Origin of the sequence: Phenylobacterium sp. (assembly GCF_030698145.1) — a bacterium.
Taxonomy (GTDB): Bacteria; Pseudomonadota; Alphaproteobacteria; order Caulobacterales; family Caulobacteraceae; genus Phenylobacterium.
Genome location: NZ_JAUYNW010000047.1, coordinates 1 through 110,119 on the forward strand (window position 1 = coordinate 1; position 110,119 = coordinate 110,119).

General features: G+C 68.5%; 112 protein-coding genes and 1 pseudogene (1 of these 113 cut by a window edge). 40 read left to right on the forward strand and 73 right to left on the reverse strand.

All coding sequences use genetic code 11. The features are described 5' to 3' along the window. The first annotated feature begins 160 nt into the window (after window positions 1-160). Window positions 161-1,186: a phosphoribosylformylglycinamidine cyclo-ligase gene (purM, locus tag Q8Q77_RS05765; protein WP_305582070.1), complete on the forward strand. Its 1,026-nt coding sequence runs from the start codon at window positions 161-163 to the stop codon at window positions 1,184-1,186. On the opposite strand, the gene Q8Q77_RS05770 is transcribed toward purM, so the two are convergent. From Q8Q77_RS05770 to ndk, 5 genes are all read right to left on the reverse strand, one after another. After that, window positions 1,187-1,969 (reverse strand): enoyl-CoA hydratase/isomerase family protein, encoded by a 783-nt coding sequence (locus Q8Q77_RS05770; RefSeq protein ID WP_305582071.1) that lies wholly within the window; start codon window positions 1,967-1,969, stop codon window positions 1,187-1,189. Beyond that, on the reverse strand, window positions 1,966-3,186 hold the full coding sequence (locus tag Q8Q77_RS05775; protein ID WP_305582073.1) for a CoA transferase: 1,221 nt from the start codon (window positions 3,184-3,186) through the stop codon (window positions 1,966-1,968). Before Q8Q77_RS05775 ends, Q8Q77_RS05770 begins: the two co-directional genes overlap by 4 nt. After that, window positions 3,187-4,350: an acyl-CoA dehydrogenase family protein gene (locus Q8Q77_RS05780; RefSeq protein ID WP_305582075.1), complete on the reverse strand. Its 1,164-nt coding sequence runs from the start codon at window positions 4,348-4,350 to the stop codon at window positions 3,187-3,189. It lies immediately after the preceding gene. A gap of 388 nt (window positions 4,351-4,738) precedes the next feature. Beyond that, a complete protein-coding gene (locus tag Q8Q77_RS05785; RefSeq protein ID WP_305582077.1) occupies window positions 4,739-5,038 on the reverse strand; it encodes a hypothetical protein in 300 nt (99 codons plus the stop codon). 125 nt (window positions 5,039-5,163) lie between these two features. Then, window positions 5,164-5,583, reverse strand: coding sequence for a nucleoside-diphosphate kinase (gene ndk / locus Q8Q77_RS05790; protein WP_305582079.1), 420 nt, complete (start codon window positions 5,581-5,583; stop codon window positions 5,164-5,166). Window positions 5,584-5,720: 137 nt separating this feature from the next. On the opposite strand from ndk, the gene Q8Q77_RS05795 reads away from it, so the two are divergent. The 3 genes from Q8Q77_RS05795 to Q8Q77_RS05805 all read left to right on the forward strand — a co-directional run bounded on the left by Q8Q77_RS05795 (window position 5,721) and on the right by Q8Q77_RS05805 (window position 10,614). Then, window positions 5,721-7,604, forward strand: coding sequence for an ABC-F family ATP-binding cassette domain-containing protein (locus Q8Q77_RS05795; RefSeq protein WP_305582081.1), 1,884 nt, complete (start codon window positions 5,721-5,723; stop codon window positions 7,602-7,604). A 205-nt stretch (window positions 7,605-7,809) separates the two neighbouring features. Next, window positions 7,810-9,186 carry a serine hydrolase gene (locus tag Q8Q77_RS05800; protein WP_305582083.1) on the forward strand — a complete coding sequence of 459 codons (1,377 nt, stop codon included), beginning with the start codon at window positions 7,810-7,812 and terminating at the stop codon, window positions 9,184-9,186. A 69-nt stretch (window positions 9,187-9,255) separates the two neighbouring features. After that, window positions 9,256-10,614, forward strand: coding sequence for a M20/M25/M40 family metallo-hydrolase (locus tag Q8Q77_RS05805; protein WP_305582085.1), 1,359 nt, complete (start codon window positions 9,256-9,258; stop codon window positions 10,612-10,614). A 4-nt stretch (window positions 10,615-10,618) separates the two neighbouring features. Here Q8Q77_RS05805 and Q8Q77_RS05810 read toward each other — a convergent pair whose 3' ends face one another. Genes Q8Q77_RS05810 through Q8Q77_RS05825 form a run of 4 tightly spaced genes read right to left on the reverse strand, consistent with a single transcriptional unit; the run spans window position 10,619 to window position 13,572 of the window. Then, on the reverse strand, window positions 10,619-10,945 hold the full coding sequence (locus tag Q8Q77_RS05810; protein WP_305582087.1) for a peptidase inhibitor I78: 327 nt from the start codon (window positions 10,943-10,945) through the stop codon (window positions 10,619-10,621). Continuing rightward, a complete protein-coding gene (locus Q8Q77_RS05815) occupies window positions 10,942-11,400 on the reverse strand; it encodes a DNA polymerase III subunit chi (protein WP_305582327.1) in 459 nt (152 codons plus the stop codon). The genes Q8Q77_RS05810 and Q8Q77_RS05815 overlap by 4 nt, the downstream gene beginning before the upstream one ends. Next, window positions 11,397-12,077 carry a hypothetical protein gene (locus Q8Q77_RS05820; protein WP_305582089.1) on the reverse strand — a complete coding sequence of 227 codons (681 nt, stop codon included), beginning with the start codon at window positions 12,075-12,077 and terminating at the stop codon, window positions 11,397-11,399. Before Q8Q77_RS05820 ends, Q8Q77_RS05815 begins: the two co-directional genes overlap by 4 nt. Window positions 12,078-12,090: 13 nt before the next feature. Further along, window positions 12,091-13,572 carry a leucyl aminopeptidase gene (locus Q8Q77_RS05825; protein WP_305582091.1) on the reverse strand — a complete coding sequence of 494 codons (1,482 nt, stop codon included), beginning with the start codon at window positions 13,570-13,572 and terminating at the stop codon, window positions 12,091-12,093. Between the two features lie 152 nt (window positions 13,573-13,724). Between Q8Q77_RS05825 and lptF the strand changes: the two genes are divergently transcribed. The 9 genes from lptF to greA all read left to right on the forward strand — a co-directional run bounded on the left by lptF (window position 13,725) and on the right by greA (window position 24,312). Further along, entirely contained in the window at window positions 13,725-14,873 is a 1,149-nt protein-coding gene (lptF, locus tag Q8Q77_RS05830) for an LPS export ABC transporter permease LptF (RefSeq protein ID WP_305582329.1), read from the forward strand. Then, window positions 14,870-15,973, forward strand: coding sequence for an LptF/LptG family permease (locus tag Q8Q77_RS05835; RefSeq protein ID WP_305582092.1), 1,104 nt, complete (start codon window positions 14,870-14,872; stop codon window positions 15,971-15,973). The genes lptF and Q8Q77_RS05835 overlap by 4 nt, the downstream gene beginning before the upstream one ends. Before the next feature lie 59 nt (window positions 15,974-16,032). Further along, window positions 16,033-18,327, forward strand: a complete 2,295-nt coding sequence (locus tag Q8Q77_RS05840) for an LPS-assembly protein LptD (protein ID WP_305582093.1) — start codon at window positions 16,033-16,035, stop codon at window positions 18,325-18,327. Window positions 18,328-18,382: 55 nt separating this feature from the next. Further along, window positions 18,383-19,735, forward strand: a complete 1,353-nt coding sequence (locus Q8Q77_RS05845; RefSeq protein WP_305582095.1) for a peptidylprolyl isomerase — start codon at window positions 18,383-18,385, stop codon at window positions 19,733-19,735. Continuing rightward, window positions 19,732-20,733 (forward strand): 4-hydroxythreonine-4-phosphate dehydrogenase PdxA, encoded by a 1,002-nt coding sequence (gene pdxA / locus Q8Q77_RS05850; RefSeq protein WP_305582097.1) that lies wholly within the window; start codon window positions 19,732-19,734, stop codon window positions 20,731-20,733. Before Q8Q77_RS05845 ends, pdxA begins: the two co-directional genes overlap by 4 nt. Window positions 20,734-20,742: 9 nt before the next feature. Further along, window positions 20,743-22,569 carry a DUF885 family protein gene (locus Q8Q77_RS05855; protein ID WP_305582099.1) on the forward strand — a complete coding sequence of 609 codons (1,827 nt, stop codon included), beginning with the start codon at window positions 20,743-20,745 and terminating at the stop codon, window positions 22,567-22,569. A 67-nt stretch (window positions 22,570-22,636) separates the two neighbouring features. Continuing rightward, the gene (locus Q8Q77_RS05860; RefSeq protein ID WP_305582101.1) at window positions 22,637-22,921 is read left to right on the forward strand and encodes a hypothetical protein; all 285 of its coding nucleotides are present in this window, start codon (window positions 22,637-22,639) and stop codon (window positions 22,919-22,921) included. Between the two features lie 76 nt (window positions 22,922-22,997). Then, window positions 22,998-23,753, forward strand: coding sequence for a hypothetical protein (locus tag Q8Q77_RS05865; protein ID WP_305582103.1), 756 nt, complete (start codon window positions 22,998-23,000; stop codon window positions 23,751-23,753). Window positions 23,754-23,832: 79 nt separating this feature from the next. Then, window positions 23,833-24,312 carry a transcription elongation factor GreA gene (greA, locus tag Q8Q77_RS05870; protein WP_305582105.1) on the forward strand — a complete coding sequence of 160 codons (480 nt, stop codon included), beginning with the start codon at window positions 23,833-23,835 and terminating at the stop codon, window positions 24,310-24,312. Here greA and Q8Q77_RS05875 read toward each other — a convergent pair. Both Q8Q77_RS05875 and Q8Q77_RS05880 read right to left on the reverse strand, forming a co-directional pair. Then, on the reverse strand, window positions 24,309-24,575 hold the full coding sequence (locus Q8Q77_RS05875) for an EscU/YscU/HrcU family type III secretion system export apparatus switch protein (RefSeq protein WP_305582107.1): 267 nt from the start codon (window positions 24,573-24,575) through the stop codon (window positions 24,309-24,311). The two genes, greA and Q8Q77_RS05875, sit on opposite strands and share 4 nt — an antisense overlap. Then, window positions 24,572-25,597, reverse strand: a complete 1,026-nt coding sequence (locus Q8Q77_RS05880; protein ID WP_305582109.1) for a flagellar hook-length control protein FliK — start codon at window positions 25,595-25,597, stop codon at window positions 24,572-24,574. Before Q8Q77_RS05880 ends, Q8Q77_RS05875 begins: the two co-directional genes overlap by 4 nt. 151 nt (window positions 25,598-25,748) lie before the next feature. Between Q8Q77_RS05880 and rsmA the strand changes: the two genes are divergently transcribed. Then, window positions 25,749-26,516 carry a 16S rRNA (adenine(1518)-N(6)/adenine(1519)-N(6))-dimethyltransferase RsmA gene (rsmA, locus tag Q8Q77_RS05885; protein ID WP_305582331.1) on the forward strand — a complete coding sequence of 256 codons (768 nt, stop codon included), beginning with the start codon at window positions 25,749-25,751 and terminating at the stop codon, window positions 26,514-26,516. Here rsmA and Q8Q77_RS05890 read toward each other — a convergent pair. Genes Q8Q77_RS05890 through Q8Q77_RS05900 form a run of 3 tightly spaced genes read right to left on the reverse strand, consistent with a single transcriptional unit; the run spans window position 26,513 to window position 27,760 of the window. After that, window positions 26,513-26,779: a hypothetical protein gene (locus Q8Q77_RS05890; protein WP_305582111.1), complete on the reverse strand. Its 267-nt coding sequence runs from the start codon at window positions 26,777-26,779 to the stop codon at window positions 26,513-26,515. The two genes, rsmA and Q8Q77_RS05890, sit on opposite strands and share 4 nt — an antisense overlap. Beyond that, window positions 26,779-27,552, reverse strand: a complete 774-nt coding sequence (locus tag Q8Q77_RS05895) for a sulfite exporter TauE/SafE family protein (RefSeq protein ID WP_305582333.1) — start codon at window positions 27,550-27,552, stop codon at window positions 26,779-26,781. Before Q8Q77_RS05895 ends, Q8Q77_RS05890 begins: the two co-directional genes overlap by 1 nt. Before the next feature lie 25 nt (window positions 27,553-27,577). Continuing rightward, complete coding sequence (locus Q8Q77_RS05900; RefSeq protein ID WP_305582113.1) at window positions 27,578-27,760, reverse strand: DUF3606 domain-containing protein; 183 nt, start codon at window positions 27,758-27,760, stop codon at window positions 27,578-27,580. Between the two features lie 85 nt (window positions 27,761-27,845). Between Q8Q77_RS05900 and Q8Q77_RS05905 the strand changes: the two genes are divergently transcribed. Next, window positions 27,846-28,631, forward strand: coding sequence for a TetR/AcrR family transcriptional regulator (locus tag Q8Q77_RS05905; protein WP_305582115.1), 786 nt, complete (start codon window positions 27,846-27,848; stop codon window positions 28,629-28,631). Here the strand turns inward: Q8Q77_RS05905 and Q8Q77_RS05910 are convergent. The 10 genes from Q8Q77_RS05910 to fabD all read right to left on the reverse strand — a co-directional run bounded on the left by Q8Q77_RS05910 (window position 28,606) and on the right by fabD (window position 36,205). Then, the gene (locus tag Q8Q77_RS05910) at window positions 28,606-28,971 is read right to left on the reverse strand and encodes a YbaN family protein (RefSeq protein ID WP_305582117.1); all 366 of its coding nucleotides are present in this window, start codon (window positions 28,969-28,971) and stop codon (window positions 28,606-28,608) included. The two genes, Q8Q77_RS05905 and Q8Q77_RS05910, sit on opposite strands and share 26 nt — an antisense overlap. Before the next feature lie 54 nt (window positions 28,972-29,025). Continuing rightward, window positions 29,026-29,466, reverse strand: a complete 441-nt coding sequence (locus tag Q8Q77_RS05915) for an SRPBCC domain-containing protein (RefSeq protein ID WP_305582119.1) — start codon at window positions 29,464-29,466, stop codon at window positions 29,026-29,028. Window positions 29,467-29,469: 3 nt separating this feature from the next. Next, window positions 29,470-30,111, reverse strand: a complete 642-nt coding sequence (locus Q8Q77_RS05920; RefSeq protein WP_305582121.1) for a hypothetical protein — start codon at window positions 30,109-30,111, stop codon at window positions 29,470-29,472. A gap of 83 nt (window positions 30,112-30,194) precedes the next feature. After that, entirely contained in the window at window positions 30,195-30,848 is a 654-nt protein-coding gene (gene gmk, locus Q8Q77_RS05925) for a guanylate kinase (RefSeq protein ID WP_305582123.1), read from the reverse strand. Then, complete coding sequence (locus tag Q8Q77_RS05930) at window positions 30,838-31,719, reverse strand: YicC/YloC family endoribonuclease (RefSeq protein ID WP_305582125.1); 882 nt, start codon at window positions 31,717-31,719, stop codon at window positions 30,838-30,840. Before Q8Q77_RS05930 ends, gmk begins: the two co-directional genes overlap by 11 nt. Window positions 31,720-31,721: 2 nt before the next feature. Continuing rightward, window positions 31,722-32,783 (reverse strand): endolytic transglycosylase MltG, encoded by a 1,062-nt coding sequence (gene mltG / locus Q8Q77_RS05935; RefSeq protein ID WP_305582127.1) that lies wholly within the window; start codon window positions 32,781-32,783, stop codon window positions 31,722-31,724. Further along, entirely contained in the window at window positions 32,780-34,063 is a 1,284-nt protein-coding gene (gene fabF, locus Q8Q77_RS05940; RefSeq protein ID WP_305582129.1) for a beta-ketoacyl-ACP synthase II, read from the reverse strand. The genes mltG and fabF overlap by 4 nt, the downstream gene beginning before the upstream one ends. Window positions 34,064-34,139: 76 nt before the next feature. Beyond that, entirely contained in the window at window positions 34,140-34,379 is a 240-nt protein-coding gene (locus tag Q8Q77_RS05945; protein ID WP_056019455.1) for an acyl carrier protein, read from the reverse strand. A 139-nt stretch (window positions 34,380-34,518) separates the two neighbouring features. Then, the gene (gene fabG, locus Q8Q77_RS05950) at window positions 34,519-35,259 is read right to left on the reverse strand and encodes a 3-oxoacyl-[acyl-carrier-protein] reductase (protein ID WP_305582131.1); all 741 of its coding nucleotides are present in this window, start codon (window positions 35,257-35,259) and stop codon (window positions 34,519-34,521) included. A 1-nt stretch (window position 35,260) separates the two neighbouring features. Then, a complete protein-coding gene (gene fabD, locus Q8Q77_RS05955) occupies window positions 35,261-36,205 on the reverse strand; it encodes an ACP S-malonyltransferase (RefSeq protein ID WP_305582133.1) in 945 nt (314 codons plus the stop codon). A gap of 207 nt (window positions 36,206-36,412) precedes the next feature. On the opposite strand from fabD, the gene Q8Q77_RS05960 reads away from it, so the two are divergent. Next, a complete protein-coding gene (locus Q8Q77_RS05960) occupies window positions 36,413-37,498 on the forward strand; it encodes a zinc-binding dehydrogenase (RefSeq protein ID WP_305582135.1) in 1,086 nt (361 codons plus the stop codon). Between the two features lie 20 nt (window positions 37,499-37,518). On the opposite strand, the gene Q8Q77_RS05965 is transcribed toward Q8Q77_RS05960, so the two are convergent. The 7 genes from Q8Q77_RS05965 to Q8Q77_RS05995 all read right to left on the reverse strand — a co-directional run bounded on the left by Q8Q77_RS05965 (window position 37,519) and on the right by Q8Q77_RS05995 (window position 44,103). Next, the gene (locus Q8Q77_RS05965; protein ID WP_305582137.1) at window positions 37,519-37,854 is read right to left on the reverse strand and encodes a hypothetical protein; all 336 of its coding nucleotides are present in this window, start codon (window positions 37,852-37,854) and stop codon (window positions 37,519-37,521) included. 102 nt (window positions 37,855-37,956) lie between these two features. Continuing rightward, window positions 37,957-39,039 carry a carotenoid 1,2-hydratase gene (locus tag Q8Q77_RS05970; protein WP_305582139.1) on the reverse strand — a complete coding sequence of 361 codons (1,083 nt, stop codon included), beginning with the start codon at window positions 39,037-39,039 and terminating at the stop codon, window positions 37,957-37,959. Next, window positions 39,039-41,573, reverse strand: coding sequence for an FtsX-like permease family protein (locus tag Q8Q77_RS05975; RefSeq protein ID WP_305582140.1), 2,535 nt, complete (start codon window positions 41,571-41,573; stop codon window positions 39,039-39,041). The genes Q8Q77_RS05970 and Q8Q77_RS05975 overlap by 1 nt, the downstream gene beginning before the upstream one ends. Beyond that, a complete protein-coding gene (locus tag Q8Q77_RS05980; RefSeq protein ID WP_305582142.1) occupies window positions 41,563-42,249 on the reverse strand; it encodes an ABC transporter ATP-binding protein in 687 nt (228 codons plus the stop codon). Before Q8Q77_RS05980 ends, Q8Q77_RS05975 begins: the two co-directional genes overlap by 11 nt. An 18-nt stretch (window positions 42,250-42,267) precedes the next feature. After that, window positions 42,268-42,855, reverse strand: coding sequence for a histidine phosphatase family protein (locus Q8Q77_RS05985; protein ID WP_305582144.1), 588 nt, complete (start codon window positions 42,853-42,855; stop codon window positions 42,268-42,270). Further along, window positions 42,852-43,658, reverse strand: a complete 807-nt coding sequence (locus tag Q8Q77_RS05990; protein ID WP_305582146.1) for an acyl-CoA thioesterase domain-containing protein — start codon at window positions 43,656-43,658, stop codon at window positions 42,852-42,854. The genes Q8Q77_RS05985 and Q8Q77_RS05990 overlap by 4 nt, the downstream gene beginning before the upstream one ends. Before the next feature lie 34 nt (window positions 43,659-43,692). Continuing rightward, a complete protein-coding gene (locus Q8Q77_RS05995) occupies window positions 43,693-44,103 on the reverse strand; it encodes a globin (protein ID WP_305582148.1) in 411 nt (136 codons plus the stop codon). A gap of 115 nt (window positions 44,104-44,218) precedes the next feature. On the opposite strand from Q8Q77_RS05995, the gene Q8Q77_RS06000 reads away from it, so the two are divergent. Then, window positions 44,219-46,282 (forward strand): prolyl oligopeptidase family protein, encoded by a 2,064-nt coding sequence (locus Q8Q77_RS06000; protein ID WP_305582149.1) that lies wholly within the window; start codon window positions 44,219-44,221, stop codon window positions 46,280-46,282. 21 nt (window positions 46,283-46,303) lie between these two features. Here the strand turns inward: Q8Q77_RS06000 and Q8Q77_RS06005 are convergent, their stop codons facing one another. After that, window positions 46,304-47,365 (reverse strand): sensor histidine kinase, encoded by a 1,062-nt coding sequence (locus tag Q8Q77_RS06005; RefSeq protein ID WP_305582150.1) that lies wholly within the window; start codon window positions 47,363-47,365, stop codon window positions 46,304-46,306. Between the two features lie 141 nt (window positions 47,366-47,506). Here Q8Q77_RS06005 and Q8Q77_RS06010 point away from each other — a divergent pair. From Q8Q77_RS06010 to Q8Q77_RS06020, 3 genes and pseudogenes are all read left to right on the forward strand, one after another. Then, window positions 47,507-47,674: pseudogene (locus Q8Q77_RS06010) on the forward strand (DsbA family protein); the annotation flags it as partial. Between the two features lie 425 nt (window positions 47,675-48,099). Further along, window positions 48,100-48,315, forward strand: a complete 216-nt coding sequence (locus tag Q8Q77_RS06015; RefSeq protein WP_254833411.1) for a DUF2188 domain-containing protein — start codon at window positions 48,100-48,102, stop codon at window positions 48,313-48,315. A gap of 40 nt (window positions 48,316-48,355) precedes the next feature. After that, complete coding sequence (locus Q8Q77_RS06020; protein WP_305582154.1) at window positions 48,356-48,628, forward strand: hypothetical protein; 273 nt, start codon at window positions 48,356-48,358, stop codon at window positions 48,626-48,628. Window positions 48,629-48,827: 199 nt separating this feature from the next. Here the strand turns inward: Q8Q77_RS06020 and Q8Q77_RS06025 are convergent, their stop codons facing one another. Beyond that, window positions 48,828-49,406: a pyridoxamine 5'-phosphate oxidase family protein gene (locus Q8Q77_RS06025; RefSeq protein WP_305582156.1), complete on the reverse strand. Its 579-nt coding sequence runs from the start codon at window positions 49,404-49,406 to the stop codon at window positions 48,828-48,830. Between the two features lie 97 nt (window positions 49,407-49,503). Between Q8Q77_RS06025 and Q8Q77_RS06030 the strand changes: the two genes are divergently transcribed. Then, window positions 49,504-50,625, forward strand: coding sequence for a DUF3667 domain-containing protein (locus tag Q8Q77_RS06030; protein WP_305582158.1), 1,122 nt, complete (start codon window positions 49,504-49,506; stop codon window positions 50,623-50,625). 269 nt (window positions 50,626-50,894) lie between these two features. After that, window positions 50,895-53,255 (forward strand): TonB-dependent receptor, encoded by a 2,361-nt coding sequence (locus Q8Q77_RS06035; protein ID WP_305582160.1) that lies wholly within the window; start codon window positions 50,895-50,897, stop codon window positions 53,253-53,255. A 46-nt stretch (window positions 53,256-53,301) separates the two neighbouring features. On the opposite strand, the gene Q8Q77_RS06040 is transcribed toward Q8Q77_RS06035, so the two are convergent. From Q8Q77_RS06040 to cpaB, 7 genes are all read right to left on the reverse strand, one after another. Further along, window positions 53,302-54,261 (reverse strand): phosphoribosylaminoimidazolesuccinocarboxamide synthase, encoded by a 960-nt coding sequence (locus tag Q8Q77_RS06040; protein ID WP_305582162.1) that lies wholly within the window; start codon window positions 54,259-54,261, stop codon window positions 53,302-53,304. Window positions 54,262-54,325: 64 nt separating this feature from the next. Next, the gene (locus Q8Q77_RS06045) at window positions 54,326-55,285 is read right to left on the reverse strand and encodes a type II secretion system F family protein (protein WP_305582164.1); all 960 of its coding nucleotides are present in this window, start codon (window positions 55,283-55,285) and stop codon (window positions 54,326-54,328) included. A gap of 4 nt (window positions 55,286-55,289) precedes the next feature. Continuing rightward, on the reverse strand, window positions 55,290-56,249 hold the full coding sequence (locus Q8Q77_RS06050; RefSeq protein WP_305582166.1) for a type II secretion system F family protein: 960 nt from the start codon (window positions 56,247-56,249) through the stop codon (window positions 55,290-55,292). After that, window positions 56,249-57,652 carry a CpaF family protein gene (locus Q8Q77_RS06055; RefSeq protein ID WP_305582167.1) on the reverse strand — a complete coding sequence of 468 codons (1,404 nt, stop codon included), beginning with the start codon at window positions 57,650-57,652 and terminating at the stop codon, window positions 56,249-56,251. The genes Q8Q77_RS06050 and Q8Q77_RS06055 overlap by 1 nt, the downstream gene beginning before the upstream one ends. Further along, a complete protein-coding gene (locus Q8Q77_RS06060) occupies window positions 57,652-58,827 on the reverse strand; it encodes a hypothetical protein (protein WP_305582169.1) in 1,176 nt (391 codons plus the stop codon). Before Q8Q77_RS06060 ends, Q8Q77_RS06055 begins: the two co-directional genes overlap by 1 nt. Window positions 58,828-58,858: 31 nt before the next feature. Then, window positions 58,859-60,199, reverse strand: coding sequence for a type II and III secretion system protein family protein (locus tag Q8Q77_RS06065; RefSeq protein ID WP_305582171.1), 1,341 nt, complete (start codon window positions 60,197-60,199; stop codon window positions 58,859-58,861). Beyond that, complete coding sequence (gene cpaB, locus Q8Q77_RS06070; protein WP_305582175.1) at window positions 60,199-61,041, reverse strand: Flp pilus assembly protein CpaB; 843 nt, start codon at window positions 61,039-61,041, stop codon at window positions 60,199-60,201. The genes Q8Q77_RS06065 and cpaB overlap by 1 nt, the downstream gene beginning before the upstream one ends. 198 nt (window positions 61,042-61,239) lie before the next feature. On the opposite strand from cpaB, the gene Q8Q77_RS06075 reads away from it, so the two are divergent. The 7 genes from Q8Q77_RS06075 to alr all read left to right on the forward strand — a co-directional run bounded on the left by Q8Q77_RS06075 (window position 61,240) and on the right by alr (window position 68,831). After that, a complete protein-coding gene (locus Q8Q77_RS06075) occupies window positions 61,240-61,788 on the forward strand; it encodes a peroxiredoxin (RefSeq protein WP_305582177.1) in 549 nt (182 codons plus the stop codon). Between the two features lie 302 nt (window positions 61,789-62,090). Then, entirely contained in the window at window positions 62,091-62,495 is a 405-nt protein-coding gene (gene rpsF, locus Q8Q77_RS06080; RefSeq protein WP_305582179.1) for a 30S ribosomal protein S6, read from the forward strand. Further along, on the forward strand, window positions 62,495-62,761 hold the full coding sequence (gene rpsR / locus Q8Q77_RS06085; RefSeq protein WP_305582181.1) for a 30S ribosomal protein S18: 267 nt from the start codon (window positions 62,495-62,497) through the stop codon (window positions 62,759-62,761). Before rpsF ends, rpsR begins: the two co-directional genes overlap by 1 nt. Window positions 62,762-62,774: 13 nt before the next feature. Next, window positions 62,775-63,362, forward strand: coding sequence for a 50S ribosomal protein L9 (rplI, locus tag Q8Q77_RS06090; protein ID WP_305582183.1), 588 nt, complete (start codon window positions 62,775-62,777; stop codon window positions 63,360-63,362). 231 nt (window positions 63,363-63,593) lie between these two features. Then, window positions 63,594-66,071, forward strand: coding sequence for a TonB-dependent siderophore receptor (locus tag Q8Q77_RS06095; RefSeq protein ID WP_305582185.1), 2,478 nt, complete (start codon window positions 63,594-63,596; stop codon window positions 66,069-66,071). 170 nt (window positions 66,072-66,241) lie between these two features. Beyond that, window positions 66,242-67,735: a replicative DNA helicase gene (locus Q8Q77_RS06100; protein ID WP_305582187.1), complete on the forward strand. Its 1,494-nt coding sequence runs from the start codon at window positions 66,242-66,244 to the stop codon at window positions 67,733-67,735. Between the two features lie 19 nt (window positions 67,736-67,754). Further along, on the forward strand, window positions 67,755-68,831 hold the full coding sequence (gene alr, locus Q8Q77_RS06105) for an alanine racemase (protein ID WP_305582189.1): 1,077 nt from the start codon (window positions 67,755-67,757) through the stop codon (window positions 68,829-68,831). Here the strand turns inward: alr and Q8Q77_RS06110 are convergent. Beyond that, on the reverse strand, window positions 68,828-70,012 hold the full coding sequence (locus tag Q8Q77_RS06110; protein ID WP_305582191.1) for a Yip1 family protein: 1,185 nt from the start codon (window positions 70,010-70,012) through the stop codon (window positions 68,828-68,830). The two genes, alr and Q8Q77_RS06110, sit on opposite strands and share 4 nt — an antisense overlap. Before the next feature lie 141 nt (window positions 70,013-70,153). Here Q8Q77_RS06110 and radA point away from each other — a divergent pair, with 141 nt between their 5' ends. From radA to Q8Q77_RS06135, 5 genes are read left to right on the forward strand one after another with little or no spacing between them, the layout of a single operon-like run. Next, window positions 70,154-71,518 carry a DNA repair protein RadA gene (gene radA, locus Q8Q77_RS06115; RefSeq protein WP_305582193.1) on the forward strand — a complete coding sequence of 455 codons (1,365 nt, stop codon included), beginning with the start codon at window positions 70,154-70,156 and terminating at the stop codon, window positions 71,516-71,518. Continuing rightward, the gene (locus tag Q8Q77_RS06120) at window positions 71,509-72,144 is read left to right on the forward strand and encodes a CvpA family protein (RefSeq protein WP_305582195.1); all 636 of its coding nucleotides are present in this window, start codon (window positions 71,509-71,511) and stop codon (window positions 72,142-72,144) included. Before radA ends, Q8Q77_RS06120 begins: the two co-directional genes overlap by 10 nt. Further along, window positions 72,141-73,640, forward strand: coding sequence for an amidophosphoribosyltransferase (purF, locus tag Q8Q77_RS06125; RefSeq protein WP_305582197.1), 1,500 nt, complete (start codon window positions 72,141-72,143; stop codon window positions 73,638-73,640). Before Q8Q77_RS06120 ends, purF begins: the two co-directional genes overlap by 4 nt. Further along, a complete protein-coding gene (locus tag Q8Q77_RS06130) occupies window positions 73,637-74,620 on the forward strand; it encodes a bile acid:sodium symporter family protein (protein WP_305582199.1) in 984 nt (327 codons plus the stop codon). The genes purF and Q8Q77_RS06130 overlap by 4 nt, the downstream gene beginning before the upstream one ends. Next, entirely contained in the window at window positions 74,617-75,366 is a 750-nt protein-coding gene (locus Q8Q77_RS06135) for an SDR family NAD(P)-dependent oxidoreductase (protein WP_305582200.1), read from the forward strand. Before Q8Q77_RS06130 ends, Q8Q77_RS06135 begins: the two co-directional genes overlap by 4 nt. On the opposite strand, the gene der is transcribed toward Q8Q77_RS06135, so the two are convergent. The 13 genes from der to Q8Q77_RS06200 all read right to left on the reverse strand — a co-directional run bounded on the left by der (window position 75,314) and on the right by Q8Q77_RS06200 (window position 91,232). Then, window positions 75,314-76,966: a ribosome biogenesis GTPase Der gene (gene der, locus Q8Q77_RS06140; protein ID WP_305582202.1), complete on the reverse strand. Its 1,653-nt coding sequence runs from the start codon at window positions 76,964-76,966 to the stop codon at window positions 75,314-75,316. The two genes, Q8Q77_RS06135 and der, sit on opposite strands and share 53 nt — an antisense overlap. 20 nt (window positions 76,967-76,986) lie before the next feature. After that, the gene (locus tag Q8Q77_RS06145; protein WP_305582204.1) at window positions 76,987-78,393 is read right to left on the reverse strand and encodes a PQQ-like beta-propeller repeat protein; all 1,407 of its coding nucleotides are present in this window, start codon (window positions 78,391-78,393) and stop codon (window positions 76,987-76,989) included. Further along, entirely contained in the window at window positions 78,390-79,166 is a 777-nt protein-coding gene (locus tag Q8Q77_RS06150; protein ID WP_305582206.1) for a tetratricopeptide repeat protein, read from the reverse strand. Before Q8Q77_RS06150 ends, Q8Q77_RS06145 begins: the two co-directional genes overlap by 4 nt. 80 nt (window positions 79,167-79,246) lie before the next feature. Continuing rightward, window positions 79,247-80,536 (reverse strand): MFS transporter, encoded by a 1,290-nt coding sequence (locus Q8Q77_RS06155; protein ID WP_305582208.1) that lies wholly within the window; start codon window positions 80,534-80,536, stop codon window positions 79,247-79,249. Between the two features lie 71 nt (window positions 80,537-80,607). Then, window positions 80,608-82,836, reverse strand: a complete 2,229-nt coding sequence (locus tag Q8Q77_RS06160; RefSeq protein WP_305582209.1) for a TonB-dependent receptor — start codon at window positions 82,834-82,836, stop codon at window positions 80,608-80,610. A gap of 162 nt (window positions 82,837-82,998) precedes the next feature. Further along, window positions 82,999-83,697 carry a TetR/AcrR family transcriptional regulator gene (locus Q8Q77_RS06165; protein WP_305582211.1) on the reverse strand — a complete coding sequence of 233 codons (699 nt, stop codon included), beginning with the start codon at window positions 83,695-83,697 and terminating at the stop codon, window positions 82,999-83,001. Further along, a complete protein-coding gene (locus Q8Q77_RS06170) occupies window positions 83,694-84,950 on the reverse strand; it encodes a dicarboxylate/amino acid:cation symporter (protein ID WP_305582213.1) in 1,257 nt (418 codons plus the stop codon). The genes Q8Q77_RS06165 and Q8Q77_RS06170 overlap by 4 nt, the downstream gene beginning before the upstream one ends. Before the next feature lie 148 nt (window positions 84,951-85,098). Continuing rightward, the gene (locus Q8Q77_RS06175; protein ID WP_305582215.1) at window positions 85,099-85,692 is read right to left on the reverse strand and encodes a DUF3501 family protein; all 594 of its coding nucleotides are present in this window, start codon (window positions 85,690-85,692) and stop codon (window positions 85,099-85,101) included. Between the two features lie 10 nt (window positions 85,693-85,702). Continuing rightward, a complete protein-coding gene (locus Q8Q77_RS06180) occupies window positions 85,703-87,058 on the reverse strand; it encodes a (Fe-S)-binding protein (RefSeq protein WP_305582217.1) in 1,356 nt (451 codons plus the stop codon). Between the two features lie 55 nt (window positions 87,059-87,113). Next, window positions 87,114-87,533 (reverse strand): rubrerythrin family protein, encoded by a 420-nt coding sequence (locus Q8Q77_RS06185; RefSeq protein ID WP_305582219.1) that lies wholly within the window; start codon window positions 87,531-87,533, stop codon window positions 87,114-87,116. A gap of 154 nt (window positions 87,534-87,687) precedes the next feature. Continuing rightward, window positions 87,688-89,190: an amidase gene (locus Q8Q77_RS06190; RefSeq protein WP_305582221.1), complete on the reverse strand. Its 1,503-nt coding sequence runs from the start codon at window positions 89,188-89,190 to the stop codon at window positions 87,688-87,690. Window positions 89,191-89,339: 149 nt separating this feature from the next. Further along, a complete protein-coding gene (locus Q8Q77_RS06195) occupies window positions 89,340-89,555 on the reverse strand; it encodes a tautomerase family protein (RefSeq protein ID WP_305582223.1) in 216 nt (71 codons plus the stop codon). A gap of 114 nt (window positions 89,556-89,669) precedes the next feature. Then, window positions 89,670-91,232 (reverse strand): winged helix-turn-helix domain-containing protein, encoded by a 1,563-nt coding sequence (locus Q8Q77_RS06200; protein WP_305582225.1) that lies wholly within the window; start codon window positions 91,230-91,232, stop codon window positions 89,670-89,672. Window positions 91,233-91,393: 161 nt separating this feature from the next. Between Q8Q77_RS06200 and Q8Q77_RS06205 the strand changes: the two genes are divergently transcribed. Next, on the forward strand, window positions 91,394-91,765 hold the full coding sequence (locus tag Q8Q77_RS06205; protein ID WP_305582227.1) for a hypothetical protein: 372 nt from the start codon (window positions 91,394-91,396) through the stop codon (window positions 91,763-91,765). A 4-nt stretch (window positions 91,766-91,769) separates the two neighbouring features. Here Q8Q77_RS06205 and Q8Q77_RS06210 read toward each other — a convergent pair whose 3' ends face one another. The 18 genes from Q8Q77_RS06210 to Q8Q77_RS06295 all read right to left on the reverse strand — a co-directional run bounded on the left by Q8Q77_RS06210 (window position 91,770) and on the right by Q8Q77_RS06295 (window position 103,914). Beyond that, window positions 91,770-92,123, reverse strand: a complete 354-nt coding sequence (locus Q8Q77_RS06210) for a hypothetical protein (RefSeq protein ID WP_305582229.1) — start codon at window positions 92,121-92,123, stop codon at window positions 91,770-91,772. A gap of 115 nt (window positions 92,124-92,238) precedes the next feature. Next, on the reverse strand, window positions 92,239-93,066 hold the full coding sequence (gene panB / locus Q8Q77_RS06215) for a 3-methyl-2-oxobutanoate hydroxymethyltransferase (RefSeq protein WP_305582231.1): 828 nt from the start codon (window positions 93,064-93,066) through the stop codon (window positions 92,239-92,241). A gap of 3 nt (window positions 93,067-93,069) precedes the next feature. Further along, the gene (locus Q8Q77_RS06220; protein ID WP_305582233.1) at window positions 93,070-93,450 is read right to left on the reverse strand and encodes a hypothetical protein; all 381 of its coding nucleotides are present in this window, start codon (window positions 93,448-93,450) and stop codon (window positions 93,070-93,072) included. Then, on the reverse strand, window positions 93,443-94,024 hold the full coding sequence (locus Q8Q77_RS06225; RefSeq protein WP_305582235.1) for an RNA polymerase sigma factor: 582 nt from the start codon (window positions 94,022-94,024) through the stop codon (window positions 93,443-93,445). Before Q8Q77_RS06225 ends, Q8Q77_RS06220 begins: the two co-directional genes overlap by 8 nt. 30 nt (window positions 94,025-94,054) lie before the next feature. Continuing rightward, entirely contained in the window at window positions 94,055-94,426 is a 372-nt protein-coding gene (locus tag Q8Q77_RS06230; protein WP_305582237.1) for a DUF6249 domain-containing protein, read from the reverse strand. 104 nt (window positions 94,427-94,530) lie between these two features. Then, complete coding sequence (locus Q8Q77_RS06235) at window positions 94,531-94,839, reverse strand: hypothetical protein (protein ID WP_305582239.1); 309 nt, start codon at window positions 94,837-94,839, stop codon at window positions 94,531-94,533. After that, entirely contained in the window at window positions 94,832-95,350 is a 519-nt protein-coding gene (locus Q8Q77_RS06240) for an RNA polymerase sigma factor (RefSeq protein ID WP_305582241.1), read from the reverse strand. Before Q8Q77_RS06240 ends, Q8Q77_RS06235 begins: the two co-directional genes overlap by 8 nt. Window positions 95,351-95,361: 11 nt before the next feature. Beyond that, on the reverse strand, window positions 95,362-95,808 hold the full coding sequence (locus Q8Q77_RS06245; RefSeq protein ID WP_305582243.1) for a hypothetical protein: 447 nt from the start codon (window positions 95,806-95,808) through the stop codon (window positions 95,362-95,364). A 104-nt stretch (window positions 95,809-95,912) separates the two neighbouring features. Then, entirely contained in the window at window positions 95,913-96,260 is a 348-nt protein-coding gene (locus Q8Q77_RS06250; RefSeq protein ID WP_305582245.1) for an ArsC family reductase, read from the reverse strand. A 93-nt stretch (window positions 96,261-96,353) separates the two neighbouring features. Beyond that, window positions 96,354-96,872, reverse strand: coding sequence for a 2'-5' RNA ligase family protein (locus Q8Q77_RS06255; protein ID WP_305582247.1), 519 nt, complete (start codon window positions 96,870-96,872; stop codon window positions 96,354-96,356). 79 nt (window positions 96,873-96,951) lie between these two features. After that, window positions 96,952-97,368, reverse strand: a complete 417-nt coding sequence (locus Q8Q77_RS06260) for a GFA family protein (RefSeq protein ID WP_305582249.1) — start codon at window positions 97,366-97,368, stop codon at window positions 96,952-96,954. Continuing rightward, window positions 97,365-97,619: a hypothetical protein gene (locus Q8Q77_RS06265; RefSeq protein ID WP_305582251.1), complete on the reverse strand. Its 255-nt coding sequence runs from the start codon at window positions 97,617-97,619 to the stop codon at window positions 97,365-97,367. The genes Q8Q77_RS06260 and Q8Q77_RS06265 overlap by 4 nt, the downstream gene beginning before the upstream one ends. Before the next feature lie 32 nt (window positions 97,620-97,651). Next, entirely contained in the window at window positions 97,652-98,389 is a 738-nt protein-coding gene (locus Q8Q77_RS06270) for a DUF899 domain-containing protein (RefSeq protein WP_305582253.1), read from the reverse strand. Between the two features lie 21 nt (window positions 98,390-98,410). After that, a complete protein-coding gene (locus Q8Q77_RS06275) occupies window positions 98,411-98,878 on the reverse strand; it encodes an SRPBCC domain-containing protein (RefSeq protein WP_305582255.1) in 468 nt (155 codons plus the stop codon). After that, the gene (locus Q8Q77_RS06280; protein ID WP_305582257.1) at window positions 98,875-99,204 is read right to left on the reverse strand and encodes a helix-turn-helix transcriptional regulator; all 330 of its coding nucleotides are present in this window, start codon (window positions 99,202-99,204) and stop codon (window positions 98,875-98,877) included. The genes Q8Q77_RS06275 and Q8Q77_RS06280 overlap by 4 nt, the downstream gene beginning before the upstream one ends. A gap of 70 nt (window positions 99,205-99,274) precedes the next feature. Next, the gene (locus Q8Q77_RS06285; protein ID WP_305582259.1) at window positions 99,275-100,825 is read right to left on the reverse strand and encodes a carboxylesterase/lipase family protein; all 1,551 of its coding nucleotides are present in this window, start codon (window positions 100,823-100,825) and stop codon (window positions 99,275-99,277) included. Then, window positions 100,825-103,029, reverse strand: coding sequence for a TonB-dependent receptor (locus Q8Q77_RS06290; RefSeq protein ID WP_305582261.1), 2,205 nt, complete (start codon window positions 103,027-103,029; stop codon window positions 100,825-100,827). The genes Q8Q77_RS06285 and Q8Q77_RS06290 overlap by 1 nt, the downstream gene beginning before the upstream one ends. Before the next feature lie 213 nt (window positions 103,030-103,242). Next, window positions 103,243-103,914, reverse strand: coding sequence for a TetR/AcrR family transcriptional regulator (locus Q8Q77_RS06295; RefSeq protein WP_305582263.1), 672 nt, complete (start codon window positions 103,912-103,914; stop codon window positions 103,243-103,245). A gap of 79 nt (window positions 103,915-103,993) precedes the next feature. Between Q8Q77_RS06295 and Q8Q77_RS06300 the strand changes: the two genes are divergently transcribed. From Q8Q77_RS06300 to Q8Q77_RS06310, 3 genes are all read left to right on the forward strand, one after another. After that, complete coding sequence (locus Q8Q77_RS06300; RefSeq protein WP_305582265.1) at window positions 103,994-104,314, forward strand: hypothetical protein; 321 nt, start codon at window positions 103,994-103,996, stop codon at window positions 104,312-104,314. Continuing rightward, window positions 104,311-104,610, forward strand: coding sequence for a hypothetical protein (locus Q8Q77_RS06305; RefSeq protein WP_305582267.1), 300 nt, complete (start codon window positions 104,311-104,313; stop codon window positions 104,608-104,610). Before Q8Q77_RS06300 ends, Q8Q77_RS06305 begins: the two co-directional genes overlap by 4 nt. Window positions 104,611-105,178: 568 nt before the next feature. Further along, window positions 105,179-106,951, forward strand: coding sequence for an ATP-binding protein (locus Q8Q77_RS06310; RefSeq protein WP_305582269.1), 1,773 nt, complete (start codon window positions 105,179-105,181; stop codon window positions 106,949-106,951). Window positions 106,952-107,763: 812 nt separating this feature from the next. Here Q8Q77_RS06310 and Q8Q77_RS06315 read toward each other — a convergent pair. Then, the gene (locus Q8Q77_RS06315) at window positions 107,764-108,414 is read right to left on the reverse strand and encodes a TetR/AcrR family transcriptional regulator (RefSeq protein ID WP_305582271.1); all 651 of its coding nucleotides are present in this window, start codon (window positions 108,412-108,414) and stop codon (window positions 107,764-107,766) included. 76 nt (window positions 108,415-108,490) lie between these two features. Between Q8Q77_RS06315 and Q8Q77_RS06320 the strand changes: the two genes are divergently transcribed. Together Q8Q77_RS06320 and Q8Q77_RS06325 are read left to right on the forward strand one after the other, a co-directional pair. Beyond that, window positions 108,491-109,273: an ABC transporter ATP-binding protein gene (locus Q8Q77_RS06320; RefSeq protein ID WP_305582273.1), complete on the forward strand. Its 783-nt coding sequence runs from the start codon at window positions 108,491-108,493 to the stop codon at window positions 109,271-109,273. Between the two features lie 2 nt (window positions 109,274-109,275). Next, on the forward strand, window positions 109,276-110,119 hold the start of the coding sequence (locus Q8Q77_RS06325; RefSeq protein ID WP_305582275.1) for an ABC transporter permease. Its footprint extends 1,553 nt past the window's final position; the window shows 844 of its 2,397 coding nt (coding positions 1-844); the start codon lies at window positions 109,276-109,278; its stop codon lies beyond the right edge, outside the window.

Here is a 110,119-nt window from a genome sequence, read left to right on the forward strand (position 1 = left end):
GAAGGGCTGGCCTTTGATTTTGTCGCAGAACGCCTGGAGCTCGGCGGTGGTTGTAATCGGCGTCATCAAGTAGCTATACGCTCGCGAGTGGCCGAGTCTGCAAGCGCCGGATGCGCGCGGAGGCCAATTTCTTACCTGCCCAGAGTCCTAAAGGCGTCACATGACCGACCGGCCCAATGGCCTCACCTACGCCCAGGCCGGCGTCGACATCGACGCCGGGAACGACCTGATCGAGCGCATCAAGCCCTTGGCCAAGGCCACGCGGCGACCGGGGGCGGACGCCGCTCTGGGGGGGTTCGGCGCGTTGTTCGACCTGAAGGCGGCCGGCTATTCCGATCCCCTGCTGGTCTCCACCACCGACGGCGTCGGCACCAAGCTGAAGATCGCCATCGAAACCGGCCAGCACGACACCGTGGGGATCGACCTGGTGGCCATGTGCGTCAACGACCTGTTGGCCCAGGGCGCCGAGCCCCTGCTGTTCCTGGACTATTTCGCGACCGGCAAGCTGAACGTCGAGGAAGCGACGCGGGTGGTCGGCGGCATCGCCGAAGGCTGCAAGCAGGCCGGCTGCGCCCTGGTGGGCGGCGAGACCGCCGAGATGCCGGGCATGTATTCCGACGGCGACTACGACCTGGCAGGGTTTTCGGTCGGCGCGGTCGAACGCGGGGCGGTGCTTCCGACCCTAGGCACGCAAAAGGCCGGCGACGTGCTGATCGCGCTCGGCTCCAGCGGCCCGCACTCCAACGGCTATTCCCTGGTCCGCCGGGTGGTCGAGCGCTCGGGCCTGGCCTGGGACGCCCCCGCCCCGTTCGCCAAGGGCAAGACCCTGGCCGAGGCGCTGATGGCCCCCACCCGCATCTATATCAAGAGCGTCCTGCCGCAGATCAAGGCCGGCCGCATCAAGGGCGCGGCCCACATCACCGGCGGCGGCTTGATCGAAAACCCGCCGCGCGCCATCGCCGACGGCCTGGTGGCCAAGTTCGACTGGGACGCCTGGGCCTTGCCCCCGGTGTTCCAATGGCTGGCCGAGGTGGGCGGGATATCCGAACACGAGCTGCGCCGCACCTTCAACTGCGGGGTCGGCATGGTGCTGATCGTCGCGCCCGAGCATCTGGCCGACGCGCTGGACGGCCTGCTGGGCGCCGGCGAAGAGGCCTTCGTCTGCGGCGAGCTGGCGGCGACCTGACTACTCCCCCCGAAACACCGCCGTCCGCTTCTGATTGAACGCGGCGACGCCTTCGCGGCGGTCTTTGGTCTTGAACAGGCGGTTGTACTGGACGAGCTCCAGCGCCATGGCCTTGTCCAACCGAAGCGCCGCGCCGCCCTGGACCACGGCCTTCAGCGCCCTGACCGACAAAGGCGCCTTCGACGCGATCACCCGCGCGCGCTCCAGAACCTGGGGCATCAACTCGTCGGCGGGAACCACCCGGTTGAGCAGGCCGAAATCCAGCGCCTGGGTCGCATCGATCGGCAGGCCCGACATCAAGAGCTCCGAGGCGCGCCGCGCGCCGGCGGCGCGGACGATGTACTGGGTGCCGCCAAGGCCCGGGATAATGCCGAGCCCCACCTCGGGCAGACCCAGACGCGCGGTGTCGGAGCCCCAGGCGAAGTCGCAGGCCAGGGCCATCTCGCAGCCTCCGCCCATGGCTGCGCCGTTGACCGCCGCGATGATCGGGAATGGACAGGAGAGCTGGGCGCGGATCATCGCCTCGAACATCACATGCTGCTCGCCCCAGGCGGCGTCGGTCATGCCGTCGCGCTCCTTGAGGTCGGCCCCGGCGCAGAAGAACCGCCCCGCCCCGGTCAGCACCGCGACCCGGACCTTGGGGTCCTTGGCCATGGCCTTCCACAGCGCCAGCAGCTCTTCGCCCATGGCAGTGCTGAGCGCGTTGGCGGCGTCGGGTCGCGAGAGCGTCACCAGCCGGACGCCCTCGCCGGCCTCGCCAACCGTGATCGTCTTGAGTTTCATGTCTCCTCCGGTCCGGCGACCAGCCCTGCGTCGTGCAGCCGCGCGATCTCCACGCCCGAGAGCCCCAGCACCTCGCTGAGCACCTCGTCGGTATGTTGTCCCAATCGTGAGGCCGGCCGGGCCGGCGCTCGCGCCTCCTGCGGTATGGTCCCGGCAAAGCCCGCCGCAGGATAGGTCCGCCCGCTGGGATGGACGATGTCGGCATAGACGGGGTTGCCCTTGAACAGGCGCGGATCCTCGGCGGCCTGGCTCATCGGCTGGTAGGGCCCCCAGCAGACCCCTTCCCGCTCGAAGGCCGGAAGCAGATCGGTGAGGGTCTTGCGGGCGAAGGCGGCCTCGAAGATCGGCAGCAGTCGGGCCCGGTGATCGAAGCGCAGTCCCTCGTCGGCGGCGAAGCTCAAGGCCAGCTCGGCTTCCAGCGCCGCGACCGGCGCCTCGATCTCAAGGACCTGCAGCAAACCCTTCCACTGGCGGGCAGTGATCGCCACCAGCATGATCCGGCGGCCATCCTTCAACACGAAGTCGCGGCCGAAGGCGCCGTAGAGGTCGTTGCCCATCCGCGGCCGGTCCGAGCCGGCCAGGGACTCGGCCAGATAGCCGAGATTGGCCATTGTGGAGCCGGCGATATCCGACAGCGGGATACGGATCTCGCGCCCCTTGCCGTCCTTGGCCCGCGCGCTCACCGCCGCCACCAGGGCGAAGGCGGCGTAGGCGCCGGTCAGCAGGTCCCAGGCCGGCAGGACGTGGTTCACCGGTCTCAGATCGTCGGGATGGCCGGTCATCAATGGCACGCCCACGGCGCTGTTGACCGTGTAGTCCACCGCCGGTCCGCCGTCGGCCCAGCCCATGACCCGTGCGCAGATCAAGTCGGGCCGCAGGGCGGCGAGCTTTTCGTAGGACAGGAAGCCCTCGACCGGGAAGTTGGTCACGAACACCCCGCCCTCATCGCCCGGCGCGGAGGCCAGGCGCGCCGCCAGGTCCCGGCCCTCGGGGCGCGAAAGGTCGATGGCGACGGACTTCTTCGACTTGTTCAACCCCTCCCAGTAGAGGCTGTCGCCGCCCGGGGTCAGCGGCCAGCGCCGGAAGTCCGGGCCACCGCCGATATTGTCGAAGCGGATCACCTCGGCGCCCAACTGCGCCAGGTAGAGACCGCAGGTCGGCCCCGCCACGAAGGCCGAACCCTCGACGACCCGCAGGCCCTTCAGGAGGTCGTACATTCAGAAGCTCTTGGGCATGCCCAGCACGTGGGTGCCCACATGGCTGAGGATCAGGTTCGTGGAAATCGGCGCCACCTGGTAGAGGCGGGTTTCGCGGAACTTCCGCTCGATGTCGTACTCCTCGGCGAAGCCGAAGCCGCCGTGGGTCTGGAGACAGGTGTCGCCCGCGAACCAGGACGCTTCGGAAGCGAGAAGTTTGGCCATGTTGGCCTCAGTGCCGCAGGGCTGACCCGCCTCGAACAGGCCAGCCGCCTTCTGCACCATCAGTTCGGCGGCGCTGACCTGGACGTGGGCGCGGGCGATCGGGAACTGCACGCCCTGGTTCTCACCGATCGCCCGGCCGAACACTTGGCGCTCGGTGGCGTAGGCGCTGGCCCGGTCGATGAAGAACTTACCGTCGCCGATGCATTCGGCGGCGATCAGGATCCGTTCGGCGTTCATGCCGTCCAGGATGTAACGGAAGCCCTTGCCCTCCTCGCCCACCAGGTTCTCGGCGGGAACCTCCAGGTCGTCGAAGAAGAGCTCGGTGGTGGCGTGGTTGAGCATGGTCCGCACCGGACGGATGGTCAGCCCATTGCCGACCGCCGTGCGCAGGTCGACCAGCAGCACGCTCATCCCGTCCGAAGCGCGCGCGGCCTCCTCCCGGGGCGTCGTGCGCACCAGCAGCACCATCAGGTCGGAGTGCTCGGCCCGGCTGATCCAGATCTTCTGGCCGCGGACCACGTACTTGTCGCCGTCGCGACGGGCGAAGGTGGAGATGCGGGTTGTGTCGGTGCCGGCGCCGGGTTCGGTGACCCCGAAGGCCTGGAGACGCAGCTCGCCGGTGGCGACCTTGGGAAGATAGGCTTCCTTCTGCGCCTGGCTGCCGTGCTTCAACACCGTGCCCATGGTGTACATCTGGGCGTGACAGGCTCCGCCGTTGCAGCCCGAACGATGGATCTCCTCCAGCACCGCGGTGGCCGCCGACAGGCCCAGGCCCGAGCCGCCATATTCTTCGGGGATCAGGACCGAGAGGAAGCCCGCCTCGGTCAGGGCCGTGACGAAGTCGGTCGGATAGGTCCGCTCGCGATCGAGCGCGCGCCAGTACTCGCCCGGGAACTGGGCGCACAGCCTGCGCACCGCCTCGCGGATTTCAGGGAAGCTTTCGCCGGCCGCAGCGCTCACGCATTTCCTCCTCGCCTGTGGTTCAGCTAGCGCGCCGCGCGCGCCAGGGAAACGGCCAGATCAGACGTAACCGTACGTCAATCAAACCGGCGCGTAAGGGCAAACCGAATCCAAGGTTACTGAATTTCAACCATGTTCTGATGGAACTTCGCGGGTGCGGAACTGTTCGAGCACCATGGACGGGTTGACTATGGACCGTGAGCAACGCTTACAAAAGGAGGCCCTAGGCCTCTGGAAGGCACTAAGTTCAGAGCCGCCGCCGCGCGGCTTGAAAGGCGCTCGCCTGCTGGACGCGGCCATGGGCCTTAAGCCGCCCGTGGATTACGATCGGATGTATTCCCCTCACCTGCGCGACAGCCTGGTCACCCGGCCGAAATAGGCTGGCCGCTCAGATTCTGATCTCGAAATAGGCCGTGTCGCTGCCGGCGCTGTAGGCCAGGACCTTGATGCGGCAATCGCGACCGTCATCCAGCTTCAGGACCGCATCTCCCGCGCGGAACAGGTCGTCGGCGATCTCAGGCGCCGTGCGCAGCAGCCCGCGCAGCGGGCTGTAGGCCGAGGCCAGCGTCTTCATCTGACCGGTGATCTCGTAGTCGACCGTACCGCTAAAGGTCTGGAATCGAAGCTCGCCGACCCCGGCTGTAACTGGCGGTGGGTTCTTACGGATGACGGGCTCCTCCAGAGACAATCAAGCCCCGCCCGGCGGGGAAGCCGAACGGGGCCTGTTTTTCGCGGCGGGTCCGCTGGGACCGGGTGGGGCTCGACGCCGCGCGTTACATCAACGCGCCCACGGCCAAGCCGTTCCCAAGAAAATCAGCCGACGATCTGATCTTCAGTGAAGAACTGCGCGATCTCGATCTTGGCGTTGTCCTGGCTGTCGGAGCCGTGGACCGAGTTCTCGCCGACATTGAGGGCGAACAGCTTGCGGATGGTGCCGTCGGCCGCCTGTTCCGGGTTGGTGGCGCCCATGACTTCGCGATAGCGGGCGACGGCGTTGTCGCCTTCCAGCACCTGCACGACCACCGGGGCCGAAGTCATGGTCGCGACCAGTTCTCCGTAGAACGGACGCTCCTTGTGGACCTCGTAGAACGCCTTGGCCTGGGCCTCGGTCATCTGGATGCGGCGTTGGGCGACGATGCGCAGGCCGGCGTCCTCGATCACCGCATTGACCTTGCCGGTCAGGTTCCGCTTGGTCGCGTCGGGCTTGATGATCGAGAAGGTGCGTTCGGTCATGGTCTTGGACTTGTCTTCTTATTGGGGAGGCGCGGGTCAGCCCGCGCGGGGTGGCGGGCTTATAGCCGCACGATGTGACATCGCCAAGCACAGCGGTCGCCACGGGGCGCGACCTCTGCTAAGGCCCCGCCCTCGCCATGCTGCAAATCAATGATCTGACCTTCGACGCCTGGGGCCGCCGGTTTTTCGACCACGCGAGCGTCAGTCTCCCTGTGGGCGCCATGGTGGGGCTCGTAGGCCGCAACGGTGTGGGCAAGACCACGCTGTTCAAGCTGATCCTGGACGAACTGCATGCCGGCGACGGCGAGATCGGCTATCCGAAGTCCGCGCGCATCGCCTCGGTGGACCAGGAGCACCCGGCGACCCCGGTGACGCTGCTGGACACCGTGCTCGCCGCCGACGAGGAGCGCGAACGGCTAACCGCCGAACTGGACACCGCCGAGCCCGAGCACCTGGGCGAGATCTACGCCCGCCTGGCCGAGATTGGCGCCGATCGCGCGCCGTCGCGCGCCGCCGAGATCCTGTCGGGCCTGGGTTTCTCCAACGCCGACTTGGCGCGGCCGATGTCGGAGTTCTCCGGCGGCTGGCGGATGCGCGTGGCCCTGGCCGCGGCCCTGTTCGCCGAGCCCGACCTGCTGCTGCTGGACGAACCGACCAACTATCTCGACCTGGAAGGCGCGCTCTGGCTGGAGTCGCGGCTGAAGAAATACCCGCACACGGCGGTGATCATCAGCCACGACCGCGAGATTCTGAACAACAGCTGCGACCACATCCTGCATCTCGCCGACGGCAAACTGACCCTCTACGCGGGCGGCTACGACAGCTTCGAGCGCCAGCGCGAGGAGAAGGCGCGCCTGCAAGAGGCGAACAAGGCCAAGGTCGACGCCCAGCGCGCCCACCTCCAGGCCTTCGTCGACCGCTTCCGCGCCAAGGCGTCCAAGGCGACCCAGGCCCAGTCGCGACTCAAGATGCTGCAGAAGCTGCCGCCGGTCTCCTCGGTGGTGGCCGAGCACGTCGCGCCCTTCGTCCTGCCCTCCCCGGCGCGCGCGCTCGCCCCGCCGCTGCTGCGGCTGGAAGGCGTGTCGGCCGGCTATGACGAGACGCCGATCCTCAAGCACATGAACCTGCGGCTCGACCTGGACGACCGCATCGGGCTGCTGGGCGTCAACGGGGCGGGCAAGTCGACCTTCGCCAAGCTGGTCGCCGGCGCGCTCCAGCCCCAGGCCGGCGAGTTGAAGCGCTCGCCCCGGCTCAAGGTCGGCTGGTTCCACCAGCACCAGATCGAAGCCCTGGACCCCAGCGACACCCCACTCGACATCATCCGCACGGTGATGCCCGAGGCCTCCGAGGCCAGCCGCCGCGCCCGCCTGGCGCAGTACGGCCTGGGGCACCAGAAGGTCGACACGACCGTCGACAACCTGTCGGGCGGGGAGCGGGCGCGACTGCTGCTCAACCTGGTGGCCATGGAGGCGCCGCACCTCCTGATCCTGGACGAACCGACCAACCACCTGGACATCGACAGTCGCCGCGCCTTGTTGGACGCGCTCAACGACTATGAGGGCGCGGTGATCCTGATCACCCACGACCGCTCACTGATGGAGCTGGTCGCCGACCGTCTGTGGCTGGCCGCGGACGGCAGCATCGAGCCCTTCGACGGGGACATGGACGACTACGCCAAGTTCGTTATCGACCGGGCCAAGCAGGCCGGCAAGGCCCCGAGCCAGGTGAAGGCCCCTGAGCCGACTGCGCCGCCGAAACCCGTCATCGCGCCGAAGGCCAAGGTTCCCACCGGAACCGCCCGCCGCCGCGCCGAAGCCGCCGAGGCCGCGCTGGGCCGCGCCACGCAGGCCCTCGCCGAGATCGACAAGGCGCTCACCGACCCCAAGGTTTTCGCCCAGGACCCCGCCAAGGCCGCCGACCTGGGCCGCCGGCGCGACCAGGCCCAGGCGACCCTCGACGCCGCCGAACTGGAATGGCTGGAGGCCAACGAGGCCTATGAGGCGGTCAAGAGCGACGCCTAACCCTTTCCATCGTGCAACCTCTGCGGCTAGGCTCGCGCCATGCCCGACGAAGCCCGCATCGTCTATCTACTCCTGGTCCTGGTCCTACTGGCCCCGGCGGGCTTCGCCGCCCTGCGCCGCATTTTCCGCAAGCGCGATTGAGCCTGACCAAGCGTTTGCCCCGATGGGCTCACACGCCTAGGCTGCATCCAACAGGGGGCGTCGAATGCATCGTCGATCAGTGCTGGCGGGAGCGTTAGCCGCGTTCGGATCGGGGGCGTTTGACCCTGCGTTGGCCCGGATTTCGCCGGTCCCCTCGTTTGCCAAGGCGACTCTCGACGCGATAGTCGCGAACACGACGAGCGCTGGTGGGTTCGTCGCAGCGGCACGAGGCGGGCGGATGATCGCCTTTTACGACTGGGGCTCCGCCTCCCTGCCCTTTCAGCAACCGGTGACGCCGCAGACGCTCTTCCACATTGCCTCCTGCGGCAAGCAGTTCACGGCGCTGGCGGTCCAGCAGTTGGCTGAGGCCGGTAGGATCAAGCTGGATGACCGACTGGGCGACCATCTGAAGAGCTTGCCGGCGAGTTGGGCCGCCGTGCGGCTCAGCCAACTGCTTCACCAGACCTCAGGCCTCCCCGACTATCTTGAAATCCTTGGTGAGTGGGATCGTCCTCAAGGTCGCGCCAAGGTGATCGACAGGATGGGGGGCGAGCCGGTCTTGTTCCAACCGGGCGCATCGTGGTCGTACAGCAACACGAACTATCTCGTCCTCGGGTGGCTGATCGAAGAGGTCTCAGGAATTGGGTACGCCGACTACCTCGACCGCTTCCTGTTCAAGCCGGCCGGCCTGCCCCGCGCTCGCGCTGACGCGGGCGGCACGCCGATCCTGGGCCGTGCCGAACCCTACGAGTTCGAGGGCGGCGCTTTCCGACACGCACCGCGCATGGAGACCGGCGTGTCGCAAGCGGCCGACGGTGGCGTGCTGTTCTCGGCCTCGGACCTCGCGCCGTGGCGCGCGGCGGTTGACGGAGGGAAGCTGATCTCGGCGGCCGGAAAGATCGCGGCTGAGTCGCGAGCACCCCTGACGACGGGCCGCTTCGCGCCTTACGGCTTCGGCCACTTCCTGGATCGCGTGCACGGCAAGGAGGTGCTTCACCACTCGGGCGGCGCGCCAGGCTTCGTGTCGTTCTGGATCACCTTTCCGGACTCCGGCCTCTCCGTCCTGGCGGCCACGAACACCTGGGCGAAGACTTTGCCGCCGCTACGGATCATGGCGCTGACCCTGGCCGAGTCGCTTGCGCCGGAGACCACCTATCTGAGCCTTTGGATGGCCAGTGGCGGGGACAGCCGCACAGCCCGCCTTCGGACATATCTCCAGCGCGGAGACGGCGCTGCTGACGCTGGGTTGTTCGCGCCTGAGTTGGCCGCGCACGGTGGCTTGAACCTGCCCAAACTCGACAACATCGAGGACATGGCCCCGGTGGAATCCTACTCGGTCTCAGGCGGCGAGATGGTTCGCTACCGGGTCCTCAGGAAGCCCTACGCCTCACATCTGCTGGCCGGCTGGACCACTGACGAGCGCCTGTTCTGGTTGGGCTGACCGCGCGAGCTTGTTGAGGTCGACGCCCGACGCATCGTACTGATCCCTACGATCAGTCAGGACCTTCCCATGCGCGCCATCCTCGCCGCCGCTCTCCTCGTCGCCACTCCGGCCCTGGCCACGCCGAAGCCGGACCTCCAGCTCTCCAGTGTCGCCGAGGACGTCAGCGAGGCGCGGCTGCGGAGCACGATCGAGAAGCTGGTGGGCTTCGGCACCCGCCACACCCTGTCGGACCGGGTCTCGAACACCCGCGGTATCGGGGCGGCGGAGCGCTGGGCGGCCTCGGAGTTCGAGGCCATGTCGAAGGCCTGCGGCGGCTGCCTGGAGGTTGTCGTCCCCAAACAAACCTTCACCGGCCGGCGCGTGCCCAACCCCACCGAGATCGGCGCGATCCTGGCGATCCAGAAGGGGACCACCGATCCGGACCGGGTGATCGTCATCTCCGGCCATATCGACAGCCGGGTCACCGACCCGATGAACGCGACCAGCGACGCGCCGGGCGCCAACGACGACGCATCGGGCGTGGCTGCGGTGATGGAGGCCGCCCGCGTGCTGTCGAAGCACAAGTTCCCCGCCACCCTGGTCTATGCGGCGCTGGAGGGCGAGGAACAGGGCCTCTACGGAGGCAAGGTGCTGGCCGCCTTCGCCAAGCAGCGCGGCTGGCGCGTCGAGGCCAACCTCAACAACGACATCGTCGGCAACACACGCGGCGCAGGCGGCGAGGTGGTCCGCGACCGGGTCAGGGTGTTCGCCGAGGGCACCAAGAGCGTAGAGACGCCGGAACAGGCCAACCAGCGGCGCTACAACGGCGGTGAGGTCGACAGCCCCTCGCGCAATCTCGCCCGCTTCGTCGATGCTCTGGCCGCGCGGCAAACCGCCGACCTCGGCAAGCTGGACGTGATGATGGTCTACCGCACCGACCGCTACGGCCGTGGCGGCGACCAGGTGGAGATGCTGGCCGCGGGCTTCCCCGCCGTCCGCGTCACCGAGGCCGCCGAGCACTATGACCGCCAGCACCAGGACCTGCGCACCGAGAGTGGCCGGGTCTATGGCGACACCATCGACGGGGTGGATTTCCCCTACCTCGCCCGCGTCACCCGGCTGAACACCATGGCCATGGCCGCGCTCGCCAGGGCGCCGGCCCCGCCGGAGGGCGTCAAGATCGAGGGCGCGGTTTCGCCCGACACTAAGCTGAGCTGGACTGCGGTTCCCGGCGCCGTGGGCTACCGCGTCCACTGGCGCGCCACCACCGAGCCGCAATGGAGCCATTCGCGCAACACCGCCGCCACCGCCGAAACGCTCAAGGGCGTGGTGATCGACGACTGGTTCTTCGGGGTCTCATCGGTGGCGGCCGACGGCTCGGAGAGCCCCGTGGTCTTCCCGGGCCCGGCGGGCTCCTTCGTGTCACCGCCGCCGGCCGCGAACTAGGGCCCTACCCGCACCTCACCTCTTTCACGACGCCGGTCGCCGCGTCGTAGAAGAAGTTCAGCCGGCGTGGATTGAAGTCCATGGTCACAGGGCAGGTGGTGCAGGCCACCCGCTGCAAGGCGGGCTGCACAGGAACCGGGATATCGGAGCGCGACCGGCCGACGAACCTTTGGGCCTCGACGGCGCCGCACTGGTCGGCCGAGGGCCGCGGCTGGTATGGGGCGGGCGCCGGAGCGGGCCGTGGCGGCGGAGCCGGTGGCGCGGGCGGCGGCGGTTCCGCGCAGGCCGCGAGCGCTAAGAGGCCTACGGCCATCAGGATCGTGGTCCTCATGCCTGTTTCTCCCAACCGCGAGCCTGTTGCTTCCAGTACGAAGCCGGGTGCCCCTTGGCCTTGAGCGCGCTCCACTGGCTGCGCGCTACGGCCAACTGCGTCTCATCGCGCCCGTCGAACAGCACGATGCAGCGCTCATAGGCCTCCAGTTCGCCGGGATCGGCGCCGTCGACAAGGAACAGGGCGTCGGCGCCGTTCGGGTTCTCGAAGACGGTGGTGAGCAGCACCGGCTGGCGCGCCGCGCCCGGTTCATCGGCCGGCGCGTGGGGCAGGAAGCTCTCGTCGCGATAGGTCCAGAGCCAGCCGTCCAGGCGCTCCACCCGCTCGGCCTCGCGGGCGCGAACCACGGCCTTCCAGCCCCGCGCCAGGGTCTTCTCCAGCAGTTCGGGCAAGACGTCTTCCAGGCCCGATCGCTCCAGGTGATAGAACCAGACCTCGCAGGGGGCGGCCATCAGGGAGCTCTCCGGACCAGTCGCACCAGGGACGACGCCACCTCGGCAGGGTGACTCATCATGGCCAAGTGCGAAAGCTCCAGTCGCAGGGTGGGCCGTCCCAGGGCGCGGGCCTGGGCGGCCTCGGCCTCATAGGCCTTGGAGAGTCGCAGATAGCTCCAGCCGACGCCCAGCGGCATCTCCAGGGCGGGGGCAGGTTCGTCGAAATAGCCTAGCGGGGCCGGCCGCAGTTCGGCGAGGAAGGCTTCGCGGATACGTCCTTCAGGAGCGAGCGCGGCGATGGCGCCGGGCGGAAACCACTGGTCCCAGGATGGCAGCAGGCCGTCGCTCGCCGCGGCGCGAAGGGCTTCGCCCAGCGGAGCCGCGGCGGTGTCGAACCAGGATCGGCCGGGATGGGGCAGGATGGCGTCGACGAACACCATCCCCGCCAGCCGGCTTTCGGCCAGGGCCGCGACGGACGCCGCCAGTCCCCCCGCGCCGGAATGGAGCACCAGCAGGTCGCCCGGTTCGACGGCCTGGGCCAGCGCCGCGGCGAGCGCCGGGTAGTAGGGCCTGGCGACCCCCAACCAACCCGGCAGGGTCGCGACCTGGGCGGCGTAGCCCCGCGCGGCGAGTTCGGCCGGAACCTCGCCCCACGAGGCGGGGCCGACCAGCGGGCTGTGGACCAGGATCAGCCGCACGCCCGCTCCGCCGTCAGCCTTCGTACTTGTCGGCGACCATCCGGTTCAGCAGGCGCACGCCGAAGCCGGTCGCGCCTTCCGGGATGGTCGGAACGCTGGAGGGCTTCTTCCAGGCGGTCGAGGCGATATCCAGGTGCGCCCAGGGCAGGCCGTTGGCGAAGCGCTGGATGAACAGGGCCGCGGTGATCGAGCCGCCCGGCCGGCCGCCGGTGTTCTTCATGTCGGCGATCATCGAGTCGATGTTCTTGTCGTACTGCGGCGGCAGCGGCAGCCGCCACAGGGGCTCGCCCTCCGCGCCCGACGCCGCCAGCAGGTTGGCCGACAGCTCGTCATTGTTGGAAAACAGGCCGGCATAGTCGTTGCCCAGGGCGATGATGATCGCCCCGGTCAGCGTCGCCAGGTCGACCATGAACTTCGGCTTGAACCGCTGCTGGCAGTACCAGACGGCGTCGGCCAGGACGAGACGGCCCTCGGCGTCGGTGTTGATGATCTCGATGGTTTGGCCGGACATGGAGGTGACCACGTCGCCGGGACGCTGGGCGTTCCCGTCGGGCATGTTCTCCACCAGGCCCAGGATGCCGATGGCGTTGACCTTGGCCTTGCGGCCGGCCAGCACGTGCATCAGGCCCGCGACGGCGCCGGCGCCGCCCATGTCCCACTTCATGTCTTCCATGCCGTCGGCGGGCTTCAGACTGATGCCGCCGGTGTCGAAGCAGACGCCCTTGCCAACGAAAGCGACGGGCTGGGCCTTCTTGTCCTTCGCGCCGTACCACTTGATGACGGCGAGCTGGCTTTCGCGGATGCTGCCCTGGCCGACGCCCAGCAGGCTGCCCATGCCCAGCTTGGCCATCTCGGCCTCACCCAGGATCTCAACCTCGAGGCCGAGGCTCTCCAGCGCCTTCACCCGGCGGGCGAACTCTTCCGGATAGAGGACGTTCGGCGGCTCGGAGACCAGGTCGCGGGAGAAGGCCACAGCGTCGGCGAGCGCGGCGTAAGGCGGGAAGGCCGCCAGGGCCGCGTCGGCCTCGCTGGTGACGATCTGGGTCTTGATGACCGTGGGCTTCTTGTCCGCCGGTTCCTTGGTGCGGTAGCGGTCGAAGCGGTAGGCGGCCAGGCGCACGCCCAGGGCCGCGCGGACGGCGGTGTCGGCGCCGTCCTTGGGCAGGACCACGCGAAGGACCGTCAGGCCCGAAGCCTTGACCGCGCCATAGGCGCTGGCGGCGGCATGCTCGACGGCGAGGTCGTCGAAGGCGTCAGCCTTGCCCGCGCCCACCAGCACGATGCGCGCGGCGGCGCCGGAGGCGCCCTGCACGTCCAGGACCTGGCCCTTGGCGCCGGTGAACCGGCCGCCGGCCACGGCGCGGCTCAGCGCGCCTCCAGCCTGGGTGTCGAGCTCGCCAGCCGCGCCGGCCAGGACGTCGCCCTCGAACACGATGACGGCCAGGGCCGTCTTCTCCGCCAAAGCGGCTTTCGCCGCGACGAACTCGATCTCCATAAGTCCCTCAAACTCCAGACGATGGGGCCTGCGCCCGTGGGCTCAACTACCGGGAGCGTTCCTGCGGCGGTTGTGTGGCGCGGCGACGCATGATTTAGAACAGCTTCCGCGTGGGGGCGCGCAAAATCCCCGCCGAGGCCGACTTTTCTTCCATGCCGCTGATCGACCGCTATCTGTTCCGCCAGCTCCTGGGACCGACCGTGCTGGCCACGGCGGCGCTCACGGCCGTGGCCTTGCTGAGCCAGAGCCTCTCGGCCCTCGACATCATCGTCAGCCAGCGTCAGAGCGCCCTGGTTTTCGCCAAGGTCACCCTGCTGGCCCTGCCCCAACTCCTGAACATGGTGCTGCCGATCGCCGTGTTCGTGGCGGGCTTGGTGGCCCTGAACCGGCTGCACACCGAGCAGGAGATCGTGGTCTGCTTCGCCGGCGGCATGAGCCGATGGCGGGTGATCTCGCCGGCGCTGCGGCTGGCCTCGATCATCACCGTGCTGGCCCTGGCCATGAACCTCTGGATCCAGCCCGCCGCTTCACGCGAGATGCGCCAGACCCTGTTCAACGTGCGCACGGACCTCGCCTCGACCCTGATCCGCGAGGGCGAGTTCACCGCGCCCGCGCCGGGGCTGACCGTCTACGCCCAGACCGTCGACGGGACCGGGCTGATCCACAACCTATTCATCCACCAGGAGAAGGACGGCGGCGGCGCCACCACCTACACCGCCGACACCGGCCGCCTGGCCAAGCGCGGCGACAAGCCCGTTCTGGTGATGCAGAAGGGCTCCAACCAGGAATTCAGCGACGCCGGCGTGCTGAACTACCTGTCCTTCGACGAGTATATCTTCGACCTATCGCCGTTCATGGCGACCGGCGAGATGATCCACTACAAGCCCTCCGACCGCTATTTGCATGAACTGCTGTTCCCCGACCTCCAGCAGTCCTGGGAACAGCGCAACCGCCTCAAGCTGATGGCCGAGGGCCACAATCGGCTGGCCAGCCCGCTCTACAACATCGCCCTGATGGCCATGGCCCTGTCGGCGATCATCGGCGGCGGCTTCTCGCGCATGGGCTACGGGAAGCGCATCGCCACGATCGGCGGGGCGGCGGTCGGGGTGCGCATCCTGGGCTTCGTCGTCCAGGCGGGGGCGGAGTCGGCGGCGTGGCTGAACCTGCTGCAATACGCCGTTCCGATGGTCGCGACCTGGTTCGCCCTGCGCAGCGTCTTCCGGCAGAAGGTCTCGCGCTTCATCGACATGCAGCTGAAGCCCTCGCGGATCTCGCGGCGGGCGGCGGGAGCGGCGGCATGATCGGCATGGGCCAGCTTGAACGCTATGTGATGAGCCGCACCCTGGCTGGGGTCGGGGCGGCGCTGGCGGTGATCTCCGCGGTCATTCTGCTGGTCTCCTTCGTCAACCTCTCGCGGGAGGTGGCGGTGCGGGCCGATGTGGGGGTGACCCAGCTCTTCGGCCTGACCCTGTTGCAGGCGCCGTCCACCATCCTGCTGCTGCTGCCCTTCGTCTTCCTGTTCGGCGGGATCGCCTCCTATGTGGGGCTGAACCGAAGCTCCGAGCTGGTGGCCATGCGGGCCGCCGGGATCTCGGCCTGGCGCTTCATCCTGCCCTCGGCGGGCGCCGCCTTCCTGATCGGCGTCGTTACGGTGCTGGTGTTCAACCCGCTCGCCGCGGCCTTCAGCGCCCGCTACGAATCCGACCGAGCCGACCTGATGGAGAACTACCTCACCGACGCGCCCCAGGAGGTGTGGCTGCGCCAGGGGGACGATCGGACCCAGATGGTGATCCACGCCAAGTCCCGCGACACGGTCCAGGGGACGGTGCGCCTGAAGGACGTGTCGCTGTTCGTCTACCAGAAGAACAAGCAGGGCGTACCGGAGTTCAAGCGCCGGCTGGAGGCCGCCGAGGCGCGGCTGCTGCCCGGCTACTGGCGCCTGACCAATGTCCGAGAGGCGTCGGCCGGCGAGAATTCTGTGCGCTCCGACTCGCTGTCGATTCGGTCCACCCTGGACGCCGAATCAGCCATGGAGCGGTTCGCCGCGCCGGAGTCGGTGGCCTTCTGGCGTCTGCCCGCCGCGATCCGCATGACCGAACAGGCGGGTTTCTCGGCTGGCGGCTACCGGCTGCGCCACCAGCAGCTGCTGGCCACGCCGGTGCTGTTCGCCGCCATGTCGATCCTGGCGGCGGCGTTTTCCCTTCGCCTGGCCCGTCTTGGAGGCCTTGCAGGGCTGGCGGGCGCGGGCGTCGGCCTTGGTTTCGTCGTCTTCTTCTTCAACGAGTTCTCAGGGGCCCTGGCTGACGCCGACATCATTCCGCTGTTCGCGGCGGCCTGGGCGCCGCCGGTTGTGGCCCTGCTGTCGGGCCTCGCCCTGCTCTGCTACACCGAAGACGGTTGAATCGTCGGCGTTCCCGGCTATGCATCCGGTCACACCGCGTTGAGGGGATCCTTGGCTTCATGAGTTTGCGCAGGCGTTCAGCCTCGGCCAAGCGCGGCCTGCTCGCGGGCGTGGCGCTTCTGGTGCTGTCGGCGGCGCACGCCCACGCCCAGGCGCCGAAGACCGGCCCCGCGCCGGACGGCCTAGCCGAGGGTCAGCTGTACATGGAAGCCGACCTCGTCGTCCGCGACGACAAGAACAAGGTCACGACCGCCAAGGGCGATATCGAGGTCCGCTACCAGGGCCGCACCCTGCGCGCCCAGGAGTTGGTCTATGACGAGACCAAGGGTGTCATGCGCGCCCGCGGTCAGACCTCCATTCTCAACGCCGACGGCTCGGTCGAGTACGCTGACGAGATCGTGCTGGACGACGCCATGAAGGCCGGCGTGGCCACCGGCTTCTCCGCGCGCCTGCCGCAGAACGTCAAGATCGCCGCGGCCAGCGCCGTGCGCCGGTCCGACCGGGTCAGCGAACTGAACCGCGCGATCTACACCCCCTGCGACGTCTGCGCCGAGGACGGGACCACGCCCAAGACGCCGACCTGGTCGATCAAGGCCGAGCGGGTGGTCCAGGATAAGGACCGCCAGCTCGTCTACTACCGCAACGCCGTGATCCAGATCTTCGGCGTGCCGCTGGTCTATCTGCCGGTGTTCTGGCACCCCGATCCCCAGGCGGTTCGCAAGTCGGGCTTCCTGCCGCCGGAGGCCTCGGCCTCCGACCGCCGCGGCCTGTCGTACGAGCAACCGTATCTGCTGGTGCTCTCGCCACATTCAGATTTGACGCTAAGCCCTCAAATCAACACGAAAGTTAATCCATTCGTCAACGGTCAGTACCGCAAGCGGTTCTATTCCGGCGCCGTGGATGCGCGGTTCGGCTACACCTACGACGAGGACTTCGACGGCAACGGCGACAAGTTCGGCGACGCCACCTCGCGCAGCTACGTCCTGGCCTCCGGCGCCTTCGCCATCAACGACAAGTGGCGTTGGGGCTTCACCGCCGAGCGCACGTCCGACGACCTGCTGTTCGACAAGTACGAGATCGGCGGCGTCTACGAGAACCGCGGACCCTATGTGGCCGACGACCGACGGCTGATCTCGCAGGTCTACGCCACCCGCGAGACCCGCAATTCCTACTTCTCCGCCGCCGCCTTCACGATCCAGGGGCTGCGGCCGGGCGACAACGAGCGGACGTTCCCGCTCGTAGGGCCGCTGATCGAGTCGCGCTGGGAGCCAGACTCGAAGATCGCCGGCGGTCGCCTGCGGTTCCGGGCCAGCGCCGTGGCGCTCACCCGCGAGCAGTCGCCGCTCAACGCCCCGCCCCTACGCCTGGACGGCCTCGACAGCCGCCGCGCCACCGGCGAGGTCGACTGGCGCGCGGTCTACACGACGAACGCCGGCCTGCGGATCGCGCCCTATCTGGAGGCGCGGCTCGACGCCTACAGCCTGGACGACAACTTCATCGGCGTGGTCGGGGTGGGGCCGAGGTCCAAGACCCTGTCGCGGGGCCTGGCCGTCGCCGGCGCGGACATATCTTGGCCATTTATACGTCAATTCAAAGATTTCTCGGTCATTCTTGAACCGATCGCGCAGATCGCGTTGTCGCCCGAACTCAAGCAGGTCGAGCTGGGCCGCAACGCGCTTGGGGAGCCCGTCTATCTGAACGAGGACTCCATCGCCTTCGAGTTCGACGAGACCAACCTTTTCCGGGCCAACAAATTCCCCGGCTACGACCTCTACGAGGACGGCCTGCGCGCCAATGTCGGCGCCCGGGCTTCGGTGTTCTGGGACGACGGACGGCGCGCCAGCCTGCTGATCGGGCGTTCCCTGCGCACCGAACGCAACGAGGTGTTCGGCGCCCAGAGCGGGCTGCGGCCAAAAGCCTCGGACTGGATCGTTACGGCCAGCGCCGAGCCGTTGCCGGGCGTCAGCTTCTTCGGCCGCGCGCGCTTCGACGCCGACGACTTCACCGTCCAGCGCGCCGAGACCGGCGCCAACGTCAATTCAAAGTGGGGTTACGGCTATGTCCGCTACCTGCGCGACCGAGCCGACCCCAACGGGCGCAAGGTCGAGAACCTCGACCTGGGCGGCGAGATCTATCTGACCAAGACTTGGGGCGTGACCGCCTACGGCAACCGTGACCTCGTGCAGAAGGCCTGGGTGATCCGCGACCTGGGCGTGGTCTACCGCGACGAATGCACCCGGCTCGACTTCATCTATCGCAAGGAAGACACGATCATCGGCCGCCTGGGCCCGTCGGAGTCCTTCACCTTCCGCCTAACCCTCGCCACATTGGGCGAACCGTTATATGGCAACTGACAACCGCGGCCCCGGAGCCGCACGCTACGGCGCTACGCTAAGGAAGACCTCACCCATGACCCCCGCGCGTAAAGTCACGGGCCTCGCGGCGCGCGGCGTCGCCTTGGCCGCCGCCTTGGCCGCGGCCGGAGCCCCGCCGATCGCCTGGGCCCAGACCCCCGCGCCCCCGGCCGCCGAGGCCCCCGCCGACGCCCCGCCGGCCGCGCCGCAAGGCCTGAGCGAGTCCGTCGCCGCCGTCGTCAATGACGACATCATCTCGACCTATGACCTGGCCCAGCGGATGCGTCTGCTGATCGCCACCTCGGGCATCCAGCCGACCCAACAGAATATCGCGCAATTTCAACGCGAAGCGCTGGTTTCCTTAGTCGACGAACGCCTTCAGCTCCAGGAACTCCGCCACCAGGAGAAGGAGCAGAAGATCGAGATCGTCGCCACCGACGAGGAGCTCAACGGCGAGATCGCCGACATGGCGAAGAACAACAACATGAACGCTCAGCAGTTCGTGGCCTCGCTGGAGAACCAGGGTATCGGCGTCGCCACGCTGATGGAGCAGATCCGCGCTCAGACCAGCTGGCAGCGCTGGATCCGCGGGCGCTACGGCTCGCGCCTGCGCATCGGCGAAGACCAGGTCAAGGCGCAGCAGCAGCGCCTGGCGGCCTCGGCCTCCAAGCCCCAGTACCAGATCAGCGAGGTCTTCCTCGACGCCAACCGGGTCGGCGGCATGGAGACCGCTGTCACGGGCGCGACCCAGCTGATCACCCAAATGCAGCAAGGCGCGCCGTTCCAGGCCGTGGCGCGGCAGTTCTCGGCCTCGGCGACCGCCGCGGCCGGCGGCGACGCCGGCTGGATCTCGGCCGGAGAGATGGCGCCGGAGATCGACGCGGCTCTTGAGCAGATGCGCCCAGGCCAGCTGTCGCGGCCCATCCAGGTGCGCGACGGCGTCTACATCATCTATCTGCGCGACAAGCGTTCGGGCGCCGGCGCGTCCGTCGTCAACCTCAAGCAGGCCGCCGTGGCGCTGCCCCAGGACGCCTCGGCCACGCAGTTCGCGGCCGCCAGCGCCACCCTCATGACCCTGCGCAGCCAGGTGACCGGCTGCGGCGACCTGGAGGCCAAGGCCGCCACGGTGAACGGCGTGGTGGCGGGCGATCTGGGCGAGGCCGAGATCAAGGACTTGGCGCCAGCCTTCCGCAGCGCGGCCGAGACCCTGCAACCTGGCCAGCTTTCCGACCCGATCCGCACTGCCGCAGGGCTCCACATCCTGGCGGTGTGCTCCAAACGCGCCAGCGGCGCGGAAAACCTGTCGGCCGAACAGATCGAAAATCGACTGTATGGCCAACAACTGAGTATGATCGCCCGTCGCTATATGCGCGACTTGAGAACATCGGCCACGATCGAGACGCGGTGAAGAACGGACCCCTCGCGCTGACCTTGGGCGACCCCGCGGGGATCGGTCCGGAGATCATCGTCAAGGCCTGGAGCCAGCTCCGGGCCACGGGGCCCGAGTTCGTGGTCGTCGGCGACTTCCAATCCCTGGCCTCGGCGTCCGGCGCCACGGCCGTGCGGCGGGTCACCACGCCCAGCGAGGGCGGCCGTATCTTCGGCGAGGCCCTTCCCGTCATCGACCTGCCGTTGCGCAGCCCGGTGGTGGCGGGTCAACCCTCGTCCACCGCGGCGCGGGCGATCATCCAATGGATCGAGACCGGTGTCGGCCTTGCCCTTTCGGGCGCCGTGCGCGGTCTGGTCACCGCCCCCATCGCCAAGGCGCCGCTCTACGAGGCGGGCTTCCCCTTCCCCGGCCACACGGAATTCCTGGGCGAGCTGACCGCCAGCGAACGGTTCGACGGCGCGCGCGGGCCGATCATGATGCTGACGGTCGCCGGCCTGCGCACCAGCCTGGTCACCGTGCATGAGCCTCTGGCCAAGGTCAGCGGCAAGCTGAGCATCGAGAAGATCGTCAACGCCGGCCTGGTGACCGCCCAGGCGCTGCGGGGCGACTTCGGGATCGCCGCGCCACGCATCGCGGTGGCCGCCTTCAATCCGCATGCCGGCGAGGACGGCGCCATCGGCCGCGAGGAGGTGGAATTTGTCGCCCCGGCGATCCGCTCCCTGCGCGAGCTGGGCGTCGACGCCGTGGGCCCGACCCCGGCCGACAGCCTGTTCCACGAGGCGGCGCGCAGCCGCTATGACGCGGCCGTCTGCATGTATCACGACCAGGCCCTGATCCCGGTCAAGATGCTGGACTTCTGGGGCGGTGTGAACGTGACGCTCGGCCTACCCATCGTGCGCACCTCGCCCGATCACGGCACCGCCTTCGACATCGCCGGCCGCGGCCAAGCCCGCCCCGACAGCCTCATCGCCGCCATCCGCCTGGCCAACGAGATCGCCACGCGCAGGGCAGCCTAGGACCTTTCCATGTTGAACCGTCGTGACGTCCTGGCCGCAGCTGTCGGCGTCCTGACCCTCGGCGCCGGAGCCGCCCACGCCAAGACGGGCCCGGAGGCGGCCAAGGCGCGCGCGCTCTATGACGACATCTTTGAATCGATCCTGCGGGTTTCTCCGACCACCGCCTCCGGCCTTGGCTTCGACACCGGCGCGCGGGCGGCGCTGAAGTCGCGGCTGGACGATCGCTCGCCAGCCGGACGAATGAGCGTCTTCCAACCGCTGATCGATGCACGGCCCAGGCTCGCGACCATCGACCGCAAGGCGCTCTCCGGCCGGGAGGCCAGCGAGTACGACACCGTTGCCTGGCTCGCCGACCGCGACGCCGAGGCCGTCGCCTTCCCGTATGGCGGTGTCGATTCCTACGACTATCCGGTGCCCTACGTGGTCAGCCAACTGACCGGCGCCTATCAGAAGATCCCCGACTTCCTCGACTCCAAGCATGTCATCGAGACCAGGGCCGACGCCGAGGCCTATCTCGCCCGCCTCATGGCCTTCGCCCAGAACATCCGCGACGAGACCGGCCGGGTCCGGGCCGACGCGGCCCGCGGCGTCGCGGCGCCCGACTTCGTGCTCGACAAGGCCCTGACCCAGCTGAAGTCCCTGGCCAGCCAGAAGGGCGAGGGCTCGGGCCTGGCGGCCTCACTGGGTCGCCGCGCCGCCGAGAAGGACCTGGGGACCGACTGGGCGGCCAAGGCCGCGCCCATCGTGGACGGCCCCCTGGCCGCCGCCCTTGCCGATCAGATCGCCCTGCTGAACGAGCAGCGCCGTACCGCCGTCCACGAGGCCGGGGTGAGCCGCCTACCCGACGGCGCGCACTACTATGATCTTGGCCTGCGCTACCACACCACGACCAATCTCAGCCCGGCCGACGCGCACAGGGTGGGCCTGGCCCAGGTGGCCGAGCTGTCGGCCCGCGCCGATCTGCTATTGCGGGCTCAGGGGTTGACCGCGGGCACGGTGGGGGCGCGGCTCACGGCGTTCGGCAAGGACCCGAGCCAACTCTATCCGAACACTGACGCCGGCCGCGCGAGCCTGCTCGCCGACTTGAACACCACCATGGAGACGGTCCGCGCCCGCGCGCCGAAGGTGTTCCGCACCCTGCCCAAGGCCGGAATGGAGATCCGCCGCGTGCCCCCGGCCATCGAGCTGGGGGCGCCGCGCGGCTACGCCGAGGGCGGCACATTGGACGGGTCACGGCCAGGCGCGTTCTACATCAACCTGCGCAACACCAGCGACTGGCCGAAATGGTCCTTGCCGAGCCTGACCTATCACGAGAGCGTTCCCGGCCATCTGTTCCAGGGCGCGGTGCTGCTGGAGGCGCCGGGCGCGCCACTGCTGCTGAAGACCATGGGTTTCACGGCCTACGGGGAGGGCTGGGGCCTCTACGCCGAACAGCTCGGCGACGAGCTTGGCCTCTATGACGCCTATCCGGCCGGCAAGATCGGCTACCTGCAGTCCTTCCTCTATCGCGCCGCGCGGATCGTGCTGGACACCGGGATGCATTCGCAGGGCTGGAGCCGCGAGAAGGCCGTCGCCTACATGATCGACACCGTCGGCCTGCCTGTGGGCGCGGCGGAAAACGAGATCGACCGCTATGTCGTCTGGCCGGGCCAAGCCTGCGGCTACAAGATCGGCCACACCGAGATCGACCGGCTTCGGACCAAGGCGCGAACCGCCCTGGGCGCGAAGTTCGACATCGCCGCCTTCCATGACCTGGTGCTGCTGGGCGGCGCCATGCCGCTGGCGGTCCTGGAGCGGGTGGTGGACGATTGGACGCGCCAGCGCCTAGCCGCTTGATCTGCATCGCCGGCGCATCCATTGATCAAACGCGGCGTTGCTTTTGCATGCCCTTGGAAACCCACACATGACACGCAGCCCCCCGTGGCTCTCGCTATCACTCTCCGCCTGGCAGATGGGCCTGGAAGCCCAGCAGGTCATCGCCCTGCGGCTGACCAAGGTCGCCTTCGGCGGCGAGGCGGCGGTCAAGGAGACCGCACTGATGATCTCGGAGAAGACCGAGGCCATGCTGGCGCTGCAGTCGGACATGGCGCTCGCCCTGATGTCGGGCACCGGCCACCTGGCGCCGGCCCGCGCCGTCACCCACTACCGCCGAAAGATCCGCGCCAACCGCCGCCGGCTGACCCGCTAGATCTAAACAACTCCTGCTGGGAACCCGTCCCGGCCCGTGGCAGGCTCCTCATACGCGGATATGCGATGGGGCTTGCATGGTTGCGACGACGATGGGCGCCGAGCGCGCCGAGACCCGCTGGTTCTATGTGGGCATGGCGATGGTGTTCGTCGTCATCGCCTTCGGCGGCTTCATCCCGACCTATTGGTCCAAGGTGGCCACGGGCACGTTCGGCGGCGCGCCGATCCTGCACATCCACGGGACGATCTTCTTCACCTGGACGTTGTTCTACCTGGCGCAGACCTCGCTGATCGCGCTCGGGCGGACCCCCGATCACCGCAACTGGGGCCTGGCCGGGATATCGCTCGCCACGGCCATGAGCTTCACGGTGGTGCTGGCGGCGATCAACTCGATCAAGGTCGCCGAGACCATCGGCATGGGCGACCAGGCGCGGCAGTTCTCGATCGTCTCGCTGTCGGCGGTGGTGCTGTTCGCCGGACTGTTCGGGACGGCCATCGCTTATAATCGGCGGGCCGACGTGCATAAGCGACTCATGCTGCTGGCCATGATCCCGCTGATGCAGGCAGCGAGCGCGCGGGTGTTCATGGTCCTGCTGGCGCCGCCGGGCGCGGTCGGCCCGCCGCCGGTGCAGGTCACCATCCCGCCGAGCATTTTCGTCAACCTGCTGGTGATCGCAGCCATGGTCTACGACTGGCGCACGCGCGGGCGGCCGCACCCGGTCTATGTCTGGGGCGGCGGCGCAGTGCTCCTGCAGGAGATCGTGCCCCTGGCCTTCGCCGGCACCGCCGGCTGGATGGCGATCGCGACTTGGGTGGAATCCCTGGCCGGCTGAACCGAACCGCGCCAAGCCCTTCGCGTTCCCATATGATGGCGGACAGGCGCGAGACCTGGGACATGGAACGGACATTCCGATGAGCGTCGCCTTCACCAAGGAAGGCGATCATGAGGCGGCCGCGGCGGACCTGCCCGACCGCCCGATCTCGCACCACCCGAACCTGGTCACCGCCATGGGCCTGGCCGCGCTGGAAAAGGCGCTGGCCGCCGCGCGTGCCGCCTATTCCGCCGCCCAGGCGGTCGGCGAGGTCCAGGCCGACCGCACCGCCATGGCGCGGGCCACTCGCGACCTGCGCTACTATTCCGCCCGCCGCGGCAACGCCCAGCTCGTCGAGCCCGACCCGGAAGCGACCACCGTCCAGTTTGGCCGCAGGGTGACCTTCGAGCGCGAGGACGGCCGCCGTCAGACCTTCGCCATCGTCGGCGAGGACGAGGCCGATCCCGCCAAGGGTTCGGTCTCCTACATCTCGCCGCTGGCCCAGGCCGTCTTGGGCAAGTCGGTGGGCGACACCGCCATGGTCGCCGGCGCCGAGGTCGAAGTGGTGGAGGTCGGCTAGGACCGGTCTTCGGCCGCGCGGAGCACGAAGGCCAGGATCTCCGCCACCGCCACATAGAGCCGTTCGGGGATCTCGGCGTCCAATTCGATGGTGGAAAGCGCCTGGGCGAGGGGCGCATTGCGCTCGAGGGGCACGCCGTGCGCTTCGGCCGCCTCGACGATCCGCTGGCCGACCAGGCCGCGCCCCGTGGCGACCACAGTCGGCGCACCCTGCCCCTCGTATTTCAGGGCGACCGCCAGCCTGTCCTTCAGGGGCTGGTTCACGAGGTCTGGTCCACTAGCCGGCCGGCCTCGGGCGCGCGCGTCGGCGGCGCCCCGGCATGGACGGCGACCTCGGCGTGGAGTTGCACGGCGGCCAGGGCCGCGGTCAGCAGGTCCTGGTCGGCGCGCAACCGTTCCAGGCCCTCTGCGCGCTCGGCCCACAGGCTGACGCCGGCCTGGGCGCCGGTGAGGCTGACACGGGCGTGGATCGGCCCCAGGGGTTCGGCGTCGAGTGAAAAGGCCGCGCGCCAGACGGGCTCGAGTTCGCCGGTCTCGCCACGAGCGTCTCGGCTGACCTCGAACTGGGCGGCCCCGGCGCCCTGGGGCGTCACGAAGGGCATTTCGAACATCCAGCGGGTCACCTGGGCCTCGGGACCCGACTCCACGGGCAGGGAGGCGATCTGCAGGAGCTGCTGACGGCCGAGGGCGGCCTCGGTCTCCTGAAGAAGTTCCTGACCGACGGCGACCGGAGAGCCGCCCGGCGACAGCTTGCTGACCGCCGGCGGCTGGACGCGGGTTCCGCCCGCGCGATAGGGCGGCGGCGGGGCGGCGCTCTTGCGGCCCTGGGCGGGGGGCGCCGCGCCGATCCAGGTCGACAGGGCCTGGCGCAGGATCAGCAGGCCGGCCTTGAGATCCTGGCCGACGGGCGAGGCGAACGGCGCGGCGGCGAGATTGGCTTCCAGGAACAGGCCCGAGCGGGCCATGGCCTTGGCCACCGCCGGGGCGCCGACCTGGCTGGTCAGCGGCGGGGCGTAAGCCAAGACCCGGACGGCGGCGTCGCGCACTGGGCCCGGAAGGATCTGGTCCTCGGCCGCCTGGGCGAGGTCGGCGATCAGCGGCGCGAGGCCGCCCTGGCGCGCTGCGGCGGTCTGGGTGACTTCAGCCACGGCCAGAGCCTGGATCTGGGCGGGATTGAGTTCCGGCAGCGGTGTCGAGACGTGCACGGTCGCGGCGACGGCGCGGACCGGCGTCACCGGAATGGTCAGGTTGGGCTGCGATACGCCCGTGATCGGTGCGATCGTCACGACGGGCCTGCCAGGTTAAATCCGCCGGGATCATAGAATCGCGGAGTGAAGCGGGGCTTAAGGACTTGATATTCCGGTGCTAGGGAGGGGGGTGACACAGACCCTGGCTGACCTACCCCCGCTCCGCGAGACCCTGGCCGAGCACGGCCTGATGGCCAAGAAGAGCTTCGGCCAGCATTTCCTGCTGGACCTCAACATCACCCGCAAGATCGCCCGGCTGGCCCAGGTGGGCCAAGGCGATCACGTGATCGAGGTCGGCCCCGGACCGGGCGGCCTGACCCGCGCTCTGCTGGAGACCGGCGCGAGGGTCACGGCCATCGAGAAGGACCCGCGTTTCCTGCCCCTGCTGGAGGACTTGGCGACGGTGGCTGGCGGGGCCCTGGCGATCCGGGTGGAGGATGCGCTCGGCGCCGACGAGACGGCTCTGGCCCAGGGCGCGCCGGCCCATGTGGTGTCCAACCTGCCCTACAATGTTGGCACGGCGCTCTTGATCAAGTGGCTGACCGGGACATTCACCCCCGCCTCCATGACCTTGATGTTCCAGAAGGAAGTGGCCGAGCGCGTGGTCGCCCTGCCAGGCGACGACGCCTATGGCCGCTTGTCGGTCCTGGCCCAGGCCACGGCCCACGCGGCTCTGGTCATGGATGTCGGGCCCCGCGCCTTCACCCCGCCGCCCAAGGTCTCGTCGGCGGTCATCCACCTGACCCCGCGCGTCGACCGTCCCGCGCCCGAACGGCTGGCCGCCCTGCAGGCGATCACCGCCGCGGCGTTCGGCCAGCGCCGGAAGATGCTGCGCTCGAGCCTGAAGGTGCTGGGCGGCGACGCCCTGTGCGCCAAGGTCGGGATCGCGCCGGAAGCGCGGGCGGAGACGATTTCCGTAGAAGGATTCCTGGCGCTCGCCGACGCCTGGCGAGGTTAGTCGCCGCCACCGCCTCCACCGCCATCCGAGTCGCCGTAGTCGCCGTCCCAGTCGCTGCCGCCCCCCGACGAGCCTCTTCCGCGCCGTCGACGGACGACACCCAGCATCGCCAGGCCTACGATCACGGCGACGACACCGATGGCGGCCCACACCATCTGGCCGCTCATGAAGCTGCCCGGCAGGAAGCCGATCCCCTGCAGGATCCAGATGACACCGACGCCGCACAAGACGGCCCCTAGCACCTTGACGATTCCAGTCGACATTACATGCCCCCCGCCAGGGCCGCGGCCCCGTCCCAGGCGAGTTTGGCGCCGACGATCACCAGCAGGCCATACACGATTTGGTAGAACCGCTCGGCGGGGACCCGGCGCACAAGCCAGACCCCGGCCCAGGTCGAGGCGATGGCCAGCGGCAGCAGGACAGCCGCCGTGCCCAAGGCCTGGGGCGTGAATTGACCCAGGGCCCAATAGGCCGGAACCTTCATCCAGTTGACCACGGCGAAGAAGATCGCGCTGGTGCCCACGAACACGTCGCGGGGCAGGCGCTTGGGCATGACGTAAATCTGGAACGGGGGCCCGCCGGCATGGGCGAGCTGGCTGGTGAAGCCCGCCGCAACGCCCGCCAGAACACCCCGCCAGGGGAGTCTCTCACGCCGCGGCTCCGCGACCGGCGCGCCTGCCCGATCCAGCCACAGTCGCTGGAGGGAGAAGACCACCGCGATCGCGCCGACCGCCAGCTCCACAGCGCCCGGCCTGACGAATGCGGCCAGGGCATAGCCCAGCCCGATGCCCGCCGCGGCGCTGGGCAGCATGAGGATCAGCACGCCCTTGTCCCAGGTCTTGCGGAAGGCCGAGACGCTGATCACGTCCTGGACGATCAGGATCGGCAGGGTGATGGACGCCGCCAGCACTGGCGAGATCGCCAGCGCCATCAGCGGCACGGCGATCACCCCCATGCCGGAGAACCCGCCCTTGGCCAGGCCCAGGAGGATCACCGCAGGGACGGCCACCAGATAGAAGAGCGGATCGGTAAGGATCGGCAGGTCAGCGACCGTCACGCGGTCACCGGCGCTTGCCCAGTTCGGTGGCGATGTCCTTGACGTTGTGGCCGACCTTCTTGTGGGCGGCGGCGATCTGGTCGGCCGTCACGCCCCAGCGCTTGGCCCAGAACGCCACCTCGTGGCGCTCGCGGATGTCGATGCGGGGATTGTCGCGGAAGTCCCGCTTGCCCTTGGGTTCAGCCATGATCGTCTCCTGCCCGCCGGGTCTAGCCCGATTCCGGCCTCGATTTCCGCGCGCCGCCGTTATCGTACGACGTGCGGCGTTTCCTATGTTTAGGTCGAACGCCATGACCGCCGACTCGTCCTCCGCTGGCGATCCCAGACGCAGCCTCGAGCTGCTCTGGGGACTCGCCCCCGTCCGCCGCCGCGGGCCGCGCCCGCGCCACAGCGTCGAGCAGATCGCGGTCGCCGCCATCGAGCTGGCCGACGCCGAGGGCCTGTCGGCGCTCTCCATGCGCCGGGTCGCCGACCGGCTGAAGGTCGCCACCATGTCGCTCTACACCTACGTGCCGTCCAAGGCCGAGCTGATCGACGTGATGCTGGACCGGGTCTATGGCGAGACGCCCAAGGCCTATGCGCCGGGCTCCAGCTGGCGCGCCCGCCTGGAGCAGGTCGCCCGGGACAACTGGGATCTCTATCACCGCCATCCGTGGATGCTGCAGGTGGTGATGCACCGACCGGTGCTTGGTCCCAACATGATCGCCAAGTTCGATTTCGAGCTGCGGGCCATCGACGGCCAGGGGTTGCGCGACCTGGAGATGGACCATGTGATCAGCCTGATCTCCAACTATGTGCACGGCGCGGCGCGCAGCGCCGTCGAGGCCATGCAGGCCGAGAGCCGCACCGGCATCAGCGACGCCCAGTGGTGGGAGATCAGCGGGCCGTTGCTGGAGAAGGTGTTCGATCCCACGCAGTTTCCCACCGCCGCCAGGGTCGGGGCCGCGGCGGGCGAGGCCTATGAGGCGGTGGGCGATCCCGAGCGCGCCTTCGCCTTCGGCCTGGACCGGGTGTTGGATGGGCTCGAGGCCCTCATCGCGAAACGCTCGGCCGGCTGAGCACGAAAGCCGCGCAGGCCGCCAGGGCTGCGGCCACCGCCACCGCCAGCCAGGGCTGGGGATGGGCCGCTGCGAAGAACACCGCGAAACCGAAGACCATGCCGGCGCAGGCCATGACCTTGGCCGGACGGGGGATGACGCCGTGCTCGCGCCATGCCCGCAGGGTGGGGCCGAACCGATTATGGTTCATCAGCCAGGCCTCCAGGCGCGGTGAGGACCGCGCGAAGCAGCCCGCCGCGAGGATGAGGAACACGGTGGTGGGCAGCAGCGGCACGAAGGCGCCCACGACGCCGAGCGCCATGAAGGAGAGGCCGAGGAGCAGGAACAGGGTTCGCGACATGCCGTCCGACCCTCTACGAGAAACGCAAGTTGCGAAAGACCCGCAACTGCGATTTCAACCGCGGCTGGCGACGCGGGCGGCGAGCGCGGTGTTGACCGCCTCATAGGCCGGCGTGAAATCCCGAGCGATGCGCTCGGCGCTCCACGTCGCCGGCAGCAGGCCGGAGAGCACCTCGGTGTGGACAAGCCGCGTGGCGGCGTGTTCCAGCGTCAGCAGGAAGCTGTGGCGGCCCTTGAAGATCAGCGGCACGTTTCCGGCCCAGGCCAGTTCGCGCCCGGGTTCGGCGGCGACGATGCGGACGGTCTGGCGAATGACGCCGCCCGGGGCCCCGGCGAGGTTGCGAAACACCATCGCCACCCGCGCGCCCAGCCGGGCTTCGCCCCTGGCTTCGAGGTTCAGCGGATTCCACTCGGAATAGCGCGCGAAGTCGGCCAGCACCGCCCAAACCTGCTCGGGACTGGCGGGAATCAGGGCCTCGGTGCGGATGCTGTGCATGGGTTAGCGGGTCACCGTTATGGGGAACGTGTGGGCTTCGACGCCGAACGTGACCTTCACGGTGATGGACGTGACGTCCTTGGGCAACGCCCCAAGCCCCAGATCGGTCATATGCTCCTCTCCAGGCCGGATGGTCTGGGCGAGAAAGCCGACATTCGATGCGGCTTCGATGGCCGCCGCCCCGGCGATCTGTGCTTCCAGGATTCCGCGTTCACCGCTTGGGTCCGGCCGGGTTGGATTGTCGCGCATGGCCGCGCCCATGGCGCCGATGGCGGCCCAGCGGCGCGCGCTCTTCTCGCGCTTGATGGCGTCAGCCTCGACGGCCGCCACGATCTCATCGCGCGTCCAGAGGGTCAGCATCTCGCCCGTCTGCGTCGTGACCTGCACATTGTCGGGCAGCAAGGTGATCGAGGTCGGCCCCTTGTTCTTCACGCCCAGGCGCACGGACGGATAGTCGCGCTCATCGAGGGTGGCGCGGTCGATGAGGATCGCGGCCTCGGTCCGTGCAAGGCTGGACATCGCGCCCGCCCTGCCCTGGCGGTACTCGACCGGCGCTCCCATCGTCTCGACCAGGTTGATCCTGATCGGGGCGGCGAGCGCCGGAGTCGCGACGAGGACCGCGGCGGCGAAGATCAGGTGTCTCATGGTTTCCTCCCCACGGCGCCAAGCTAGACCTTGGCGAACACACGGGGAAGGTGTGTCGGATTGGTTGCGAAGGCCTTACCGACCTATTCGCCCAGCAGACCCTCGACGAATTCCGGGAGCCAGGTATTGCGGCCGGGCTTCATCCGCTCGGCGCGGTAGATGTGTCCGAGGTCCGCATAGGCGCGGTCGAAGTTCTTGTTCACGATCACGTAGTCGTAGAGGCCCCAGTGGGCGATCTCTTCCTTGCCGAGCAAAAGGCGCTGGGCGATCACCTCTTCGCTGTCCTGGGCGCGGGCGTGCAGCCGGCGCGACAGGTCCTCCCATGAGGGGGGCAGGATGAAGACGCGGACGCTGTCGTCGGGCGCCTTCTCGGCGATCTGCTTGGCTCCCTGCCAGTCGATGTCGAACAGGACATCCTTGCCTTCCAGCAAGGCCTCCATCACGGCGGCGCCGGGGGTGCCATAGAGGTTGCCGTTGACCTCGGCCCATTCCAGGAACCCGCCCTCGGCGATCTTGGCCTCGAAGGCCGCGCGGTCGGCGAAGAAGTACTCCCGCCCCTCCTCCTCGCCCGGCCGCGCCGCCCGCGTGGTCCAGGAGATCGACAGGGTCATGTCAGCGTGGTCGGCCACCAGTCGGCGCGACAGCGAGGTCTTGCCCGCGCCGGCCGGGCTGGACACCAGCAACAGCAGGCCGCGCCGCTGGGTCTCCCAAGGCTTGGCGTCCCCATCACTCGACATTCTGCACCTGCTCACGGAATTGCTCGATCGTGGCCTTGAGGTCCAGGCCGACAGTGGTCAGGGCCGACAGAGCTGACTTCGAACACAGGGTGTTGGCCTCACGCATGAATTCCTGCGTGAGGAAGTCCAGCCGGCGGCCCGAAGGCCCCTCGCCGGCGATCAGCGACCGCGCGCCATCGATGTGCCCGGCCAGGCGATCGAGCTCTTCGCGGACATCGGCCTTCACCGCCATGGCGGCGGCCTCGGTGACGATCCGCTCGACAGGCGCGGCCTCGCCCAGCAGCTCCGACATCCGGGTCTCGAAGCGGGCCTTGAGCGCGGCCGGCTGGCCGCCGGCGACGTCACCGGCCTGGCGCACCAGGATGTCGATACGGTCGACGAGGGTGGTCAGGACGCCGGTCAGGGCGACGCCCTCTTCCCGGCGGGCCTCGGCCAGGCCTTCCAGCGCCGCGCCCAGCGACAGGGCCATGGCGGCCTCGATGGCGCTCTGCGCCTCGGGATCGTCGACGGTTTCGGCGGCTTCCACGACGCCGCGCAGGGCCAATAGGCCATCGAGGCTGGGCGGCGCCACCTTGCCGGCCGCCACCAGGGCCGAGCCGGCCTCCAGATAGCGTTCGATCTGGTCGAGATTGATCCGGACCTGAGCGCCGCTCTCGCCGCGCTTGGCCTGGACACCGATGGTCACCTGACCTCGAGCGAAGCGGGCCTGGGTCCCCTCGCGGGCGACCCGTTCCAGCGTGTCGAAGCCGGGGGGACCTCGGAACCGGATCTCCAGGTTGCGGCCGTTGACCGAGCGGGCCTCCACCGACCAGCTCCAGTCCTCCGCCGCGCCCTCGGCCCGGCCAAAGCCGGTCATTCCATTCAGCGACATGGCTAGCGGTCCTTCAGGGCCTTGGCCCGGTCCTTCAGCGCCTCGACCTCGCGCTTGCGCTCAATGGCCCGCCAGCGCTCGACGTTCTTCAGGTGCTCGTCATAGGTGGCGGCGAAGACATGGCCGCCCGTGCCGTCGGCGACGAAGAACAGCGCGTCGGACTTGGGCGGGTCCAGCACGGCGGCAAGGGCCGCGCGGCCCGGATTGGCGATGGGCGTCGGGGGCAGGCCGTCGATCTGGTAGGTGTTATAGGGGTTGGGCGCGGCGAGCTCCGAGGCGCGAAGACCCCGGCCCAGCGGCTTGCCGCCGGTCAGGCCGTAGATGATGGTCGGGTCGCTCTCCAGCCGCATCCCAACGCGCAGGCGGTTGACGAACACCGAGGCCACTCTCGGCCGTTCGGACGCGACGCCGGTCTCCTTCTCCACGATGGAGGCCAGCGTCACCGCTTCCTCCGGCGTGGAGATCGGCAGGCCGGGCTGGCGCTTGGACCACAACATGCCCAGCAGCTCCTCGCGGGCGTCCATCATCCGCTTCAGCACCGCTGCGCGGTCCTCGCCGCGTTCGAACTGGTAGGTCTCGGGCAGGATCGAGCCCTCGGGCGGCGCGGGCGCGTCGCCGGTCAGCTCGGGCTTGGCGGCCAGGGCCTCGACCACGGCCTCGGAGGTCATGCCCTCGGGCACGGTGATCTGGTGGACGACGATGCGGCCGTCGCGAATGTCGTCCAGGATGCTGGCCATGGAGGCGCGGCTCTTGAACTCGTACTCGCCGGCCTTGAGCGAGCGGGCCGAGCCGGTGATCTGGGCGGCGGCGGCGAAGATGGCGTCGGAGCGCACAACGCCGGCGCGTTCCAGGGTCGAGGCGATCTCCGAGACGCCGGCGCCCTTGCGCAGCAGGACCTGGGTGGTTTCGCCGCTCTTCGCCTCGGGGCCGGGGCCCTGGTAGGACCAGAGCGCCCAGACGAACAGCAGGATGACGGCGGCCGCCAGGGTGGCCGCGGCGCTGGCCAGCACGATGATCAGGCGGCGCGTGGGCGACAGACCGCCGCGACGGGCTGAGCGGCTCACGAGACCTTCTTGAACACCACCGAGGCGTTGGTGCCGCCAAAGCCGAAGCTGTTGGAGAGCACCACCTCGATCGCCATCGGCTTGGCCTTGTTGGGCACCAGGTCGATCTCGGTGACCACCGACGGATTGTCCAGATTGATGGTCGGCGGCGCGATCTGGTCGCGGATGGCCAGGCAGGAGAACACCGCCTCGATGGCGCCGGCGGCGCCTAGCAGGTGGCCGGTGGCCGACTTGGTCGAGGACATGGTCACGGTCCTGGCGGCGTCGCCCAGGATGCGGGTGACGGCGCCCAGCTCGATCTCGTCGCCGAGCGGCGTCGAGGTGCCGTGGGCGTTGATGTAGTCGATCTCCGACGGATCGATGCCGGCGTCCTTGATGGCCGCCCTCATCGCCCGGAAGCCGCCGTCGCCGTCCTCGGCCGGGGCGGTGATGTGGTAGGCGTCGCCGGCCAGGCCGTAGCCCAGCACCTCGGCGTAGATCTTGGCCCCGCGCGCCTTGGCGTGCTCGTACTCTTCCAGCACCAGGACGCCGGCGCCCTCACCCATGACGAAGCCGTCGCGGTCCTTGTCATAGGGACGGCTGGCCTTCTCGGGGGTCTCGTTGAAATGGGTCGACATGGCGCGGCAGGCGATGAAGCCCGCGACACCCACAGGACAGATGGCCGCCTCGGCCCCGCCGGCGATCATCACGTCGGCGTCGCCGTACTTGATCATCCGCGCGGCGTCGCCGACCGCATGGGCGCCGGTGGCGCAGGCGGTGACCACCGAGTGATTCGGACCCTTGAACCCATAGCGGATCGACACCTGGCCCGAGGCCAGGTTGATCAGGGCCGAGGGGATGAAGAACGGGCTGATCCGCCGCGGGCCCTTCTGGAAGAGCTCCACGGAGGTCTTCTCGATGGTGGCGAGCCCGCCGATCCCCGAGCCGATGATGACGCCGGAGCGTTCCTTGTCCTCGTCGGTCTCCGGAACCCAGCCCGAATCCTTCACGGCCTCGTCGGCCGCGGCCATGGCGTAGAGGATGAAGTCGTCGACCCGGCGCTGGTCCTTGGGCGCCATGGTCAGGTCGGGATCAAAGGAGCCCGGCACATCGGGACCGCCCCCGCCCCGGCCGTCCACCCGCGGCACTTCGCAGGCCACCTGGCAGGCATAGTCTTCCGGATCGAAGGTGGTGATGCGTCCCGCGCCGGACTTTCCGGCCAGGATCGCGGCCCAGGTCAGGTCGACGCCCTGACCGAGAGGGGTCAGAAGACCGATACCGGTGACGACGACGCGACGCATGAGCGGGTCTCCAAACGCAGACCGCCGCGAGCTCCGAGGAGCGACGCGGCGGCCGAAACTTCAATGATTTCCGAGCTTAGGCGCCCAGACGTTCACCGATGAACTTCACCGCGTCGCCAACGGTCTGGATGTGCTCCGCCGCGTCGTCGGGAATTTCGATATCGAACTCTTCTTCAAAGGCCATGACGAGTTCGACGTTGTCGAGGCTGTCAGCGCCCAGGTCGTCGATAAAGCTCGCCTTCTCGGTGACCTTCTCCGGATCGGCGTCGAGGTGTTCGATGACGATCTTGCGCACGCGCTCGAGGATGTCGGACATTCGCTTAAGTCCCTGTTGTTCAACTGATCCATCCGTGACGGCCGACGAGTTGTCAACCGCAACGGAACTGGGCTTCGAGACCTTCGCCTCGCCGGTTCGGGCGTCGCCGTAGCATGATCGCCACGCCCATGCCAACCGGTCAGATCATGGCCATGCCGCCGTTCACGTGCAGGGTCTGGCCCGTCATGTAGCCGGCCTCGTCGCTGGCCAGATAGACGCAGGCGCCGGCGACATCGCTTCCCAGGCCAAGGCGGCCGGCGGGAATGGTCCCGAGGATCTGGGCCTTCTGAGCGTCGTTCAGCGCTTCGGTCATCGGGCTTTCGATGAAACCGGGGGCGACGCAGTTGACGGTGATGCCCCGGGTTGCGACTTCCTGGGCCAAGGCCTTGGAAAACCCGATCATTCCGGCCTTGGAGGCCGCGTAATTGGCCTGGCCGGGATTGCCCATGACCCCCACCACCGAGGTGATGCCGATGATTCGGCCGGCCCGCCGCTTCATCATGCCGCGCATCGCCGCGCGGCTGAGGCGGAAGTAGCTCTCGAGATTGATCTTGAGGACGGACTCCCAGTCCTCGTCCTTCATGCGCATCAGCAGGCCGTCCTTGGTGATGCCGGCGTTGGCCACCAGGATATCGAGGCCGTTTCCGGCGGCTTCCTCGGCGCGGCCGATCAGGCCGTCCACCGATTCGGCGTCGGCGAGGTTGGCCGCGGCGATGGAGGTGCGGTCGCCCAGTTCCTTGGCCAGCTCGGCCAGCACGGCCTCGCGGGTGCCTGACAGCACCACGTGGGCGCCCGACGCATGCAGGGCCCTGGCGATGGCGCCGCCGATGCCGCCCGTGGCGCCGGTGACGAGGGCGGTCTTTCCGGTCAGGTCGAACATGTCAGAGGCTCTTCGCAAAGGCTTCGAGGTCGGCGGGGGTATTGAGCGGCGTGGCCTCGGCGTCCGGGGCGATCCGCTTGGCCATGCCCGACAGCACCTTACCCGATCCGGCCTCGGCGAAACGGGATATCCCGCCTTCGCTCGCCAGCCACATCATGCTCTCGCGCCAGCGCACCCGGCCGGTGACCTGGTCCACCAGCAGGCGGCGGATCTCCTCGGGGTCGAGGGTCGGCCTGGCGGTGATATTGGCCACCAGCGGCGCGCGGGGGGCGAGGATCGTCGCCTTGCCCAGCGCCTCGGCCATCTCGTCGGCGGCAGGCTGCATCAGCGGGCAGTGGAAGGGCGCCGAGACGTTCAGCGGGATGGCCCGCGCGCCCAGCTCCTTGGCCTTCTCGATGGCCAGGTCCACGGCGGCCTTGGCGCCGGAGATCACCACATTGCCGTTGTTGTTGTCGTTGGCCACGACGCAGACGCCGACGGCGGAGCCCGCCTCGGCGGCGGCTTCGGCCAGGGCCACGTCCGACTTGGGCCCGATCAGGGAGGCCATGGCCCCCTCGCCCACCGGCACGGCGCGCTGCATGGCCTGGCCGCGCAGCTTGAGCAGGCGAGCGGTGTCGGCCAGGCTGATCGCGCCGGCGGCGGCGAGCGCCGAATACTCACCGAGGCTGTGGCCGGCCACGAAGGCGGCGCGCTCGATCGAGATGGCGAACTCCCGCTCCAGGGTGCGCATCACCGCCAGGGACACCGCCATCAGGGCCGGCTGGGCGTTCTCGGTGAGGGTGAGTTGGTCCTCCGGCCCCTCCCGCATCAGCTTGAACAGCTTCTGGCCGAGCGCGTCGTCGACCTCCTGGAACACCTCGCGGGCCGACCCGAAGGCCTCCGCCAAATCGGCGCCCATGCCGAGCGCCTGGCTGCCCTGGCCGGGGAATAGGAAGGCGAGGCTCATGGGGCTCTCCCGTCTTTCGGCGCTGTCGCGCTCTTAACGATTCCGAGCCGGGAGGGTTAGGGGATATGCCCAGCGGCGGCAAGGCGCTCAGAAGAGGTCTTCCCTTCCTTGGGGTCATACCTTCCCTGCTGTCATCCCGGTTTGCGAAGCAAGACCGGGACCCATACGCTCCGGATCTTGCCGGAGGTTCAGCGGCGGGAGAGAAACATGCGGGCGGTCATTCGGCGGAACAAGGCCCTGGTCTGCGACGAGATCGAGGACCTGAAGCCCGACACGGGCCAGGTGCTGGTCAAGACCCTGGCCTGCGGCATCTGCGGCTCGGACCTGCACGCCCTGCACCACATGGAGCACATGATCGAGCTGACCAGCCGGGCCAGCGGCGGCATGACCAACGGCTTCGATCCCCGCGCCGACACCGTGTTCGGCCACGAGTTCTGCGCCGAGGTCCTGGAACACGGCCCCGGCACGCAAGGCCTGCTGAAGGCCGGGACCCGCATCGTCTCCCTGCCTGTCACCCTGACCCCGGCCGGCGGGGCGGAAATGCTGGGCTTTTCCAACAACCTGCCCGGCGGGTTCGCCGAGCGGATGATCCTGTCGGAGGCCCTGCTGCTGGAGGTGCCCAACGGCCTGCCCACCGACCAGGCCGCGCTCACCGAGCCCTTCGCGGTCGGCGCCCATGCGGTGGCCAAGGCGCGGCTCGACCCCAACAGCGTCTGCCTGGTGATCGGCTGCGGCCCCGTCGGCCTGGCGGTGATCGCGGGGCTGAAGGCGCGCGGCCACGGCCCGGTCATCGCCGCCGACTACTCCCCCCGCCGCCGCGCCGCCGCCGAGATGCTGGGCGCCGACGTGGTCATCGACCCCGCCAAGGAAAGCCCCCACGCGCGCTGGGAGGCCTTCGGCGTGCCGACGGCGCGGGCCGCCCAGAGCATGATCAAGATGATGGGCGGCAGCTTCGGCCGACCGGTGGTGTTCGAATGCGTCGGCTCGCCGGGCATCGTCCAGAGCCTGATCGAGGCCGCCCCCGCCGGCGCCCAGATCGTGGTGGCCGGGGTCTGCATGGAGACCGACAAGATCGAGCCCGCCATCGCCATTACGAAGGAGATCGAGCTCACGTTCGTGTTTGGCTACACGCCGGAAGAATTCGCCCAGACGCTACACGACATCGCGCAGGGCGTAATCGACGTCAGCGGCGTGGTGACGGGCAAGGTGGGGCTAGGCGGGGTGGCCGAGGCGTTCCGCACGCTGGGCGACCCGGAAGCGCACGTGAAGATTTTGGTGGAGCCTGGGCGTTAGCCCTTGCTGGCCGCCGGCGCTTAGCGGCCGTTCAAGAGTTCAGCTTCGAGCTGCAACGCCGCTTCGATCGTGAGCTCGCCCTCGAGCGCTGGATTGGCGAGGACGTGAATTACGTCGCGGACCGGCCCCTCGTCGCCCCCTTCAAAGTCGATGGCGTCGCGAAGCTCAATAAGGTTCGCCCAAGACTCCACACTGGCTGAACTGACATCCCCGCTACGGAACTTTGACAGGATGGCTCGAACGTCGTCTCTCCGGAGCGTCACGAGCGCGTCTCCGTCCCAATCCCAGGGAAATTGCTGCAGCCGCGTTGCGATATTGTCTAGAGGCTGGGACCACATCAGCAGGTCCTGAAGCACTCGTCGACGAGCTTCACTCACAGCGTCCATCCCTCTACCACTCTGAACCTGATATCGGCCACGAGCCCGCTTCAGACATAGCGAATCTATCGCACTAGCGGCCTACAGTTTCATCGGGCTCACATATCCCGTCAGCTCCAGGTACCCCCGCCCGCCCTGCGTCGTCACCGCGCCTTCCCAGTAGATGGGTCCGCCCGCGGCGCGGCTGTCGAGTTCCTGGTCGTCGAACAGGGGCTTGAGCATCCATCTCCGCTCGCCCTGCGGCAGGCGCACCGACAACGAGCGTTCCACCGGATAACGACCGCCGGTCCTGGGGGAGCGCCAGAGGCGCTCCGCGCCGAACCTCACCATGTCCGGGGTGAACCTGGTCACCGCCCCGTCCTTGCCCCGCAGCGAACCGCCCGCCCAGAGCGCCTTGCCGGCCGCGTCGCGGACCTGGAAGGCCATGAGCGCGCCGCCGTCGTCGAGGTTGAGGCCGACCCAGTCCCAGCCGACCGCCTTGGGGTCGAGCAGGGTCGAGGACCATTCGCGGTCGAGCCAGGCCGAGCCGGTGACCCGCACCGCCTTGCCGCCCCGCGTCACCGTCCCCGACAGGGCCATCTGCGGCAGGCTGTAATAGTGGCTCGCCTGGCTGGGCTGCGGGCCCTTGCGGCTGTAGCCGCCCTCCCCCTGCGCCAGAGGCGGCTGCGTGGGGCGGAAGGCCAGGTCGAGGGTGAAGGCCTTGCCGCCGACCTTGGTCAGGAACCGCCCATCGGCGGCGCGGCGCATCGTCCAGTCGTCGATGACCAGGTTGGCGTCGCCCACCGCCGCCTCGGCGAGGCCGAAGCCGGCGCGGGCCATGCGCTGGTCGTGCAGCAGCTTGCCGAGCTTGGGGTCGGACAGGGCGGCGTGGGCGAACAGGATCTGCTTGGCGGCGAAGGCGCTGGGGTTGCGCTGGTCCACGCTGGGCCGGGAGCGAAAGAAGGTGACCTGGAAGCCCAGGTCCTGGCCGTCGGCGGTCTTCAGCCAGCCGGTGACATACCACCACTCGGTGCGGAACGCCGGGTGCGCCCCGTGGTCGGCGGGGAAGCTCAAACCCGCGCCCGGCTTCACCTGCGGATATAGCGGCAGGACCGGGCCGGTCTGGGTCGCCGCGGGGCTCGCCAGCACCAGCACGGCGGCGAGAATGGCGAGCAGCCGCCCCATCACCAGTCCTCCCGCACGGCGCGCACAGCGTCGGCCGAGAGCGCCCGGCGGCCGGCAAGCAGGGCCGTGCCCGCCGCAGCGGCGACGAGGGCGGCCGCCACGCTGGCCAGCAGAGCCCAGGGCAGCTTGGTCTCCATGGTCCAGTGGAAGGACTGCGGATTAACCACATGGATCAGCACCTGGCTCATGACGAGGCCGAGCCCGATGCCCGCCAGCACGCCCACAGCCCCCAGCACCGCGCCCTCGGTGGCCAGCATGGCGACGATCTGGGACCTGGTGACGCCCAGGTGGCGCAGCATGCCGAACTCCTTGGTCCGAGCCAGGGTCTGGGCCGAGACCGTGGCGGCCACGCCGGCCAGCCCCACCAGGATGGCTATGGCCTCCAGGCCGTAGGTCACCGCGAAGCTGCGGTCGAACAGGCGCAGGGCGAAGGCGCGCAGGGTCTTGGGCTCGGCGAAGTCCGCCGTGAGGCCGGGCGGCATCCGCGCCTGCAAGGCGGCGATCACCGCCTGGGGTTTGGCGCCGGCCGCCACGTCCACTGCGGCCTCGGTGCGCCAGGCGTCTCCGGTCAAGTGGGTGTAGTCGGCGGAGTCCAGGGCCACGGCCCCGTGCTGGCGGGAATAGTCGCGCCAGATCCCGGCCACGAAGAACGGCGCGGCCTTGCCGCCCAGGGGCAGGTCGATCCGGTCGCCCGGCTTCCAGCCATAGAGCCAGGCCGCGGGCTCGGAGACCCAGACGCGCGTGGCGCCCGGCGGTGGAACGGCGCGGGCGATCATCGGCATCCGGTCCTCATCGAAAGGACGGATCAGCACCGCCAGCGGCGGCTGGTCGGGGGAGAGGCGGAGGCTGGTGGATTTCTGGAAGACGATCTTCGCCACGCCGGGTGTCGCGGCCAGCGCCGCCTGGGTCGCGGGGTCGAAGCCGCCGCCCGCGGCGGAGGCCTCGGCGCGGACATAGAGGTCGTCGGCCAGGACCTGGCCCAGCCAGTCGTCCACCGAGCCCCGGAAGCTCGACACCATCACCGCCATGGCCACCATCAGGCTGGTGCTGGCCACGATCCCGCACAGGGCCACGGCGGCCTGCGAGGGCGCGCCCCACAGCCGCTTGAAGGCCAGGTCCACCGCCGCCCCCGCCACCTGTACGCGCTGCAGAGGCGTCAGCAGGGTCCGGGCGATCCAGGGCATGGCCACCACGCCCCCGGCCAGCAGCAGGGCCATGGCGCCGTAGCCGAACAGCGGAATGCCGCCCACCGCCGGGACAAAGGCCGCCGCCGCGCCCGCCGCCAGCAGGACGAGCGCCGGCCAGACATTGGGCGCATGGTGAGGATCCACGGCGTCGCCGACGTTCTTGAGAGCCACCGCCGGCTGGGCCCGGGCCGCCTCCCGCGCCGGGATCAGACTGCCGCCCATGGCCGTCAGCAGGCCCAGCGCCAGGAACATCAGGGCCGCGCCCGGTGCGAAGACCAGCTCGGGCTGCACGCCGCCGAAATAGCCGCCCCCAAGATCGCCGCCCAGCACCGTCATGGCCCCCGCCGCCAGGGCGAGGCCCAGGCCCAGACCGACGACGCCCCCCGCTAGGCCGACCACCGCGCCCTCCGCCAGCACCTGGCCCAGCAGGGCGCGGCGGCGCACCCCCAGCACCCGCAGCAGGGCGAACTGCGACCGTCGCCTCGCCACCGCCAGGGACTGGGCCGAATAGACCAGGAAGCCGCCGGTCAGCAGGGCCATCAGGGCCAGCATGTCGAGATTGACCCGATAGGCGCGGCTGAGCGCGTCGCTGCGCCGCGCCTCGCTCTCACGGCTGACCAGCTGGGCGTCGGCGGGCAGGACCTTGGCGATGGCGGTCCGCACGCGGCCCGCGTCGGCGCCTTGGGCGAGGCGTAGGTCGAGGCGTTGCAGCTTGCCCACCTGGCCGAACCGCCACTGGGCCGCGGCGATGTCGATCACCGCGATCTGCTGGCCCTCGGCGACGCCTGGCAGGACGCCCGCCACCCGCAGCCGGACCGTGCGGCCAGCGGCGGTGAGATCGAGGTGCTCGCCGGACCGGACGCCTAGGGCCTCAAGGGCGGCTTGGGAGAGCATCACCGCGCCGTCGTCGAAGGCGGCCTCGCTGGTCGGGCCATGCGCGGCGGCGTCGCCAGAGGGGCGGCCCAGCAGGCTGGGAGTCACATGGGCGGCCCGGAGAACGTCCAGACCGATCAGGGTGAGGTCCGCGCCCTTGGCCCGGGCCCTGAGCTCGACCACCGGACTGGCCGCCGCCACCCCCGGCAGTCGGGCGAGCCGGGGATAGAGCGCCTCGTCGAAGCCGGTGGGCGAAACGGCCCGCACCTGAAGCTCGGCGTCGCCGTTGACGGTGGAGACCGCGCGGGAGAATTCGCTCAGCGCCGAGGCGTTGACCAGGTGCACCGCCAGGCCGAGCGCCACGCCGACGGCGATGGCCACGGCGGCGGTGATCGCCCGCATGGGATGGGCGCGCCACTCGCCCAGGATCATCCAGCGCGCGGCCAGGGTCCGGGGCTTGCGGTCAGGATCCATGACGCTCGACCAGGCCCCGGCGGGTCAGGGTCAGGATGCGGTCGGCGGCGCTGGCGGCCACGTCGGAATGGGTGACCAGCAGGGCCGCAGCGCCGGACTGGCGGACCTGGTCGGCGAACAGGGCCAACACCCGCCCGGCAGTCTCCGGGTCGAGGTTGCCCGTGGGTTCGTCGGCGAGTATCAGGCCCGGCCGATGGACCAGGGCCCGGGCGATGGCCACCCGTTGCATCTCCCCGCCCGAAAGCTGGTGGGGGAAGTCCCCCGCCCGCCCCGGCAGGCCCACGGCGTCCAGCATGGCCCCGGCCCGCTCCAGCGCCTGGGCGCCCGGCGCGCGCTGCAGGACCAGCGGCAAGGCCACGTTCTGGGCCAGGGTCAGGTGCGGCAGGATGTGGAAGGCCTGGAACACGAAGCCGATCCGGTCGCGCCGCAGGCCGGTGCGGGCGTCGTCGTCCAGGGTCTCCAGCCCCACGCCGTCGATCGCCACCTGGCCGGCGTCGGCGGTGTCGAGGCCGGCGATCAGGTTGAGCAGGGTGGACTTCCCCACCCCGGACTCCCCCATCACCGCCACGAACTCGCCGGCCGCCAGCTCCAGGTCCAGGCCCTCGAAGAGGATTCGGCCGCCTGGGACCGACTTGGCCAGGGAACGCAGCGACAGGATCGGGGATTCGGCGGCCATCGGCCTATCTAACCCAGCCTAGCGCCCGTAGTCCTCGACGTTTCGCCAGCCGCCCTGGACCGTGAGGCCTTCGCGCCGGATGGCGATCCAGCACCCACCGCCGGGATGGGCGGGACGGTCCTCCTGGCCGATCGCGACGCCCTGGAGATGGGCCATCAGCAGGCGGCCGACCCCGCCGTGCGACACGATGACGACCAGGCCGGGCGCGGTCTGGGCCGCCGCCACGCGACCCACCGCGGCCACGATCCTCGCCTGGGCGTGGGCGGCGGTCTCCCAGCCGCGGACGCTCTCGTATGGCCGGGCGAAGAACTGTTCGACGATCTCCCAGAACTCCGGCGGAGCGACGTAGCCGGTGGCCGCGCGGTCGTTCTCGTGGAGGTCCGGCTCAACCCGCGCGGTCAGGCCCAGGCGTCCGGCCACGATCTCCGCGCCATCCCGCGCCTTCTGCTCTCCGCTGGACCAGACGGCCACGACCGGCGTCGGCCCTCCGGCCAGAATTTTGGCGAAGGCTTCCATCCGCCCGCGGCCGACCTCCGACAAGGGCCACTCGGGCACCGGAACGGCCGGATCGATCACCACCTCGGGATGGGTGACGAAGAGGATCACGCCTCCGCCTCCTCGGCCGGGGCGGGCCGCGCGGGCCGCTTCTGGGCCAGGGCCGCGCAGGAGGCGAAGCCGATGGAGCCTTCTTCGTCATAAAGCCGGCATTCGCCCACCGCCACGCCGTCGGTGGCATCATGATAGGCGCTCTCGAAGCCGATCCACTCGGTGCGCGGCATGCGGTGCAGATAGACGGTGACGTCGGAATTGATGAAGGCCAGACCCTGGTCGGAGGCGTGAGCCGCGGGGCTGGCGAAGTCGGCGGCGACGGCGACACGCTGGAACGGGGTGAGCGGCTCACCCTCGACGATGTCGCGGATCTCGCTCATCCATATGCGCCGCTGGCCGCCCTGGCCGAAGCCGCCGCTGATCGGCCGCGTGGCCCACATGCGGCCCATGGGACCGGCCATGGGGTCCGGCGGCGGGATGTCGGCCGGCTTGGGGGCATCCCACTCCGCCGCCTTCCAGACATTGCCTTCGGGGTTCTCGGTGCGCCGCAGGAACTGGCAGGTCGCCTTGGCCATGCTGACGCCGCCGGAGATGAACTCCGCTTCCGCGACGCGGATACGGCCGCCTTCGCGGATCAGGCGGGTCGTCACCTCGACCGGGTCGAAGCCCGGCAACCGGTACATGTCGACGGTCAGGCGGGCCGGCAGGAAGTCCGGATCGCCATGCTTGCGTTCGAGCTCGAAGCCCAGCAGGCCGACGATGACCCGGCCGTGCAGGGAGTTGGGGTTCCAGGGGCCTCGGCCGGCGGGGGTTGGGACGTAATATTCACCGTCCCGTCTGAAAAAAGGTTCGTTTGTCATGGCGCGGGACCATGACGGATTCCCGGCTGGGGAACTAGACCGCCGCCTCGCGATGAATTGCGGCGTCAAGACCGGCCAGCATTTCGTCCCAGGCCGCGGCGACCTGCGGGGTCCAGTCGGCGCCCAGCATCTCGCGCAGGGTCTCCATCACCGTGCGGAAGAAGGTCGCGAACACGCCGGGCGGCACGCCCAGGTTCTCGTGATTGACGACCTCGGCGCGGATCATGTTGGCGCCGTAAGCGCCGTCGCCGGAAAAGTCGAGCAGGGTCTGGAACACCACGGCCAGCATCTCGCCCCGCGCGGCGCCGGTCTTGTCGCCGATGAACAGCTCGGCCATTTCGGGGTTCTGGGCGAACAGCCGGTCATAGACCGCCGCCGTCGGATCGCCATGGCGTTCAGCGACCTCTTCGAGGCTCCAGGCGATGAGATTCATTTCGTCGGTCATGATTTGCGCGGCTCGTTCTGCTCAGCCTAAGGTCGCGGACCGTGATTTTCAGCCCCGGATCCCCATGCGTTTCTCGTTCCTTGGAAAGTTGGCCGCAGGCGCCATGTTGAGCAGCATGTCCGCCCTCCCCGCCGCCGCTCTGCCCGATCCCAACGACCCCTATGTCTATATGGAGGAGATCGAGGGCGCGCGAGCCATGGAATTCGCCCGCGCCGAGAACGCCCGGTCCCTGCCCCTGCTGCAGGACGACCCGCGCTATTCCAAGCTCTATGCCGACGCCCTGGCCATCGCCACGGCCAAGGACCGCATCCCCGGCCTGGGCTTCGCCGGCGACGGATCCCTGCGCAACTACTGGCAGGACGCCGAGCATGTGCGCGGGATCTGGCGCGCGACCAGCCTGGAGAGCTACCGCACCGGCAAGCCGGAGTGGCGCACCATCCTCGACCTCGACGCCCTGTCGAAGGCCGAGGGCAAGAACTGGGTCTGGAAGGGCGCTGCCTGCCTGGCGCCGGACGACCGCATCTGCCTGGTCTCGCTGTCCGACGGCGGCAAGGACGCCGTCGAGGTCCGCGAGTTCGACGCTCAGACCGGCCAGTTCGTGAAGGACGGCTTCTTCCTGGCGCAGGGCAAGCATCGCCTGGCCTGGGTCGACGCCGACACGCTGGCCGTGGCGACGGAGTGGAACAAGGGCGATGTCACCACCTCGGGCTACCCCTTCATCATCAAGCTGTTGAAGCGCGGTCAGCCGCTCGCCGCGGCTGTCGAGGTGTTCCGTGGCAAGGCCGATGACGGCGGCTATGGCGTTTCGCCCATCGCCTTGCGCGACGCCGACGGCAAGCTGCAGGCGCTGATCGCCTTCCGCCCCCTGGACACCTTCAACGCCGAGCACCACCTGCTCGGCAATTCCGGTCCCCAGAAGCTCCCGGTCCCGCTCAAGTCCTCCATCCAGGGCCTGATCGACGGCCAGATGCTGCTGACCCTGGAGCAGGATTGGACCGAGCACGGCGTGAAGTCGGGCGACCTCCTGGCGCTCGAGCTCGGCAAGCTGAAGACGGACGCGGCCAACACCCATCCGACCCTGGTTCTGCGACCCACCCAGAGCCAGGCCATCGAACAGGTCGCGACCACCCGCAATCGCCTTGTGGTGGCGCTTTACGACAACGTGAAGGGCGGCGTGCTGAGCTTCAAGCACGGGCCCAAGGGCTGGACCTCCACCAAGCTCTCCCTGCCGAAGGATGTCTCGGTAGGCATCGCCTCGGCCTCCGATCGCGACGACAAGCTGCTGCTGGGAGTGGCGAGCTTCCTCATGCCCTCGACCCAGGTCCTGGCCGACGCGGCCAGCGGAACCACCGAGACCCTGCGCACCCTGCCCGCGCGCTTCGACGCCTCCAAGCTTCTGGTCGAACAGCACTGGGCGATCTCGAAGGACGGGACCAAGGTCCCCTATTTCGTGGTCCGTCCGAAGGCCCTGAAGCCGGACGGTTCGGCGCCGACCCTGCTCTACGCCTATGGCGGCTTCCAGGTGTCGCAGACGCCGGGCTACGCCGCCTCAGTGGGCAAGCTGTGGCTGGAGCGCGGCGGGGTCTATGTGATCGCCAACATCCGGGGCGGCGGCGAGTTCGGACCGCGCTGGCACGAGGCCGGGCTGAAGCTCAACCGCATGCGGGTCTATGACGACTTCTTCGCCGTCTCCGAGGACCTGATCGCGCGCAAGATCACCAGCCCCGCCAAGCTCGGCATCATGGGCGGCTCGAACGGCGGCCTGCTGATGGGCGTGGCGCTCACCCTGCGGCCGGAGCTATACAAGGCCGTTGTGGTCCAGGTGCCGCTGTTCGACATGGTCGGCTACACCCACATCGGCGCCGGCGCGTCGTGGGTCGGCGAGTATGGCGACCCCGCCAATCCCGAGGAGCGCAAGGTCATCGACACCTACTCGCCCTACCAGATGCTGGCCAAGGGCAAGCCCTATCCGAAGGTGTTCCTGGAGACCTCGACCAAGGACGACCGGGTCCATCCGGCCCACGCCCGCAAGGCCGCCGCGCGGCTCAAGGAGCTGGGTTACGACTACCTCTATTACGAGAACATCGACGGCGGCCACGCCGCGGCGGCCAATCTCAACGAGACCGCCAAGCGCCAGGCGCTGGAATACACCTATCTCAGCCAGCAGCTGATGGACTGAGGGCGCGCCCGGCGGGTCAATTCAGGCCGCTTCCAGAACCGCCGCGGGTTCGACATTCACCAGCTCGACCCGGGTTCCGGGCGCGGCGTCGGAGATCACCACCTTAGCGCCGAGCTGCTTGCCCAGCGCCTCGACGACGCTGGTTCCCAGGCCGACGCGGACGGCCGCCGACGGCGGCGGCCGTCCGACGCCGTCGTCGGTGACCGACAGGGTCCATCCCGGCTGGGTGAGCCTATAGGCGACGACCACCGCCCCATCGCGGTCGACAGGAAAGGCGTGCTTCAGGGCATTGATCACCAGCTCAGTGACGATCAGGCCCAGACTGACCGCTTCCTGCGAACTGACCGTGGCCTCGTCGGCGCGCACGTCCAGGGTCACAGGCCGGGACTCGCGGATCATCGACGACGCGAGGCTCTCGCACAGCTTGGTGAGATAGGGCCTGACCTCGACATTACCGAGGCTCGCCTGCAGATGCTGCTGGACGGCGGCCACCGACATGACGCGGTCATGAGCGTCGCGCAGGTGCTGGCGGGTCTCCTCGGACTTCACGGTCCGGGCCTTGAGCAGCAGCACGCTGGCGATGATCTGCAGGCTGTTGGCGACCCGGTGCTGCATTTCCTGCAGCAGCACCTCGCGTTCCCGCAGCAGCGTGTCCTTCTCCAGCAGCAGCGCCACGTTCAGGTGTTCCACGCGCCGGAGGTCGGTGACGTCGTGGACGACCATCAGCACACGGTGGCGCTCGGCGCCCACATAGTTCAGGTTCTGGACATTGACGACCAGCCGGCGCGGCGGAACACCCTCTCGGACGAGATCGGTCTCGTAGTCGGCCAGGTCGGGGCCATCGGCCAGCGCGTTGGCCAGCAGGACGTGGAGCTGGGCGATGTCCCACTCGCCCTCGCCCAGGTCGGCCAGGGTGGAACCCTCGGCGCCGGAGGCCAGGATTTCGAACACCGTGCAGAAGGAGGGACTGGCATGCACCACCAGTCCGGCTCCGTCGAACAACAGCAGCGGCACAGGCGAGGTGTCGATCAGCGCGCCGGCCAGGCTCACGGCGCCGATCATCCGATTGTAGGCTTCGGCCACGTGGGCCTCCAGGGCGGCCTCGGGCTCGCGGAGCGAGCGCCCGTCTCCATGACCGCCACGGCCACCCTAGCACGCGGCGACGCCCATCCCGGTGCCTATTCGGACCGGGCCCCAGGACCGGGATGGGTCTCGACGCTGTGGGCCCTGCTGGAGGCGACCCAGGACCCCGAGGTCAAGGCCGAGCTGATGGCAAACACCGAAGCCGCCGCCGCCCGCAGCGCCTTCGGCATCCCGACCCTCTTCGTCGGCGAGGAGATGTTCTTCGGTAGGGAACGCCTGGGCCAGGTGGAAAAAGAACTGGCGAGCTAGAGGGGGCCTGCAACCCGCTCCGTCACGTCGCCGAAGAGGGCGACGCGCCACCTCCCCATGGTCGCGCTGCGCGCTGGCGGAGGATTTGAGTCAGGTGTTTTCCAATACGCCGGGAATAGTTGAAGGCCACCGCGGCCAAGAGCTCGCCTGGAGCGGAAGTTCCTGCGACGTTCCATCGCCAGCATTGGAGTCTTCGTGGGTCCGAGTCTTCCACGACCCAGGGTCATCTACAGTCCGAAATCCGGCCTTCGGACGCACCGTAGGTTTCGGAAAAATGAGCGAATTTCCGAATAACGCGGACATTTGGGCCCATTGCCTGTAGATAACTTGTCACACATCGAGGTCTGTGGATTCTCGCGCCGGTCGCTTGCCCACCGGCGCCGCACCTATTCCACAGGCTCGCCCCCAGATAAGGAGCCGCCCCCATGGCCACCCGCGATGCTTTCATCCGAGCCGTCTTCACTGTGGCGCGTCATGACGACAAGTGGGCGGTCGAGCACGAGGGCCAGTACTTCGATCACTCCATCGACAAGGAAGAGGCCAAGGCGGCCGCCAATCGGCGCGCGCGCGCCGCGCAGGACGCCGGCCGGCCGTGCCAGGTCCGCGTGACCGGCGAGCACGGCTTCTTCGCCGCCGCCTGAACCGCAACCTTCAACCGAGACCAGCCCGATGAGCGAGACCATGAGCCAAGACGTTCCCCTTCAGCGCCCCGCCTTCGTGGCGCCGAAGTCGATGGCCGAGACCTTCCGCAAGGCCATCGAGGCCGCGGAGCTGGCGGGCACGGCTCGTGACGCCATGACCCTGCGCCTGACCCTGCGCGACGCCTCCAACATCCGCCGCGACAACCGCATCGCTGTCGAGGACCTGAGCTTCGCGGGCGGCGAGATGCGCCTGCTGCAGGTCAAGGTCGTCACCGGCGGCGTCGACGTCAGCATGCTGGACTTGGGCGCCTAACGCCGCGATTGACCGCGAGGCCGCCGATATCTCCTCCTCTCCACCCGTCTTCCGGGGGGAGAGGGTAGGGTGAGAGGGGCTTCGCCGTCGCACCGAGTTGGCGGGTAGACCGCAGAGCGCCGCTTCGCGCCGCGTCCCCTCACCCTACCCTCTCCCCTCGAAAGGGGCGAGGAGGAGAATTCCCCACAATAGGCCCGACTTAACGCACCCGCGGCGGGACGACGTCAGCGAAGGCGGCGAAGCCTTTCCAGGCGGGCTCCACCGGCGGCGTGTCGGCCTTGGGCATGTAGATCGACGGCTCGACGATCTGCAGCGACGGGATGTAGCGCGGGCAGTTGGGGAAGATGTCGGCGGGCCTGACGCTGATCAGAAGCTGGGCGCCGGGAATGGCGGCGATGCGCGGATCATCCCTTAAGACCCTGGCCGTCCCGTTGACCCGCAGGCGTTGCGGCTTCTCGCCCATGGCGATGAACAGCAGGCCGACATTGGGGTTGGCGGCGATGTTGCCCAGGCTCTTGAACATGCCGTTGCCGTCATAGTCCGGGAAGATCAGCTCGTCCGGCGCGACGACCTGGGCGAAGCCCGGGGGGCCGCCCTTGAACGAGCAGTCGGGCCGGCCCTCGGCGTCGGCCGTGGCCAGGAAGAAGAAGCTCTGGGCGGCCACGAACACGCCGTCGGCCTCGTTGAACTCGGTCCGGCGCAGGGTCGCCTCCAGGCGGTCGGCCAGGGCGCGGCTTCCGAAGGCGTCCTGAAGGTCGCGATTGCCTTGATGGTACATGATATCCTCCCCTCACCGGCTTTCCGGCATCCTACGCCCGTTGGCCCGCAGGGCGAACGCCTGTAACAATCCCCCGTTTTCGTGACGGGGGTCGCCCATGGAACTTGATGCTGTCGGCGGCGCGGCCACGGGCGGCCTGATCGGAGCGGCGATCGAAAGGCCGACCGGCCAGGCCGGCGAACACTCCAAGGTCTGCAGCGACTGCGGCGCGGAGGTTTCCGGCCGGTTCTGCCAGAACTGCGGCCAGCCGACCCACGTCCACCGCACCCTGCTGCACCTGGGCGAGGAGCTGCTGCACGGCGTGATGCACTTCGACAGCCGTATCTGGCGCACCCTGCCGCTGCTGGTCTTCAATCCCGGCAAGCTGACCCGCGAGTGGGTGCACGGCAAACGCACGCGCTATGTCTCACCCCTGGCCATGTTCCTGTTCACCGTCTTCGTGATGTTCATGCTGCTGAGCTTCATGCCGGTGAAGGCGGAGCTGCCGGTCGACGTAGCGATCCAGAGGACGGCCATGGCCAATCGTGTGGCGGCCGACAAGAAGAGCCTGGCCGAGGCCGAGGCGGCCCTGGCGGCGGCGCCGCAGAGCGACGATGAGGCCGCGGCCGACAGGCGCAAGGACCTGGAAGGCGCCGTCGCCGACGCCCGCGAGCTGGTGGCCGACACCGAGGAGGCGGTCGCCCTGATGGACAAGACGCCGCTCTCGGTGGTCGGCGGCCGGGGCTGGGAGGAAGAGGTGCGGGCTAAGGCCCTGTCGGGCGAGTTCAAGGCCAACACGGGCAACAAGAAGCTCGACGAGAAGCTGAACAAGAAGGCTCAGAACCCGGCCCTGGCGCTCTACAAGATCCAGCAGACCTTCTACAAATTCTCCTTCCTGCTGGTGCCGATCTCCCTGCCCTTCGTGGCGCTGCTGTTCCTGTGGAAGCGCGGCTTCACCTTCTACGACCACGGGGTGTTCGTGCTGTATTCGCTGGCCTTCATGGCGATGCTGAGCATGGCCGCCGCCGCGGCGATGCGCTGGGGCGGATCGGCCGGCGCCTCGGCGGTGGCGCTGGGCGTGCCGTTCATCATCCCGGCGCACATGTTCGCCCAGGTGAAGGGCGCATACAGCCTGCGGACCTTCTCGGCCCTGTGGCGCACCTTCATGCTGCTGAACTTCTGCGCCGTGGCGCTCAGCCTGTTCCTGCTGGCGGTGATCATGCTGGGCTTCACCGGTTGATGGCGGCGGAATGGGGCTTTGGCGCCACACAGGCGCGGCCCGGTCCCCAGCCCTAGAGAGGGCCGTCAAAACCCCTGCCGCAACAAAGCCTTGCAGGCGTAATCGACAGCACAAAAATCGCTTCACGGACGATTTTTCGGCGTGACGCGTGGCGCGTGATCAAGCTGGACAGCCCCCGTCGCAGCAGGATTACCTCGCGTCACACAACACCCATGCCGTGCGGCCGCAAGGCTGCGCCGAGACAAGGGTGAACGAGGGAGAAGACGTCCATGGCGTACAACCGCGCGCGCGCGGCGGCTCAGGCGAGCCTGCTTGCGATCATCATGGCCATGCCGGCAAGCGCCGCCATGGCCCAAACCGAACTCGACGAACTGGTGGTCACCGCGCGGAAACGCGACGAGGCCCTGATCGACGTCCCGTTCTCGATCAACGCCCTCAGCGAAAGCAAGATGCGCGAGCGCGGCGCGACCAATATCGAGGACCTGTCGCGCAACATCGCCGGCTTCACGGTGCAGAACCTCGGCCCCGGCCAGAGCCAGGTGGCCATCCGCGGCATCTCCGCGGGCCAGATCGTCCGCGACCAGCCGGGCGTGAAGGAGCAGGTCGGCGTCTATCTCGACGAATCCGTGATCTCGATGTCGCTGTTCACCCCGGACATCGACCTGTTCGACCTGAACCGGGTCGAGGTGCTGCGCGGGCCGCAAGGTACCCTCTACGGCTCGGGCTCGCTGTCGGGCACGGTGCGCTACATCACCAACCAGCCTAATACCGAGGGCGTCGAGGGGTCGATCGAGGCCACGGTCAATTCGGTCGCCGACGGCGAGATGGGCGGCGACCTGAAGGGCGTCATCAACCTGCCCCTGGGTGACACCGCGGCCTTGCGGATCGCGGCCTATACGACCAAGTTCCCGGGCTTCATCGACGCCGTCCAACCGGGCGGGCGAGTAAACGAGGACGTCAACGGCGGCACGCGCACCGGCATCCGGGCCAGCCTGCTGTTCCGGCCGACCGACAACCTGACGATCACGCCGCGCATCCTCTACCAGACCATCGACGTGGACGGCTTCAACCGCGTCGACGTGTTCAACATCCTGGGCAACCAGTACACCACCACCCGTCCGGCGGTGACCCTGGGCGACCTGCAGCAGTTCACCCAGCTCACCGAGAAGTTCACCGACGACTTCCTGCTGGGCGACCTGACCATCCAGTACGAGATGGGCGACCTCGCCCTGACCTCGATCTCCAGCTACAGCGACCGCGAGGTCCTGGTGCTGCGCGACGCGACGGCCCTGACCGGCTCGATCACCGGCGGCTCGATCGGCCTATCGCCGGCCGTCTACACCCTGAACGCGCCGCTGGCCGACACCACCGACCTCAAGTCCTTCACCCAGGAAGTCCGCCTGGGTTCGAACGACGACGGCCCCTTCCAGTGGGTGGTCGGCGTCTTCTATTCCGACGTGGACCGCGACTACGCCCAGGTGCTGGACGTGCGCGGCTTCCAGGCCCTGACCGGCATCCCGACCGCCGGCGCGCGGGCCCCGGTGGACGCGCTCTACTTCTCCACCGTGCCCTACACCCAGACCCAGTACGCGGTGTTCGGCGAAGGCACCTGGGAGCTCAGCGAGCGCTTGGACGTCACCGCGGGCCTGCGCTACGCCAGCTATGAGGAAAACCGGGTCCTGACCTTCGACGGCATCTTCGCCGACACCACCATCGGCGTGCCGGGCGGCACAGAGGCCGACGACTTCGCCCCGCGGGTCATCGTCTCCTACAAGGCCACCGACAACGTCACCGTCAACGCCCAGGCCTCCAAGGGCTTCCGGCTGGGCGGCATCAACGACCCGCTGAACCGGCCCCTCTGCAGCGCCTCCGACTTCGCCACGTTCAACGCGCTCTCCAAGCCCAGCTTCGACAACGAGACGGTGTGGAACTACGAAGCCGGCCTGAAGGCCCGGCTGGCGGAAGGGCGCGGCTCGCTGACCCTGGCGGCCTTCTACGCGGACATCGAGAACCTGCAGGCGACCCTCGACGCCGGCAGTTGCTCGTCGCGAGTCATCGTCAACGTGCCGAAGGCCAAGTCCAGCGGCGTCGAGGCCGAGTTCTCCATGCGGCTCAGCGACAATTTCGACGTCGCCGCCTCGGCCTCGTGGAACAGCGCCGAGCTGACCTCCAGCGTACGTGACGCGACCGGCTCGCCGATCCAGGGCCTGCGCGACGGCAACCGCCTGCCGACGGTGCCGGAGTTCCAGGCCGCCTTCAGCATCAACTATCTCCGCGAAATGGAGAACGGCTTCACCGCGTACAGCAACCTGACCTGGCAGTATGTGGGCGACCGCATCACCCAGATCTCGGACCAGGAGAACGATCCGCGGACCGTCAGCCTGTTCACCAACATCGGGGCGACCACGGTCTCGTCCCTTTCCTTCCCGCTGGAGCTGCCTGCCTATGACGTGGCCAACCTGCGGGTCGGCGTGCGCAACGAGAGCTGGGACGCGACGCTGTTCGTCAACAACCTGACCGATGAACGGGCCAAGCTCTCCATCGACCGAGAGCGCGGCCTGCGGGCCCGCTACGGCTACCAGACCAACCAGCCGCGCACCGTGGGCGTCACCGTGCGGAAGAGCTTCTAGGGGATTTTCCTCCCCCGTTTACGGGGGCGGGGGAGGAAGAAGCTCTCTAGAAGAACTGGGCGAGGTTGCGGCGGATCCGTTCCAGGACGGGTTCTTCGCCGACCGGGGGCTCGAACTTGAGGCCGGTGATGGTCTCGAAGGCGCGGATATAGACCGCCGAGGTCTCCAGGATCATCTCCGCCGGAATTTCCGGAATGGGGTCGTTGTAGGGATCGCAGCGCTCCGCCACCCAGGCGCGGACGAAGTCCTTGTCGAAGCTGTCGGGCCGCTGGCCGGCGGCGAAGCGTTGGGCATACGTGTCGGCGATCCAGTAGCGGCTGGAGTCCGGCGTGTGGATCTCGTCGGCCAGGATGATGGTCCCGTCGGCGTCGGTCCCGAACTCGTACTTGGTGTCGACCAGGATCAGGCCGCGCTTGGCGGCGATCTGCTGGCCGCGCGCGAACAGAGCCAGGGCATAGGCGGCGAGCCGGTCCCACTGGGGCCGGGTCAGCAGCCCCTGCTGGACGATCTCCTCCGGCGTCAGCGGCAGGTCGTGGCCGCCGTCGAACGCCTTCGAGGTGGGGGTGATGATCGGGGTGGGCAGCTTCTGATTGTCGGCCAGGCCGTCGGGGAAGACGTGGCCGTACATCTCGCGCTGGCCCTGCTTGTAGAGCGTCAGGATCGAGGTTCCGGTCGTGCCGGCCAGGTAGTCGCGCACCACGATCTCGACCGGCAGGATGTCGAGCCGCTGGCCCACCACCACATTGGGATCGGGATAGCTGAGCACGTGGTTGGGACAGATGTCGGCGGTGTTCTCGAACCAGAACCGCGCGGTCTGGGTCAGGACCTGGCCCTTGTAGGGGATCGCCGCCAGGATCGCGTCGAAGGCGCTCAGCCGGTCCGAGGCGATGATGATCCGCCGCCCGTCCGGCAGGTCGTAATTATCCCGCACCTTGCCGAAATAGGCGTTGGGCAACTCGGGGATGACGGCGTCGCGAAGGACGTGGCGCAGGGGCGAGGAATCCATGGCGCGAGCTTATCGTCCGGGGCAGCCTCCGCGCCAAGCCCTACCTGCCAGGGCGACCGCCATCCTAGCCGGCGGGGCCGGCGCCGCTGAAGGTCTGCATCAGGCGGAAGACGGCGGGCAGCAGCAGCACGCCCAACAGGCAGGGGAAGATGAACAGGATCAACGGCAGGGTCAGCTTGACCGGCAGGGCCAGGGCTTTCTCCTCGGCCCGCAGCATCCGCTTCTGGCGCATGTCGTTGGAGAAGATGCTCAGCGTCTCGCCCAGGCTGGTGCCCATGTCCTCGGCCTGACGCAGCATGGTGGCGAGCGCGCGGGCGTCGTCGATGCCCAGGCGGTCGGCGAAGGTCGACCAGGCGTCCTTGCGCGACTTGCCGGCCCGCAGCTCCAGGGTCAGCATCCGCAGGTGGATGGTCAGGCGCGGATAGCGCCGCGCGAGCTCCTCGCAGACCCGCGACACCGCCGCGTCGAGGGACAGACCCGCCTCCACCGAGGCGACCAGCAGGTCCAGCAGGTCGGGGAAGCCGTCGGTATATTCCAGCTCCCGGTCCTTCTGGCGCATGGCCAGCACCCGGTCGGGGCCGAGCAGGGCGATCAGCGCCAGGGTCATGGCCAGCGTGATGGGCCCCATGCCGCCGCCCTTCAGTGCGAAGGGCAGCAGTAGGACCGTGCCGATGGTGGCCAGGGCCAGGGAGATGGCCCGGGCGCCCAGATAGTAGACGGCCGCGTCGCGGTTGAAGAAGCCGGCGCGCATCAGGCGCATCCGCACGTCGGAGACCTTGGACGGGTCGCTGACCGCGGCCTGCTGGCCCAGGCGTTTCAGGCCCGCGACGGCGTGACCGAAGATCCGCACCTCGCCGCGCGCGGCGATCGGGTTGTCGCCGCCGCCGGGGGCCGTGAAGCGGGCGCGGCGCTGGGAGCGCACCCTCGCCTCCCCCACCAGGACCACGGCTCCGCCGATGGCGGCCACGGAGAGCAGGACCACGGCGAGGCCGGTGACGAGATTCTGAAGCTGAACGGGGTCCATCACATCAGATCCGCATGGCGACCATCTTGCGCATGATCAGGTTGCCGATAACGATCCAGACAGCGAAGCCGCCCAGGCCCATCTGGATGAACGGCTCGTGGATCACTTCGCCGTAGAAGTCGGGCGCCATGATGGTGATGGCGCCGGCGGCGACCAGCGGCGCGGAGCTGAGGATGGTGGCCGAGACCCGCCCCTCGGACGAGGCGGCCTTGATCTTCAGCCGCATCCGCTGGCGTTCGCGCACGGTGTTGGCGTTGAGTTTCAAGAGGCCGGTCAGGTTGCCGCCGGCCCGCTCCTGCAGGCGCACCGTGGCCGCGAACAGGTCGACGTCGGGATGCTGGCAGCGCAGCGACATCCGCTCGACCGCCTGCTCCAGGGTGGCGCCATAGGCGATCTCGTCGGCGGCCATGCCGAATTCCGAGCCGATAGGATCGGCCATTTCGCGTCCGACCAGGGCGATGGCGGTGGGCACCGGGTGACCGGCCTCCAGGCTGCGGACAATGATCTCCAGGCCCTGAGGGAGCTGATTGCCCAGCGCCTTAGCGCGGCGGGCGGCCATGAACTTGAGATAGAAGATCGGTGCGCCCACGGCGGCGATCACCGCGGCGATGGGCACGGCGACAATCGTTTTGGCGACCAGGAAGCCCAGGCCTCCGCCGACCACGGCGGCGCCCGTGATCGCCAGCAGCCAGCGGCGGGCGTCATAGGGCACGCCCGAGCGGACGATCAGGGCGCTGAGCCAGGCCCAGCCGCCCTTGGCGTCTCCGGCGGCGTTGAGGCCGCGCTGCTTGCGCAGCTCGACCACAAGTTCGGCGATGCCGTTGGTGCGTTCGGCCAGGACCAGGCGGCGGTTCACCTTGCGCTTCTGCTGGGCCGTTCGGCCGAGGCCGATGGCCGCCTGGGCCGCGGCGAACACCGCGGCGAACACCAGGATCAGATAGACGGTGGAGACATCGACCGGCATCAGGCGAGCGCCCGGGACGGGTCGAAGTGGGCGACGTCATAGGCGATGCCCCGGCGCATCATCTCGTCCAGGCACTTGGGGCGCAGGCCGGTGGCGCGGAACTCGCCGTGCACCGCGCCGTCGGCGGTGGTGTGGCTGCGATGGAAGGCGAAGATCTCCTGCATCTGGACCACCTGGCCCTCCATGCCGGTGATCTCGGTGACGCTCATCACCTTCCGCTTGCCGTCCGACAGGCGCATCACCTGGACGATCATGCCGATGGCCGAGGCGATCTGGCCGCGCATGCTTTCCGGGGTCAGGCGCATGCCCGACATGGCCACCATCTGCTCCAGGCGGGTGATGGCGTCGCGCGGGGTGTTGGCGTGGATAGTGGCCATCGAGCCTTCGTGGCCGGTGTTCATGGCCTGGAGCATGTCGAAGGCTTCCTCGCCGCGAACCTCACCCAGGATCACGCGATCGGGCCGCATCCGCAGGGCGTTCTTGACCAGCTCGCGCTGGCGGATCTCGCCCTTGCCTTCGATGTTCGGCGGCCGGGTCTCCATGCGCACGACGTGGGGCTGCTGCATCTGCAGCTCGGCGGCGTCCTCGATGGTGATCAGGCGCTCGCCGTGGCTGATGGCGGCGGACAGCGCATTGAGCATGGTGGTCTTGCCCGAGCCGGTGCCGCCTGAGATCACGGTCGAGACGCGCGCCTTGATCGCCCCGTGCAGGAAGTCGGCGACGCACTGGGGCATGGCGCCCACATCGACCAGCTTCTCCAGGGTGTATGGCTTCTTGGAGAACTTCCGGATCGAGACGCAGGCGCCGTCGATGGCGACGGGGGCGATGGCGGCGTTGACGCGGCTGCCGTCGGGCAGGCGGGCGTCGACCATGGGCTGGCTCTCGTCGATGCGGCGGCCAACGCCGGCGACGATGCGGTTGACGATGCGCAGCAGGTGGTCGTTGTCGCGGAACCTGACCGGGGTCGGCTCAAGCTCCCCGCGCCGCTCGACATAGACCTGGAATGGGCCGTTGATCAGGATGTCGTTGACGGTGTCGTCCTTGAGCAGCGGCTCGATGGGACCAAGGCCGACCATCTCGTCGTGCACCGAGGCGCCCAGCTCTTCCAGTTCGTTGGTGTTGAGCACCAGGCGCTCGTCGCGGGCGAAGTCGGCGACCAGGGACATCACCTGGCGGCGCAGCTCGCCGTCGGCCAGCTTCTCCAGCTTGGAGAGGTCGAGCTCCTCGATCAGCCGAGCGTGAATCTTCATCTTCACGTCCAGCATCTTGTTTTCCGACACCCGCTGGGCGGAGGGCTCGACCTGCGGCTGGTGGCGGGAGGGCGCAGCCTCCGACGGGCGCGGCGGTTCTGCGTCGTCGACCGGGACCGGCGCGGCGGGGCGGGTGAGGTTGAAACGGCCCATCAGGCGGCCCTCCGGGACCAGCCGGCGCGCCGATCGGCGACGCCCAGCACGCGGTCGATCAGGACCGCAACATCGCGCACGATCTTGGACTTGGGCCGATACTGACTGATCGGGCCGCCCAGGTTGACGGAGGCCGCGGCGGCCTCCCAGTCGGAACTGATGCTGGCTTCGGTCTTGCGTTCCAGCGCCCGCTCAGCCTCCGCCGTCGAGGGCGTGGGCCCGAACATGCGGCTGGCCAGGCGGTTCAGCACGATGCGGGTCTTGCGGCCCACCGGCAGGGCGGTCTCGATCTCTTCCGACAGCGCGCGCGCAGCCAGCAGCGCCGGCACGGTGAGCTCGGAGATCACCAGCACCTCGTCGGCGCCGGACAAGACCTCCAGGGTCCAGGGCCTGCGATGGCGCGGCATGTCGATGATCACGAACTCATAGGCCTCGCAGGCGATCTCCAGGATGCGCAGCACGGCCTCCTTGGACACCTGGTCGAAGGCCAGCGGATCGCGTGGACAGGCCAGCAGATCGAAGCCCTTGGAGATCGGCGTGGTGAAGGCCGCGAGCAGGGCCGCGTCCATCCGCTCGGCCGCGGGGCCGAACTGGGCCAGGCCCATGGCCGGGGCCGCGGCGAGATAGGCCGAGGCCGCGCCATCGGCCAAGTGCAGGTCGATCAGGCAAACCCCGTGCTCCTTGGTGGTGCGGCCGGCCAGGGCGTTGGCGATCTCGATCGCGATCGTGGTGGCGCCGGCGCCGCCGACCGCGCCCAGCACGGCCCAGCACCGCGACCCCTGTCCACTAGACCCGGCCGGCTCCGACGCCGCCCCGTCCAGCAGACTGTAGATGGCTGCCTGCAGCTGCTCGTCGGTGAATGGGGCCTCCAGGACGTCGGCGTGCTTCATCCGCATGACCGCCCGGGCCAGGCCGGTCGCCAAGCGCTGGCCGACCATCAGGGTCGGCGGCGGCGCGCCCATCGCCGCGAGGGCGACGATGGCCTCGCCCAGGGCGCCGGAATCGACGGCGTCGGCGTCGATCAGCACCAGGTCGACGGTCGCCGGTTGCAGGTCGGCCAGGCGCTCAAGGTCGGCCAACTCGAAGGCGGCGCCGAACAGCGGCCCGCGGGCCAGGGGCGCCAGACTCGTCCCTATGGCCAGGACGCGACGGCCAAGCAGGCTCCAATGGGTCATTGCGGAGGGCTCGCTGCGCGCTGCATGGGGTTCATCCGCGAGGCGACTTGCCGCTGACCGGCGCGGCCATAGGCTGGTCGAGGGATTTGCCGTCCAGGATCAGGTCGATGGCGCTGGCTTCCTGGCCCATGAACGGATCGGGTTGGTTGGAGGGCGCGAGGTCGGCGGCGGTGGCGAGACGCGGCGTGACGATGATCACCAGCTCGGTTTCGGCGCGCCGCCAGCGCGACGAGCGGAACAGGGCGCCGAGGATCGGCACCTCGCCGACGCCGGGAAGCTGGCGGACTTGGTTGACGTAGTCCTGCTGGAACAGACCCGCGATGGCGAAGGCCTCGCCGTCTTTCAGCTCGATGGTGGTCTCGCTGCGGCGGACCACCAGGCTGGGGATCTCGAAGCCCTGGATGCGCAGGTTGTTGTTGTGATCGAGCTGGCTGACCTCGGGGGCCACCTGCATCCGGATCAGGCCGTTGTCCTGCACCGTCGGCTGAAAGCCGAGCTTCACGCCGAACTCGCGAAACTCGATCGTGACGCTGTCGCGGCCCGACGGCACCGGGAACGGGAATTCACCGCCGGCCAGGAAACTGGCCTTCTGGCCCGACAGCGCCACCAGGTTCGGCCGGGCGAGGGTGCGGATCACGCCCTTCTCCTCCAGGGCGGCCAGGGTCACGTCGATGCTGGCCGTCCCGATCGAGCCGGAGAGCCGCAGCGCGCCCTGCGGCGCGGTGTTGCCGATCAGGCCCGTGCCGGTGGCGAGCGCGAAGGTTGAGTTGTTGGCCGCGGTGATGTTGAAGCCGACGTCCTTCAGGGCCGCGCGGCTGGCCTCCAGGATGCGCACCTCCAGCATGACCTGCTGGGAGGCGCGCACGGTGAGCGCGCTGGTCACCGCCTCGGGCGCGAACCGGTCGGCTAGGGTCTTGGCGCGGCCGGCGGCGGCGGTGGTGGAGACCTCGCCGGTCAGCAGCAGCCCCTCGCCGAGGTTGCGGACGCGCACCCGTTCGCCGGGCAGGGCGGCGGTCAGGTCGGCCTCCAGGGCCTCGGCGTCATAACCGACGCGGACGTCGATGACTTCCTGGAGCAGGCCGCTGCCGCCGTAGATCAGCAGGTTCGTGGAACCCAGCTCCTTGCCGCGCACATAGAAGCTGCGGTCCGTCGTGGCGACGATCTGGGCGGTCTCGGGCTGGGCCACCACGATGCGGGAGGCCGGACTGTCCAGTCGGAAGGACAGCGACTTGTTCTTCGGCACATTGATCACCCGGCTACGGGCGGACTCGCTGATGAACGACTCCGCGGCCGGAGCGGGCGCGGCAGTCAGGGTCGCGATCACGGCGCAGAGCGCGCCGGCGGCCAGCGGCTTGGGTCGCGAGGCGAACATCAGACGCCCTCTCCTTCAACAACCTGGATGACGGGGCGCGGCGCGCTCCCGGGCGCGGCGCGGCGCGGCCGGGGCGGCCCCGCGGCGATGCTGACGGCCGGCCCTCCCACCACATCGTGGGCGGACAGGGGCGTCAGGGCCTCGAGTTCGGCCTGACCCGAAGCGCGCAGGGCCAGGGACAACTGACCGAGGTCGGCGGCCACGGCCAGTTTCTGGGCGTCCTTGACGCTCACCTCGAGGGTGGCGGTGCTAGGGCTCGCCGGCTTGTTGGAGGTGGGGTCGGCGTTGAGGTCCACGCCGAGGACACGGCTGTTCTGCAGCACCACTTCGGACTGCAGGACCTTCTTGCTGTCGTCGGTCGAAAGATCGCGCATGAGCACGACATCGACACGGTCGCCCGGCAGGGCATGGCCGCCGACGCCGGAGACATCGGTGACCTTGATCGTATAGGCGCGCATCCCCGCGCCGATCTCGGCGGCGACAGACTTGCGCGCGCCGGGCCCGGACAGCTTGGCCGGCAGCACGGGTTCGCGCGCGGCGATGGGGGTCAGCGCCACCGGAGCGCCGCCGTGGTCCTGGGCCAACACCTGGGCGACAGCGGTGAAGGCGCCGGCCGGCGCCGCGTTCCTGGGCACCCGCACCACGGTGAGATGGGCAGCGTCGAGCCGTTCGCCGTATTTGATGTCGCGGGAGGCCACCACCACGGCGACGGCGTTGGCCGCCGGCGAGTTGCTCGCCTGGGCGACATTGGCGTTGGCCGGCAGCATCACCTTGGCGACCAGCAGGGCCCCGAGACCGAGGGCGGCCGAGGCGCCCAAACTCGCGATCGTCACAACCCGCATCGGCCCGCCCCTGGATGCCTCGTACATTCAGAGGGTTAGCAGGACAGCGATTGCGATAACCTCAACGAAGTAAGTAAACGTTCATAAAGGTTAACACCGCCAGTTCCGCCCGGTCCGGCGACGTGGAAAACCGTTGGTCCGCGGCGAAGACAAATCCCCGGCTCGCTCGTATGATCGAGACAATCGGGAGACCTCCACATGCAACGCCTCGTCCTCGCCGCCGCGATCGCAGCCCTCGCCGCCACCCCGGCCCTCGCCGCGCTCAAGGAAGGCGCCAAGGCGCCGGACTTCACCGCCTCGGGCTACAAGGCCGGCAAGCCGATCACCTTCTCCCTGGCCGAGGCGCGCAAGAAGGGGCCAGTGGTGCTCTACTTCTTCCCGGCCGCCGACACCGCCGGGTGCAACCTGGAAGCCCGGCTGTTCGCCGAGGCCACGGACGGCTTCAAGGCCCAGGGCGCGACGGTGATTGGGGTCACATCGGGCAATCTGGACAAGCTCGCCGCCTTCTCCGCTGACACCGAGAAGTGCTCGGGCAAGTTCCCGGTCGCCGCCGACCCCAACGCGGTGATCGCGGGCCAGTACGACTCCAAGCTGGCGATCAGGCCAGGCCTGTCGGACCGCACGTCGTACGTGATCTCCCCCTCGGGCGAGGTGGTGCACGCCTATTCCAACCTGAACGCCAATGATCACGTCAACGAGACGATGGCCGCGGTGAAGGCCTGGCGGGTGAAGCATCCCAAGCGATAGGCCCCTAAGCCTATCGTCCCCGCGAAGGCGGGGAACCAGCGCCCCGCTCCACGGCGTGGAAGAAACGAAAAAGGCCTGGGTCCCCGCTTTCGCGGGGATGAACGGAGTGGGCGGCGGGTCTAGCGGCGAAATCCCTTGCTCAAACAGCGGTTTTCCCGTACTAGCGCGCCTCTTCACGGAAGGCGGTCTCAAGCCGGAACGCGAATGGGTCGGGAAACTCCCGGTCGCCGCGCCTGAGATCCATCGTTTCCGACGGTCACCCGCCGCCGGACGCGCCGCCCTCCAAATGGGAAAAGGAAACCATGGCGCTCTACGAGCACGTCGTCATCTCGCGGCAGGATATTTCGCCGCAACAGGCCGAAGCCCTCAACGACACCCTGAAGCACCTGATCGAAGAAGGCGGCGGATCCGTCGCCAAGATCGAGTACTGGGGCCTTCGCAACCTCACCTACCGCATCAAGAAGAACCGCAAGGGCCACTACTCCCTGCTCTCCATCGACGCGCCCGCCGCGGCGGTGAAGGAGATGGAGCGCCAGCTGTCGTTGAACGAAGACGTCCTGCGCCACCTGACCGTCCGCGTCGACGAACTCGACCTGGAGCTTTCGCCGGTTCTCGCCCGTCGCGACCGCGATCGTGAGCGCGAACCGCGCCGCGACGACTTCGGTTCGAAAGACGGTGGCTTTGTTCCGAAAGAAGGGGGCTTCTGATGTCCGACGAAACCGCAACGGCCCCCGCGGCCGCCGGCGCCGCGCGCCGTCCGTTCTTCCGCCGCCGCAAGGTCTGCCCGTTCTCCGGCGCCAGCGCTCCGAAGATCGACTACAAGGACGTGAAGCTGCTGCAGCGTTACGTCTCCGAGCGCGGCAAGATCGTGCCCTCGCGCATCACCGCGGTGTCGGCCAAGAAGCAACGCGAACTGGCCAAGGCCATCAAGCGCGCCCGCTTCCTCGCCCTCCTCCCCTATGTCGTGAAGTAAGGGAGCCAGGCACATGAAAGTCATTCTGCTCGAACGAGTCGAAGGCCGTGGCGGGCTGGGCGACGAAGTCACCGTCAAGGACGGCTACGCGCGCAACTACCTGCTGCCCCGCCACAAGGCGCTTCGCGCCACCAGCGCCAACAAGAAGGTCTTCGACGCCCAACGCGCCGAGATCGAGGCGCGCAACCTGAAGACCAAGGAACAGGCCGCCAAGTCCGGGGATTCCCTGGACGGCACGTCCTACATCCTGATCCGGCAAGCGGGCGAAACCGGTCAACTGTACGGCTCGGTCTCGGGTCGCGACGTGGCCGACATCGTCAACGCCGCCGGCGGCAAGATCGACCGGTCGATGGTCTCCCTCGACAAGCCGATCAAGACCCTGGGCGTCCACCCGGTGAAGGTCCGCCTGCACGCCGAAGTGGCCGTGACGGTGACCATCAACATCGCCCGCAGCCAGGACGAGGCCGAGCGCCAAGCCCGCGGCGAGAACGTCATCACCTCGCAGTTCGAGGAAGACCGGATCGCCGACGAGGAAGCCGCCGCCGACATGGCGGCCGGCGGAGCCGGTTCTCACGAAGTCGATTTCGGCGCCGACCACTAAGGCCCGTCTTCGAGACCTTCGACAGCGGCGCGGAACCCACCGGTTCCGCGCCGTTTTCTTTGGGCGGAACGGATACTCGCCCGTAGATGCCGAGTAACTGAGCAGCTACACATCGCGTTTGTGCAATTTTGTGACAGTTTTGCCATACCGGCTGGCGACAAACGCCAGTAGCTTCAAACCCCTAGACGCCAACGCGCGGTCGAAGAGCCCGCGGGCATACCTGGGGGAAACATGAACTCTCGTCACATTCTGCTCGCGACGGCTTCGGCCGCGACCCTGCTCACCGCCGGCCAGGCGATGGCCCAGGCGGCGGCTCCGACAGAGGTCGAGGAATTCATCGTCACGGGCACACGCGCCGCCAACCGCACCGTGCTGGACACCGCCGTGCCGGTCGACGTGATCAGCGCCGCGGAGCTGGGCAATCTTGGTGTGACCGAGCTCAACCAGGCCCTTTCGGTCGCCCTGCCCTCGTTCAACTTCCCGCGCCCCGGCCTGGCCGACGGCACCGACACGATCCGTCCGGCGACCCTGCGCGGCCTCGCACCCGACCAGACCCTGGTGCTGGTGAACTCCAAGCGCAGGCACTCGGCGTCGCTGGTGAACGTGAACGGCACGATCGGCCGCGGCGCCTCGGCCGTGGACCTGAACACCATCCCCTCGGTCATGGTGTCCTCGATCGAAGTGCTGCGGGACGGCGCCTCGGCCCAGTATGGCTCGGACGCCATCGCCGGGGTGCTGAACCTGCGGCTGCGCGAAGCCTCCAAGGGCGGCGGCATCGTCGCCACCTACGGCGCGCGCTTCACCACGGTCGACACCCTGGTCGCCCCCGTGCCGACCGGCGCCAACTGGACCGTGGCCGACAAGGCCAGCTACGAGCGCACCGACGGCGAGACCGCCACCCTGGCCGGCTGGATCGGCCTGCCCGTGGGCGAGGGCGGCTTCCTGACCCTAGCGGCGGAGTATCTCGACCAGCAGAAGACCATCCGCACCGCGCCCGACTGGCGCCCGCAATACGCCCTGGTCGCAGGCGCCTTCGATCCGCGCGAGGCCTCGTTCGACCGCTACAACGCCTGGTACGGCGAACCACGCGTCAAGCAGTACACGCTGTTCGCCAACGGCGGCTTCGACGTCAGCGACGCCGTCAGCCTCTATGGCTGGGCCAGCTACCAGAACCGCGACGCCACCTCGGCCGGCTTCTTCCGCCGCGCCCTGGACGACCGCAACATCACCTCCATCTACCCGAACGGCTTCCTGCCGCTGATCAACCCGATCGTGGAGGACCGCTCAGTGGCCGGCGGCGTCACCTGGAAGCTGGGCGACTGGGATATGGACACCTCGCTGGTCTACGGCTCCAACTCGATGGACTTCACGATCCGCGACACGCTCAACCGCTCGATCGGCCCGTCCAGCAAGACGGTCTTCGACGCCGGCGGGTTCGAGTACAACCAGCTGGTCTTCAACCTCTCGGGCGTGCGGACCTACGACATGGGCCTGGCCTCGCCGCTGAACGTGGCGGCCGGCGTCGAGCTGCGGCGCGAGAACTACCAGATCCACGCCGGCGAGCCGGATTCCTACCGCAACGGCGGGGTGCTGCTGAACGGAGCGCCGACCCCCTCGGGCGCACAGGTCTTCCCGGGCTTCCGGCCCTCGAACGAGCTCGATGAGGAACGCACCTCGGTCGGCGTCTACCTGGACCTGGAAGCCAACCTCACCGAGCAGTTCCTGGTCTCCGGCGCCCTGCGAGCGGAGTCCTACTCCGACTTCGGCGAGACGGTCACCGGCAAGCTGGCGGCGCGCTACGACGTCAATGACAGCTTCGGGATCCGCGGCTCCGTCCAGAACGGTTTCCGCGCGCCGTCGCTGCAGCAACAGTTCTTCTCGACCACCTCGACCAACTTCATCAACGGCGTGCCGTTCGACATCACCACTTTCCCGGCGACGGACCCGGTGGCCGCGGCCCTGGGCGCGCGGCCGCTCGACGCCGAGAAGTCGGTCAACTACGCCATCGGCGCAGTGTTTCGCCTGGGCCGCGTCAACCTGACGATCGACGCCTATCGCATCGAGCTGGAAGACCGGATCGTGCTGTCGGAGAACCTGACCCAGGCCAATGTGCGGGCATTCCTGGTGTCGCGTGGCTTCGTGGCGGTCGGCGGCGGCCGGTTCTTCATCAACGGCGTCGACACCGAGACCCAGGGCGTCGACATCATCGCCAACTTCAAGGTCGATGCCGAGGTCATCGGAACCTTCGGGTTCACCTTTGGCGCCAACTTCAACTCCACCGAGGTCACGCGCGTTCCGGTCACCGCCGCCCTGGCGGCCCTCAGCCCGTCGCCGGTGCTGTTCGACCGGATCAACGTGCTGACTTTTGAGGAAGGCACGCCGGACTCCAAGATCTCGGGCTCGGTGGACTGGAGCCTGGGATCGCTCGGCGCGACGCTGCGGGCCACCCGCTACGGCGAGGTGCTCAGCCCCGGCACCACGGCGGCCCAGGACCTGACCCTGAAGGCGGCGACGGTCATCGACCTGGAAGGCCGCTGGGACCTCAGCGAGCGGGTCCGCTTCTCGCTGGGAGCCGACAATCTGTTCGACGAGTATCCGACGGCCACCCCGCCGGCGCTCAACACCACCTCGAACACGCCGTTCTCAAACTACGCGCCGTTCGGCCGCTCGGGCCGCTATGTCTACGGCCGGATCGCAATCAACTGGTGATCGTGCGAACCTACGTCCGAAACTGACGCGGCGCGGGAGCAAGATCTCCCGCGCCGTTTCCGTTTTTGGCGTGGCGGACGGCGGATGCTTGTCCACAGGCGCCCGGATTTCAGTGGACCGCCAAAGCGCCGCAGTGCACGCCGAGCTCGCGGCGGGATATCGGTTAACTCATGGCTCTCGTTCCCGCCCTCGACCTCCGCCCCGCCCACAATGACGCGGCGATCCCGCACGCCCCGGCCAATATCGAGGCCGAACAGGCCCTGCTGGGCGCCGTGCTCTACGACAACGCCGCCTTCGAGCGGGTCGGCGACTATCTGCAGGCGCGCCACTTCTACGAGCCCTTCCACCAGCGCCTGTTCACGGCCGTCGAAACCGCGGTGCGCAAGGGCCAGCTCGCCGAGCCGATCCTGCTGGCCGAGCTGTTCAGCCGCGACGCGGCGTTCGAGGAGCTGGGCGGCGTGCGCTACCTGGCCGACCTCGTGGACCGCGCCCCGCCCTCGGCCAACGCCAACGACTATTCGCGGGCCATCTACGACCTGGCGCTGCGCCGCGACCTGATCCGCATCGGCGGCGACATCTCCACCACCGCGGCCCAGCCCGACGCCGAGCGTTCGGCCCGCGACCAGATCGAAGCGGCCGAGCAGCAACTGTTCAGCCTGGCCGAGACCGGCTCGGTCAACCAGGGCTTCATACCCTTCGCCGACGCCCTGCATGGGGCGGTGACCATGGCCGCAGAGGCCCACGCCCGCGACGGCGGCCTGGCCGGCATTTCCACCGGCCTGATCGACCTCGACAAGAAGATGGGCGGCCTGCACCCCTCCGACTTGGTGATCCTGGCCGGGCGCCCCTCGATGGGGAAGACGGCGCTGGCCTGTAATATCGCCTTCGACGTGGCCCGGCACTTCGCCTGGGAGCCGCAGCCGGACGGGTCGAAGAAGACCGTGTCCGGAGGGGTCGTGGCGTTCTTTTCGCTGGAAATGTCGGCCGAGCAGCTGGCCATGCGCCTGCTGGCCGAGGTTTCCGGCGTCTCGGGTGACCGGCTGCGCAAAGGCGAGATCACCGCCGTGGAGTTCGGCCGCGTGCGCGACGCGGCGCTGGAGATCCAGGACGCGCCGCTGTTCATCGACGCCACCGGCGGCATCACCATCGCTAAGCTGGCCGCCCGCGCTCGGCGGCTGAAGCGGACCAGCGGCCTCGACCTGATCGTCATCGACTACCTGCAGCTGGTCACCGGCGGCGACGGGACCGGCAAGAACGACAACCGGGTGCAGGAAGTCTCGATGATCACCCAGTCGATGAAGTCCCTGGCCAAGGAGCTGTCGGTGCCGATCATCGCGCTCAGCCAGCTCTCGCGTCAGGTGGAGAACCGCGAGGACAAGAAGCCCCAGCTCTCCGACCTGCGGGAGTCCGGCTCCATCGAGCAGGACGCCGACATGGTGATGTTCGTCTATCGCGAGGAGTACTATCTGGGGCGGACCGAGCCGCGGGAAGGCACGCCCGAGCACCTGACCTGGCAGGAGCAGATGGACCAGGTGGCGGGCATGGCCGAGGTGATCATCGGCAAGCAGCGCCACGGCCCGATCGGCACGGTGAAACTGTCCTTCAACTCCGACATCACCAAGTTCGGCAACCTGGCGCGCGAGGGATTCTACAACGCGCACTAAACCGGTTATGGGAGCGGCGATGCCTGCTTCCTCCTCCGCACGCCTGACCATCGATCTCGACGCGCTCGCCCACAATTTCGCGGTGCTGCGCGCCCTGGCCCCGGGGGCGGAGTCCGCCCCGGTGGTCAAGGCCGACGGCTATGGCCTAGGCGCGGTCCAGGTGGCGCGGCGGCTGTGGGCCGAGGGTGCGCGGGCCTTCTTCGTGGCGCGGCTGAGCGAAGGCGAGGCCCTGCGCGCCGGGCTGGGCCACCCCGCGACGATCTATGTGCTGGACGGCTTCACGGCTGGGACGGGACCGCGCCTGGCCGCGGCCGATCTCACCCCGGTGCTGTCCAGCCTGGCCCAGGTGGACGCCGCGGGCGCCTTCGCCGCTGGCGAGCCGCTGGGCGTCGCCCTGCAGGTCGACACCGGCATGAACCGCCAGGGCCTGACGCCGGCCGAGGCCCGCGCCCTGGCCGGCGCTACGCCGTCCGGCCTGAAGGTCGAGGTGATCATGAGCCACCTGGGCTCCGCCACCGATCCGGCCGACCCGCGCAGCGCCGCCCAACTCGCCGCCTTCGCCGCCGTGCGGCCGCTGTTCCCGCAGGCCCGCGCCAGTTTCGCGGCCTCGGCGGGCATGGCGCTGGGCGCCGGCTACCAGTTCGACATGGTCCGGCCGGGGATCAGCCTCTATGGCGGCGGGCCGGAGGAACGGCCCGATCCGCGCCTACGCGCCGTGGCGACCTTCGAGGCGCCGATCCTCTATGTCCGCGACGTGGCCGCGGGCCAGATGATCGGCTACGGCTCCAGCAACATGATCGAACGCGACAGCCGCGTGGCGGTGCTGGCCGCGGGCTATGCGGACGGGCTGATCCGCGCGGCGATGGGCGCCAGTTACGCCTGGTTCGCTGGGGCGCGGCGGAGGGTGGTGATTGTCACCATGGACCTCATCGCCATCGAGATCGGCGAAGCCGAGGCGAACCCCGGCGACATGGTCGAGCTGCTAGGCGCCAATGTGCTGCTGGACGACCTTGCCGCCGCCGCCGGCACCGTGGCGCACGAGTGCCTGGTGCGCCTGGGCGGGCGGGCCGAGCGGGTCTATCTGGGCGAGCGCTAGCCCTTCTTGGCCAGGGCCTCCAGGCGCGCGACGCCGACGGCGGCGACGGCGGCCTTGAGGTCCTGGACGCTGACGCCGCGGCCGTCGGCGGCGACCATGAAGCGGTCGCCGACCAGGACGTTGTACTCGCCGTGCTTGGTGGAGCTGTCGTAGGACTCCGTCGTCATCCGCCCATCGACCTTGCCCACCTTCTCATAGCGCCCGTCGCTCTCGCTGGAGGACTCGACGTTGAAGGCGCCGGCCATGCCGGCCAGGGCGCCGGCCGCGCCCAGGTCGGTGACGCTGAGCCGGATGGTGGCGTCGCCCTTGGTGTAGACGCCCTCGGCCTGGGAGCCGCTCATGCCGGCCGCGCCGCCGGAACCCGTGGTGACCTCGGTGCGTGCCATGCCGGCTACGTCGGCCGGCAGATAGGCCTTCAGGATGGACGGATCGGTGGGCGCCGGGCCCTTGCCGCTCTCCATCTGCTTGGCGGCGGCCTCCATCTTCTTCGAGGCGGCCTCCAGCTCGCCCAGATTGACCTTGTTGCCGCCGACGGTGAGCGTGCCCGCCGAACTGCCGTGATCGGCCATCAGGCCCGAGCCGCGGCCCATGCCCATGATCGGACTGACGATGGCCCCGGCGATGATCGCCAGCACGATGGCGGCGATGACGACCACGACGGTGTAGGTCGTGGCCTTTTCCTCGGGCGCCTTCATCAGCTTGGGCAGACCCTTGTAGAGCAGGAACAGGCTGTAGAGGCCGAGCAGGCCCAGGATGCTCAGGGGCGGGAAGACCTGGAACACGCCGGCCACCCAGCTGGCCGTGCCGGCGTAGGTCGCGACCTTGAAGGCCTGGATCTGGTTCTTGGTCCCGCCGAAGCTGGGCGCCAGGCCGTCGATGATCAGGGCCAGCACATAGACGCCGATCAGGGTGGCGCAGAAGCCCACCACCGCGCCGGAGACCGCCCAGAGGATCGGCGGCTTGTAGCTGACGCCGAACATGCCGTAGCCGAACACGATCGCCCCCAGCAGTCCGGCCACGGCCGGGATCAGGGCCAAGGGGATGATGTAGCCCTTGTAGAGCCCGCCGATCGTCGCCGGCTCCCCGTCGATCACCTCCCACGTCGCCGTGGGCTGCAACAGAATGGCTTTCACCCGCTCGACGAGCCCCGACGTCGCCGAGCCCGGTTCAACTGCGCTCATAGAGGCCTCCCAGTCAGACAGTCCAATCCCCACATGGGGAGCCTAGCCTAAGCCGCCCTTTCGGCAACCGAGATCGATCCGCGACGGACGCGGACGGCCGGCCCGTCTAAGCTGGCGGCTTCAACGAATCAGGGAGCCCGTATGGCCCGCGACGGCGCCGTCTATGTCTGTCAGTCCTGCGGGGCCACGCAGACCAAGTGGGCTGGGCAATGCCCGGCCTGCGGCGCCTGGAACACCCTGGTCGAGGAAGTGCAGTCGCGGCCGCCCGGCGCCCTGGCCCCCAGCCGCGCCTCCAAGACCCGCGGCCTGACCTTCCAGGGCCTGGACGAGCACACCCCCTCCCCGCCGCGCATCATCACGGGGGTCGGAGAATTCGATCGGGTCTGTGGCGGCGGCGTGGTGCCGGGCTCGGCGATCCTGCTGGGCGGCGACCCGGGGGTCGGCAAGTCGACCCTGCTGATGCAGGTGATGGCCAGCGCCGCGCGGCGCGGGGCCAACTGCGGCTACATCTCCGGCGAAGAATCCCTCGCCCAGGTGCGGGGCCGCGCCCAGCGCATGGGCCTGGCCGACGCACCGGTGAAGCTCGCCACCGAGACCGCCCTGCGCGACATCCTCGACAGCCTGAAGCGCGAGAAGTTTGACCTGGTGGTCATCGATTCCATCCAGACGATGTGGAGTGACGTCCACGAGGCCGCGCCGGGCTCCGTCACCCAGGTGCGCGCCGCCACCGGCGAGTTGGTGCGCCTGGCCAAGAAACAGGGCGTGGCGGTGATCCTGGTCGGCCACGTGACCAAGGAGGGGACAATCGCCGGGCCCCGGGTGATCGAGCACATGGTCGACGCGGTCCTCGCCTTCGAGGGAGAGCGCGGCTACCCGTTCCGCATCCTGCGCGCGGTGAAGAACCGCTTCGGCGCCACCGACGAGATCGGCGTCTTCGAGATGGGCGATTCAGGCCTGGGCGAGGTGAAGAATCCCTCGGCCCTGTTCCTGGACACCTCGGGCGAACGCGCGGCCGGGGCGGCGGTGTTTGCGGGCATCGAGGGCTCGCGGCCCGTGCTGGTGGAGTTCCAGGCCCTGGTGGCGCCCTCGGCCTACGGCACGCCGCGCCGGGCGGTGGTGGGCTGGGACTCAGGACGCCTGGCCATGGTCCTGGCCGTGCTGGAGACCCGCTGCGGCCTGTCCCTGGGCAATCGCGACGTCTATCTGAACGTGGCCGGCGGCCTGCGGATCAATGAGCCGGCCGCCGACCTCGCCGCCGCCGCGGCCCTGGCCTCCTCGGCGCTGGACGTCGCCCTGCCGCAGGACTGCGTGGTGTTCGGCGAGATCAGCCTGTCAGGGGACATCCGGCCGGTCAGCCGCATGGAATCGCGCCTGAAGGAGGCCGCCAAACTGGGCTTCCGCCGGGCGCTCGGCCCCAAGGACATCGACGGCGGCGGGATGAAGATCGACGGGGCCGCGCGCCTGGCCGACGCCGTCGCCCGGATCGGCGAAGCCCAATGGGACTAGGCCCCCTGCCCTGGTTCGATATCGTGGTGGGCCTGATCCTGCTGGTCTCGGCGGGCGCCGGCCTCATCCGCGGCGGCACGCGCGAGATGGTGACGGCCCTGGCCTTGATCCTGGCCACGGTGATCGCAGTGTTCGGCCTGCGCTACACCGGCGCGATCGGACGCGACCTGATCGATCCCGACTGGCTGGGGACCCTGACCGCCGGACTGGTGGTGTTCGTGGCGGTCTACGCCCTGCTGCGGATCACCGGAGCCGGCATGGTGCGCAAGATCCAGGGCATCCAGGTGCTGGGCATGCTGGACCGGATCGTGGGCCTGGGATTCGGCCTGATCCGCGCCCTGGTGGTGCTGGGCGCCTTCCACCTGGTGTTCCACGCCGCCACGCCGCCGAATCGGCTGCCCCAGTGGATGAGGGGTGCGGCGTTTTATCCCGTGACCCGCGCGGCCGCCGACACGCTGAAGGCCTTCATGCCCAAGGGTTTGGACCTGGCTGACAAGCTGCGCGCGCCCCTGGGCGAGGCGGTTCGTGACGGTTCGACGACCGCTGGGGGTGACTCTCGTGACGCTCAGGGCTATGACCCCCGCGACCGCGGCGGGCTCGATGATCTGGTGGAGAAATCCCGATGACCCAGGATCTGGATCGATGGCGCCCTGCGGCGCCGCCACACCGGGATCCTGACGACGACACGCCCCGCCTCGAATGCGGGGTCTTCGGGGTCTTCGACGTCAACGCCGCCGCCGCCATCACCGCGCTCGGCCTCCACGCCCTGCAGCATCGCGGCCAGGAAGCGTGCGGCATCGCGGTGTTCGACGGCCACCGCTTCCACACCGAGCGCCATATGGGCCATGTGGGCGACGCCTTCGCCGGCGCCGACCTGGTCGACCGCCTGCCCGGCCACTGCGCCATCGGCCACACCCGCTACTCCACCGCCGGCGGCAGCTTCATCCGCAACGTCCAGCCGATGTTCGCCGATCTCGAGGCCGGCGGCGTGGCCCTGGCCCACAACGGCAACCTGACCAACTTCCTGACCCTGCGCGAACAACTGGTCTCGGAAGGCGCGATCTTCCAGTCGACCTCGGACTCCGAGGTAATCCTCCACCTGCTGGCCCGCTCCCGGAAGGCCCGCTTCGTGGACCGGTTCATCGACGCCCTGTCGCGGATCGAGGGCGGCTACGCCCTGGTGGCGCTGACCAACAAGAAGCTGGTGGGCGTGCGCGACCCGCTGGGCATCCGCCCGCTGGTGCTGGGCGAGATCGACGGCAAGTACGTGCTCGCCTCTGAGACCTGCGCGCTCGATATGATCGGCGCGCGGTTCGTGCGCGACATCGAGCACGGCGAGATGGTGGTCATCGACCACGACGGCATCGAGAGCCTGAAGCCCTTCCCCGCCGCCCGCGCCCGGCCCTGCATCTTCGAATACGTCTATTTCGCCCGGCCCGACTCCGTGGTGAACGGCCGCTCGGTCTATGACGTGCGCAAGCGCATGGGCCGCAGGCTGGCCCAGGAGAGCCATGTCCCCGTCGACGTGATCGTGCCGGTGCCCGACTCCGGCGTGCCCGCCGCCCTGGGCTACGCCCAGGAGACCGGCGTGCCCTTCGAGATGGGCATCATCCGCAACCACTATGTGGGCCGCACCTTCATCCAGCCGACGCAAGGCGCCCGCGAACTGGGTGTGCGCATGAAGCTCTCGCCCAACCGCAACGTGCTGGCCGGCAAGCGGGTGATGCTGATCGACGATTCCATCGTGCGCGGCACCAACTCCGTGCGCGTGGTGCGGATGGTGCGCGAGGCTGGCGCCGCCGAGGTGCACCTGCGCTCGGCCTCTCCGCCCATCAAGTGGCCGGACTACTACGGCATCGACATGCCCGACCGCGAGCACCTGCTGGCGGCCAACAAGTCGGTCGAGGAGATCGCCAAGATCCTCGAGGTCGACTCCATGGGCTATCTCTCGGTCGACGGGCTCTATGCGGCCATGAACGCCGACCCGCGCGACCCGGTGAACCCACAGTTCACCGACCACTACTTCACCGGCGACTATCCGACGCGGCTGCTGGACCGCGAGATCGCCGAAGGCCGCAACGACGGCGCCGACCGCCAGCTCTCGTTCCTGGTCGACGCGTGATCTCAAGGATCGCGGCCTGGCGCAAAGCGCTGGGCCTGGATTGGTATATCGCCGCCATCGTCGGCATGGTCGTGCTGGCCTCGATCCTGCCTGCGCGGGGCGAGGCCGCGCCGGTGGTCGCCACCGCCACCAAGTTCGGCATCGCCCTGGTGTTCTTCCTGCACGGGGCCAAGCTCAGCCCCGACGCGGTGGTCAAGGGCCTGCTGCACTGGCGGCTGCACGGCCTGGTGATGGTGACCACCTTCATTCTGTGGCCGCTGACCGGCCTGGGCGCGGCCGCTCTGCCGAGCTGGGTCCTGCCCGCGGCCCTGACGCCGGGCGTGGTGTTCCTGGCCTGCCTGCCTTCGACCATCCAGTCGGCGATCGGGTTCACCGCCATCGGGCGCGGCAATGTGGCGGCGGCGGTCTGCGGAGCCTCGGTCTCCAACCTGCTGGGCATGATCGTCACCCCTGTGATGGCGGGCGCCCTGCTGGGCGCCCAGGGCGAGGGCGTGTCGCTGGCCTCGTTCCAGGCGATCCTGCTGCAGCTCCTGGCGCCCTTCGTGGCGGGCCAGGTCCTGCGTCGCTGGGTCGGCGGCTTCATCCAGCGCCACGCCAAACTGTTCGGGCTGGCCGACCGGGGCTCGATCCTGCTGGTGGTCTACAACGCCTTCTCCGGCGCGGTCGTGGCCGGGATCTGGAGCCAGGTCTCGGCCCTGGACCTCGCCAGGATCATGCTGATCTGCGTGGTCCTGCTGGCCATGTCGCTCGGGTTCATGATCTGGGTGGCGCGGGTTCGCGGTTTCTCGACCGAGGATGAGATCGCCATCGTGTTCGGGGGCTCCAACAAGAGCCTCGCCGCCGGGGTCCCCATGGCCGGGGTGCTGTTCCCCGCCGCCACTGTGGGCTTCATTCTCCTGCCGGTGATGCTCTATCACCAGTTCCAACTGATGACCTGCGCCGCCCTGGCGCAGCGCTACGCCAAACGAGTTTCTCCATGACCGCCTCCCTTCCCCTCGACGGCAAGATCGCCCTGGTCACCGGCGCCACCCGCGGCATCGGCCGCGCCTGCGCCCTGGCGCTGGCCCAGGCCGGAGCCCAGGTGGTCGCGGTCGGCCGCACCCAGGGGGCGCTGGAGACCTTGGACGACGAGATCAAGGCCGCCACCGGCAAGGCCGCGACCCTGGCGCCCTTGGACCTGATGCAGGGCGACGCCATCGACGGCCTGGGCCTGGCGATCCACCAGCGGTTCGGCAAGCTGGACATCCTGGTCCATGCCGCCGCGATCCTGGGCGGCCTGACCCCGGTGTCGCACATCGATCCACCGGCCTGGGACAAGGTGTTCTCCAGCAACGTCACCTCGACCTACCGGCTGATCCGTTCGACGGAGCGCCTGCTGCGCGAGTCCGAGGCCGGGCGGGGCATTTTCTTCACCACCGGGCGCGTGGAGCGTCCCAAGGCATTCTGGGGGGCCTACGGGGCCTCCAAGGCCGCCCTGGAGCATCTGGTGCGCACCTGGGCCGACGAGCTGGAGAACACACCCATCCGCGCGGTGCTGGTCGATCCGGGGACCATGCGCACCAAGATGCGCGCCGAGGCCATGCCGGGCGAGGATCCGATGACCCTGCCCGAGCCGGCGGAGATCGGGCCGATGATCGTAGAGCTGGCGCAGGCTGATCTCGGCCTGCCCAAGGTCAACGTCCGCTTTTCCGACTGGGCGGCGGCCGGGAAGCTCGCTTCGGCTTGACGCCGGGGCGCAGCAGCTTGGCCTTGCGTCCCTTGGGCGTGGGGCCCGCGCCGATCTTGAACTTGCCCACCGAGGCGAGCTTGGTCTTCGGCTTCACCTTGGGCTTCGGCTTGGCCTTCACGACCGGCGCCTCGACCTCGGCGGCTGCGGCCGCGGCGGTGATCCGGGCGCGGGTGGCCGCGACGCCCTTGGGGGCGGCGGCCTTCTTGCCGATCTTGGGGGCGAAGTTGGGGGCCGAGGAGCGGGGCGCGGGCCCGCCCTTGTCCTCGCCCTCGGCATAGGGGTTCTTGTTCGACTTGACGGTCAGCCGCATGGGCACGCCAGGCATGTCGAAGCTCTCACGCAGCGAGTTGATCAGGTAGCGCCGATAGTGGTCGGGCAGCTGGTCGGCGCGGGTGGCGAACAGCACGAAGGTCGGCGGCCGGGCCTTGGTCTGGGCCATATATTTCGGCCGCACGCGGCGCCCGCCCACGGCCGGCGGGGGATGGCGCTCGATGGCCATGTGCAGCCAGTCGTTGAGGTCGCGGGTCTTGACCTTGGTCGACCAGTCCTTGTGGACCTTGAACACCGCCGGCATCAGCCGGTCGAGGTGGCGGCCGGTCTCCGCCGACAGGGCGACCACGGGAGAGCCGCGAAGCTGCGGCAGCAGGCGACCGGCCTCCTCGGTGATGTATTTCAACGTCGCGCCCTGGTCGGCCACCAAGTCCCACTTGGCCAGGCAGAAAACGAGCCCACGTCCTTCTCGTTCAACAAGATCGGCGATCTGCAGGTCCTGGATCTCGAAGGGGTGGGTGGCGTCCATCACCAGGATGACGATCTCGGCGAACGTGATCGCCCGGATCGAGTCGTGGGTGGAGAGCTTCTCCAGGTTCTCCTGAACCTTGGCCTTGCGGCGCAGGCCGGCGGTGTCGACCAGGCGCACGGCCTGACCGTCCCAGGTCCAGTCCACCGAGATGGCGTCGCGGGTGATGCCGGCCTCCGGGCCGGTCAGCAGCCGGTCCTCGCCGATCAGCTTGTTGACCAGGGTCGACTTGCCGGCGTTGGGGCGCCCGACGATGGCGATGCGGATCGGCTTGTCGTCTTCCTCGGCCTCGGAGTCGTCGGCCTCGGGCTCGACCGCCAACAGGGCTTGGAAGAGATCGGCCATCCCCTCCCCGTGCTCGGCGGAGATGGCGATGGGCTCGCCCAGACCCAGGCCGAAGGCCTCCATGACGCCGACGTCGCTGGCCTTGCTCTCGGCCTTGTTGGCGGCGACCACTACGGGCTTGTCGTACTTGCGAAGGATCTCGGCGAACACCTCGTCCATCGGGGTCACGCCGTCGCGCGCGTCGATGACGAACAGGGCCACGTCGGCCTCGGCGATGGCGAGCTCGGTCTGCTGGCGCATCCGCGACTCGAGGCTGTCGTCGGTGACGTCCTCGAACCCGGCGGTGTCGATCAGCTCCAGCTCAAGATCGCCGATCCGCCCGGTGCCATAGCGCCGATCGCGGGTGACGCCCGGCTGGTCGTCGACGATGGCGAGCTTCTTGCCCGCCAGTCGGTTGAACAGCGTCGACTTCCCGACATTGGGACGCCCGACAATAGCTAGCCGCATCGGCATGGCGTCACGTTTCGTCCGGGTTAGCGCAGCGCGATGAGTTGAGCCTCATCCGTCACGACATAGATGGTGCCGTTCACCGCGATCGGACCGATCAGGGTGGGGGCGCCGAGGTTCACGGTCTTCTCGATCTCGCCGGTCTTGGCGTTGATCGCCACCAGCTCGCCGCTGGTCCCGGCCACCACGATGCGGTTGGACGCCAGCACCGGGCTCGACCAGATCGGGCGGGTCGAATACTTCTTCTTGCCGCCCAGGAAACTCATGCCCATGAACCCCCTGCCGCGCAGCTTCTCGCGACCGACTCCGAGGTCGCGGATCCAGTAGATCTGGCCGCTCTCGCGGGCCGCGCAAATCACCTCGCCGGACTTGGACACCACATAGACCACGTCGCCCGCGGGCCAGGGACTGGTGATGCCGGTCACCGGCAGGGTCCAGCGCGCCTGGCCGGTGCGCAGGTCGGTGGCGGCGAACACGCCCGAATGGCTGACCGCGAAGACGTCGCCCTGGAAGATCACCGGACGTCCGGGGATATCGCGGATTTCCGACAGGGCGTTGTTGCGGTTGGCGCGGCTGAGCGCCTCGTTCCACAGGTCGTTGCCGTTGGCGGCGCGCAGGGCGACCAGTTCGCCCGACCCGAAGGCCGCAACCACGGTGTCGCCCGAGACCGCCGGCGAGGAGGCCGCCAGGATGCGCGCCGATTCCGACAGCCCCTGATAGGTCCAGCCGTCGGCGCCAGTGGCCGCGTCGAAGGTGAGCAGGGTGTTGTCCACCGCCACCACGAACATGCGCCCGCCCGAGACGGTCGGGGCCGCGTGCAGCGGCTGTTCAGTGGTGGTCTTCCACGCCACCGCGCCGGTGTCGGCGTTGAGCTGGGCCACGAAGCGGTAGCCGGAGCTGACATAGAGCTTGCCGTCGGCCACGGCGAGGCCGCCGCCGAAGCCTTCCTTGTCGCGCTTGCTGTCGGGGCGGAGGCTGACCTTCCAGACCTGCGAGCCCGACTGGGCGTCGAAGGCCGAGACGTTGGCGCCGCCGTCCATGACGAAGATCTTACCGTTGGCCGCAACAGGCGGGGCGGTGACATAGGCGCCCTTGCCCGAGCCCTCGCCGAAGCCGCGCTTCCAGGCGATGGACAGGTTTCCACCCGCCTCGGCATGGCCGACGGACTGTTCGGCGTTGCCGCCGGGCAGCGGCCATTCAGCGACCGCCGCGGGGGCGGGCAGGAAGAAGTCGGCGCCCTTCAGGGCCTCGGCGACCTCCAGGGTCTGGTCGGCGGCGACGATGGCGATCCGTTCACCCTCGGCGGCGGTCTCCTGCGGGCCGTCGTCCCCACCCTTGAACGGGTTCAGTCTGCTGATCGTCGAGCAGCCGCCCACGGTCACGCTGGCAGCGAGAAGGAGAACAAGCAGGCTGTTACGGCGCATAGGCGTCATTGGGGTCCGGGGGCTGGCTGTTGCGGCGCGGGCTGGGGCGCGAGTCCAGGCGGCAGGGCGCCCGGGGGCAGCGTGACGGGCGGCGGCAGGGCCATGGCGGCCTTCACCGCGCCGGGGATGGCCTTGGCCGAACTGGAGTCGATCAGAGCGATGGCGGCCTGGGCGCGCTGGGCCACGCCCTCGCCCGCATCGGCCATCAGCGACAGCACCACGAAGTCGCTGCGCGCGCCCGTGGCGTCGCCGGCCATGATCTTGGCGAAGGCCAGGGCTTCACGCGCCTCGACGCGATAGGGCCGGCCTTCTTCGGTGAGCGGCTTCAGGCGCGCCTCCATGTCCTTGTACGGGCTTGAGTCGAGCAAGGCGAAGGCGGATTTGAGGCGGGCGATGTCGCCCAGGATGGGGGTCGGCGCGGCCTCGGCGGCCTCGTCGAACAGCTTCACGGCCGCCGGGACCTTGCCGTCGGCGAGCTGCAGGCCGGCGAGCTGCTGGAGGGCCAGGGACTTGTAGGCCTTGGACGGCGACTTGGCGACCTCGCCCCAGAGGCGCACGGCCTCGTCGCGCTGGCCGCCGTTGAAGGCCTCGACAGCAGACGCGTATTGGTCAGACGCCTGGGCGTTGGTCTTGGCCTGGTAGGTCTGATAGCCCCAGACAGCCAGGGCGACGACCAAGGCCAGGGCCAGCACCCCGCCGACCCACGGCAGGGATTTCAGCGCAAGCGCCTTGTAGCGGTCGGAGCGGAGCTGCTCCTCGACCTCTTCAAAGACATCAACCACGAAAGGGGACTCCGCGCGAAAGGGCGTTAGGGATTTGAGCGGGGGAACCTATAGCGGCGGGGCGTGCGCTGCAACGCTCCCTATTGGTCGACCCAATCGCGCTTGATGACGCTCGAAGCGGCCACGAAGAGCAGCGCGCTCAGCAGGTAGAAGCCCAGGCCCGAATAGATGGCGTAGCGAAGGGCCTCGGCGCCGAACCGCGGGGTCAGGAGGTCGGAGACCGCGCCAAAATAGTAGGTGCCCAGGCCAAGCCCGATCAGGTTGTTGACGAACAGGAAGCAGGCGCTGGCGGTGGATCGCGAGGCGGGCGGCACCAGGTGCTGGACCGCGTTGATCACCGGACCGACCCAGGCCAGGTTCAGGCCCTGGGGGATCAGGAACAGCAGGAAGGCCACGACCATCGACTTGGCGCCGATGGCGAAGAAGAAGCATGGCAGGGCCAGGGTGAATGCCGCAGCCGGGATCAGCAGGTAGAAGCGCTTGTCGCGTCCGCCCATCCGGTCGCCCAGCCAGCCGCCGGCCCAGATGCCCAGCACGCCGCCGACCAGGGTGATCGTGCCCAGGAACAGCGAACGGTCCACCAGGCCCATGCCGAGGCTGCGCTCGAAGAAGGACGGCAGCCAGAAGGCGACGCCGTAGCCGCACACCGACGAGGCCGAGGCCGCCAGCGAGATCAGCCAGAAGCTCGGCTTGCGGAGCAGCAGGCCGATCGCGCCCTTGGGTGGGGCGACGGGTTCGGTCTCGGGGATCGGCGCGCCGGCCTCTAGGTCGGCCAGACCCCGGCGCGGCTCGCGCACCACGAGCCGGAAGATCGGCGCCAGCAGCACGCCCGCGACGCCGACGATGATGAAGGCCGCGCGCCAGTCGATGGTCGCCGCGATCAGCCCGCCGAACAGGATGCCGAGCGCGCTGCCCACGGGAATGCCGAAGGAATAGGCCGCCAGCGCCCGGGCGCGCTGGTCCTTGGGGAAATAGTCGGAGATCAGGGAATAGGCCGGGGCCACGCCGCCCGCCTCGCCCACGCCGACGCCCATGCGGCAGAGGAAGAGGGGCCAGAAACCGCCGGCGAAGCCGCAGAGCGCCGTGAAGCCGCTCCAGATGGTCAGCGCCCCGGTCATGATCCAGGTGCGGCTCCACCGGTCGGCGAGCCAGGCGATCGGGATACCCAGGCCCGTATAGAACAGGGCGAAGGCCAGGCCGCCCATCAGGCCGAGCTGGCTGTCGGTGAGGTTGAGGTCCTTCTTGATGGAGCCGGCCAGGATCCCGAGGATCTGACGGTCCAGGAAGTTGAAGGTGTAGGCGATGATCAACAGCGCCAACACCGCATAGCGGTAGCCGCCGCCCTGCTCCGCCGCTCGCGCGTTCGCCATGGCCATGGTCAAGCCCTAACAGGAATCGAAAGGGCGCGAAGCCGAAAGCTCCGCGCCCCCTAAGGAGAAGCCTAGAACTTGGCTTCCAGCGACAGGGTCACGGTGCGCGGCGGGCCGTAGTAGGCGGTCACCGAGTTGCCGAACAGGACGCCAGCCGATTGCGGGAAGTTGTAGCCGCCCACGCGGTAGCGCTCGTCCGACAGGTTCTTGCCGTGCAAGCCGACCGTGTAACGGTCGTCCACCGAGGACCAGACCAGGCTGGCGTTGGTCAGCCAGTAGGCCTTCTGGTCCAGGGGCGAAGGGATTTCAAACATGTTGAAATCGCTGCGGTAGGCGGCGTTGGGCGAGAAGGTGAGCTTGCCGTGGTCGCCCAGGTCGTGGACGTAGGTCAGACCGAAGCTGCCGTTCCATTCCGGGGTGTTCTGGAACACCCGGGCGTTGGAGAAATCGCGCACCACCGGCGGGGCGACGGTGAGGTCGAGGGCTTTGTATTCGTCGAACTCGGCCTTGATATAGCCCAGCGAGAAGTTGGCGCTGAGGTTGGAGGTGAAGGCCGCGACGCCTTCCAGCTCGAAGCCCGACATGTGGCTCTCGCCCACGTTCAGGACCTGGCTGGCGATGGAGGCGCCGACCGGGGTCTGCTGGGTGATCTGCTGGTCCTGGTACTTGCCGTAGAAGACGGCGCTGGCCAAGGACAGGCGGCGATCGAAGAAGTAGCCCTTCAGACCCGCCTCGTAGGAGTCGACCGTCTCGGGCTCGTAGCCGTTGATCGAGGTCGGCGTCAGGACGAGGTCGGAGCGCATGTCGAAGCCGCCCGACTTGAAGCCCTGGCTGTAGGAGACATAGCCGGTGAGTTCGGAATTGAACTCGTAGCGCAGCGAGACGCGCGGAGTGAACTTTTCGAAGTCCTTGGTGTTGCTGTAGTTCGATCGCACCAGGCCCGGAATCGCGGTCGGATTGCCGAACTGCGGGCTGATCAGCCCGGTGAAGTTCTGCCGATAGACCTGGCCCGTCTTCTCGTCCTTGGTCCAGCGGCCGCCAACGGACAGGGTGAGCGCATCGGTGAGGTCGTAGCTGACGTCGGCGAAGGCCGACCAGCTCTTGGTGTCGACATGGCCGGCGGTGGCGATGGTCAGGTTGGCCTGGCTCAGCACCGTGTCGAAAGCGCCGGCCGCCGTGGCGTTCAGGTAGAACAGGCCGGCCACGGCCTGCAGGCGCTCGCCGGTATAGAGCATCTGCAGTTCCTGGCTGAACTGGTGGTCGCTGTAGCGGGCCGGGATGTCGAGGATCTTGGCGGGCAGCTCATCGAAGTCGATGGGACCCAGGGTCTCGCCGGCGCGGTAGGCGGTGATCGACTTGAAGGTCAGCACGTCGCTGACATTCCACTGACCCAGCAACGAGACGCCGCGGGTCTCGACCCGGTTGACGTCGCCGGCGCCGGCGTAGGTGTCGTAGACATCGGACGGCGGGGCGCCGCCGGCGATGGGAACGCCCGCGGCGCTCAGGGCCTGGGTCTCGCGGTGGCCGTGGCGGGGATTGGACTTGTCCTGGACGATGTCTCCCGACAGGCGGAAGAACAGGTTCTCTGTCGGCTCCCACTCGGCCGTGGCGCGCGCGGCCCCGACGTCCTTGTTGTAGTGCTCGGCGCCCGTGTTGAGGTTGGAGCCATAGCCGTCGCGGTCAAACTTGGCCCAGGTCAGACCAAGGCCCAGGGTGTCGCTGACCTTGCCCTTGGCGGAGGCCACGAAGTCGCGCTGGCCGTAGGAGCCGAACGCGCCCTTGAACTTCATCTCCGGCTCGCCCTGGATCTTGGCGGTCACGTACTTGATCGCGCCGCCGATGGTGTTGCGGCCGTAGAGGGTGCCCTGGGGTCCGCGCAGCACTTCGATGCGCTCGATGTCGAACACGTCCAGCACGGCGGCCTGCGGCCGGGCGACATAGACGTCGTCGATATAGAGGCCAACGCCCGGTTCGAAGCCCCACAGCGGATCCTGCTGGCCAACGCCGCGGATGAACGAGATCAGGGTCGAGTTGGAGCCCCGCGCCACCTGGACGGTGAGGTTGGGGGTGGTCTGCTGCATCACGGTCAGGTCGACCGCGCCGGTGCGTTCCAGCCGTTCGGCTGTGACGGCGGTGACGGCGACCGGCACGTCCTTGAGGTTCTCGTCGCGACGACGCGCGGTCACCACCAGTTCCTCGACGGACACGCCGTCGGCGTCGGGCGCCTGGGCGAGCGCCATCGTCGCCATGCCCGACCACGCCGCGCCCGCCAGGAGCGCCGCCTTCATCATGTAGTGCATCTTGTCTCTCCCAGGCGCGGCCGTTGGACAGCCGGCGATCATTGAAATTCATCGGAAGACGAATTTCGCGGAGACTGAGACTATTCTGGCGTGTGCCGCCAGCCGTCCCGCGACGGTTTTGGTCGTTTTTTAATCAAGTGATGAATTGGCGCCACAGGGACGCTAGCCGAGCTTCGGCTTCCCGACGATCGCTTCGAAGCCGGCGGCGCAGTAGTCGAACAGCCGCGCCCGGACGGCGTCCAGATCGGTCGAGCGGCAGAGCCCTTCCGAGAGTTGGTCAATGCGGCCGGTTTCCGACAGGGCCAGCATCATCGACCCGGTGAGGAACTGGTAGCCCCAGTAGAGGTCGGCGAGCTCGGCCCCCGGCATGACCTTCTTCAGGGTGTCGATGAAGCGGTGAACCACAGGATCGAAGTAGCGGTGCATGGTCTCGCCGCCCCAGGCCGGGGTGTTGTTCACCAGGGCCACCAGGCGGAAATAGTTCTTCCAGCCGGCCTCGGCGGTGAGGGAACGATCGATCAACGGCCCGATGAAGGCCTCGATCACACCGCTGGCGGTCATGGTCCCTGGATGGGCGGCTTCGTAGGCGGCCATGGCCTGCAGGCGTTCGGCGTTGAGGATCTCCGCGCGGCGCGCGAAGACTGCGTCGAACAGGTCGCGCTTGGAGCCGAAATAGTAGTGGATCAGGGCGGTGTCGACACCCGCCTCGGCCGCCACTTGGCGGGTGGTGACGCCGTAGAAGCCGTGGCCCGCGAACAGCAACTCGGCGGCGTCGAGGATCGCCCCGCGCAGGTCGGGCCCCTCCCCCTTCCGACGTCGGCCACGCGGGGCCGCGACGGGGCGCTGCGCCTGTGCGGTCATGCGCCGGGCCGCCTTTCGACGAGGCAGGTGACGGCCACGTCGGCGGTCACATTGCCCACGGTGCGGAAGATGTCGGGGATGGTCTCCACCGCCAGCAGGATCGGCAGCAGCTCCAGCGGCACGCCCATGATCAGGCAGATCGGGCCGGTGGTGGTGAAGAAGGTGATCTGGCCGGGCAGGCCCACCGAAGCCAGGCTGATCACCGCGGCCACCCCGACGCCGGCGATCAGAAGGGCCGCGGTCAGGTCGACGCCATAGACATGAGCGCAGTAGATCGCCACGCCCAGATTGGCCGCCGGGCTGGTGATGCGGAACAGCGAGACCGCCAGCGGCAGGACCATGCCCCTCACCCGCTCGGTCGTGCCGAGCTGGGCGGCGCCGGCGATCATCGCCGGAAGCGAGGCGATGGACGATTGCGTGGAGAAGGCCACCACCTGGGCCGGCGCCACCGCCCGGGCGAAGGCGAACAGCGGGACGCGGGCGGCCAGCGCGATCAGGTAGGCCAGCAGAGTGACGGCGATGCAGACGCCCGACAGCAGCAGGATGTAGTGCCCGAGCGCGCCGGCCGCGCCGAAGCCCGCCTTGGCGCCGACGATGAAGGCCAGGGCCAGGACGCCGATGGGGGCGACCCAGAGCACCCACTGGACCAGCACCAGCATGACATCCATCACCGCCTGGAAGAAGGCCAGCAGGCTGGTCTGGAGGTCGCCCCGAATCCGGGTGGCGGCCAGGCCGAACAGCAGGGCGAACACGACCAGTGGGGCCATCTGGGCGTTGGCGGCGGCCTCCACGGGATTGGTCGGCACGAAGGCGCGCAGCCAGGCGCCCATGGTCGGGAATTCCGGAACCGTCTCGGCCGAGGCCCCGGCGGCGGCGCGCAGGCCGGCCACGGCCTCGACGGGCGCGGGCCAGGCGGCGAGCACGGCGCTGAGCGCCAGGGCGCAGAAGGTCGCTGAAGCGACCAGCAGCAGGCCGAAGATCGCCAGCGCCTTGGCCGCCGTCCCGCCGGCCGCCGCGGTGCCGGCCGCCGATGCTGTGCCCACCACCAGCAGCGAGAAGACCAGCGGCACGATGGTCATACGCAGGGCGTCCAGCCAGATGCCGCCCACGGGCTCGGCCACCGCCAGGATGTTATCCAGGAACCAGGCGTCGACCAGAGCCGCGCCCAGGATCAGGCCGACCACCAGGCTGGCGAGGATTCGCAGGGTCGACTGACCGGCGGCGGCGCGGAGCCTAGAGGCGAAGGAGGTCATTTCGCGAACCTAGAGCGTTCGCGGGCCTTGGAAACCGGTTTTCGTGCGACGGCTTCGGCGCTGCGGCGCAAGAGCACGAAAGATGGCCTCTCGTCCTTCTCCGGCAAGGGAAGAAGGATCGCGATGACCTGGCTCGACTCGCGAAACCTTAAGCGAAATCCCGGCCCAGTTCGGCCCGCGTGGCGGGGCTGAGCACCGCCAGGTGCGCATAGGCCTCGTGATCGCAGCCGACCAGGATCGCGAGTGTCGGATCGCGGAAGACAGCGACCTGGTCGGAGGTCAGCGGGAAGCGAACGAAGTGGACCGAGGAGGCCTTGCCGTCCTCGCGGGTGCGCTCCACGTCGCCCTCGGGAACACCCGTGACCTTGTCGGCGCCGATCTGCAGGAAGAACAGGTCCTCCACCCCGCCCAGGCGCGCCAGCAGGGCGGCGCGGCGGACCGGGTCGTCGATCTCGAACATGATGGTCGCCACCAGTTCAGAACCCTGTGGGATCAATGGGTTATAGGCGGACAGTTCATCCGGAACCTGAGCCGCGCCGCCCTTCTCGGTGAGCAGCATCTCCTGGATCTGGAACAGCATGGTCTCGAAGGACTCGAAATAGACCGTGCAGCTGGGGCCGAGCGCGATGCGGCGCAGGCGCTTGGCCGGCAGCAGGGCGGCGCGGCGCTCGGCGCGGACTTTGGCGAAGTCGGCGTCCGGCATCAGGTCGTCGGGGGTCACCAGGCGGAGATTGATCGGCATGGGGACCTCGTCAGAGCGCGCCATAGGCGCGGGCCAGGATTTCGATGGGATGGGACTGGCGCGGCTGGGCGAGCTCGCTTCCCGTCTCGACGGTCAGCATCTGGCCCAGGTGCTTGCAGGCCAACGGGCAGTCGGAACAGAGCTCGGCGCTCGCCTGCTTGGCCACGGCGCGGGCGGCGGGCTTGCCGACCTTCATGGCGACGGGATGGGTGTTCTTCATCACCCCGAAGGTGCCGCCGTGGCCGGAGCAGCGCTCGACCACCTCCACGCGGGTGTCGGGGATCAGGCGCAGCATCTCGGCCGACTTCTGACCCATGTTCTGGGCCCGAGCGTGGCAGGCGTGGTGGACGGTGACGCCGCCCTCGACCGGGGACAGGCCAGGCGCCAGGCCGTGGGTCTTGGCGATGTCGACCACATATTCGCTGATGTCGCGAGTGGCGGCGGCCAGGCGCAGCACCGCGTGGTTCTGCGGCAGCAGCAGCGGCCATTCGAACTTCATCATCAGGCCGCAGCTGGCGGTCAGGGCCACCACCTCGTAGCCCTGGTCGATATAGGGGGCGAAGGCCTTGGCGATCCGCTCGGCGCGGCCGGCCACGTCGGCCAGGTCGCCGGCCTCGAGCTGGGGCATGCCGCAGCATTCCGGATAGAGCAGTTCGGCCTGGACGCCCTGCCGGGCCAGGACGCGGGCGGCGGCGACGGCGGTGTCGGGCTGGTTGTAGTCGACAAAGCAGGTCGCATAGAGCACCGCCTTGCGCAGGCCGAGCGCCGGGCCCTGGGGGTTCGGCGGCACGGGGACCTTCAGGCGGTCTGTGGCGGTTTTCGAGTGGTACTGCGGCAGCTCGGCCTCGGCGTCGATCTGGGCGATGGCGTCCAGGAGCTTGCGCAACGGGGTGTTCTTGCGCGCCGTGGCCCAGTTGGCGAGCCCGGCCAGGGGCTTGGCCAGCTTGCCGTTGCGGTCGGTCTGGCCGAGCTGGTCGCGGACGAACTGGCGTTCGCCGGCCCGGCGCCTGGCGGCGCGGTAGCGCAGAATCAGGTGGGGGATGTCGATGTCGAACGGGTGCGGCGGGACATAGGGGCACTTGGTGAGGAAGCACATGTCGCAGAGCGTGCAGGCCTCATCGACCTTGGCGTAGTCGCTCTTGGCCACGCTATCGAGCTCGCCGGTCTTGGACTCGTCGATCAGGTCGAACAGCCGCGGGAAGCTGTCGCACAGATTGAAGCAGCGGCGGCAGGTGTGACAGACGTCGAACTGCCGCTCCATCTCCTTCTCGACGGCGGCCAGGTCGTAATAGGCCTCGTCCTGCCAGGCGATGGGATGGCGGAACGGCGCGTCGAGGCTGCCCTCGCGGGCGGGACTGTCGGCCACGGATACCTCTGGGTCAGGAAGAAGCAGGCGGCGCCGGCGCGCCGCCCTCCGGGTCTCAGGCGTCCAAGGTTTCCAGGGCGCGTTGGAAGCGGCCGGCGTGGGACTTCTCGGCCTTGGCCAGGGTCTCGAACCAGTCGGCGATCTCGTCGAAGCCCTCGTCGCGCGCGGTCCGCGCCATGCCCGGATACATGTCGGTATATTCGTGGGTCTCGCCGGCGATGGCGGCCTTCAGGTTATTGCCCGTGGGACCGATCGGCAGGCCGGTGGCGGGGTCGCCGACCGCTTCCATGAATTCCAGGTGCCCGTGGGCGTGACCGGTCTCGCCCTCGGCCGTGGAGCGGAACACCGCGGCCACGTCGTTATAGCCTTCCACATCGGCCTTCTGCGCGAAGTAGAGGTAGCGCCGGTTGGCCTGGCTCTCGCCCGCGAAGGCGTCTTTCAGGTTCTGCAGGGTCTTGCTGGTCGCGAGGCTCATGGTCGTCTCCCTTGCCGCGTGGCGCACCTTGAAGGTCTGTGCGCGAATTCGCCGTCGGCGGGAGTATGGACCGACTACGGGATAGGCCAAATCGATTTAATTTATCGTCCCGATTGATAATCTCTATCGTACTTGGCCGGCGCGGGGACGCTCCTCAGGCGCGGCGTAAGATCTCCGGCAACCGCTTCAGGTCCGCAGGCGCAGCCGCCTCGTAGGCCGCGGCCATCTTCAGGCAAGCGGCTTCCGCATGGACCGGCCCAATGATCTGGATTCCCATCGGCAGACCGGTAGGTCCGAACCCGGCAGGCGCCGCCAGAGACGGGCACCCCGACATGGTGACAAGGCAAACCGCCTTCATCCACTCGTGGTAGGTGGCCATTTGGTGGCCGCCGATCTCCCGGGGCCAGGTCTGATCGGCCGCGAAGGGGAAGACCTGGGCGGTCGGGACGACCAAATAGTCGAAGCGTTCGAAGAACCGGCGCACGGCCTGGCTCCACGCGCTGCGAATGACGGAATCGGCGGTCACCTCATAGGCCGACAGTCTCAGGCCGGTCTCGACCTCGAAGACGGCTTCGGGCTTCAACAACGCGCGCCTGGCTGGGTCATTGTAGTGTTCGAGCAGAGACCCGCCTTGCTGCCACCCGCGCAGCCGGATGAAGGACTGCCAGACCTTTTCCAGGGGATAGTCGGGAAACGCGTCCTCAACGGCGCACCCAAGCGCCTCGAAAGTCTTCAGGGCGCCGCGGCACACGTCAAGGACGCCTGGTTCGCAGGGCGTGAAGCCCCCGAAATCACCCGCCCAGGCGATCTTCTTGCCCCTGAGGTCGGCGGTGAGCGGACCCACGAACTGATCGCCGCCGCTCTCCATCGACAGGGGCGCGCGGGGATCATATCCGGCCTGGACCGACAGCAGCATGGTCAGGTCGGCGACGTTCCTGGCCATGGGGCCAGCGACGCCCATCGAGGGGAGCCAGTCTTCCCGCCCCATCGCGGGCACGCGACCGAAGCTGGTGCGAAAGCCGTAGACATTGTTCCAGCCCGCCGGGTTTCGAAGGCTTCCGCCGTAGTCGCTGCCGTCGGCCACGGGCGCCATGCGTAAGGCCAGCGCCACCGCGGCCCCGCCGCTGCTTCCGCCGGCGGATTTCGACGGGAGATAGGCGTTGCGGGTGATCCCGTAGACCGGATTGAAGGTGTTGGAGCCGAGGCCGAATTCCGGTGTGTTGGTCTTGCCGAGGAAGATCGCCCCGGCGGCGCGCATGCGCTGGGCCAGCAGGCTGTCGGCGGAGGCCACGCGGTCCCTGAAGATCGGAGATCCTTGGGTGAACCGGATACCCTTGACCGGCTGAAGGTCCTTCACGGCGAGCGGAAAGCCATGAAGACGGCCGATGTCTTCGCGCCGGGCCAGTTGCGCGTCACGATCCCGCGCCTGGCCGATCAGGTCCTGACGGTCCTGCAGCGCGACGATAGCGTTCGCTTCGGGATTGAACCTGTCGATGTGGTCGAGATAGGCGCCCATCACCTCGACGCAGGAGACTTGCCTGGACCGGATCGCGCTGGCGAGCGGGACGGCGCCCAGCATCACGATATCGGAGACGCCTGCCGCCGTGGCGACGCCCGGGGCGGCAGCGTTGGCGAGCGTGGCGACGGTCCCCGTCAAGACAGAACGCCGATCGAGCCCTCGCCCGTTTGGATTGCGACTGACACCACCCATCTGCAAGCCCCCAGCGCCCGGACAAGCTATACCTTTGCGCCGACTGTGCGAAGCCAGGAGACCCACCCGGCGCCTGGGACGCCGGGCGGGATGGCTCAGGCCGCGGCGAGGGCGTGGACGTCCCTGGCGCTCAGCGATTTTCCGCCAATGACCCAGTCACCTTGCTCGAATTCCTGCACGCGGACCCAGGTCACGCCACGAAGGGCCTCGCCCTCCACCGTGATCATCGCCTCGGTCACCCGTTCGATGAGCTGCTGCTTCTGGGCCGGGGTGAAGACATCCTTGATAACGTCGATCGTCACGAGCGGCATGGCCGGTCTCCTTGCTGTCAGATCCCGGACCACGCCGGGGGATGGCCAAGACTGCCGTGCGGCGCGGCGGCCCGCTTGAAGGCCGCATGGAGATTTTCCGGAGAAGGCCCGAGGTCAGACTGGCAGGCGATCCACCATTTCGGCGATGCGCCTGCGGATGGCGGTCTCGCGGAAGGGAAATGCGCGAAGGAAGTCGTCCGAGTTCAGGCCCGGACTGCGACGGCGCGCCGATTGGGCCCAGGCCCGCGCCCGCGCCTCGTCGCCGTTCATCCCGTGGGCTACAGCGGCGATCATCTCGATCAGGGCGTGGGCGCCGGGCGAGCGCGCCGCGCGCTCGGCCCACTCGGCGGCCTGGGCGGGCTCGTCGAGCACGATGTGGGACATGGCCCGCACGCCGTGCATGCCGTAGGCCAGGGGATCGAGCGGGCTGAGCTGGAGCGCGGCTCCGACATTGACCTGGCCGTCGGCTCCGTGACCCAGCAGGGTCTCGGTCCAGCCCCGGGAATAGCGCGCCTGAGCGTAGCTGGGATTGAGCCGGATCGCGCGATCGAGCCACGGCAGGCTGGCGTCCAGGTCGCCGTGAAGCCAATAGGCGCGGCCCATGACCAGGTTGCAGAAGGGATCCATGGGATCGTGCTCGAGGCCCTGTTCGGCGAAGCGTTCGGCCAGGGCCGTCGCGCGCGCCGCGTCGTCGGAGAAGTTCAGGAAGGCGCCTTCGAAATGGGTGAAGGACAGGCCCGCGTGGGCGCGGGCGAAGCCCGGCTCCATGGCGATCGCGCGTTCGAACAGCGAGGCGGCCAGGGCGTTTCCGTCGCGGCTGAACCTGTACATGTGATGCAGGCCCAGGTGATAGGCGGACCAGGCGTCCAGGTTCTCCGGCGATTTCAGGCGCGCCAGCCGCGCCTCGTTCATCGGGATCTGCAGTTCCAACGCGCCGATGACCGCCTGCACGATCTGCTCGCGGATATCGTGCACCGCCTCGCGGGCGCAGCGGAAGCGCTCGCTCCAGACGACGCCGCCGTCCTGGGTATCGCAGAGCTCGACCGTCAGGGTCATGGACCTGGCGTCGGCCTCCACTGAGCCCGACAGGCAGTAGCGGACCTTGAGGGCCGCCCTGACCTTCCCGATATCCGCATCGGCCCCACGGAACCGGAACGAGGAGCCGCGGGCGATCACGAACAACCAACGCAGCCTGGAGAGCTCGGCGATGAGGTCGTGCGGCAGGGCGTCGGCGATGGCCGAGGCTTCGGCCGCCGCGCCGATGACGTCGAAGGGCAGCACGGCGATCGACGGGCGCGCGGACGGCTCCTGGGTGGCGGGCGGGTCGAGGGCCGGCCCCTGCCCGGCCGTCGCCGCGGGCGGACGCGAGACCGCCTCCACCTCGGCCACGAAACGGAACCCCAGCTTGGGGATGGTGCGGATCAGGCGCTGGACCGCGCCGTCGTCGCCGATCGCCCGTCGCGCCGACTTCACGCGGCTGGCGATGGCGGCCTCGGAGACGATCCGGCCCTTCCAGATCCGCTCGACGATCTCGTCCTTGCCGACCAGGCGCTCGCGGTTCTCAATGAGCATGAGAAGAAGGGCGAAGACCTGTGGCTCAAGCGAAACCGCAACGGCGCCTCTTGTGAGTTCATGCTTCTCGGTGTCGAGCGCGTACGCCCCGAAACGGTAGATCATCGGCGTCCACCTGCCCCGCTTCTCCCAAAAACCTCCACATGATCTCCAAGCGGAACGTTTCGCGACGGGACAAGATGCCTACAGGTTCGACACATCGTCGGACGCAACAGGCCAAGAGACGCCAGCGGCGGACTCCCATCGTCGCGGCGGGGAGCGAAACCATGAAGATGACCTGCGTGGAACTGCCCGACAACCTGAATGCAGGCGGCGTCCGGGTTCAGGGGGTCGACTGGGGCGAACTGAACATCTCGCACATCCACTTTCCCAAGGGCGCGGACGCCACGCCGCTGCTGGAGGGCCTGCCGCAGAACCTGTGCCAGTGCCCACATTGGGGCATGGTGCTGCAAGGCGCGATCAACGTGCGCTACGCCGACGGCCGCACCGAGACCGTGAGCGAGGGCGAGGTCTATTACTGGCCGCCCGGCCACACGGTCTGGGTCGACGAGGACTACCGCGCCATCGAGTTCAGCCCGAAGGACGAGATGCGCGAAGTGATCGACCACCTGCGGACCAAGATGGGCGTCCCGGCCTAGTCGCTTAGAGCGAAGGTCGCGCCCGCTTGGGAACCAGGACCATAGCGCACCTGGTCAGCACCACGAACAGCACCAACCCCGCCATGACCTGAGGCGCCTTGTGGACGGTCCAGATCAGGCCGAAGAAGCCGGTGGTCACCAGGTTGGCGGCCAGGACCAGGCCGGGACTGCCCCGCCCCTCGGCGCGAAGGGCCGTGATGTTCAGCAGGGCGATCGCGATCAAGGCGAGGCCCGTGCCGGCGAACCAGAGGGCGTCGAGCGTCAGGGCGTGGTGGAGCCGCGCCGTGTAGGCCACATGCACGACCCCCAACAGCAATGCGGCGATGGCCGCGGCCCAGTGCAGGCGTCTCAACGTCATTGGTCGGTCCCCTGCGCCCGTGTCGGCGCGCGGGGACGGTCGCGTTTGGGCGACAGAGGGTCAAACGATGTGTTTGGCGGCGCACTGTGACCTGAGATCACAAGGGCGTCGCGCCCTACCCCGCCTTGGCGAAGTAGATCTCGGCGGGGCCGGGGAAGCGGCGCTCGCGCACGTCCTCGGCGTAGCCGGCGACGGCCTTGGAGATCTCGCCGCGCAGGTCGGCGTAGCGGCGGACGAACTTGGGCGTCCAGTCGAACAGGCCCAGCATGTCATCGGTGACCAGGATCTGGCCGTCGCAGCCGGAGGAGGCGCCGATGCCGATGGTGGGGACGCCGATCGCCTCGGTGATCTCGCGAGCCAGACCCTCGGCCACGCCCTCGACGACCACGGCGAAGGCGCCGGCCTGAGCGGTCGCCTTGGCTTCGGCGAGGATGCGGGCGCGTTCGTCGGCGCCCTTGCCCTTGGCCTTGAAGCCGCCGTCCACGTGCACCGCCTGGGGCCGCAGGCCCACATGACCCATGACCGGGATGCCGCGCTTCACCAGGTAGTCGATGGTGTCGACCACGGTGGGGCCGCTCTCGACCTTCACCGCCTGGCAGCCGGTCTCCTTCATGATCCGCGCGGCGTTGGCGTAGGCGATCTCCGGCGCGCCTTCGTACGAGCCGAAGGGCATGTCGACGACCACCATGGCCCGCTTGGCCGTGCGCATCACCGCCTGGCCGTGCAGGATCATCATCTCCAGGGTCACGCCCACGGTGTTGGGCAGGCCGTGGACCACCATGCCGACGGAATCGCCCACCAGCATCAGGTCGCAGTGCTCATCCAGCAGCTCGGCCACAGGCGCGGTGTAGGCCGTCAGGCATACGATCGGCACGCCGCCCTTGCGCGCGGTTATGTCCGGGGCGGCGAGCCGCCTGACGGTCTCCTGACGCTGGGCCGACATGGATCAGAACTCCTCGATGACGCGGGTCAGGACGAACCCCATGGCCAGGACCGCAAGGCCGCTGGCGAGCCATACCATCGATCCGCCCGCCGGCAGGGCCGAAAGCAGCTCCACCCGCGGCGCCCACTCGGCCACGCCCTCGCGCAGCATGCGGGTCGAGCCGGCCGAGGCGGCCTCAACCTGGCCGACGAAGTTGGACAGGATAAGCTGGCTGGCGCCCACCAGGCCGCCGACCAGGCCCGCGGCCCCGATCAGCCAGCGGCGCAGGGTCCAGCCTCGATCAAGCTTGCGCTCGACCGAAACGGCGAAGGCCTTCTCGTCGGAGAAGGCGGGAGCCTCGCCGAAGAGGCGTTCGAGGCGACGTTCGAATTCGATTTCAGCCATTGCCACGCCTCCCTTCAAGTAGAGCGCCCTCAGGCGCCAGTCGCGCTCTGAGTTTCTCCAGACCACGTTTGACATGGGATTTGACCGTTCCAAGCGGCAGGTTCAAGGCCTCGGCCGTCTCGGCGTGAGAAAGACCCGCGCCATAGCACATGGATACGCACAGCCGTTCGGCCGCCCCCAAGGTTTTCAAGGCTCCGTCGAGATCGATGCGTCCGGCCGTATCCGGCTGGTGGGCGTCGGACGACGTCTCCTCGGCTTCGGCCGCCAGCCCGGCTATCCGGCGCTCGCGCTGCAGGCGGCGGAGGTAGAGGCGGGCGGCGATCTTCTTGACCCAACCTGCGAAAGCGCCCTCGCCGCGGAACTCGGTGATCCGCTCGAAGGCCATGAGAAAGGCGTCCTGGGCGACATCGTCGGCCTCGGCCGCCGGCGATCCCATCCGTCGCAGCAATCCGCGCACGGCCGAGCCGTGCCTGCGGACCAGTTCCCCGAAGGCCGCACGGTCTCCCGCCGCCGCCAGGGCGGCCAACTCCACGTCGTGGAGATTGGCCAGCCTTGTGTTGTTAGCGCCCGACATCTGGGCTTTTCCCCATCCCCTATCGGGGCGTTAAACCTTGCCGCGCGTGACGAAAGACAGTGCGATCAGCGCCAGGCCGATGAAGCCCGGGAAGGCCGCGATGCCGATCAGCGGATAGAAGGCGTCGGGTTCTTCGAAGCTGACCGCGAAGCCCAGGGCCGCGAAGCCGACGGCGACGCCCAGCCAGACGATCCCGGCACGGAGGTCCTTGTACGGCGAAGGCGGAGCCTTCACGTCGCTGGTCAAGGCGTCGATGACTTCCGGCGGAAGCGTGGCGCCCTTTTCGATCGAAGCGCGCAGGGTGTCCTGCAGCTTCTGGCGTTCGATGCTCTTGAAGTAACGCGGCGCGATGACGATCGCCGCGATCATGGCGAACATCGTGATTGGGATCAGAATTTCCATCTCGTCTTCCCCTCTTCAGGATTTCCGGGCGTAGCGCCCTGTATCTGAAAGGAAAGAGGCGCCGGGATATGCGTACAGATGCAAGGACCGGCATGAAATGTTCGTCATGATCTCAACCCCAGAAGAGACAAGGCCCGGCCGTCGGCCAGCAGCACGGCCGCGGCGGCCGCGACCAGGGCCGCGCCGGCCGGCGCCAGCCCGCCGCCGATCTGCGCCATCGCAGGCGCCAGGCTGGGCCACACCGCCCAGAGGATCGAGCCGCCCACCAGGCTGAACAGGGCCAGTTGGGCCATTTCCCAGCGGAACCGGTCGCGGGCGACCGCCTCCATCACCGCGGCCGAGAAGGCCGGATCGCGGGCCGGCGGCTCAGAGGCCGCGAAGAAGGCCGAGAGCCTGGCGTCATCATCACTCATCACGCACTCCCAAGGCTTCCATGAGCCGCGCGCGTCCGCGGGCCACATGGGACTTCACCGTGCCGAGCGGCAGACCGAGCGCATCGGCCGCATCGGCGTGACTGAACTCAGCCGCAAGGCAGAGGGCCACCACGGCCCGCTGTTCCAGCGGTAGCGCGGCCATCGCCCGTTCCAGGGCCAGCCGGTCCTCCGGCGCGGCGCCAGACGATCGATGGTCGGCCGACTGGTAGTCGGCTTCCCGCTGCCTGGCCCTGCGATCGGACCGTAGTTGCGTCAGCAACTTGTTGTACCCGATCCCGCACAGCCAGGCTCGGACATTGACGCCCTCGTCCAGGCGCTCGATCCGCGACCAGGCGGTCAGCAGGGCTTCCTGGGCCAGATCGTCGGCCAGGGCCCAGTCCCCGCAGGCCCGGCGCAGGAAGGCGCGCAGGGCCTGCTGGTGACGGTCCACCAGCCGCGCGAAGGCCTCCTCCGAGCCGCCCTGGGCGGCGCGGATCAGGTTCGCGTCCAAGGCGGCAGGGTTCATTTGTCACGGAAGCGCGACGACACGAGGACCGAGAGCAGGGTCGCGCCGGAGATACAGGTCAGGATCAGGGCCACCAACCGGAAGGGACCCTCGGTCCCATCGATCAGCGAGGCCTCCGAGGCGATCCAGAACGCGCCGGCGAGCGCGCCGGTGAAGATCACCGTGCGGATGTCGTCGCCGCGCGAATGGCGATAGCGCCGCAGACGGTTGCGGCGATGGCGCCGGCCCAGGCCGCTCCAGTCGCTCTCCTCGTCGTCGTCTTCCTCGTCCTGGATGCGCTTCAGGAGTTCGGGCGGCACTTCCTTGCCCTGGGTGGCGAAGGTCTTGATCAGATCCAGCTGCTCCTGCGAGCGGCGATAGGCCAGCCAGCGGTCCCAGGCCCCGAACGCGAAGGCGGCCAGCGGGAACAGCAACCACCAGAAACCGCGAAACAGGTCTTCCATGAGCGTCAGCCCCTCTCTTGGAACGGAAAGCCGTCTCCCCGCTCCTTCACCCCCTAGTCGCCGCCGCGGCCGGGATTGGATGCGGGTCGCGAAACTATTTCGTCCTAGCCCAGGGCGGCGGCGTAGACCTCCGGCTTGAAGCCGACCAGCAGGCGGCCGCCCAGGTCCAGCACCGGGCGCTTGATCATCGAGGGCTGGGCCAGCATCAGGGCGATGGCCTTGGCCTCGTCGAGCGGCGCCTTGTCGGCCTCCGGCAGCTTGCGGAAGGTGGTTCCCGCGCGGTTGAGCAGCACCTGCCACCCGACCTGCGCGGCCCAGGCCTCCAGCCGGGGCCGGTCGATCCCCACGGCCTTGTAGTCGTGGAAGGCGTAGGCGACCCCGCGCCCGTCCAGCCAAGTCCGGGCCTTCTTCATCGTGTCGCAGGCCTTGATGCCGTAGATGGTGATGGTCATCGCGCTGCTTTCCTCAGGTCCGGCCGGGGATCCGCATGCACTCAAAGCTCCCGGGACGGGCCGACTGCTGCTTCGGATGGCGGCCCATCGAAGTCAAGCGGCCAGCGGCCAGCGCCCCAGATGGGTGTGACGGCCTCTACCCTGCTCGCTCGACACCAGGACGATCTCCCGCGCGCGCCAGGCGATCGGCGGGTCGAGCATTGTCTCCGGGATGGCGTCCTGGTCATAGGCGAAGGTGAGATGGGGAACGAAAGCGCGCGCGCCAAAGCTCAGGCCGATATCCTCGGCGGCGTGCTTCAGCCGATCGCGCAGTCCGGTCAGGGCTGCGGCCGAGCCCTCGCTGCAGCCAAGGACCACCGAGGCGCCGCCGAAGCTGGCCGCGCCGGTGAGCACGACCTCGAACGGCGGGAAGGCGACCGCCGCGCCGATCCGCCGCGCGGTGGAGATCACCGTGTCGCGGGCTATGGGATCGGAGGCCACGCCGAGCAGGGAGAGGTGGAGCCTCGCCGGCGCGCAGGCTCGCCACCGCCGCGCGAGGCGGCGCCCCAGATCACCTTCCAGGTCGGCGATCGCAGCGGCGGCCTGTGGGTCCGGTAGGACGGCGAAATACAAGACCTCCCGCCCTCGCCCCACCTCCACGCCCCCTCACGCCATGCATGTGAACAAATATAGAACACCGATGGCGAGCCGATCAAGCCGGCGGCATCGTCTCGAACTTCGGCAGGGCGGAATCCAGGTGGTCCCAGGCGTGACCGCGCACGACGTAGGTGACCACCTGCGGCTTGTAACGGCCGGGATCGTCAAGACTGGCGGCGTGGATCGTGAAGAAGTCCGGCATGGCGGCGAACGTCAGGTAGACCGGCGACCCGCAGGTGGGACAGAAGGCCCGTGTCTTGGCGCCGCCGCTGTCGGCGACGATGTCCCAATGGGTCGCGTCGCCTTCGAGCTTCACACGCCCCCTGTCGGGGAAGGTCATGTAGGACCCGTGCCCCGTTCCGCTCTTGCGCTGGCAGTCGCGGCACTGGCAGTCGTTCGAAAATATCGGTTCGTCGGTGATCTCATAGCGGATCGCGCCGCAGGCGCATCCGCCCGCATAGGCCTGGTTCACGTCTTTACTCCTGTTCGTCGGTTTGAGATCAGCTTGAGCCAAGGCGCCGCGTGGAAGACGCTCATCAGCAGGTGCATCGGGATCATTCCCGTCAGCGGTGACGCAGCCTCGGCCGAGCAGAGCATGTCGGCTGGCCCGCCGCCCCAGGCCGTGAGCAGCGCCATGGTCGCGAAGGTCGGCGCGGCCGCGAAGCCCAGCCAACCGGCCGCGTCGAGGGCGCGCGCGGGTTCGTCGGAACGAGCCTCGCTCATGCCGTCTCTCCTGCAATAGGGGCGGGTGGGAGCTATGTTTCGGCGGTCTTGAACGCGGCTTCGCCGGCGTCCGACACCTCGACCCACTTGGGACTGGGGGAGGTCTCAGCAGCGTAGCTGTCGTTCCAGTTCCACCACTTGTACGCCGGCGTCTGGGGATAGCCTTCCGGCGAGTCTTCCCAAGGCTCCTGCCGGCCGAGCGGCGTGATGTCGAGATAGTTCCAGGTGCTCCCCATCGCCTCGTCGCCGCGGGAGTTGATGAAGTAGGTGCGGAACACGCGGTCGCCGTCGCGAATGAACACGTTCGTGCCGTGCCACTCGTCCACGCCGAAGTCGGCGTCGAAGCTGTCCGTCACGGTGTACCAGGGGATATCCCAGCCCATCCGTGTCTTCAGCCGCGCGATGTCGGCCTGAGGCGCGCGGGAGACGAAGGCGAGCGTGGTGTCGCGGGCGTTCAGATGGGCGACGTGGGCGACCTGGTCGGCCACCATGGAGCAGCCCCGGCAGGCGTGCTCAGGCCACCCGAACACGCCGGGCTCGAAGAAGGCGCGATAGACGATCAGTTGGCGGCGGCCGTCGAACAAGTCGAGCAGGCTCGCCCTGCCCTCAGGCCCGTCGAACACGTACGCTTTCTCCACGGCCATCCACGGCATCCGCCGACGCTCAGCGGCCAGGGCGTCTCGGGCGCGGGTTTGGGCCTTCTCCTTCACGAGCAACTGCTCGCGCGCGGCCTCCCACGCCTCCTGAGAGACGATCGGCGGGGTGTTCATCGTTGTGCTCCTCATGGCGGCTCAGGCCTGCTCCGCCGAGATGGCGTCGATGGTCCGGACGACCTTGGTCCAGCCCTCGCTCATGTTCTTGAAGGCCGACTCGTTCCTCGGGAGCACGAAGCCGGAGTGGACGAGGCGAAGGCGGGTCCCATTCTCCACGGCGGAAAGGACGAAGGTCACGATGGTGTCCAGCCGCGAGCCGTATCCGACATTCCCGTCGTGTCCGCCCTTCCAGGCGTAGGAGAGGCGTTCGTGCGGCGTCACCTCCAACACCTCGCAGTGAATGACGCCATCCCACGCCCCGGCCGGCGAGGTCTGGTAGGTGAAACGCGTCCCGACCGCGGGCTGGAAGCCGATGGGCTGCATCTTCAGCCATCGGCCCATCATTCCCGGCAGGGTGAGGGTCTTCCACACCACCGCAGGGGCGTGGGGAAACACCTCGTCGACAACAATCTCGCGGCTGCCGGCCATGGTCGCGGCGTCGTTCATGGATCAATCTCCTCCAGGAGGTCTCTGAGGTTGTCGAGACGGCCGCGCCAGAACACGGCGTAGTGGCTCATCCAATCGACGAGCGGCGCGAGGCCCTCAGGCTGGGCGCGGTAATAGACGTTGCGGCCCTCGGGGCGCTCGGCCACCAGGCCCGCCTGCTTCAAGGACTTGAGGTGCTGGGAGATGGCGCCCTGGGTGACGCCGCTTCCCCGCGTCAGTTCGGCCACCGTGATTTCGGCGGAACCCGCGACGCGTTCGAACACCGCGCGCCGCGTGGGATCGGCGAGCGTGCGCATGACGGTGTTGACGGTGGCGGCTTCGATCATGCCAACACATTAGTCAGTGCTAATTGATTAGTCCAGCCTAATTTATCTCCCAGCCGACGCCAACCGGGCCTCAGTCTATCCGATAGATCGTGGCGATCGCATCGAGAGCGGGGCTGAAGGGGGCCGGCAAGACCACCGGGCCGGCCGCCGTGAAGTCCAGCAGTACGTCCTTGGCCGCCGAATAGGACGGCCACTTCAGTCGCCCGCCGCCGTTCGGATCGCCGCGCCGGGCGAAGTCCGACCAATAGGCGCTCATCGCCGCGGCGACGGGCCTGTCCTCCTCCCCGGTAGGCCAGTTGGAGGCGTTCAGGTTGCCGAACACATACTGGCGCTCCGAGGCGTGGGGGGCGCCCTTGAACCGTTCGCGGATCGACGCGGACTGGAACGAGAAGCGATAGAGGTAGGTCGGGTAGCCGTTCTGCGCATGCCGCGCGGCGAGATACCGGGCCGGTTCGCTGAACACCAGATCGCTGACCGCGCGAAGCTCGAACGCCGCGTCGTCGCCATAGGCCACCTTGACGCGCGCCATCCTCTCCGGCTGCGCCTTGGTCGCGCGGGTGCGCACGTCGTCGAACATGGGCGCCTGGAAGGGGATCTCGAGGCTGTTGTAACCGACCAGGTAAGGGATCTTGGCCTCCGCGCCCTTCTCGAAGGCCTCGTCGACATCCATGGTCTGGAGCCTGCCGTCGATGATCGGGCCGCCGTCCACCAAAGGATTCGCGGCGCCGGCGGCGATGATCCGCTCGGCGGGAACGGCCCTCAGCGCCGCGGCGCTGTCGGTCTTCACGCCCAAGGATTCCATGAAGGCCTGGCCCTGGGTCTCCGCCGAGGGAACGCCGTCGGCGTTGACGCTCTGCAGACGGCTCGATCTTTCCCGGCCGATCCCGGACTGGGAGATCGCCCGGTGAAACAGCCCGCGCGTCATCGGCGAGATCATCAGGTGATTGACCGCCGCCCCGCCGGCGGACTCACCGAAGATCGTGACGTTCTTCGGATCACCGCCGAAGGCGCGGATATTCCGCTGGACCCATTTGAGCGCGGCAATCTGATCCATCAGAGCGTAGTTGCCCACCAACTCGCCGCCCGCCTCGGCGGTCAGGGCCGGATGGGCGAAAAAGCCGAGCCGGCCCAGCCGGTAGTTCAGCGTCACCAGCACCACGCCCTGCCGCGCCAAGTGGCCGCCGTCATAGAGCGGCGCGCTGCTTGAGCCGGCCACGTAGCCGCCGCCATAGATCCACACCATCACCGGCAAGGGACGCGCCGATCGCTCGGCCGGCGCCCAGACGTTGAGCGTCAGGCAGTCCTCGCTGATGGGCCCGCGACCGACACCATTGTCCTTGGTGTCGGCCGGCTGCTGACAGATGGCGCCAAACTGGTCGGCGGCGTGCACGCCGCTCCAGGCCGCCGCGGGCTGCGGCGGGCGCCAGCGTAGGTCGCCGACCGGCGGCGCGGCGAAGGGTATGCCCTTGAACGCGACGACATCGCGATCGACGGAACCCTTGAGCTCGCCCGTGTCGACCCGCACGAGGTCACGCTGCGCGCCCGCGGCCAGGCCGGGGGACGACGCGAGCAGCGCCACGCCAGCGATCGAGGCCAGCGCGAGGGTGTTTTGACGCTTCATCAGAACTTGGCCCCGACCCGGACGCCGTAGGTGCGCGGATCGGCGAAGATCGCGGTGCCGGCGAAACTCGTCGAAACCGATCCCAGGGTGATCTCGTCCTCGATGTTCTTGAGATAGCCCTGGACGTAGTAGCGGTCCTGCGGCGCCGTGTAAGTCAGCGTCAGGTCGGTCTTGTGGAAGCTCGGCTGGCGGAACTGCACCACCGAGGTGAAGTCGGTCAGCACATAGGACTGGCTCAGCCGGACGCGGGCAGAAGCCTCGAGGCGGCCGCCGTTCTCCAGTGGATAGGTGAAGTTGTATCCGGCCGAGGCGGTGACCTTGGGCGAGCGGTCGAGCGGCCGGCCGGCAAAGTCGACACCCGGCGTCGGCAGGAACCGCGAATAGCGGGCGTCCAGGTAGTTGAAGGCCAGGTCGATGCGGTGGTTCTCGTTCGGCTGGATGTTCGCCTCGAGCTCCAGCCCGTCGATCTTGGCGGCGCCGGCGTTGGTGGTGACCTGGCAGGGTCCGCCGCAGATGTTCGACGTCGAGCTGAGCTGCAAGCCCTTGTAGTCATAGTGGAAAATCGAGGCGTTCAGGCGCACGCGGTTGTCGGCGAACCGCGTCTTGATACCGGCCTCGTAGGCCGTCACCGTTTCCGGCGCGTAGTAGAGGACGTCGGCGGTGAACCCGCAGAACGGGCCTGTGCCGATCTCGCAGCCGTCGTTGAAGCCGCCCGCCTTGTAGCCGGTGGAGACGACGCCATAGATCATCGTCGCGCCGAAATCGTAGTCCGCGCCCAATCGCCAGATGACCTTCTCGAAACTCCGCTCGGCGTTGTTCTGCTGGGTGGGAATGGTCCCGACCGGCGCGGGGAAGATGATGACGGTCTGGCCCACTCTCGACTTCTCGTCGCTGGAATAGCGGATCCCGGCGGTCAGCTTGAGGCCGGGAATGACTTCGAAGTTCGCCTGCCCGAACACGCCCTTCGACACCGCTATGGTCGGGTCCTGCGGGAACCCGAAGGCCAGGGCTCCGGGGATGAACGGCGGCTGCAGGATGAATGCCGCGATCCCGGACCGTTCCTTGAAATAGTAGCCCCCCGCCTGGGCGGTGATGCGGCCACCGTCGTCATAGGCGAAGCGCAGTTCCTGGGAGTTCTGCCAGTACTCGCCGTCGAACCGCACCGGCGTGGAGACCGGGGCGCCGAGGTCGGCCTGCAGGTCGTTGTGCTGGCTGAGTTCGCGATAGGACCCGAGATAGGACATCACCACCGGGCCCATGTCCCAGGTGAGGTCGGCCGTCACGCCCCAGGTGTCGTTGTCGCTGTCGGTGTCGACGCCGGGCGCGTAGGTCAGGGTGCGCGCGGCCTTCGAGTCCAGGTCGACATGGAGCGGGGCCTGGCCCGCCACGAACGGGCCGGTGAAGAAGTTGCTGAGGCGGACAGAGCTGAAGCCGGTTCCGGTCATGCGGGAATAGTCGCCGCGAACGACCAGGTTGATCGACGGCGTGATGTCGATCATCGCCGAGAGCCGGCCCGAGAGATTGTCCTTGAACGGGCTTATGCCGAACGGCGATGCGACGCCCTTGCGGATGTAGTTGTCGCGGCGTTCCAGGTTCACCGCCGCGCGCAGCGCGATGGCGTCGTTGACCGGCACATTGACCATGCCGCTCGCCTGCACCGTCCCGAAATTGCCATAGGCCCCGTCGGCCGAAGCCTGGAATTCGTGCTTGGGCTTGGCGGAGATCACGTTGATCACGCCCGCCGTGGTGTTGCGGCCGTACAGGGTGCCTTGCGGCCCGCGCAGCACCTCGACGCGTTCGAGGTCGAAGAAACTGACCTCCTGCGCCTGCGGCCGGGCGATATAGACGCCGTCCTGAAGGAAGGCGACCGAAGGATCGCCCTTCTCCGTGGTGTCGGTGCTGGTGATCCCGCGGATCGTGATCTGGATGCCGACGAACGCCCGGTCGATGGACAGGTTGGGCACCACGTCGGACAGGTTCAGCGGGTTGGTGACGCCGGAGTCGCGCAGCACGTCCGGGCTGACCGCCGAGAGCGCGATGGGCGTCTTCGAGGCCAGCGATTCCGTGCGGTTCGCGGTGACGACGATCTCGTCCAAGGCGACCGACTGAGCGCCGTCGCCCGCCTTCTGCGCATGGGCCCCGCTCGCGACGCTCAGCGCCGCCAGGCAAGCCGTGGCCCATAGTGAAGCCCTGACACCGTTCATTTCGTCCCCCTCCGACACGTTGGTCCCGCGATGTGGGTGGCTTCTAGCGCCCTTGCCCACAGCAGCTGATAACGATGTCAACGCGAATTGGTATCGTTGTCAATCCCAGATAATTTAACCTTCAAATATCTCCATCAGCGGAGACTTCTGCGTGGTTGAGATCATCGGGCGGGCCGGGACGGCGGCGCTGGCGGTGTCGAGGCCCTGCCCCTTTCAGGCGCTCGGCGCTCGCGATCCATAGGCCGCAAGGAAAACGCGAACGCTGTCGACGGCGTGACGACGCAGCGCCTCCGGCTCTGGGATGGATTCATCGCCCAGCAGCATCGCGCTGTTCACGGGCTCGCCCATGACCAGCCAGTTGAAATGGGACGCCGCGGCGCGCGGGTCTTCGATTCCAAGCAGGCCCCGCTCGGTCCAGCGCGCGAACGCCGCCGCCAGGCCGGCGACGGAGCGGCCGGGGCCACCGTCATAGAGCGCCCGCCCCAGCGCCGGGAAACGGTTGGCCTCGCCGATCACCAGGCGGCGAAGTTGCATCAGCCGAGGTGTCAGCACGACCGTGAGCTGGCGCTCGGCGTAGGCCAATAGCTGTTTCTCGGGATCGTCCTGCTCGCCCAGATCGGCGATCTCGCGTTGGACCTTGTCGCCCGCGGCGCCGGTCATGCCGCCGACGATTTCGACGAACAGCGCCTCCTTGCTCTCGAACTGCTTGTAGACGGTCTGCTTGGACACCTCGGCCTGGGCGGCGACCTCGTCCATGCTGGCGCCGAGATAGCCGTGCCGAAGGAAAATCTCCGTGGCGGCGTCGAGGATCGCCGCGCGCTTGCGCTCGGAGCGGCCCGGTTCCCTCCCCGGTTCCTCACGCTCCAAAGGGATACTCGCCTTCACCATCGTCCTTCGCCAGCCTCGATTGACTTCTAGTACTGGACCGTCCAGTTCTATTCAAGACTGGAGATGGAGAGTGTCGATGAACACGATGCGCCAGGAACGCCGGACCGCGTCGTGCCGATACGGCCAGGTCGCGTTCGACGTGGCGGGCCCGCGCAACTCGCCGATGGCCCTCGAGTTCAAGGGCGGCCATTGGCTGAGTGTCTATCGGGACCGCCTGCCGGGGCGCGCGCCGCCGGTGGACGAACGGACCATGACCGCCGAGAAGCCGGAGGGCGTCGAGCTGCTGGGCGGCCTCCCCAGCTATCCGAGCCACTCCGGCAGGTTCATGTGGCGGCTGATGAAGGCGTGGGTGGCGATGGGCTTCCGCATCCCCAAGGTCGAGGGCGTGCCCGCATGACCGCTCAGTCCGACAAGGTCCTGATGGAGAACCCCAACAGCCCGGATCGTCCGGTGCGGATCGACGCCGACAAGTACAACGCCATGCGCAAGGCGATCCTGGCGGTGCTGCCCGCGGCGGCTCCCGGCCTGACGGTGGCGGAGGCCAAGGCACGGCTGCTGCCCCTCTTGCCGGAGGCGCAGTTTCCAGGCGGCGCCACGGCCGGCTGGTGGCTGAAGGGCGTGCAACTAGATCTGGAGGCCAAGGGCCTGATCGTCCGTGAGAACACCAAGCCCCTGCGCCTGCACGTGCGGTAGGGCGGCCCGGTCGGTCGGCCGCGCCGTCATAGCCGTCGCGCGATCAGGCGCCCGCGGCCAAGGCGGCGAAATCGGTATAGTGTCCCCGGATTCCAGAACGCTCTCGGTCACATCGAGAACCTGCGGAGCGACGACCGCCCCTACCTCGATGGATTGCCGATAGGATGCATCGCCACCGGCGGCGGGTGGCAGGGATGCGTCACGACGTTGTACGCACCGCGCGCCATCGCGCACGCGGTGCGAGGCTGGGCGTCGCGATCAATACAGCGGAGGTGAGCTTCGCCCCCCGAAGGCGTCTGCTCATCGGTCGCCGTCGAGGCTCAGCTCGATCTGCTCACCGCCCAGGCGGTCAGCGGCGTCGCAGGCCGGTCGGTGGCTGCACAGTAGGCCCCCTCGGGGCGCCGCGGCCGCGCTAGCGGATGGCCCGGATGTGCTTCGGCGTCTCTAGCGCTATGCCTTCCGCATGGGGGCGCTGCGACGCCATGCCGCGACACGGAACGTGGTCGCTTAACCGCCAGGTAGAACTTGCCTCCACACGGTGCTGGGAATTCGGATTGGAGTACGCGCTATGCTGCGCCTCGAGCTCGATGCGGGAATTGACGTCCAAGCCCGCGAGGGCCGTCAGACACTGCTGCTCAGGCTGTCGATCGCCGCCGTGTTCGCGATTCTGCTGGCCCTGAACTTCTCCTGGCTCGCCGCAATCGCCTGGTTCGGCGCCCTGGTTATCGCGGAGGTCTGGGCTCTGCTGTCCTATCCTCGCGGCGTCCTGGCGCCTCTGCGCCGCCATCGAATGTTGCGCCTGGCGGCCATCACGGCAACGAGCCTTGTCTGGACATCAATGCCAGTCGCCTATTGGTCGACGGGCGTTTCTGAACTTCAGATCGTCGCGGTCGCGCTGCTCTTCAGCCTGCTGGTCATCGCCCAGACCATGTCGTTTCATTCCGCCGCCACTACACTGGCATTCGGATCGATACCGACACTCACGCTCCTGATCCTGCCTTTTGTCTCGTTCCTCTCACGAGGGAAATATCTGCTGACCCTGGTTGTGGTTCTTCTTCTGGGGATTATCTATCTCGTCCTCGATATTCGCCGCAATGTCCTCAACGCCACGACACTTCGTGACACCCAGGCCGAGCTCATCGCGCGCCAGCATGCGCTCGAAGAGCAGACGGAACGCGCTGTCGCCGCGAACCGCGCCAAGACCGCCTTCCTCGCGATGATGAGCCACGAACTGCGCACGCCAATGAACGGCGTCCTGGGCATGGCCCATGCCCTCACACACACAAATCTCGACAGCCGGCAGGCTGGCCACGTGGATATGCTTTTGCGTTCCGGTGGGGGGCTGATGTCGATCCTCAACGACCTGCTAGACACATCGAAGATTGAGGCGGGCAAGCTCGAACTGGAATCGATCCCGTTTGATCTCGAGGACCTGGGTCGACGGGTCCATGAACTCTGGACGGAAACCGCCAGCGCCAAAGGCGTGCGGCTCGTGCTCGATGTCGATGAGACCTCGCCGCGCTGGGTTCTTGGAGACCCGACACGCCTAAGGCAGATCATGATCAACCTGATCTCGAACGCCTTGAAGTTCACCACCCATGGCGAGGTGCGGCTGGGGCTTCGCTCAGATCCGTCCGAGGCGGGAGGTCCGCTCGTCTTAATCAGCGTTTCAGACACCGGCCTGGGGATCAGCGAGGAGCAGAAGGCAAGGTTGTTCCAGTCCTTTGCGCAGGCGGACGCGTCGACGACGCGGAAGTTCGGCGGCACGGGCCTTGGCCTGGCCATCTGCAAGAACCTGGCGACCCTGATGGGGGGCGACATCTCGCTGGAGAGCCGCCCTGGCGAGGGTTCGACCTTCACGGTCACTCTTCCCCTGATCGAAAGCGAGGCGCTCGACGAGCCCGCCCAGGAAGAAGCGCCAATGAACATCGATGGGCTGACGGTCCTGGTAGCTGACGACAACGCCATCAATCAGGCGGTCGCCCGCGCGATCCTCGAGGCGTTCGGCGTTGCCGTAATCACGGCGGGTGATGGCGCGGCGGCCCTGGATTGCCTGAGGACGATAGCGATCGATGTCGTCCTCATGGACATTCACATGCCCGGGATGGACGGCCTGGAAGCGCTGAACCGGATCCGTGAGGGAGGCGCCGGCCGCAGGGATCAGCCGGTCGTCGCCCTGACGGCCGACGCCATGGCGGGCGTGGACGAACAGCTGTTGGCCCACGGCTTCAATGCGGTCGAACCGAAGCCGATCAATCCGACCAACCTCATAGCGACCATCGCCCGGTTGGCGGCCCCTGACGGGCAGGCGGCGAGCGGTGGCGAGGCGAAGGTCGCCTGACCAGAAGGCGATTCCTCGAAGGCGCCCGCGCCACCACAACCACGACCGGCTAGCTTCTCGGGATGAAGGCCGCCGCCTCTGCGATCTCCTGGGGCGAGGTCGCGTTATCCCGCGCATCCAGATATCTGCGGATAGGCCGAGAAGCTTGCGGAAAGCCTCTCCCTCACTCCCACTCGATCGTCTACGAGGTAAGTAACCATTTGTTTTTTTGCATATCTCTGATCACGAATATTTCAAATACCGTCACGATTTCAGTCTAAATGTTAGACTATTGATGTTTCTACATAATCTTCCGAGACAACGGACGGTTCTTCATAGAGCATAGATAGCCCATCGTAGATAATCTGGCCGCGAATGCGCATTCCAGAACACTCTATACTACGCAAGAAAACGCCAACTTACCCTCTGGATCAGTCCGCCGCCGCACGCGGGGCCGGTGGTGCTCAGAGTTTCCGGCACGAGAGAGGGAAGAAGGGCTTGCGGACTCCCTTCGACCCGCGAGCGACCGTGCTCATAGCCATGGGCCGATCATGATCGTGGATGGGCGATCTCGGGTTCGCATAGCCAATTGGCCCTTAGAGAGGCGAGCGTCCCGGTAGTGAAGGGCGCCTACTGGTCTGCTTCCTCAGATGATGGATCATTCTATCCAAGGAAATAGATCAGACCGCAGGGGGGCCGGCGGCTGGCCCTACTACATGAGCGCGGCGTCGCCAGACTGTCGGAATTCGTTTCAGCAGGCGTCACCGCGTTCGCTTGCTTCTCCACGGCTCGCACCGAGAGAGCCTTCGAGATCGATCCAGAAGCGGACTGGGCTAGGATCGGAGTAGCGTTCCAAGACCGCCCAACGCCAACTCACGGAACGCCTGGTCGATCTCTTCCGGCGTTTCCCGGGCGCCGCGGTCGAGCCACCAGGTCACCACCGACATATAGGCGCCGACCACGAACCGCACGGCGATCTCGGGGGGCGCGGCCTGGGCGCCGGACCCGTTTTCCCGCGCCGCCAACTCGGTCCGCACGAGCTCGGAGAGCAGCTCCTTGATCTTGTCGATGATGATCGGCCCGGCCCGGCCTCGCATCAGCGCACGGTAGAGCTGGTGCTGCTCCTTGAGGTGTTCGGTCATGAAGCGGCTGAACCAAAGGGTGCGCGATGCCGCGCCCTCTCCCCCGCCCGCGCTATCGCGCGCCTCGAGGAGGTGGCCGCGCAGGTGGCCGAGGCCGCGGCGCAGGAGATCGTCCTTGTCGGTGAAGTGCGCATAGAAGGTCGAGCGGCCGACATCGGCGGCCTCGGTGATGTCGGCGATGCTGATCTCGTCGTAGTCGCGCTCGACAATCAGGCCAATGAGCGCGCGATGCAGGGCGGTTCTCGTCCGTAGGGCGCGCCGGTCGCCCGTGCTCCCGGCCGCTTCACGGCGGTCCGCCGACTTTTCCCGGTCATTCCGGCCCATCCGTCTCGTAACCGACATTTGCGGCTCCGCTGTTCGTTGCGCTTACCAGACACCTGTCCACTATCACGCAGTCGTCCAGGAGTCATTGAATGCCATGGTGCACGCCAAGCCGAGCCAGCTTGCCCCTCTTTCGAGAGGCCCCGGCGCCAATCGGGACGATCCGCTCATTACGATGCGGCAGGTGGGTAAGACCTATGAGACTCCGGCCGGGACATTCGCGGCCCTGGCCGACATCGAGCTCACCCTGGCGCGCGGCGACTTCGTCGCGGTGGTGGGCAAGTCCGGCAGCGGAAAAACCACGCTGATCAACCTCCTGACCGGTATCGATCGGCCCACGTCGGGGAGCATCGACGTCGCCGGCGACGCGGTTGTCGCCATGAGCGAGACGCAGCTCGCGGCGTGGCGCGGCAAGACCGTCGGCCTTGTCTTCCAGTTCTTCCAATTGCTGCCGACCCTGACCATCGCGGAGAACGTCATCCTGCCCATGGATTTCTGCGCCACCTATCCGGTGCGCGAACGTCGGCCCCGGGCGCTCGATCTGCTCAGCCAGGTCGGCATCGCCGACCAAGCCGACAAGCTCCCCGCGACGCTGTCGGGCGGTCAGCAGCAGCGCGCGGCGATCGCGCGCGCGCTCGCCAACGACCCGCCACTCCTCGTCGCCGATGAGCCGACCGGAAATCTCGATTCTCATACCGCCGACGAAATCCTCGCGCTGTTCTCCCGGCTGGCGGCGGGCGGGACCACCGTAGTCATCGTCAGCCATGAACGCGACGTTGCAGCGATCGTCGACCGCACGATCGTCCTCGTCGATGGGCGGATCGCGAGCGACACCGCCAGCGCTCGCGCGCGGGCCGTTCCGCAGTCCGCGGAGGCCTGAGAATGGACACGAGATGGACGAAGACGCGGCGCGACCTCACCGGCTATGGCGGACGCGCGCTGGCGCTCCTCATCGCGCTGTCGGTTGGCATCTTCACGGTCGCCACGATGCTCGGCGCGTACGGCGTCGTCAGCCGCGAGATCGTGGTCAACTACGCCACGACCAACCCGGCGTCGGCGACGATCGAAGTCGACGCGGTCACGCCAGCCGTCCTCGCAACCGCGAAGGCTTTCCCGGGCATTGCCGCGGCGGAGCCACGAGCGGTGGTCGAGGCCCGCGCCAAGGTCGGCGACGAATGGATGCGCATGCTTCTCTTCGTCGTGGACGACTTCGACGCGATGCGCCTCAATGTCTTCACTCGCGACTCCGGCGCCTGGCCGCCGCCGACCGGGGGCATGCTGATCGAGCGGCAGGCCATCGGTTTCCTGAAAGTGCGTGAAGGCGGCGTGGTGACGCTGCGGATGCCCCACGGTTCACTGCGGACGGCGCCTGTCTCCGGCGTCGTTCATGACACCACGCTTGCGCCGGCCTGGCAGGAGCAGACCGGCTACGGCTACATCACGCGCGCTACGCTCGCCGGCCTTGGGGAACCGCCCGTCCTCGATGAACTTCGGGTCCTGCTCGATGGCGATCCGATGAGCACGGCCGTCACCGACGCCAAGGCGCTGGAACTCGCCAAAGCGCTTCAGACGCAAGGCGTCGAGGTCCACAGCGTCAAGGTCCCGCCCCCGGGGCAGCATCCGCACCAGGGCCAGATCCTGATCAGCCTGGGCATGTTCCTGACCTTCGCAACCCTGGCGCTGCTGTTGTCGGCGATCCTCGCCGCCGCAGTCCTGAGCGCCATCC

Excerpts from the sequence above, each read along its gene's own strand:
- Q8Q77_RS06235 (WP_305582239.1), bottom strand. The coding sequence starts at position 94,839 with ATGAGTGATGATGACGCCAGGCTCTCGGCCTTCTTCGCGGCCTCTGAG.
- Q8Q77_RS06225 (WP_305582235.1), bottom strand. The coding sequence starts at position 94,024 with ATGTCGGGCGCTAACAACACAAGGCTGGCCAATCTCCACGACGTGGAG.
- Q8Q77_RS05905 (WP_305582115.1), top strand. The coding sequence starts at position 27,846 with ATGTTTAGGTCGAACGCCATGACCGCCGACTCGTCCTCCGCTGGCGAT.
- Q8Q77_RS06305 (WP_305582267.1), top strand. The coding sequence starts at position 104,311 with ATGACCGCTCAGTCCGACAAGGTCCTGATGGAGAACCCCAACAGCCCG.
- Q8Q77_RS05835 (WP_305582092.1), top strand. The coding sequence starts at position 14,870 with ATGATCGGCATGGGCCAGCTTGAACGCTATGTGATGAGCCGCACCCTG.
- Q8Q77_RS06175 (WP_305582215.1), bottom strand. The coding sequence starts at position 85,692 with ATGCCGATCAATCTCCGCCTGGTGACCCCCGACGACCTGATGCCGGAC.
- rpsF (WP_305582179.1), top strand. The coding sequence starts at position 62,091 with ATGGCGCTCTACGAGCACGTCGTCATCTCGCGGCAGGATATTTCGCCG.
- Q8Q77_RS05770 (WP_305582071.1), bottom strand. The coding sequence starts at position 1,969 with ATGAAACTCAAGACGATCACGGTTGGCGAGGCCGGCGAGGGCGTCCGG.
- Q8Q77_RS05920 (WP_305582121.1), bottom strand. The coding sequence starts at position 30,111 with ATGAGACACCTGATCTTCGCCGCCGCGGTCCTCGTCGCGACTCCGGCG.
- alr (WP_305582189.1), top strand. The coding sequence starts at position 67,755 with ATGCCTGCTTCCTCCTCCGCACGCCTGACCATCGATCTCGACGCGCTC.
- gmk (WP_305582123.1), bottom strand. The coding sequence starts at position 30,848 with ATGTCGAGTGATGGGGACGCCAAGCCTTGGGAGACCCAGCGGCGCGGC.
- Q8Q77_RS05980 (WP_305582142.1), bottom strand. The coding sequence starts at position 42,249 with ATGGCCGCCGAATCCCCGATCCTGTCGCTGCGTTCCCTGGCCAAGTCG.
- Q8Q77_RS06210 (WP_305582229.1), bottom strand. The coding sequence starts at position 92,123 with ATGACGTTGAGACGCCTGCACTGGGCCGCGGCCATCGCCGCATTGCTG.
- cpaB (WP_305582175.1), bottom strand. The coding sequence starts at position 61,041 with ATGCGGGTTGTGACGATCGCGAGTTTGGGCGCCTCGGCCGCCCTCGGT.
- purF (WP_305582197.1), top strand. The coding sequence starts at position 72,141 with ATGACCCAGGATCTGGATCGATGGCGCCCTGCGGCGCCGCCACACCGG.
- Q8Q77_RS06155 (WP_305582208.1), bottom strand. The coding sequence starts at position 80,536 with ATGGCGAACGCGCGAGCGGCGGAGCAGGGCGGCGGCTACCGCTATGCG.
- greA (WP_305582105.1), top strand. The coding sequence starts at position 23,833 with ATGAGCGTCGCCTTCACCAAGGAAGGCGATCATGAGGCGGCCGCGGCG.
- Q8Q77_RS06030 (WP_305582158.1), top strand. The coding sequence starts at position 49,504 with ATGGAACTTGATGCTGTCGGCGGCGCGGCCACGGGCGGCCTGATCGGA.
- Q8Q77_RS06170 (WP_305582213.1), bottom strand. The coding sequence starts at position 84,950 with ATGACCTCCTTCGCCTCTAGGCTCCGCGCCGCCGCCGGTCAGTCGACC.
- Q8Q77_RS06045 (WP_305582164.1), bottom strand. The coding sequence starts at position 55,285 with ATGGACCCCGTTCAGCTTCAGAATCTCGTCACCGGCCTCGCCGTGGTC.
- Q8Q77_RS05970 (WP_305582139.1), bottom strand. The coding sequence starts at position 39,039 with ATGGGGCGGCTGCTCGCCATTCTCGCCGCCGTGCTGGTGCTGGCGAGC.
- Q8Q77_RS05860 (WP_305582101.1), top strand. The coding sequence starts at position 22,637 with ATGACACGCAGCCCCCCGTGGCTCTCGCTATCACTCTCCGCCTGGCAG.
- Q8Q77_RS06275 (WP_305582255.1), bottom strand. The coding sequence starts at position 98,878 with ATGAACGACGCCGCGACCATGGCCGGCAGCCGCGAGATTGTTGTCGAC.
- Q8Q77_RS06145 (WP_305582204.1), bottom strand. The coding sequence starts at position 78,393 with ATGACGCCTATGCGCCGTAACAGCCTGCTTGTTCTCCTTCTCGCTGCC.
- Q8Q77_RS05900 (WP_305582113.1), bottom strand. The coding sequence starts at position 27,760 with ATGGCTGAACCCAAGGGCAAGCGGGACTTCCGCGACAATCCCCGCATC.
- fabG (WP_305582131.1), bottom strand. The coding sequence starts at position 35,259 with ATGTTCGACCTGACCGGAAAGACCGCCCTCGTCACCGGCGCCACGGGC.
- Q8Q77_RS06050 (WP_305582166.1), bottom strand. The coding sequence starts at position 56,249 with ATGCCGGTCGATGTCTCCACCGTCTATCTGATCCTGGTGTTCGCCGCG.
- Q8Q77_RS06065 (WP_305582171.1), bottom strand. The coding sequence starts at position 60,199 with ATGTTCGCCTCGCGACCCAAGCCGCTGGCCGCCGGCGCGCTCTGCGCC.
- Q8Q77_RS06020 (WP_305582154.1), top strand. The coding sequence starts at position 48,356 with ATGAGCCAAGACGTTCCCCTTCAGCGCCCCGCCTTCGTGGCGCCGAAG.
- Q8Q77_RS06285 (WP_305582259.1), bottom strand. The coding sequence starts at position 100,825 with ATGAAGCGTCAAAACACCCTCGCGCTGGCCTCGATCGCTGGCGTGGCG.
- Q8Q77_RS05845 (WP_305582095.1), top strand. The coding sequence starts at position 18,383 with ATGACCCCCGCGCGTAAAGTCACGGGCCTCGCGGCGCGCGGCGTCGCC.
- panB (WP_305582231.1), bottom strand. The coding sequence starts at position 93,066 with ATGTCGGCCCAGCGTCAGGAGACCGTCAGGCGGCTCGCCGCCCCGGAC.
- Q8Q77_RS06200 (WP_305582225.1), bottom strand. The coding sequence starts at position 91,232 with ATGATCTACCGTTTCGGGGCGTACGCGCTCGACACCGAGAAGCATGAA.
- Q8Q77_RS06015 (WP_254833411.1), top strand. The coding sequence starts at position 48,100 with ATGGCCACCCGCGATGCTTTCATCCGAGCCGTCTTCACTGTGGCGCGT.
- Q8Q77_RS06060 (WP_305582169.1), bottom strand. The coding sequence starts at position 58,827 with ATGACCCATTGGAGCCTGCTTGGCCGTCGCGTCCTGGCCATAGGGACG.
- Q8Q77_RS06025 (WP_305582156.1), bottom strand. The coding sequence starts at position 49,406 with ATGTACCATCAAGGCAATCGCGACCTTCAGGACGCCTTCGGAAGCCGC.
- Q8Q77_RS05800 (WP_305582083.1), top strand. The coding sequence starts at position 7,810 with ATGCATCGTCGATCAGTGCTGGCGGGAGCGTTAGCCGCGTTCGGATCG.
- Q8Q77_RS06315 (WP_305582271.1), bottom strand. The coding sequence starts at position 108,414 with ATGTCGGTTACGAGACGGATGGGCCGGAATGACCGGGAAAAGTCGGCG.
- Q8Q77_RS05775 (WP_305582073.1), bottom strand. The coding sequence starts at position 3,186 with ATGTACGACCTCCTGAAGGGCCTGCGGGTCGTCGAGGGTTCGGCCTTC.
- Q8Q77_RS06205 (WP_305582227.1), top strand. The coding sequence starts at position 91,394 with ATGAAGATGACCTGCGTGGAACTGCCCGACAACCTGAATGCAGGCGGC.
- Q8Q77_RS05825 (WP_305582091.1), bottom strand. The coding sequence starts at position 13,572 with ATGGAGATCGAGTTCGTCGCGGCGAAAGCCGCTTTGGCGGAGAAGACG.
- Q8Q77_RS06290 (WP_305582261.1), bottom strand. The coding sequence starts at position 103,029 with ATGAACGGTGTCAGGGCTTCACTATGGGCCACGGCTTGCCTGGCGGCG.
- Q8Q77_RS06165 (WP_305582211.1), bottom strand. The coding sequence starts at position 83,697 with ATGACCGCACAGGCGCAGCGCCCCGTCGCGGCCCCGCGTGGCCGACGT.
- radA (WP_305582193.1), top strand. The coding sequence starts at position 70,154 with ATGGCCCGCGACGGCGCCGTCTATGTCTGTCAGTCCTGCGGGGCCACG.
- Q8Q77_RS05915 (WP_305582119.1), bottom strand. The coding sequence starts at position 29,466 with ATGCACAGCATCCGCACCGAGGCCCTGATTCCCGCCAGTCCCGAGCAG.
- Q8Q77_RS05945 (WP_056019455.1), bottom strand. The coding sequence starts at position 34,379 with ATGTCCGACATCCTCGAGCGCGTGCGCAAGATCGTCATCGAACACCTC.
- Q8Q77_RS06110 (WP_305582191.1), bottom strand. The coding sequence starts at position 70,012 with ATGAGCGCAGTTGAACCGGGCTCGGCGACGTCGGGGCTCGTCGAGCGG.
- Q8Q77_RS06095 (WP_305582185.1), top strand. The coding sequence starts at position 63,594 with ATGAACTCTCGTCACATTCTGCTCGCGACGGCTTCGGCCGCGACCCTG.
- Q8Q77_RS06100 (WP_305582187.1), top strand. The coding sequence starts at position 66,242 with ATGGCTCTCGTTCCCGCCCTCGACCTCCGCCCCGCCCACAATGACGCG.
- fabD (WP_305582133.1), bottom strand. The coding sequence starts at position 36,205 with ATGAGCCTCGCCTTCCTATTCCCCGGCCAGGGCAGCCAGGCGCTCGGC.
- Q8Q77_RS05840 (WP_305582093.1), top strand. The coding sequence starts at position 16,033 with ATGAGTTTGCGCAGGCGTTCAGCCTCGGCCAAGCGCGGCCTGCTCGCG.
- Q8Q77_RS05960 (WP_305582135.1), top strand. The coding sequence starts at position 36,413 with ATGCGGGCGGTCATTCGGCGGAACAAGGCCCTGGTCTGCGACGAGATC.
- Q8Q77_RS06300 (WP_305582265.1), top strand. The coding sequence starts at position 103,994 with ATGAACACGATGCGCCAGGAACGCCGGACCGCGTCGTGCCGATACGGC.
- Q8Q77_RS06195 (WP_305582223.1), bottom strand. The coding sequence starts at position 89,555 with ATGCCGCTCGTGACGATCGACGTTATCAAGGATGTCTTCACCCCGGCC.
- Q8Q77_RS05990 (WP_305582146.1), bottom strand. The coding sequence starts at position 43,658 with ATGACAAACGAACCTTTTTTCAGACGGGACGGTGAATATTACGTCCCA.
- Q8Q77_RS05855 (WP_305582099.1), top strand. The coding sequence starts at position 20,743 with ATGTTGAACCGTCGTGACGTCCTGGCCGCAGCTGTCGGCGTCCTGACC.
- Q8Q77_RS06280 (WP_305582257.1), bottom strand. The coding sequence starts at position 99,204 with ATGATCGAAGCCGCCACCGTCAACACCGTCATGCGCACGCTCGCCGAT.
- Q8Q77_RS06000 (WP_305582149.1), top strand. The coding sequence starts at position 44,219 with ATGTCCGCCCTCCCCGCCGCCGCTCTGCCCGATCCCAACGACCCCTAT.
- Q8Q77_RS06245 (WP_305582243.1), bottom strand. The coding sequence starts at position 95,808 with ATGGAAGACCTGTTTCGCGGTTTCTGGTGGTTGCTGTTCCCGCTGGCC.
- Q8Q77_RS05975 (WP_305582140.1), bottom strand. The coding sequence starts at position 41,573 with ATGGATCCTGACCGCAAGCCCCGGACCCTGGCCGCGCGCTGGATGATC.
- Q8Q77_RS06040 (WP_305582162.1), bottom strand. The coding sequence starts at position 54,261 with ATGGATTCCTCGCCCCTGCGCCACGTCCTTCGCGACGCCGTCATCCCC.
- purM (WP_305582070.1), top strand. The coding sequence starts at position 161 with ATGACCGACCGGCCCAATGGCCTCACCTACGCCCAGGCCGGCGTCGAC.
- rsmA (WP_305582331.1), top strand. The coding sequence starts at position 25,749 with ATGGCCAAGAAGAGCTTCGGCCAGCATTTCCTGCTGGACCTCAACATC.
- Q8Q77_RS05930 (WP_305582125.1), bottom strand. The coding sequence starts at position 31,719 with ATGTCGCTGAATGGAATGACCGGCTTTGGCCGGGCCGAGGGCGCGGCG.
- lptF (WP_305582329.1), top strand. The coding sequence starts at position 13,725 with ATGCCGCTGATCGACCGCTATCTGTTCCGCCAGCTCCTGGGACCGACC.
- Q8Q77_RS06310 (WP_305582269.1), top strand. The coding sequence starts at position 105,179 with ATGCTGCGCCTCGAGCTCGATGCGGGAATTGACGTCCAAGCCCGCGAG.
- Q8Q77_RS05995 (WP_305582148.1), bottom strand. The coding sequence starts at position 44,103 with ATGACCGACGAAATGAATCTCATCGCCTGGAGCCTCGAAGAGGTCGCT.
- Q8Q77_RS06120 (WP_305582195.1), top strand. The coding sequence starts at position 71,509 with ATGGGACTAGGCCCCCTGCCCTGGTTCGATATCGTGGTGGGCCTGATC.
- Q8Q77_RS06185 (WP_305582219.1), bottom strand. The coding sequence starts at position 87,533 with ATGAGCCTCGCGACCAGCAAGACCCTGCAGAACCTGAAAGACGCCTTC.
- Q8Q77_RS06135 (WP_305582200.1), top strand. The coding sequence starts at position 74,617 with ATGACCGCCTCCCTTCCCCTCGACGGCAAGATCGCCCTGGTCACCGGC.
- der (WP_305582202.1), bottom strand. The coding sequence starts at position 76,966 with ATGCCGATGCGGCTAGCTATTGTCGGGCGTCCCAATGTCGGGAAGTCG.
- Q8Q77_RS06160 (WP_305582209.1), bottom strand. The coding sequence starts at position 82,836 with ATGCACTACATGATGAAGGCGGCGCTCCTGGCGGGCGCGGCGTGGTCG.
- Q8Q77_RS06250 (WP_305582245.1), bottom strand. The coding sequence starts at position 96,260 with ATGACCATCACCATCTACGGCATCAAGGCCTGCGACACGATGAAGAAG.
- Q8Q77_RS06265 (WP_305582251.1), bottom strand. The coding sequence starts at position 97,619 with ATGAGCGAGGCTCGTTCCGACGAACCCGCGCGCGCCCTCGACGCGGCC.
- Q8Q77_RS06220 (WP_305582233.1), bottom strand. The coding sequence starts at position 93,450 with ATGGCTGAAATCGAATTCGAACGTCGCCTCGAACGCCTCTTCGGCGAG.
- rpsR (WP_305582181.1), top strand. The coding sequence starts at position 62,495 with ATGTCCGACGAAACCGCAACGGCCCCCGCGGCCGCCGGCGCCGCGCGC.
- Q8Q77_RS06230 (WP_305582237.1), bottom strand. The coding sequence starts at position 94,426 with ATGGAAATTCTGATCCCAATCACGATGTTCGCCATGATCGCGGCGATC.
- Q8Q77_RS05810 (WP_305582087.1), bottom strand. The coding sequence starts at position 10,945 with ATGAGGACCACGATCCTGATGGCCGTAGGCCTCTTAGCGCTCGCGGCC.
- Q8Q77_RS06320 (WP_305582273.1), top strand. The coding sequence starts at position 108,491 with ATGGTGCACGCCAAGCCGAGCCAGCTTGCCCCTCTTTCGAGAGGCCCC.
- Q8Q77_RS05890 (WP_305582111.1), bottom strand. The coding sequence starts at position 26,779 with ATGTCGACTGGAATCGTCAAGGTGCTAGGGGCCGTCTTGTGCGGCGTC.
- rplI (WP_305582183.1), top strand. The coding sequence starts at position 62,775 with ATGAAAGTCATTCTGCTCGAACGAGTCGAAGGCCGTGGCGGGCTGGGC.
- Q8Q77_RS05865 (WP_305582103.1), top strand. The coding sequence starts at position 22,998 with ATGGTTGCGACGACGATGGGCGCCGAGCGCGCCGAGACCCGCTGGTTC.
- Q8Q77_RS06055 (WP_305582167.1), bottom strand. The coding sequence starts at position 57,652 with ATGGGCCGTTTCAACCTCACCCGCCCCGCCGCGCCGGTCCCGGTCGAC.
- fabF (WP_305582129.1), bottom strand. The coding sequence starts at position 34,063 with ATGCGTCGCGTCGTCGTCACCGGTATCGGTCTTCTGACCCCTCTCGGT.
- Q8Q77_RS06035 (WP_305582160.1), top strand. The coding sequence starts at position 50,895 with ATGGCGTACAACCGCGCGCGCGCGGCGGCTCAGGCGAGCCTGCTTGCG.
- Q8Q77_RS05910 (WP_305582117.1), bottom strand. The coding sequence starts at position 28,971 with ATGTCGCGAACCCTGTTCCTGCTCCTCGGCCTCTCCTTCATGGCGCTC.
- Q8Q77_RS05805 (WP_305582085.1), top strand. The coding sequence starts at position 9,256 with ATGCGCGCCATCCTCGCCGCCGCTCTCCTCGTCGCCACTCCGGCCCTG.
- Q8Q77_RS06270 (WP_305582253.1), bottom strand. The coding sequence starts at position 98,389 with ATGAACACCCCGCCGATCGTCTCTCAGGAGGCGTGGGAGGCCGCGCGC.
- Q8Q77_RS05795 (WP_305582081.1), top strand. The coding sequence starts at position 5,721 with ATGCTGCAAATCAATGATCTGACCTTCGACGCCTGGGGCCGCCGGTTT.
- Q8Q77_RS06075 (WP_305582177.1), top strand. The coding sequence starts at position 61,240 with ATGCAACGCCTCGTCCTCGCCGCCGCGATCGCAGCCCTCGCCGCCACC.
- ndk (WP_305582079.1), bottom strand. The coding sequence starts at position 5,583 with ATGACCGAACGCACCTTCTCGATCATCAAGCCCGACGCGACCAAGCGG.